The following is a 115,343-nucleotide window of genomic DNA, read 5'->3' as shown; positions in this document are numbered from 1 at the left end:
TCGTGAATTAGATACAAATTCCTTTCATCAATATCTTGTTATTCCAACTTAGAAAACCATGGTCCGTTGAATATTGAGTGCTTTAATGCCATCCTGCCTTTGTCAGGACATCTAATCGTGACGCCTTCTATGTATCCGAAAAACAGATGGAAACTAACTTTTAGTTATGGTTTTTAGCTATAGAATAGCCGTCATAATAAATATTTATAAAAGTATGATTACGACAATTGTTGTGACATGCAGATTGATGATGTGGAGAACAACAGATGAGAACAAGATTAGACCGTATTAGACACGCTATTTTATTTGAAATAATTGGTTTAGTGGCGATCATGGGTATATTAAGTCAATTAGGTTTTGAGCTTGGTCATGTTGGAGCTATGGGCGTATTGTTCTCGGTTGTGGCGACGGGCTGGAATTATGTTTACAACATTGGTTTTGATAAATACATGTTGAAAAAAATGGGGACCGTGACGAAAACCACCCTGATCCGTATTGTGCACAGCTTAGGGTTTGAAGGCGGTTTACTGTTTTTAACTATTCCGTTTATGGCGTGGTTCTTAGATCTGAGTTTATGGAATGCGTTTGTGCTTGATATCGGTATGGTTGTTTTCTATTTGTTTTACGCTTATGGCTATAACTTAGCGTATGACAAGATATTTCCAGTGCCTGCGGTGACTGCTCAATAGGCCAATTTATAAAGCGGTGGCTAAATGTAGTCACCGTTTTTGTTTACTCTTTTCCAACCTTAAATAGCGTTTATACATAAATATTAGCGCAATGCAGTTTTCTGTTGATACAATAACTATCTCTTATCTTTATAGTTGAAATCATCATGACACAACCAACCACCATGACCTTTTTCGAACGTTTTGAAACTGACATTCTTTCTGGTAAAAAAACCATTACCATTCGTGATGAATCTGAAAATAATTATGTCCCGGGTTCGACTGTGACGGTTTCTACGTTAGAAGGTGGCCGTGAGTTTTGCCAACTATCCATCCTCGCTGTAGAGCCTATTTTATTTACTGAGCTGTCTAACTTTCATGCCGAGCAAGAAAACATGACATTAGCCGTACTGAAAGACGTGATCCAAGATATTTACCCGGGTATTGAACAGTTATATGTGGTGTCTTATAAGCTTGTCGGTTGAACTTAAGCGATAACTGTCGCTCGATTTTTCCACGTGCGCGCTGTAACTCATTGAGTGCATGCGCTTGCTTAGCATCTTCTAATGGAAACACTCTATCTATGTGTACGCTCATCTGGCCATTGTCGATGAGTGTGGCAATGCTTTGCAAATCGGTCGCGTTCGGTGTTACCCACCAACACTGAGTATTGATGTTGTCAATATGTTAAATTACACTGGTTGTTATCTGTTACTTAATAAAAACAATGATATGGCAAATGTAGATCTAAATTTGATGGTTATTTTTGATGCCATCATGCAAGAGCAATCCATTACGCTTGCTGCACAACGGTTATCGATGACACAGCCATCTGTGTCTAATGCTGTTTCTCGTATGCGCCATGTTTGGCAGGACCCATTATTTGTTAAAAAAGGGCGGGGGATACGGCCAACTCCTTTTGCCGAAACGATGTGGCGAGATATTGAAGCGCCGTTACATTCGATCAAAAACGCGACTCAGCAGCAGGTATTTGATATTCGTGGTATCAAGCGCACTTTTCGTATTGCGCTGACAGATTGGATGGTTGATATATTTTGGCTGCCATTACGAAAATTGATTGAGGAGCAAGCGCCTGATATCAATATTCATGCCGTGCCCTATGTTGTAAATGGTGAACGATTATTATTGGATGCAGATGTTGATATGGTGCTCGATTATTACGAAGGCAGTAATGAGAGAGTGAAGACGCAATGGCTGTTTGATAACCATTTTGTCTGCGTAATGCGGCCCGAACATCCGTTGGTCAATCAAACCTTAGACTTAACCACATTTGCGCAAGCGGAGCACTTATTGATGTCATTGTCGGGCGATGCATCCGGTGGTGTTGATACCATATTAAGCAAACATGGCCTTGAACGACGTATCGCGATGACGGTTAATCATTGCTATAACTTACCTAAGTTACTGGAGAACTCGGACTTGATCACAACTATTCCATTACCGGTGATCTTAGACAGTGTTAAAGCTGGTCGGTTAGTTGTCCGCAAGTTACCTTTTGACTTAGCACCTGGTCCGGTATCAATGTCTTGGCATTTACGTAATGACCGAGATCCGGCCTTACAATGGTTAAGAAAGAAGGTATTAGAAGTGTTACAGACGCACTTACATCCCCGGTTAGAATCGGTATTGTAGCGATTTTTAAACGAGTTAAGGTTTTATAATTATTATAAAAATCTTTATACTTTTAGTTTTCATTCCATTTAGCCTGAATGGCTGTGTTGAATTAATTTATAATGCTTATTTTTTATTTTTTTCAAATACTTATTCTGATTTAACTGTGTTTTATGTTTTCGCCTTTAAATTGACGGCAATGAAAAAAATGTGTAGCTTCCTCGCTTGTTCTTCTGGTGCTGAGTTTTTACTTAAATTCAGCAGGGAAGTTGGTGTGAATCCAACGCTGCCCCCGCAACGGTAATTGAATGTTTTATTATTCATAAGTCCGGAGACCGACCTTAAGAATTTAAGAATAACGTGAACAAGCGGAGGGCTTGGGCAAGTGGTTATTAGCTACATATTTTAGTTATATTTTACTTATTCTAGTTATATTGTTCATATGCTAGTTATAGTTGACCCCTGTCGTCGTTCTTTCGTATTTTATTATATTTTAAATTACGAGGAAAAGTTATGCATATTGAACCAGGAATGGTTGAAGCAAGTAAAGTTGGACTGTCTTATATTTCTGCTGGTGCAGCGATTGGATTAAGTGCCAAATTTACATGGGAACATATTAAAGACCAGGGGATGACGTCTTTATTATTCAAGTCGTTACTCGCCATTATTTGTGTCTTTCTGTCTTTTGAAGTGTTGCCACATGAAGCTGTTGGGGTATCGGAAGTACATCTCATTATGGGGTCGACATTACTCCTTATCTTTGGGATTGCGCCTGCTGCCATTGGTCTCATTATGGGCTTGTTAATTCAGGGCGTATTTTTTGCACCGTTTGATTTACCTCAGTTTGGCATGAATGTAACGACGTTAATTATGCCGTTAGTTGTTATGTCTTATCTGGCTAAAAAGATCATTGATCCTAAAACCGCTTATAAAGACCTGTCTTATTCACAAGCATTTAAACTGTCTACTGCTTACCAAGGTGGTATCGTTTCTTGGGTTGGTTTTTGGGCGTTCTATGGCCAAGGTTTTGGCGCTGAAAATGTCGCCTCTATCTCTTCTTTTGGATTAGCATACATGACGGTCATTATTGTCGAACCATTCGTTGATTTGGCTGTATTAGCGCTTGCCAAGCAGTTCCCTAAACTTGCCAACACGCCATTCATTGCAAACCGTGTGTTTAGTGCAGCAAGCTAAATATAATAAATCCGATTGCGGTTAATATCACTTGCCCTCTCTATAAATATTAGAGAGGGCAAGCAGATTAATTATTTTACTTAATCATGAGAACACGGATAATAGCGGTCTTTATCTGATTATAGAATTCTGTTAATGCGTCTTGATAAGTTTGTTTGTAAAAGTACCGAGTTAACCCGAGTCGACGCAACCGCTATGATCACTGGCGGCTGTGTATCGGTTAATCACGATGTCATTTTAGATGTTGCTACACAAGTACATGAAAACAACCACATCAGTTTTAATGGCGAGGTGCTCACCGCAAGGCCGTCCCGTTATATCCTCTTGCACAAACCTGCGGATACTATTTGCTCTAATATTGATGAAGCTTACCCGTCATTATTTAATTATATCGATGTTGAAAATGCATCAGAATTACATGTTGCCGGACGATTGGATGCCGATACTACCGGACTAGTATTAGTGACAGATGATGGCCGTTGGTCATTTAATATTATTACCCCAACCAAACATTGTCAGAAAGTTTATCGTGTTGGCTTATCGCGCCCTATTGGCGATGATGTCGTGGCTAAATTTGCCCATGGCGTGCAATTACAAGGCGAACAGCAATTAACCCGTCCGGCAATCTTAGAGGTTGTCTCATCGAAAGAAGTATTACTGACTATCACTGAAGGTAAATTCCATCAGGTAAAACGCATGTTTTCGGCTGTGGGGAATCGAGTTGTGAGTCTACACCGTGAAAAAATTGGTGCAATACAGTTGGATGTTGAAGTCGGGCAGTGGCGTTATTTAACCGATAGAGAAGTAAATTCATTTGGAGCATAAACGTAATGATTAATCCTGTTTTACTTCGTAGTTTTTGTACGCTAGTGGAAGTCGGCCATTTTACCCGTAGTGCAGATCGCCTCAACATGACCCAATCGGGTATTAGCCAGCATATCCGAAAATTGGAAACGCAGTTAGGCCAAGACTTACTGATCCGTGAAGGTAAGCAGTTCACCCTCACTGATGCGGGTCAGCGCTTATACGTGGAAGGTAAACAGATCATTAACTCATTATCTGAGCTCGAGCAACGAGTGACGACCGACCCTGATTTTGAAGGTCTGGTCAGAGTTATGTCACCCGGTAGTATTGGTTTGAAGTTATATCGTTATTTACTGACGTTGCAAGCTGAGCACCCGAAATTGGTGATTGATTATCGCTTTGCGCCGAATGCCGCGATAGAAAAAGCCATTGCCGAACACAGTGTTGATATTGGCTTTATGACTCGCGCATCGACATTAGCAGAAGTGAGCCTGAAACCAGTTGCTGAAGAAGCGTTATTGTTAGTGACGCCTGCCGATGTAGTTGATCCAAGTTGGCAAGTATTAACGCAATTAGGCTTTATTGATCATCCTGATGGTGCTTACCATTCGAGCTTGCTATTAGGGGTTAATTATCCAGAGTTTAAACATTATAATCAGTTTAAAAAAACGGGGTTTTCTAATCAGATAAATCTGATCTTAGAACCTGTGAGTATGGGACTTGGTTTTACGGTATTGCCTGCACATGCGGTCGCTGCTTTCCCTTCACCAGAAAAGGTGACGATCCACCATCTCGCAATACCTGTTGCTGAAACCTTGTATCTTGGGGGGCACTTAAATAAGTTTATACCGAGTCGCGTGAAAACAGTTATTGCTGCGACGAAGCAATGTTTGCTGTCATAAGCGAATTTTAAATCGAGCCCTGTATGAATGCTTATTATTTAAAGGGCGATATAATACGCCATTTGTCATTGTAAGTGAGATGCATTACTATTGGTGGTCGCTATTATTAGGGTGTTATATGTTTACTTTTTCTCAACTATCTTCTCCATCAGTACCTGTATTCAAAAATTATAAACGCAGTTGTATCAGTGCCGTACTTGTTTCCATACTTGCTGGTTGCACAATCAATCCCTCCTTGGGAGTGGTGGATAAAACGTTCATCTCATCGGAAGTGACTACTTACTATGACTATGATTTACAGTCGCCATCGGGTCAGGATATTAACTTAAAAGACTTTGTTGCAGACATTCAAAATGCCGATGTGGTGCTGGTGGGTGAGTGGCATACTCATGCTGGTATTCATCGCTTTCAAACTGAATTATTACAAGCCATGATTGCGGCTAACGGCAATGTGACCCTATCAATGGAGCAGTTTACTCGCGATAAACAAGCGATTGTGAATGCTTACTTAGCGGGTGAAATAGGGGAAGGGACGCTAATAAAACAAGCGAATACTTGGCCAAATTATAACAGTGATTATCGTCCGCTTGTTGAGCTAGCAAAGACCAAGGAAATAGATATTATCGCTGCCAATGCACCGAAAAATATCATCCGTTGTATCGGCAAAGAAGGTATTAGCTATGTGGACAAATTACCTGCGGATGAACGCACGTGGTTAGCGGCGAATATCAATACCCAAGACTCACCGTACAAAACCCATTTTATGGCGTCGATGCATCATGGTGATGAAAGCCAAAATGAGCATAAATTTGCTTCGCAAGTGACGTGGGATGAAACCATGGCTGAAAGTATTGTTAACTATTTGGCGACTAACCCCCATAAACAAGTCATGCATATTGCCGGTAAATTCCATACCGAGAATGGCTTGGGGACGGCGGCCAGTATTTTGGCGCGCGCACCCGAGTTGAACGTGGTTATTGTTACGCCTGTAAACGTGAATAGCGCGATGACGTCAACTGCAACGTCATCAAGCGACTATCGCCTTCAGGTGATTACGCCACCTAAGAAGTTCGTGAAAGAAGCCAACATGATGGCATCATTTAAGGGCTTATCTAAGCGTAATGACAAGTTAACTTGTATTGAGTAAACTCGTTTAAGAAACCTTTTCAATTGGTTTATTGGTCGAGCAGGAAGGAGATTTTTGCTCGATAAAACGCGCTAATATTGCAATAACAATAAAACCAAACAGCAAACGCCCCCATAAAACAGACATCAAGTCAGCACCTAATAATAAGATCAAAATAGTATCTTCAATAATGCTGTGGGTTAATCCTAAAAAGCATACCGCGAGGAAAATATCACGCTTACTGATTTTACCTGTACGCGCCTCATCAATTAATAATCCGGCACCAAAACTTAAGCCCAAAACTAAACCAATCACACAGACATTGGTGGTTTCTTTACCTATGGTTAAGGCTTTTAAAAACGGCGATAGCAGGGCTTGGATCAGTTTTTCGATACCACACCATTTTAATAACCGCAGTAATATCATCAATGCGGCAATGATAAAAAAGATAGAGGCCAACATGGTTAATTGCGCTATTCCCCAATCAAACAAACTTGATGAGGCGGGGGTCGGTTGCCAAACGATCTCGGCAGGTTGCTGCTGCCAGTTTCCCAGTAGATACACTTGATTGGTGATCATACCCAGTATAAAACCGCCGCCAATGCGTAGTGGTAAGGTTACGCGCCAAGAGATACCCGATAGTTTAGCGACAGCACCTTCAATAGGTAATGCATGTGCGAGTAGCATCATGATGCCAAGGACTGATACTTGGGCGACGGTGAGTGGATTGTCGCCAGCTAAATCAAAAAATACCGCCATTCCCGTATAGATATTGGTGAGCATAGCAGTTGCCCATACCAAGCCCATCGCTTCGGGTAAACCAACCAAGCTCATCAGCGGCGCTAACAGCTTTCCTAACCACACAGTACCGCCAATCATATCTAATACTTTAACGATAATAAGCGCGGGTACCATGACTTTAAGCAGTGTGAGATAAACACGCCCGACGTCGAGAAATAAAGATTTTAAGCTTGTTAGCATGTGACTGTTTCCATGTCTGTGAGGTTAATTAATGTTTTATGGCGTCTATTATATGCAAGCTGCTAGAAATTATTTCAATAATCAGGTACAAATGTTTCTATATATTTCTTATTTACCAAGGTTAAGTTAATTATGTTTCTCGATCGGATTGATAAAGCCATTTTGCGCCAGTTACAGCAAGATGCCTCGGTGAGTAATCTCCAACTTGCTTCTCTGATTGGTTTATCGCCTCCGGCTTGTTTTAAGCGTGTGAAGAAGTTAAAAAGTGAAGGTATTATAGCCAGCCAGGTGGTATTGCTAAACCAAGACAAACTCGGTGCGTGTTTACACATGATTGTAAATGTGGAAATGGAACGAGATAGATTAGATCTGAATGATGGTTTTATTAAACATATCCGCTTGGCCAGCGAAGTCAGAGAATGTTATCAAGTCACGGGTGACGTGGATTTTGTGTTATTGGTGACAGTTGAAAATATGCAGCAGTATGATGATTTTTGCCTACGTCACTTATACAGTGAACCGAATATGAAGAATTTTAAAACCCAGATTTCGATGAACCGAGTCAAATACGATACCTGTGCGATTATCCCCGATTAGCGATAGGACATATTGAGTATTTCATTTTGACCTCTGCCAATTGTTGTACCAGAATTAACTTGGTTTCACTATTTCCTGTGGAGCATACAGGTGAAAAATACAGGTGGAAAATATGAAAATTATTGCGTTCGCGGCAACCAATCATAGCAAATCTATTAACAGGCAACTGGTTGAGTACAGCGCCAGCTTATTGAAAAATGTACAGGTTGAAATATTAGACCTCAATGATTATGAATTACCTTTGTACGGTCAGGATAAAGAAGAAGAGATCGGTCATCCACAACTGGCTAAAGATTTTTTGGCTAAAATAGCGGGAAGTTGCGGCATTCTTATTGCCTTTGCGGAACATAATGGCTCTTATACTGTGGCTTATAAAAACATTTTTGACTGGTGCTCGCGTATCGAACCGAAAGTTTTTCAAAACAAACCCATGGTGCTGTTATCAACATCACCAGGTTCGATGGGTGGTACGTCAGTATTAGCGACCGCAGTACAATCGGCCCCTTATTTTAGTGGGGTTGTTAAAGCTAGCCTGGCTATTCCCAGTTTTTATGACAATTTCGATAGCGAGAAAAAAATATTGAAACATGCAGAACTTAATGAGCAACTGCAAGACGCTGTCAGTCATTTGGATCATTTGAAGTAATAGCGGTTACGGGCCCATTGCCTTAGTTACAGCAATGGGCTTTATCAACTATTGGCTGTTATTGTTGTAATCTATATTACTGTTATCGTTGCAAGTTATATTGAAGTAACCGCTCGGTATTAATCATACTAAACATAAAAGTATCAATCGACTGATCAAGAGTCCCTAACCCAGTATAGTGGCCATTCAATGAACAATTACGCACAGTCATAAAAACTTGATAGATGTTGATGTTTGGATCTGGGATCTCGACATCACCTTCATATTCACAATCATTGTTATCGGAGCCGCTGATAATACCCATATCATCAATGACCATTAAACCACCTATATCCCGTATTAAATAAGTCCCATCTAACAGCGCAAAGCTTGCACTATCATTCGATGTCGAGGAGGTTAACAGGAACAGTTTATCTTCACTATTATTAGCGTCTGTAATGGTCAGCTCAAAGGTCGTATTCATGTCGGTATGAGTAAATGAACCTGAAATAGTAATCTCACTGAATGTATCGTTATTACTGTCATACTTACGCCCGTGACCAGTGACGTGTCTAGTGGTCACATCAGAATTATTGCCGGTTGAGCTTAATCTTGATACGGTAAAGTTAATCTCCAACTGGGAATCATCCGTTGCTAATACATGTGCAGTATTGTCCCACACTAATACGACGGTATCTTCTCCCGCTAATACACCATTAAATACCCCATTAGGTACTCGTTCGCTTGAGATGTTATCGCTGCCACAGGAAATAAGCAGTGCCATCAGTGCCGAGACAATTAAACCGTATATTATTTTAATCATAATGTTAAACCGCCATGAAGGACTAACAAAGCCAAATCACAGGTGCAATAAAAACACCGATCCTATTTAACTAACATTAGCACTTTCACCTTAGAAGCCAATAAAGTGGGGATTAATATTCCTCAGTTAGCTAATCATCTCTCCTATTTCTTATTTCTTCTTTTTCCAGGCATTGTGGTCAATGTCGAGACCTGAGAATTGATTTGGTCGGATAGGGATGCTCTCCCCTCAACGTTGGATACGGTAGTATCGTGTTAAAGCAGTGCTTTTTTGATGAACTCGGCCATGCTGATGATGGTTTTCTGCAGGTGTGCTTGATGGGTAAAACCACTTTTTACTCTTGGTTTTAAATCATGATCGCCATCTTCTAGCCATAGCCATTCAATATTATCTGGTAAGCCATAACTCGCCACGTCTTCTTTGGACCCTAATTTGTCTCGCTCACCTTGAGCAATAAAAACCGCTTGTTTAATCAAGGGGAAGTGCTCGGTGCGTAATGTTTCGGGTTTATTGGCGGGATGAAAAGGAAAACCTAAACAGGCGATGCCTTTTATTTTTGAATTAACGGATAACTCATCTGTGGTTGGATCGGATGCCACTAGACTGGCCATGCGTCCACCCATTGATTTGCCACCAATCACCATAGGTTGGTCAATGCTGGCAATAAGCTGTTGGTACTGCGCGATTAGTTTCGGCGCACGCTCTGGTGGTCGGCGAGTACCATTATCAACACGTTGCTGCATATAAGGAAAATTGAAACGTGCGACGCGTATTCCCTGTAAGGCTAATCCTTTGGCGATGGTTTCCATAAAGTCAGCACTCGCAGGCGCGCCAGCACCGTGAGCAAATACAAATAATGGGCCATCAACAGGGCCGTTATAAATGAGTTCCATGATCTTCCTATACCGTGAATAGTATCTATGCGCAAGGACGCATTAAAAGGTCATTATAAGTGATTGTTAGACTATTTACACGATTGCTAGGCTATTTACGCGATTGCTAATGGCAGCGTAATGACATCATCAAATTAGCACCATAGACGGTTAAAATAATAAGTGCTAGGGTTATCAAGTTTCAACTTTACTTTAATTTTAAGTAATCTAACTCTTACTATAAAAGGCGTTTGTAATGGAAATGTATGATTCAGTCAATGTATTTGGCGAAGCGTTGGAATTATGTGGCGATGATCCTATGACTGGTTTTTATCGTGATGGTGCCTGTAATACCTGCAGCCAAGATGCGGGTTCACATACGGTGTGCATTGAAGTGTCGGCTGAATTTTTAGAATACTCTCGTTTTAAAGGTAATGATTTATCAACCCCAGTGCCAGAATCTGGTTTTCACGGTTTGCGAGCGGGTGATCGTTGGTGCTTGTGTGCCGCGCGCTGGTTACAAGCGTTAGAAGATAAGATGGCGCCGAGAGTGTATTTAAAAAGAACCCATATACGTGCATTAGAGATCGTGCCAATGGAATTACTTAAACGCTATACCATGGATTTGAGTTAATCAATTAAGGATATTACCTTAGTATTTTCACTGTAAATGCCTTTGAGACTGTAAGTGTATTGACATACGCTTACAGTCTTTTTATTTCCGATTAGGTATTTTGAGTGTATATATGGCCACTAATTTAGAGTAGTAAAGTCATTTCCCCTGCTTAGTCGTGTGCTAATTTTTGTTGTAATCAAATTTAGCCGCGAAACTAAAAACCGTAGTTGGTGTGATGGAACTTAAATATTTTATGAGTAGTGTCCATAATTAAGGTATCAAGAATGCACAGTAAAAGTATCCGAGAGTTAAGTTGGCTTGCCTACCCAGATTCGAGCGAGAATCAGTGTTCTAATTTAAAACAGAAGCAGAAAAGCTATCGTTCTAAATTTGTATTGCGCGCAAGAATTTATTATCCGTATTTTCGTCAGTTTCAGCGTGGTATTGATTCTTCTTTTCTCCAGTTATTATTACAGCAAGATGTGCGTTTTTTGGGGAAAATATTTCGTCCTTATCTTCATATGGGTAATGGGATTGCACGTCGCACTAAATTAGTGGTTGGGCATTATCGCTTTATTAGTCAATGTTTACCTGCGCACACTGGACTTGCTATTTATGAAAAAAGTCAGGGAATCGAAGTAACCAAATTTACTGTTGGAGAAGATGAATACCGTGTGACGCTTGGCTATTATGCACCAAATCACAAAGAGGGGGACTTGTGCATGAAGTTGCTGGATACGAATGGTAATCTTTTTTACTCTATTACTTTCAGCATTTTTGATGATGCAGTGACTGGTCGAACGATTACGGTTGGCGGTATCCAGGGACCGAAAAGCGGGCTTGAAGTTAACGATAAAATTAAGTATTTTACGAAACAACATTTTGGTCAGAGACCTAAAGATCTGATGGTTAAAATACTGACTATTATTGCTAATGTTTGGGATGTTAACCAGCTTCTACTTGTCACTAGTGAAGCGCATATGTACACAGCAAAACGTTATAGTGGTAATGATAAAGTTAAAACAAATTATAACAATCATTGGGAGTCGCTAGGTGCGACTAAATATAACAGAAATCTGTATCAACTCGATTTGCTTGAAGTGAGAAAATCACCGGAAGATCTTAAACGTAGCAAACGTGCAATGTATCGTAAACGTTATGAGTGGCTTGATGAATTAAAGCAAGAAATCAGTGAAAAACTGGTTTTGAAAGTAACCGGTAATACAAGTATCACTAATCGTACGGATTAATTCGTCTGTTGTTATCTCGTTAACTATTGGTGCTGTGAATATGTTTCTGCTAGTATCGAAATATATGTTGTTAGCGGATATGGTGGAGATATAATAATGGATATTGATGTAATTGCGAAAGCGCTGAAAGAACTGGGGCATCCAACACGATTAGCTATTTTTAAAAGTATTATTCGTGCCGGATATCAAGGTATTGCTGTGGGTGGTTTGCAATCACAATTATCCATTCCAGGGTCGACGTTATCACACCATATTTCTAGCTTAGCGTCTGCAGGATTACTGTCACAGCGCCGTGAAGGACGTACCTTGTACTGTGTGGCTGAATATGACAAATTACAATCTGTGATTGGTTTTTTACAAGATGAATGTTGTATTGATGAAGTGAAGAACACTATTTGCAATGACAGCAACGACAGCATTGGTAACGAAAAGCAGTGTTAGTACATTTTTAACTGTTTTTTAAATGATGGTTTTAACTATTGTTTTTATTAAGCTTTTACACCACCTATTCTGAGTGGTGTTTTTAATTCCTTGTCTTTTTTGTGTTTCATATAGTTCTGCATTTATGGAAATATATTTGACAGTTAAAATTAGTTGATCTATATTTCTAGTTTCATGGAAATAGTTGGCGTCGCTTATTCGTGGTGCTTTAACATTGTTTGCAATAGGGTCGACAGTATGAAGAATGTAGAAATAGCGGTTACCGATAGTGTTGAATGGGCATTAGCGCACTCGTTAGTGTTCAAGCAAAGTAATGCCAGTAGTTTGCATTGTCCGTTTACCTTAACGCCAAGCAGTATCGATAAAGTACGTTTTGAGGCGCTGCAGCAGGCGGCTAGATTATTTGGTCAATTATTACATGCTATTTCCAAAGATGACGACTTTATTCAACACGCTATAGCACCTATTGCCGATACCGATCCTTTATTTTCGGCATTATTAACATTACATAATAAGTTATCGTTAACCCAATCTCGTCGAGCGACGCCTTTACTGATCATGAGAACTGACTTTATGGATGATCAGCAATTAGGCCCTAAGTTGATTGAGTTTAATGGCATTGCTGCTGGTATGGGGCCTTTTGGTCAACGTGCATCTGAATTGCATCGTTATATTGCGGCGCAGCATGCGGATTTATTTCAAACTTATACAGAGCATCATCATTCACAATGCCAACCTAGCGCACAAATTCCGCCTGAATTTATCGCTAATGATGCAATTGAAAAACTCGCTGATGGTATCGCTAAGTCTGCACGTATGATTAAACAAAAACACAAGGATGCGGGTAAACCGACGTTTGTCATGGTAGTGCAAGCGCATGAAGATAATGTCTATGACCAGCATTTATTAGAATATGCGTTACATGCAAAAGGTATTCGTACGTTAAGGAAAACATTTACCGAGTTACACGGCCAATTGTCGACTGGCGATAACCATCGTCTGTTATTAAATGATGAGCCAATTGATGTGGTCTATCTGCGTGCCGGTTATCAGCAGTGTGATTATTATGATAAAACCATTATCGAAAAGTATTGCTGCAAAACCTTGATGTCGGTGCGCATGATGCTCGAGCAGCATGATATTGCCATGAATGCGACCATCGCTCAGCAACTGGCATCGAGTAAACGGGTACAAATGTTGTTATCTAATTTGCCTGCACAAGCGCTGATGAAACTTGGGTTAACTGAGCAAGAAGCATTGACCATTAAACCCTTTTTTGGTGAGATGCTGCCATTGCATGCTGATTCAATGGCGCATTTGATGACAACCGGACTCGATAATTGGGTGTTAAAAAATCAGGGCGAAGGCGGTGGTCATTGTGTGTTTGGTGAGGATATTGTGACTAAACTAAGAACACTTGATGAAGTTGAGTATGAGTCTTGGTCGTTGATGCGCAAAATCATGCCCCTGCCTCGTTCGCACCCGACCATGATTATTCGCAATGGTGAAGCGAGCATGATTGGCGATATGATCAGTGAAATCGGTATTTTTACCGTCAACATTGATGGTGTTGCTATTGATGATGCTGTGGCGGGGTATTTAGTGCGGAGTAAACCGGCGAACGTTATGGAAGGCGGGGTTCATAGTGGACAGGGAGCAGTCGATTCACTGGTTTATCGTTAGTACTTATCGCGGAAGGAATTAAACCGCGCGCAATATTAATCATCACGCGTGGTTTATGTTCTTGCTAAGGAGTCGTGTATAGGGGCTTATTCACAAGAGCCTATTAATACCCAACCTGAGTACTGGGTATCCGGTGTTCTGCCTACATCCGTCCAACGCTCTGCACGGTAAACATTACCTTGGTATGAAACTTCATTACCTGGTTGGTATTGCTTGCTGATATCAATTGCTTGAATATCTTGGCAGTCACCCGGAATGTCAGCGGCAAGGATTTTGAAGTTATTTGATTCTTGCAGTGATAGGTTGCTGTTATCGTTTGAGTTGGCAATTGAGACCAGTTTAAAGATACCTGCGGTTGCATTGTTGAGTGATATTGTAAAGTGCTCAACCGTGTCATTCACATTTTTAGACTCTGAGGCGATGGCGTTATTATTGGCATCAAAGATAGTATTGGTGACATTTAAGTTACCAACCGCTTCAATACTAAAGGTAATATCTACCGCATTATTGTCGATGACATATTCATCTTTTAGGCCTAAAACGCTAATACTGTCATCAACAGGGACTTCAGCTTTAATAATGTCAACTTCAACAGAGCTAAGGTTAGAGTCCGTTTTTAAGTAGATAGGGTTGTTACCGTAAACAGGGGTAAACATATCGTTGTCACTTTTGGAACCCGCTTGCGCATCGGTTTGATTGGCATTAATCGCAGTGGCGAGGTTGTAAGACCAAGTATTCTTTTGACCATTGGCAGCAGAGTTAATTTCAATGGTCGTTTCGCGAGTAAATGAGCCAACTGAGGAATCAAAGAAGCGGGCTTTGACTTTATCGCCAACGACTAAGTCTGCTTGTGGGGTAATTGTGGTGCTTTGCTGCCAGACATCGGGTAGTGGCGGTGGCGTTACACCGTCCTCAAATTCTACATCGATAACATTATAGAACGCATTCGCAGTATCATCGATGGTCCAAACGGAAAGAATAACTTGATAACCACTGCGCGCTGGCACGTTGCAGCTATGTGGGTTACCTAAATTTTTCAGTGGTTGTTGACCGTCCATATCAATGACACAGAAAGGATTGGCTAAATCAAAAGATGCGCGGGTTAGTGGCGCGTTTTGGTCCCAGTCAGGCTTGGTGATGTAATAAACGTAATCGGTGGTTTTATGGTTCGCTGTGCTAAACCAGTGAAAATCATTCAAACCCGCTTGGATCTTAGTTTTATACCATTGGTTTGATGATTGCAGATCAAGCACATCAAAGGACCCGCCTTTTTGTGCCGATGCGATCTTTCCATCAACAGGACCCGTCGCTGGAAAGCCTTTCGGCGCCTCTAAGCTTTGTCTATCGTATGACGCGCTCGCACAATCGTTTTTAGAGCCATTGTCTGAATGACATAAATTAACGCGTGAAGGAAACTGGCCTGCAACATAGCCGTGTGCAATCGCGACTGTCGGTACTAAAGCGGCAGACACCGCCAAAGCACTGAGTGACGTTAATATTATTTTTTTCATATCATAAACTCCATGTTCATTATAATTTTTGATGTGCTGACACAGCGCGTGGTGCTCCATTGTGGTGATGGAAATCATAACGAGTAGTCACATTTGACGCTAGAGTAATACTTTATGGATATGTGTAACTATCTGCCTAGTCGTTGAGATAATGGTGATATTGTTTAGCATGTAGGCATTTTTTTTAAAAAAGTTAAAGTTATTACTGTGGAACTAGTGCATGTATAAACATATATTTGATTTTTTATTGATTGGTAGTGTTTTTGTTTCAAACTTAGTGTTTAATGTCGTTGAGTAATGACAGTGATTAGGTTAGTGATAAGGGCATTAGATATAATTGGAAGCGAAGATGGGATACAAAAAATACTCTTATCAAAAAACAATAATAATGAGGGTATTCTCAAGTTTTTTAAGAAAAATACGCACAGAGCATAACCTTTCACAAGAAGGGTTACGGGCGTTATTAAATGAAAGAAGTCATTCTTTTGATAGCTTAGATACGATCTCAATTAGTCGTTGGGAACGTGGTATTAACACACCGTCTTTAACAAAACAGTCAGAAATAGCCGAAGTGTTTGGTGATGATCTGTTTAATATCTATAGTTCAGATATTGATTTTGTCAAAGAAAGCTTATACGCCATTCAGCTTTCTGGTAGCGAGAAAAATGACAAAGCAGCACATCCTTATTATAAAAATGATCAATACCATACCAAGTCAATGCTGCCTGACCACATTAATTTTGCATCGATGTTAAAACTTTGCTTAATGTATGAAGGTAACCCGCGTTTATTTCCTACACACCAAGAAGTGACCTCAACAGCATTACTAAAACCGCTTAATTTAGTCTCGGCATTTTGCAATTTTAGCCAATTAGTAGGGCATTGCCTTTTTTGTAAAGTAAATACCAAAGCATTATTTGAGTTCATGAATTGCAGTATCGGTATTATGGAACTACTGAACGTTGCGAAACAAGATCGCGCGAATGTGTTGGTGGTACTTTCTTCGTTTGGTGTTTCCCCTGCAATTGATAATCATATGATGTCTGTCTACCTTAATCAGTTAGCAACAGATAAAGCGATTGAATATTTAAGTTTTAGTACTTGTGATAGCAAATTGAAACAAAAATTAATGCAGATGAAGATCCCCATGTTTAAAGTTAAACCAATTGAACACCAATCTAAAATCATTCAGAACTATTCGTTTATTATGAGTCGTTCTGAAGTCATGGCAAACCGAAATATGCTGATGCTTTCTGTTATACCTACACGAGAATTGCAGCCTACGAATGTCGGTATATAGCGGAGTAATTATGAATATTTTGATTATCGATGACCAAAAATTTGTCCGAGAAGCGATTAAAGCCGATCTTATCGAGAGTACCTTCGAACATGATTTTAAGACGTTTGAAGCTGAGGATGCAAATCAAGGTATTGAAGCGATTGTGGCTATAGAAGGTAATATTGATTTACTGATCTTGGATTTAAAAATGGATCACTGTGATGGCATGGAGGTGATTAATTTTTTATCTGAGCACCCGAGTTATGCCGATATTCCCTTAGCTGTGATTAGTTCTTCGGATAAACGTACTTTGGCGCTAGTGGGTAGTATTGCTAGTAGTTTGAAACTGAACCTAGTCGGCGTTTTTGAAAAACCGATTAATATGGACTTTATATTAGCGGAAGCAGCCCGTTTGCAACGTCAGCATGACCATGAAATGGTCGTTAAATCACCCGAAAATGTCTCTGATTATGACATAAACCAGCTGCTTGACGATGAACAAGTATTACTTTGCTTTCAACCTCAAGTTGATATGAAAAGTAACAGTATCATCGGCTTTGAAGTGTTAGCTAGAATGTACGATGAAAATGGTTATATTTATCCCGATACGTTTTTACCTTTGATTGATAAAGCAGGACTGAATGTTGATTTCACTAAGATAATTGTCGCGAAAGCATTCAAATTCTGGGCTTATGAAAAGACGTTATCAAGTTATACATTATCGATTAATGTTACCGCAGAAGACTTAGGCTGCGATAACTTGATTGACTATATAATCCGCCATAAACAAGCACATGCTGGTATCAAATTAACTTTAGAACTGACCGAATCACAAGCAATCATTAATCAAGCCAGTGTATTGAATTCTATCGCCCGACTGATTATTAATGACATCGGTATTTCACTGGATGATTTTGGTAAAAGCTATTCGACTTATGAACGCTTAGATATCATTCCTTTTAATGAAATTAAAATTGATCGCTCTTTTGTCTGTGATATTGATACCAATGAACAACATCACCTCATTGTTGAGTCGACGATCGCCTTAGCTAAAAAAATGTCGGTGAGTGTCGTTGCCGAAGGTATTGAGACTGAAAACGTGCTTAATATTTTAGCTGAACTAGGTTGTGATATCGCGCAAGGGTATGTATATAGTCCGCCGATTGAAGGCCGCTATTTAACAGCCTGGGTTAATCGTTATGTGCATAAGGACATTGCCGCAAATGTTCATTGATATCAGTGATAACGTGCGTCATTTTTTCTGGCATTATAGTCAAGAAAGGCGGTTACCTTTATACCAAGCATTAGTCGGGGAGCTTGTTAACATTAGCTCTGAAACTGGATTAGTTGAAAATATTGACCAGCTTAATGCGCTAAAACATCAGCTTAAAGGGATATGCCGTTATTTATCTCTTGAGTTTGATGCACAGATTGAGGTGATAACAAGGCGTCAACAATTACATTGTATGGTTGAGCATATTCACGGGCAAGTGGTAGCGATTGCTGATGAATTATAAATTTAATCTGCGCAGTTATGTTTGCATTTGTCTGCTTGTTACTACTGTGATTGTTGTTGTATTTACCAGTCATGGTTTGAATAAATTTAACTATAATCATGACAAAAAAGTATCGATGCTAATGGCATTTAACCAAGAAAACTATTTTCAGCACAAGCTCATTATGAATGCGATGCAATCTTTTTTTAAATCATCTAAAAGCGTAAAAAGAGCAGAGTTTGAAATATTTACTCGGGAGTTGCTAGATGAAAGAGCTGCGTTACTCTTTACATTAACACCCGAATTGGCGTTAGGTTATATCTCGGACCGTACATTTATCCCACAATTAGATACGTTAGTAACAAGCCGAGATAAGCATGGCCGCTTGAATGGCTTATTACCTCATTATCGATTAATTGTACTCGATATTGATGAGCCAAACATGCCGTATTTATTTTATGCTATCCCACTCGAGAGCTTGTTATTTAACATCAATAAATTAAAAGATACGTGCTTACAATACTCATCATTGAAATTATTTGTTGAGAATAATTACTGTACGATGCAGTCAATTAATATGATGCCAGATTTTCTTCGTTACCGCACAGACTTAGATATCAGTATTCCAGAGTATAATTTTTATTATACTCTGGGTATTGAGTCTCAAGTATCCTCGACAAGATTGATTGAATTTATCTGCGTGCTGTTAGCCATCTTGTTTATTTGTGCTCTGATCGCTGTATTGCTGTATTTTAAATTGGTCAATAAGCATTTATTTAACCGTATTGAGCGAGAGAATAAATTCAATGTCGCGATGGTATCGAGCATTAATCATGAGATCAGAACACCGATTAATGCGTTATTAGGCTACAGCCAGATGCTGAGAGATATGCCTAAGATCAGTGATGAACACAGTGTTATTATTGATAAGATGCTGTGGTCGGCTAATTTGCTGTATTCGGTGGCAGAAAACACCCTGAATTACAGTAAATCCACCACGAGTACGTTAGTGTTAAATAATGCGCCGATTAATACCTTGAAATACATAGGTAACATCCAAGATTATTATAATAAGTTGAGTATTCCGGCCGGGAAAATATTAGATTTTCATGTCAGTGACAAGTTACCTGCAGTCATCAGTGTGGATAGCTCTAAGTTATTTCAAGTCATTACTAACATGATCAATAATGCATTGAAGTACAGTACGGGTCAGACTGTACGTTGCCATATTGATATGTGTCAGCGCCCTGCGTTTAACAAGGAATCAATCATCCGGGGTTATTACTTACGTATTTTGATCCAAGACTCTGGATTCGGTATGTCAAAATCAACCAAGGAGTTGTTAATTAACCCTTTCTCGGTCGATGCTGAGTCGAAGCAAAAAAAAGTCTCGAGTATTGGTTTAGGGCTTTATACTTGTAACCAATTATTGACCCAGATTGGCGGTAAGTTAAGGTTGCACAGTGTGAAAAATGAAGGCACTAAAATTATGTTTCACTTCCCCTGTCAGTTTGATCCATCAAGGTTATCACCACAATTAAACCCCGTTAATGATGGTGATATGCGTATTTTAATTGTCGACGATAACAGTTTTAACCTCGAAGTATGCAGCGCGATGCTGGCAGAACAGCAGTTTAATACGGTTTGCGCGAATAACTCGAACGTTGCGTTAACCCAATTGGTTAATACCGAACCCGATGTTGTGATTGTTGATTATCAGTTAGATGAGATGAATGGCTTGGAATTAATTGCCAAAATGAAATGTATTCAAGCTAATACGCAAACCCAATATGTTATTTTGTCGGCTAATGATAAAAATGAGATAGCAGGTAGTGAATGTCATTCTGATATTGTCTTTATGCAAAAGCCGTTTAATATCGCGATATTTTTAAGTTGCTTGGGCAGCGGTAATTAATTTGTCCTTGCAGGGTGATGTTTTACATCTTTCCACAAGCACTCGTCATCGGTATTATACGGTGTTATTGATCGTATTAATTTCTGATTATCCCTAGGTGAAGCAATGGCCAAATACAAACCCGTCACTAAAATGCAAACATATGGCATCCATTCTCAGTGGCAGAGTAAATCAAAAGACTTACCGAGTATTGAAAAGTTCACCACCGACATTCCGGCTGAAATTGATATTGAGTTTGGTTTTATCGTGAATATTAAAAAAGCCCGTGGTGCTAAGATCCGTTTTTGTATTGCTCATCCTGGTATTTTAGATGCAGAGGGTAATGTGCGGGCGCCATTTACTGGCGAAGTACATGTGACGAATAACGATTGGCAATTTTATTTAGGTGATACGGTGTGGTCTCCCATTGCGGATAAATGTGGTGACTGGCGTATGACGATTGAACTTGATAACAAAATTTTAGCGGATAAAACTTTTAATATATCGCTGGAACACTGTTAAAATCCAATTCTCATTATCGTATTTACCCAAATATCTTGAAGTAACATGGGTATAACCAACAAAGGCAGCAACTGTGGACGCTTTTATTTCCAAAAAAATTGATAACTCAGCGTTAAGATCTCACCCGTGGACTAGCATGGTATCGGATGAGTCGAGTGTATATATGGATTTTAAACTACAGCCTCAGTTGATCCGTAGTGCATTAGAAGATCTGTTACCGTTTAAAAAGTGGGATTTTGTTGAACAGTTTTATAGCTTAATTGAATGGGTGAATGGTGCCAGCTCGTTATTGGAAAGTAACGATTGTGTGTTTAATGCAGCTGAAGATAATACCGACCAGCAGTACCCGTATGCGAAAAAATGCAGTGCGCGATTAATGATCTTGTTCCGCGATATTCCTGAAAATTGTCAGGACAAAAGTATCCATTGGTTAATGAATAATATTCAATCAATGGCATCGTCGATGAAACCGAGCTTTAACGCTGGCGCGATTGGCTTGTCGCAATCACCAACTTGCTATTTGGCGTTGGGAGATAAACCGGATACCGGCGGTATGGGTTATCAAGTGACGTTAAACTTTTTTGCTTATGGTAAGAGTGAGCAAGCTTGTTATGAGAGCATGAAAGACGTTTTGACTGTAGCCCAACATGCTCTACTACGGGTGAATATGCGTATTAAAAATGGCGAAATTGATGCGCTTTATCGTTAATGTTCACGGTTAAACGTTACGGCATATTATTTCGGCAACTGAGTTAAATCAACACGCAATAAACAGTTAAATTCTTTACCAAAATCAACCGATACTCGGGCGTGTACAGCGCCTTGTTTATCGGCGAATTCTTGTTCTCCTGCAATTGCAAATACCCCTTCGTGCCAAATATCGGCATGGATATAGGCACCGCGCTCACCACTGAAATAGAAACACACAAAATCTTGTGGTTTCACATCATCACCCGGTAAGGCTAATGGTAATAAGAATGGCTGATTGTTTTTGGGGTAAAACATCTGACCACCATCGGGGTGATAGTTAGCATGCCATAAGAGCAGTTGGCTTGGTTTGTCATTATGGGTATCGACAGCGATTTCTGGGCGCTGGTTATAACCGATAATATAATGCCCGTCGACGGCTTTATTGCGACCAAACAGATAATCCCCTTTCCAAGTACTAATAAAGGTGCCTTCAGTCACGCCACCTTCATCTCCTGTATCTTCATCTACTTGTCGCCAACCTCGTGCTGGCCAGCGGGTGATCTCAATGTCAAACGTTTCAGGATCGTCAACAAAGTAGCCATAACCTTTTAGGCTTTCTGGTGTTGCTTCGATAATAGGGATGTCGAATAAAGCCAGATCAGCGGCGATATCAGGGTTTAGATAGTTAGGTACTGTATTTGTAACCGTGTGAGGTACAGTATTTAAAAGGGTGGTGGTAACGTTAGATGTCATGTTCGTACTCTATTTTGGCTGAATGCACTTATAAACTAGCATCTGATTGTTTAACTTTAATGACACAATTTAATCTTAGCGAAATAATAACGGCATAAAACTGTCATATATCCAGCCTAGAATGTGCACCATAAATACTTATCTAATGTTTAGATAGTTATCGATTAATTTATCAATTTATTTATCAATCAGGATGTTATTGATGCACATGTTTAAACAGTCACTACTTGCTACGGCCATTATTTTTGCCGCTTCTTCTAACGCGTTCGCGAAAGAGGATCTGATCGTTTATACCTCTTTTGAAACTGACCTGTTAGCCTTATTCAAAAATACCTTTGAAGAGAGCTACCCTGATATCGATATTAAATGGGTGCGTGATTCTACGGGGGTGATGACGGCAAAGTTATTAGCAGAAGGTAAAAATTCGAAAGCGGATGTGGTGTGGGGACTGGCTGGTTCATCATTAGCATTGTTGAAAGATAGCGGTATTGTGAAGCCTTATACGCCAGCAAATCTTGATGATATAAAAACGAACATGATTGATCCAGAAGAAAACAAAGCCTGGTTTGGTAATGACGCGTTCTTCAATACTGTTTGTTTCAATACCATTGTTGCCAAACAGCTTGGTTTACCAAAGCCTAAGACCTGGGAAGATCTATTAGATCCCGTTTATAAAGGTCACATTGTGATGCCGAACCCAGGTTCATCGGGTACCGGTTATATCCAAGTAACAGCATGGTTACAAGGGATGGGTGAGCAACAAGGTTGGCAGTATATGGAGCAATTGGATAAAAATATTGCTCACTATACCCATTCAGGCTCTAAACCTTGCGTACAGTCTGCGATGGGGGAAACTGTGATTGGTATTTCTGTGGCGATCCGTGGTTCGAAATTAAAATCAAAAGGCGCGCCGATTGACCTGATTTTACCTAAGGGTATTGGTTGGGATACGGAATCTGTTGGCTTAGTAAATAACAACTCAGACGCGGCTAAAAAGCTGGTGGATTGGTCGTTATCAGTGGATGCCAACAAGATGTACAACACTATTTATCCAGTTGTTGGTCATAAAGACGTAAGTGGCGCAGTGGCACACTATCCAAATGTAGAAGATGCCATCGTGGATATGGACTTTGGTAAAATGGCCAATGACCGTAGCGCGGTATTAACTAAGTGGTCTGATAAATTTAATAGCAAATCAGAATCAAAAGGTTAATTAACACTACTATTTGAGCAATTAATTCAACGCTCTCTTGGCGTTAATCTGGTGCAGTAAGGGATCATGATGACCTTGCTGCATTGGTGTTTTTGAATACAAGGATCTGTTTATGTTTACACTACGTTCTTCTCATCTTATTTATAATAATCAAGCATTCCATTATTTTTGGTTAAAAGATAATTGCCGTTGCAGCGAATGCTTGCACTCTTCTGGCCAACGCTTGCAAGAGATCCTCGATTTAGATTTAACCATTCAGCCAGAAGTGGTGACAATTGAAGAAGGGGACTTAGTGATCACGTGGCAAGATGGTCATCAAAGCCGTTACAGCCAAACTTTTTTAGATAGCATGCAGGCAGACGCTAATGATGCGCCAGCGCTTAATCAGCAAGTATTATGGGATGGGCAGTTAAACACGTCAGCAATTACCTTTCATTACCCAGACGTACTAAGTAGTAAGGAAAAAAAACGCGATTGGTTAGGTGCTGTGAAGCGATTTGGTTTGGCATTTTTACACGACGTGCCGAATGTTGATAAGCAGTTATTTAAAGTCGTCGAGCAATTTGGTTTTGTGCGTGATACCAATTACGGCAGTCACTTTGAAGTGATCTCGGAAGAAAACCCGGTTAATTTAGCGTATACCCCAAAGCCATTAAGTTTGCATACCGATAATGCTTATCGCCATCCAGTGCCGACATTACAGCTGTTACATTGTTTAATCAGTGCAGAGCAAGGCGGGATCACGGCGTTAACCGATGGTTTCTATGCCGCGCAATTATTACAGCAACGTTTTCCGCAGCAATATCAGTTATTAACCTCGACGCCAGTGATGTATCGTTTTAAAAATGCCGATACCCATCTTGAACATACCGGTTATATCATTGAGTTAAACAATCGTGGTGAACTCGAGCGTATCCGTTTAAATAATCGCGCCATCCAAGCGATTAAATTACCGTTTGCTGAGATGGCTGCATTTTATGACGCGTATCAAAACTTTAGCCGAATCTTGCACAGTGACGAATGTAAGTTCTTGTGTACCTTGCAACCGGGTGAACTGATGATCTTTAATAATGAGCGTATTTTACATGGCCGAGAAGTGGCAGCAGAAGGCGCACGACATCTACAAGGTTGTTATGCCGATATTGATTCTTTAAAAAGCACCTTAGCCGTACTAGAGACTAAGTTTGAGGCTAAGTTAGAGACGAAATCACAGGGTAACGTGGAGATTAAATAATGGATATTATTGGGTTTATTAAACAGCAGTTCGAAGACAATGGTCACGTTGCTTATGGCGAACACATTTCCATGGGTGAGCATATGCTGCAGACAGCCTATTACGCTGAGCAAAAAAATAGCAGTGATGCGATCATTACCGCGGCGTTATTACATGATTTTGGCCATTTGATCTTAGAATTGCCTGAAGATATTACCGAGCATGGTATTGATGGCTATCACGAAGATGTGGGGGCTAAATTTCTAGCACCGTATTTTCCCAAACAAATCATTGATGGCATTGGCCTGCATGTGCAAGCCAAGCGTTATATGTGTGCGGTAAAGCCGAAATACCATAGTCAACTGAGTCAAGCATCTCAAGATACCCTTGCGGTACAAGGGGGGCCTATGAATGCGCAAGAGATTGCCGCGTTCGAACAACAAGCGTTTTATAAAGATGCATTACAAGTACGCTTATTTGATGATCTTGGTAAGCATGTTGAATTAGCGCATCCCGACTTAGCGCATTACTTACGTATTGCGGCGCAGTTTGTCGTGTAAGTGTGTTGTATAACTGTGTTGTATAACTGTGTTGTATAACTGTGTTGTGTAAGCGTGTCGTATAAGAGAATTCTGACATCAATAAACGCACTAAATCATTGTGTGATCACTTTGAACGCCGCTTTAAACTGCTCAATCGCATAGCGTTGCACTTTACCGGTATTTTGATGGTTACGGGTGAGTAATATCAAACTCCAACGGCCATCATTCGTCATAAAGTTAATATTGAGTTTACAGATCGCATCGACATACGAAGACGAACTAACAAAGTGGTTAGGTAGTAATGCCCAGCCACCTTGTTTGAGTAATGACAGAATAATATCCATATTGCTGATCGTGGCAATACGTCCTGAGATCTTGGTATTGTTACCGAGATCCACTTCCATGTAGTTTTCTGCGGTGTATTGTTGCTGCTTTTCTAGATCGTCTAAGTTACAACTTGTTTGTTGCGCTAATACACTGTCTTTATGGGCAAAGAAAGAAAATGGCAGATAACCGAGATTAGTAAAGGTGAGCCCTTTGCTTGGTAGTACACCGGAACCTTTGCTCAATACAATGGCAATATTAGCGTGTTGCTCTGCAAGAGCGTCCATGGATTCTGCACGCCCGCGATGGATCCAGTGCAGTTGGGTTTGTGGGTATTGCTGGTGGACGGCGAATTGTACTTGTTCTATGACCGAGATAGGTAACGATATATCGTGATAGATCGTTAGGCTTTCTTCTAACCCCTCAGCCAAACTATCACCACTATTTTGTAATACTTGAGCGTGATAAAGAATATGTCGAGCTTGGGTTAATAAGCTATTGCCTTCAAACGTGATTTTCGGAAATTTCCCACTGCGATCAAATAAGGTGATGCCTAAATCAATCTCTAAATTGCCGACGTGTTGGTGCAAGGTCGAACGGTCTTTCCCCAGTGACAGCGCAGCTTTACTAAATGAGCCTTTTTCAGCCACAGCCACGAATGACGCCAGCTGTTCGAAACTAAATCTAAGCATGTATTATCCCCTTGTAGTGTGTTTGCTTTTTGTTAGGGAATGCCCAACACAACTGAGATTACCTGTGAGATTAAACCTTTATTATGGCTGTATGTAAATACTCGAGATCCAGAAACATTCCATTGCTGGAATAACATCTTATAAGGTAGGTTAAGCATGGCTTTATTAGCAAAAAAATCATTGGTTAAGATCGCGGTTGGCGCGGCACTATTCACATCTGCTATTTCTGCGGTGCAAGCATGCTCGCGTTTGATTTGGGATACTGAGGAACACGGGGTATTTGTGTCTCGTACCATGGACTGGATGGTTGAAACACACCCAACGATTGATGTGCGTGCCAAAGGTATCAGTTACCGAGGTGCTGAGTCAGGTGAAAAAATAATGACGTGGACATCTAAGTATTCATCTATTCTGACGACGTTTTATGGCAAAGCAGGTATAGATGGTTTTAATGAAGCTGGATTAGCGGCGAATGCCTTGTATCTTGGTGAAGAAAGCACTGGTGAATACAATGCCGATAAAGTGCAGTTAGAAAACTCGCGCGTGATCCCGTATTTTTTAGATAACTTTAGCAGCGTAAAAGCAGCGTTAGTGGGCATTGAAGATATTCAAATACAGCTGTTTTCACATGGTGGCGCTAAGTTAAAAGGCCATTATTCATTGCAAGACACCAGTGGTGATTCTGCTATTTTAGAATTCATTGATGGCAAGTGGAACATTTACCACGGTGCGCAATATGACGTATTAACCAATAGCCCTGAGTTTAATGAACATTTAAATAATTGGGATGCGAAAAAACCGACCCAACAAGCGCAATTTTCCAGTGACTATCCACTCGACGGTAACGTAGGGGCTCCAGAACGTTTTGTGTGGAATAAATACATGTTATCCCAACTGCAAGAACCAAGCAGTATTATTAACGGTTTAGCAAAAATTGACAGCTCGACCTATAAAGTGCCACTGGATGCGGCTAATAGACTCATTGGCGGTGAAATGACAGGTTATGCAACACAATATACCCTGACTTATAATCTAGAGCAGAAAGAGCTTAATATGCGTTATCAGTATGGTGATGTGTATACCCAGTTTAAAGTTGATTTTAATAAACTTAACGATGGTAAAAACTACACCTTAAAAGCTGATGAGCAAAGCAATGTTGGTGACATGACCAGTCAATTTAAACAGCAAGATGGTGTGATGGCGCAATATAGAGTAAATAGTACGAATTGATCATTCGTTAGCGGCGAAGTATGAAACGATGCGGGTTGGTATTGATGGGATGAATTGATACTGACTAGCGTTTTTTTTACCGGTTAAATAATAGTTTTTATAATATCTTCTTGATCCTGACAAACTTTACACTAGTTGACCCTAATCTCCTCATTTCCTCCATATTTCCCTGCCTATTTTGCGGTATTATACGGTATCAAAATTTTAGATTTGCTATTCATGGACGAAGGCAGACACGCTCATTTTTATAGAAGAGACATAATGCATAAACGTACCTCCCTTGCGATCATTAGCGCACTGATGTTTAGTTTTTCTAGTTACACCATACCGGTCCAGGCCAAAGGCGCGAAAGGTGGACAAGGCCCTGATCGTGTTGTTTCTGTCTATACCGATACCGTGCAATACCACGAAGTTTCACAATCTATTTCGTTAATTGGTAAGTTACAGTCAGTACAATTTGTCAGCGTGGCACCAGAAGTCGCAGGTAAGGTTGATAGTATCAAGATTACAGCCAATCAAACGGTGACAGCAGGGCAGTTATTAGTGCAGCTTGATGACAGTAAAGCACAAGCGGCCTTGATGGAGGCAAACGCTTATTTTACCGATGAGCAGCGTAAGCTTAATGAATATGCAACGCTGGTAAAAAGTAATGCAATTACCCAAACCGAAGTGTTCGCACAAACTGCGTTAGTGGATATTGCCAAGGCGCGTTTAGCGGCTGCACAAGCAAATATGGATGATCATTATTTAACCGCGCCTTTTGCTGGCACGGTTGGTTTATTAGATTTCAGTCGCGGTAAAATGGTGTCGGTTGGTACTGAACTGTTAACGCTGGATGACTTATCGACAATGCAGCTTGATCTGGCAGTGCCAGAGCGTTATTTATCGCAATTATCAACGGGCATGGTCGTGACGGCAACGAGTCGAGCATGGGATGAGCAGCGTTTTAAAGGCGAGGTTGTTGCGATTGATTCTCGTATTAACCCTGACACATTAAATTTACGTGTACGCGTTAATTTTGAAAATACCGATAACCGCCTTAAACCAGGCATGATGATGTCATCAAGTGTGGTTTTTCCTGTCATTAACGAACCAATTATTCCAGTACAAGCAATAGAATACTCAGGCACAAAACGTTTTGTATACGTTGTCGGTGAAGATGAGCGAGTCACGCGAACTCAAGTATTCTTAGGTGCACGTATTGTTGACCAAGTATTGATTGAAAATGGACTCGATATTGGCGATCGCATTGTCGTACAAGGTCTGGTTAATATGCGTAACGGACTGCAAGTGAAAGATTTGACAGATCAACAGGAGACTAACTAATGTGGTTGTCTGATACGTCAGTTAAACGACCGGTTGTTGCGATTGTACTCAGCTTGTTACTGTGTGTGTTTGGCGCTGTGTCGTTTAGTAAACTTGCGGTACGCGAAATGCCGGATGTTGAAAGCCCTGTTGTCACCGTGATGACACGTTATGATGGTGCTGCGGCATCTATTATGGAAAGCCAGATCACCTCGGTGATTGAAGATCAAATTACCGGTATTAGTGGTATCGATGAAGTAAGATCGGTTACCCGTAATGGTATGTCGCGTATTACGGTGACGTTTGATTTGGGCTGGAATTTAACCGAAGGTGTCAGTGATATTCGTGATGCGGTTGCCAAAGCGCAGCGTAGCTTGCCGGATGAAGCGGATGATCCCATTGTATCGAAAGATAACGGCAGTGGTGAACCCTCGGTTTATATCAATTTAAACTCCACCGTAATGGATCGTACTCAGCTTACCGATTATGCTCAACGGGTATTGGAAGATCGCTTTAGCTTGATCTCGGGGGTGAGCTCGGTTGATTTATCCGGCGGATTGTATCAGGTAATGTACGTTAAGTTGTTTCCTGATTTAATGGCTGGCCGTGCTGTTACCACCAGTGATATCGTCGATGCATTAAAAACTGAAAACGTTGAGAATCCAGGTGGTGAAGTACGCAACGATACCACGGTAATGTCAGTGCGTACTGCTCGTTTGTATGCACAACCACAAGACTTTGAATACCTCGTTGTCCGTACGACCAGTGATGGTTATCCGGTGTATTTACGCGATGTAGCCCAGGTGTATGTAGGCGCTGAAAATGAAAGTTCGTCATTTAAAAGTAATGGTATCGTTAACCTGAGCTTAGGTGTGGTCACACAATCAGATGCCAATCCTTTGGATGTCGCGTCTGCGGTACGTGCAGAAGTCGATAAGATGCAAGCCTTTTTACCCGAGGGTATGAGTCTGACGGTGGATTACGATTCTACCGTGTTTATCGACCAATCTATTTCGGAGGTTTATAGCACGCTATTTATCACCGGTGGTTTGGTGGTATTAGTCTTGTATATCTTTATTGGTCAGGCGCGCGCAACGTTGATCCCTGCAGTTACTGTGCCTGTTTCTTTGATTTCGTCATTTATCGCCGCTTATTATTTTGGTTTTTCGATTAACTTAATCACCTTAATGGCATTGATCTTATCCATTGGTTTGGTGGTGGATGACGCCATTGTGGTGGTCGAGAATATTTTCCATCACATTGAGCAAGGTGAAAAACCATTATTAGCGGCGTATAAAGGCACGCGAGAAGTGGGCTTTGCGGTTGTTGCTACAACCATGGTGCTAGTCATGGTATTCCTGCCTATTTCGTTTATGGATGGTATGGTCGGGCTGTTATTTACCGAATTCTCGGTATTACTCGCAATGTCAGTGATCTTCTCGTCGTTGATTGCATTGACACTAACCCCTGTACTTGCCAGTAAGATGTTAAAATCAGAGCAAAAAACCAGTCGTTTTAGTGTGTGGATGGAAGGATTATTCCAGCGCTTAGAAAATGGTTATCGCGGTATTGTCACCAAAGCAATTGCATATCGCTTGGTTGCACCTGTGGTTATTATCGCCTGTGTGGCGGGGAGTTTCTTGTTAATGAAAGAAGTGCCATCACAGCTGTCACCACAAGAAGATCGCGGGGTATTATTCGCGTTTGTTAAAGGTGCGGAAGGGACCAGTTTCAACCGTATGACCGCGAATATGGATATTGTTGAGGGGCGTTTATTACCGCTTGTTGGAAAAGGTGTTATTAAATCGTTTAGTACCCAAGCGCCTGCATTTGGTGGCCGTGCTGGGGATCAAACGGGCTTTGTTATCATCATTCTTGAAGACTGGGCCGACCGTAGTGTTAGCGCGGGTGAAGCGTTAGGCATGGTAGCAAAAGCGTTAAAAGATATTCCCGATGTGATGGTACGTCCTATGATGCCTGGTTTCCGTGGTGGATCGAGCGATCCGGTGCAATTTGTATTAGGTGGCTCTGATTATTCGGAACTCGAAAAGTGGGCTGAGTTACTGAAAGCCAAAGCAGAAGAGGCAGGCGTCTTAGTCGGTGGTGATCTGGATTATTCAGAGAAAACCCCTGAGCTGGTGGTGACTATTGATAAAGAGCGTGCTGGTGAATTAGGTATCAGTGTTGATGAAGTATCAACAACGCTCGAGATCATGCTGGGTGGCCGCAGTGAAACCAGTTATATCGAACGTGGGGAAGAATATGATGTTTACCTGCGTGGTGATGAAAATAGCTTTAATAACGTTAACGATTTAAGTCAGATTTATATTCGTAGTGCTAAAGGTGATCTGATCACGTTAGATACCATTACCACAATCGAAGAGGTTGCATCGGCAAGTCGTTTATCGCACAGCAATAAGCAAAAATCTATTACCCTAAGCGGTAGTTTGGGCGAGGGTTATACCTTAGGTGAAGTCTTGGACTTTTTGGATGCGCAAGCCGTGGCATCATTACCGAGTGATATTTCCATTGCTTACTCTGGCGAGTCAAAAGACTTTAAAGAAAACCAAAGTAGTATTTTAATTGTGTTTGGTTTAGCTCTGCTGGTGGCTTATTTAGTATTAGCGGCGCAGTTTGAAAGCTTTATTAACCCGATGGTGGTGATGTTTACTGTGCCTATGGGCGTGTTTGGTGGCTTCTTAGGCTTGTATGTCATGGGTGGTGGTCTGAATATTTACAGTCAGATTGGCATGATCATGTTGATTGGTATGGTGACTAAGAATGGTATTTTAATTGTAGAATTTGCCAATCAGCTACGTGATCGTGGCGTTGCAATTGAACAAGCGATTATTGATGCGTCTGCCCGTCGTTTACGTCCTATTCTGATGACCGCATTTACCACATTAGCGGGTGCTATGCCATTGATCTTGTCTACTGGCGCAGGCTCGGAAAGTCGTATTGCTGTGGGTACTGTGGTGTTCTTCGGTATGGCGTTTGCGACCTTGGTTACGTTATTCGTGATCCCTGCAATGTACCGTTTGATTTCAGGCTCAACACATTCTCCAGGTTATGTAGAAGCGATGTTAGAAGCGGAATTAGCAGAGCAATCAACAAAAATGTCTGCTGCTAAAACAGATAAAACGAACACACAGGTAAGTGATGTGCATGTAGTGAAAGAGGTAGCTTAATTTTTCATTATCGTTCTAACTGGCGGTAATATTGACGATAAGGGCAAACATAATTGATATTATGTTTGCCCTTTTTTGTTTTTAGTCGGCATGTCCAAATAAAAATTCTTCATTAGTTTCTAACCACTGCGGGTATTTCGCCATTGCCTTAGCAAAGCGTTGATCTTGTAAATGTTTATTCAGCCAATTACGTAAGTGTGGTAGAGGGGCTTGCAAGTACCACTGGCGATCAACACGGGCAAACTGACGGACGAGTGGTAAAATTGCGTAATCAGCCAAACTGACTTTGTCACCCATTAAATAAGCATGTTGGGCGAGTAATAACCCCAGTCGTGCGCGCATAGCGTAAGGACAGTTTTGTAATGAGTATAAAATTGGCAGTGGTTAGCTCTAATTATAATAATTTTATTGAAAATCATGTCGTAGTCGTATTTTAAACACAATATTATATGAAAAATAACACAGTATTATAAGCCCAACAAAATTGATGTTTTAGCGGGTCAATCCAATTGGTGCTGGAAAGATTTAATTTTCACGTAAGCTAAACTTATTTTTTGTAAGCGTTTGTAACGACCTGTCGTGATCTGGGTTAGTCAAAGATATAAATATCTTTATATTCAAATTAATAGGTGTTAAATAGCTTAATATCTATTAATTTGGTTATTTGAACTGGCACTGTGTTTTGTACCAATAATGGGTAGGTTACAGAATCATAAATATGTTTATAATTCGCGGCGACTTTTGTGTGCCACTAGACTGGCTCACTCAGCATCTATATTATTTAAGGGTGGGTAAATGCCGAGTACACGAATATTGATCGTCGAAGATGATCATGAAATAGCAAGATTAACAGCCATGTATTTAAACGGCGAAGGTTATCAAACTAAGATTATTAATGATGGCGCCATAGCCTTGACTGCTATAAAGCAATATCAACCTGACCTACTTATTTTAGATTTAATGCTACCTGGTTTATCAGGCAGAGATATTTGTGCACAAGCTAGAGTTTTTTTCAATGAACCCATACTGGTATTAACTGCCAGTGATGATGAGTTAACTGAAGTTAGCTTACTCAAACTTGGTGCTGATGATTATTTAACTAAACCTGTGCGTCCTCATATAATGGCTGCACGAATAACGGCATTGTTACGCCGCTCAAACAGACAACAAAATGGCAGTGAGACAATTCAGCTAAAAAGATTGAAAATTGATCCGAGAAAGCAACATGTAGAATTTAGAGGGAAAACTTTAGAACTCACCGATTCTGAATATGATCTACTGTTATTATTAACCAAAAATGTGGGGGTCGTTATTTCCCGGGAAGAGTGCTGCCAACAACTGCGTGGTATTGATCATGGCTTTTCTGATCGTTCTATTGATATGCGTATATCTGGATTACGCAAGAAACTCAATATTGATGATTCGACTCAGAAAATAATAAAAACGATCCGTTACAAAGGCTATATGTTGATCAATGAATAATCGTCTGACCTCATTATTTTCGCATATTTATATCTGTATCGTGATCGTTATCTGTGCTTGTATTTTATTAACAGCATGGTTAACGAGTATATTTGTTTATCAAGAAAAGACCGCATATTTTTATAACAATACGATGCAAGTTTACCAAGAGCTAGAATCTCAGCGTAATGATGTGTTGATGAATGCTGATGATTTTTATCAACGTGCCGAGGTTGATTCATATGACTATAACATTGAAAAAATTAGCTTATTGAAAAGTTTATCTCCTTGCCAGGAATGTAAATATATTAAGACTATTAATAAAGTTGATATTTACATGCAAAAAAATAACGAATATCTCGCAGTCTATCGACTCCGTAGCGCTATTGCGGCGATCACAATCAGTGAAAACTTTTATGATGAACGTGTTGAAGATGATATTATCTTATTCGGTACGTTTGCTTTCATGCTTTTTCTTATCGCTCTAAATTTATATTGGCCTATCCGTAAGTTACAGATTCAGATAAATCACTTAGTTGAAATAAATCATGCCTTTGGTCGCGGAAATCTGAATATACGCGTAGATCTTCAAGCTACCACGTTACTTAATGGCTTATCTATCAGCTTTAATGCCATGGCAAAAGCAATCAACGAACGCGTTGATGAAGGTGAGGTATTCGCACAAGCTTTACCTCATGAAGTGAGAACTCCGCTTAGTCGAATACAACTGGCTGTAGGGCTATTGAAACAAGACCTCACAAGACGTAAACATATCGAACTACTAGATAGTATTGATGATTATGTAGATGACATGGTTGAATTATCAGAGCAGATAACTACATTTTCACGCGTCAGCGCTAAATATTCCCATTATAATTGTGATGAACAATCTATTGTAATAACCGACTTCATTCAGTCTCGGATCGCGTTATATCAGACTCATAATAGTATTGATGTAAATTATTGTGCTGACGATGAGATAATAATGAATATCAGCCCGATGTATTTGCGCTTAGCATTTGATAATTTACTAAAAAATATGTTAAATTATGCCGAGTCAACGGTTAAAGTAAGCGTTGTACAACTCGCTAATACCATTAGAATAACAGTTGAAGATGATGGTCCTGGTATCCTTCCCGAGAACTATCACAAGATTTTTATCCCTTTTTCTCGCTTAGATAACAGCCGAAGCCGTAACTCGGGGGGGCTAGGACTCGGCCTATCAATTGCGAAAAGTGCTTCAAAATGCTTAGGAGGTCAAATCGCTCCATCAGTAAGTAAACTTGGCGGCGCTAAATTTGAACTCATGATTCCAGTACAAAGAAAAGGGTCGACCCCTGTTTTAAAGAGTTAATTGGCGCAGTGACGTAACTTTCCATTGAAGTTCACAGTTTTACTTGATTACAATCGTTTAAGAAAACTTGAATGATGTTGCAGATAGACAATATTACATTCAAAATATACAAGAATGCACTTTCGCGCTGTATTTGATAATTGTGATATTGGTGACATAATATTAGTCAAACGCTTACTTAACTGATATTCCAGAAGGTTTATTAATGTTATTTTACCGCTGTTATTTCTTCGCTGATTTAACGCTAAATCAGGGAGTTATAAGGGCCCAAAATAAAACACTGAACATTTTCACCTTCAGTGCTTTTACCGTTAAAATATCCGCTAAAATAGCATTAAACCCAAGCCCCCACCGGAGGTTGTATTGCTAGTAATCCTTTCGTTCTGCGTATTGCTTTTCGACCTCGAGATTGTTTATTTAAATGCGACTTATTATCTGCAACCGATTGACTTAAAACCTGAGAACTACGCATAATTCCCTCCTCGGCTTTCTTCATGCCGCGATCACGATTCATCTCAACCGAACGTATATAAGCATCATTAAGTTTGGCTCCTCGAGATAGATCATCATGATAAACACCATTAGAATAATTAGCATCTACCGGGATTCTCCAAAGCTCTTCTGCCATTTTTCTATAATCGTTTTCTAGAGAACTTAATGACATGAGAGCATGTTCACCGCAACGTATAATAGCCACAGTATTTAAATTTCGGTCTAGTTTTTCATTCTTGCGTATTTGGTATTTTTTTGTTGTCAGGTGATGAGCGAAACCATCCCATAAGATCACCTTAAGGGCAACGGGATTAACACTTGCACCTAGTGACGTTGAAGCGCCGATCCCTGCGGTTGCCCCTGTTGCAATTTTAAATTTGATATCCCCAGAGGTTCGAACCGATGCTTCAATTTCAGCTGTGATGCCTATCCCCGCCGAAACAGATCCAGAAACCTTCACAGATGCTGCACTGATTCCTCGCGCTTTAAAGGTAACGGTACTCGAGCCTGTGGCTTTTAGTCCCGCAAAGGCACTTGCCCCCAGCTTACCGAAAATTATTTCATCTTTTCCATAAATGTTATTTGAGTTCAGCGTAGCTGAAGCTGAAGCCTTTACCTCTGCACCAACAAACAGTTCAGCTTCATTGGTCATTGCCATAATTTGACCCACAGTAAGCTCATGCTTAACGGTAACTTTTACCCCCATCATTGCTGCAAGTTCTGCATTTACACCTAAATCAATACCGGGTATCAATTGCATGGCATCAGAAAAACCACTCTTATTCGTGGTTTTTTTTGCTTCGTCGATTTTGGCACTAGCACTCGCGTAACTAATGTCATTTATCTTAGCGTTAGCACTTACTGTTGCCTTAAAATTACCACCAATTAATGCGTTTACTGTTACCTTATTACGCATTATATTTGCAAAGTCCCACTCTTTAATTACTTCAACTTTTAAACCGGAAAAAAGCTCAACACTAGCATCCGCAGATAAGCTATTACTCTTTGCTTCTGCACTTGCTTTCGGTGATGCTGTAGCCTGAAAGACACTCTGACGACATTTGTAGTCATTCAGAATTGTCCATACCTGTTCATTGAACTGACTTCGCTCATTGTATGCTTTTTCCAAAGAGGATATCTGTGCTTCAAGAATCTGAACTTGTAGACGACCTAACTCACCTTGGGCAATAATATTAGGTTTCATAATTTCAACTAGACGTTGTTGCTGAAAAATAAAATTAAAAAATGTCCGGTTAACACATTTATCCCTAATTGCCTCATGTGGTGTTCTACTCGGTCTAACTACTTTGACCTGTTCAGGAAAATGATGTGTGACAGAAGATACAAGACATTGCCAAGTAGGGTCTTCAGTAATAGCAGATGCACCATATTCATATGCACTACTGTTACCTTTGTGATGTCGATACTTCATACTTTCAAGCAGCGAGTAAACACCATCAATCCCTCTTTGTAGTACCGGAATAGCTCTGACGGAATTTACTTTGCCGTATGCTTTTTGTAATCGGTCTAACCATTTATCAAATTCTCTCGAGCATACACCTGCCTTGCCTAAGTTATTTTTGATGAAACCCAAATCTAATTCTAAGTGGGGTTGACTTTGAATTGGCATATTAGCTATTCCTATTATAATTTTAATTAATAAAACCATTCACTCAAAAAAATATAATTATTATACTCAATATCGAGCTAGACAAAACGTAACATACTACTCATGCGATTTCTTATATTAGAGTTAATCTCTTACAATGACTTACAATGAGGTGTTGTAATAAATTGAATATAAATTAAGACGACTACCAAATACATCTAATCTTTCGTACGTACTTGATGTAAGTTTTCCAATGTTTATTGGATTTCTAAACATAAAGTGTACTGTCTAATAAATTTCATTACATATAAAACAAATAAATACTGGTTTTATATTATCTATTAAAGTTATTACTCTACTTTTTTCAGGTTAATGGTTTTTATTAACTGGTCTTATTTTTTGTGATGCCCATGATGGCTGTGATATTAACCCATTGATACATGCGCATTTAAGATGTTGATTGTTATATATTTACTCTTGTTCTTTCTGTTCGTTACACTATTTGGGGATTTTATTTGTATTAATATTAACTTTGAATTATTTTTATTACCCTCCTGATTCGTTACTTGACTTACATCGCTTACGTCCGCTTACGATAAGTTTGTTTACAAGCTGCCAACCTGTTGGAACAATAGGTCTAAATTAAATAGATCAGAACATATATGTTATTCAATCAGACATTACATGAATTACTTTTATTACCAATTGATGATGACCAATTTTGTGGGGTTTATTTAAAATCAGATAAACAAAAGTTTAGACCGCTTAGAAATGAATTTAATGTTGCACAAACATCTCAGCGTCAATTAATGCAGACACCAGATCCTGCAGAAATGGATAGTTTACAAGATGCCAACGTTGAACACTGGCGTTCTTTATCAAGCAGTTTGATTGAAATATTTAAAACGACATCAAAAGATATTGAGCTAGCGGGTTGGCTGCTAGCGGCTCAGATAGTCATTGACCCTGCATTAAATGGGCTGCGTGAAGCAAGTCAATGGTTGCAAGCACTTGTTGAGGGGCATTGGGACGAGGTTCATCCCGTACTCCCTGACAATAAAATAAAGTCAGAAAGTGACAAATTAAAAGAAATTAACGCATTTAAAGTGAAGGGCTTTGTACAACTAGTCGGTGAAAGTGAAGACAGTAGCTTAGTGTATTCACCTTTCTTAATGTTACCGCTAATTGGGGACTTAAATTATTCGCGTTATTTAAGTGTAGAGCGCAAAGGCGGTTTACCTGAGTTACGTCAACAGTACCAAAATGTGGCATTGGGTGAAAGGGCTAAAGTAACTAGCTTAATGCAAAATTTAGTGTCGATACGAGAGGCTATGCGTGCCGTTGAAACACATGTCACTAGCGTATGTAAACAGTATTTATTACCTCAACCTGGCTTTCAATTTGTTGTCAGCGTGATCACTAAAATATTGAAAGCGATGGAATACATCTCAGGTTTAAAGAGTGAAGAAAAACGCGTGATTAAGGCTGATATACAACCTGAAACAGATGAAATCAATCATGTTGATGGCGGCGAAAAGAATATGGAAGTTAAAGAAGATAGTGTTACTGATTACGCTTTGTTAGATGGTTTACCTGTTAATAATCAAGAATTCAATCGCGATGATGCGTTTCATCAACTACGAACGTTAGCTGAATCGTTTAGGAAAGTAGAACCACATAGCCCGGTCTCTTATTTGTTAGAAAAAGCAATTCGTTGGGGCTATTTATCACTTCCTGAGTTGATGTCTGAGCTGTTATTAAATCAAGAGGATACGATTAAACAAGTGTTTCATCTATCCGCTCTTGATGAGAACGGGGATACGAATGTTATTCAGCCAATGCACAAAAAAATGTTACCGCTGTCAGGTGTGGATAAATCTACATCTGTGCAACACAACACGAGAGCAGTCAGTACAACATCGAGTCACTCTGTTTTGAACAATGTAACGGCTGTCTCTGTAGAAGAAGTTCAAGAAGAACCAGTATCTACCTCGAGTAGTAATTCTCTCTGGTAATTGGTTTTCAATCCCAAGTAGAAATAAGTGAGGAATATCATGGCTAGTATATATATGAGAGTTGATGGCGTTAAAGTTAAAGGTGGCGCAACAATTGAAGGTTTACCACAAGATGGTTGGTTTGCTTTGAATTCATATAGCTGGGGCGCTGTTCGTCAAGTAGCAATGGAAATTGGTAGTGGTAATAATGCTGACTCAGGCATGGTTGCTATGAGCGAAGTAAGTATTACAAAAGAACTTTGTGGTGCTTCTGAAGATCTTTTATCGTTCCTATTCAGTCCTGGTGTTGAAGGTAAAAATGTTGATATCGTATTTACTAAAGCTGCACGTGATGGTTCTGGTGCTGAAATTTATTACCAAGTAGGTCTAAAAAAAGCACGTGTTGTTTCATACAACCTAAGTGGCAGCGACGGTTCTCAACCGTTCGAAAGCATCTCACTTTCTTACATCCAAGTTGATAAGAAACATCGTCATGAACTTGATGGCGGTAAACTAGAAGACGGCGGTCTTGTTTCTTACAACGTTCCACAAGGTAAGTTAATTTCTGGAACTAAATAATTTTGACCGGTGTGTTTCTTAGGCAGCGCACCGCTTTATTTTTGTTAAAATAAAAGGTAGGGAAGTATGGCTCTCAACTCACAACATAAGCGTATAAGTAAAAACCGTGTCAGTATCACCTATGATGTTGAAACTAATGGCGCAACAGAAACCAAAGAATTGCCCTTTGTCGTAGGTGTTATTGGTGACTTCTCTGGTCATAAAGCTGAAAGTGATAAAATTGACCTAGAAGAACGTGAGTTCACTGGTGTTGATAAAGATAATTTTGATGCTGTGATGGGACAAATTAGCCCGTCATTGTCATATAAAGTTGACAACAAATTAACAAATGATGATAGCCAATTTGAAGTTAACCTGAAGCTAAGTTCAATGAATGATTTTCATCCTGAACGTTTGGTTCAACAAATTGCTCCCCTAAAAAAATTGGTTGAAACACGTAACCAGTTAAAAGAATTACTAAGCAAAGCGGATCGCTCTCGTGATCTAGAACGCTTATTGAAAGAAGTACTACAAAGTACCGATTCAATTCAACATTTAGCTGAAGAGCTAGGTGTAAAAACTGGGGAGACTGAATAATGAGCACGGAACAACAAGCTGCAACAGAACAAGCCGGTGCCGCAGAAGGTGAATTAAACTTTCTTGACCGCGCTATTTCAGCAACAACACAAACACCAGCAGACACGACCAAAGAATTACTATCTGTACTCACTTTACAAGCGCTAGACGGTACTGTTACTTGGGATAAAAACCTAACACTAACAATCGAAAAAGCGATTTCTGCATTAGACGTAAAAATCTCTGAACAGCTTTCAACAGTGATGCAAAACAAGGCGTTCCAAAAGCTGGAAGGTACTTGGTTAGGTCTGCAAAAATTAGTTAAAAATAGTGAATTAGGCCCAAACTTAAAGATTAAGCTTGCGGACTACACGAAAGATGAATTATTAGAGCAATTTGAAGATGCGCCAGCGATTGATCGTAGCCGTTTATTTACGATGATTTATCAAGAAGAATTTGGTACAGCTGGTGGCCAACCTTACGGTGCATTGTTGGGTGATTACGAATTTGGTTATGGCGATGAAGATGTAGCGCTAATGCGTTATATGGGTGAAGTTGCTGCGGCATCTCATTCACCATTTATTGCGGCTGCAAATGCAAGCATGTTTGATTTTAGTTCATTCGTTAACTTTAACGAAGGTAAACCAGTCGCCGCTGGTTTTGATTCACCTGCTTACGCTAGCTGGAATGCATTCCGTGAAAGTGATGATTCGCGTTATGTTGCACTAACACTACCAAAAACAATTGCACGTTTACCTTATGGTAAACAAACAGTACCTGTTAAGTCATTTGATTTTGAAGAATTGAAACATGACGCTAACGGCAATGCTTACCCAGAGACGCAAGATGATCTTGTGTGGAGTAATGCTGCGTTTGAATACGGTTTATTGTTAACGCAAGCATATACACAATTCGGTTGGTGCACTGCTATTCGTGGTAATGATAATGGCGGTAAAGTTGAAAACCTACCGAACTTTACTTACTACACACCAGCGGGTGATTTAGTTCAACAATGTCCATCTGAAGTAAACCTAACAGATGAACGTGAAAAAGAACTGAGTGACTTAGGTTTCTTACCGTTAGTGCATTATAAAAATACGAGCTACGCCGTATTCATGGGTGCTCAAACGGCGCATAAGCCAAAAACGTATACCGATCCTGATGCGACTGCAAACGCAGCCATTTCAGCACGCTTGCCTTACACCATGGCAAGTAGCCGAATCGCACAGTACCTAAAAGTCATGGGCCGTGATCGTATTGGTTCTAACTTAGATCCGGGTACTATTGAAAAAGAACTAAGTAACTGGCTCCACCAGTATGTTAATCCAAGTGCGATTGGCAATGAAGCAAAATCAACACATCCATTGGTTGAAGCAAAAGTAACAGTTGAAGAACAAGTGGGTCGCCCTGGTTGTTATTCTGCCGTGGCTTATTTACGCCCTTGGTTACAAATGGAAGAGTTAACATCGTCATTACGTATGGTTGCTAATATTCCAGGTTAATAGTTGATGCCCGGGGGACCCCTCGGGTTGTTGAGGTTGTTATGAGTACATCAAATCTAACATCATCCGCCAACGTCCTGACGGATGCAGGGCTGTGGCGGATGCTGTTAAACCATGCTCAGAACGATAATCGTTCAGAATTCAAATCACAGTTAAGTAAACTGATCACGCAACTTGATGATGTCATGAGCGAGCAACTTTCTGCTGTCATGCAAGCCACTGATTTCAAAGAATTGGAAGCGCGCTGGTTAGGACTACATAGCTTAGTTTTACTGCCAGTTTCGCAACGCCGTGTGCACATTAAGTTATTAGACCTTAGCTGGGACATGGTGTCTGCCGATCTTAATCAATCTTTCAATGTCACTCGCAGTGCGTTATATCAAAAAATATACGCAAAAGAACTCGATACTGCAGGCGGGCACCCCTTTGGACTGTTGGTTGTTGACCATCTTATTCAGTCTGACTTAGATGATGATGCTGATTTTGATGATCTGTACACACTGCAGTTATTAGGTGAATTAGGTGAACGTGCGTTGTGCCCTGTAAGCCTTGGCGTGGATCCGTATTTCTTTGGTGACGAACCCGCTCGATTAATGCCTGACCATAAACGTATACAGCGTATTTTAAGCAGTTCAGATTTACAAAGTTGGCAGTTATTGCGTTCTCATAGTGCGAGTCGTTTCTTAAATTTGGTGTTACCTGAATACCATTTAAGAAGCCCTTATCAGCATTGCCAAGCCGGGTTTGTGTTTAACGAACGAGCGCTGACGGAACATGTACTGTGGGGAAATGCAGCGTATTTATTGGCTGCAAACGTGATCCGTGAATTTGACCGTATCAGTTGGTTTGGTTTTTTACGTGCCTACGATGAACGCGGGCGTTACGGCGCGATAGTGCAAGTCGGTAATGGTCAGCAAGAGCCACTGTTATCACGGATTGATCTGTTTAGTGAAAATGATGAATTTTGGTCTGCACAAGGGTTTGTTCCTTTATCAAGTGTCTATCTCAGCGGTCAAAAAGGCATTTTCAGTAATCAGTCTGTGTGGAAGGCAACGACTGAAACTGAAAAAATGAGTGGTATGTTACAGACCAATCTCATGGCCTGTCGTTTTGGTCATTACATTAAAGCGCAGATCCGCGACCAAATCGGTAGCTTTGATAGCCCGTCTACATGTCAGCGATCGTTAGAAAAATGGTTAAACCAATATATCAGTGGCGTTGATTTTGGTGATGAGTCTGTCATGGCCCGTTATCCCCTTAAACGCGCTGATGTTAATTTTACGCAAGACCTGCTTGATCCAACAAAATACCGTTGCCAAATAAACCTACAGCCGCAATATCAATATGAAATGTTAGACACCCACATAGTGCTGCTTACCGACGTGCCCGCAACAAAATTAGGGGAGCAATAATCATGAGTCTGTTTGCAAAAATGAAAGGTGATTGGACTGCGAATATTGATGATCTTCGCGATGCTATTATTGAAAATATTGCATCATTACTTTCTGCTAAAGCGCCCATTTGGGGCGATGATGATGTTGCTAAATATACTGATGAATCTATCGCTTTACTGGGTATGAGCCATGCGGTGAGAGGCCAGAATAGAGCCAATAGTGAACATATTTTACAAAGTATTAAGCAGTTAATTACGACATTCGAACCTCGCATTAAGGAGCTTAATATTGAGCTGGAAGAAGAGTCAGTCGTCACGAATAAACTGAAATTTAGAATCGAAGGCGTGATCGTCAGCGAGTTTGGTGAAGAGCTTGTTGTGTTTGATTCAAGCTTAGATTTCACCACAAGCAGTGTCGATGTAAGGAAAACTAACTTTGTCTGAATCATTATTAAGTTATTTTGAACAAGAGTTAGCATTTATTCGCCAAGATGCGGGTCACTTTGCTCAACGCCATCCCGGTGCCGCTAAGTCACTTGGGATCAGTCGCGATAGTATTGATGACCCGCAAGTGACACGTCTTATTGATAGCGTGGCCTTGTTGAATGCTCGTTTACAACAGCGTTTAGATGAGGATTACCCGCAGTTAACGGATAGCTTGTTACAACTTTTATTTCCACATTATCTACGCCCTGTGCCTGCTTATAGCATGGTTAAAATGCTGCCTCGCGAAGAAGTCACTGCAAAGTACACTCTGCCTCGCGGAACGCACTTAGGACTTGATGATGTCGATACCGACACCTTGGTGTTCCGCACAACGCAAGATGTTGATTTATATCCGATCACCTTAACGGATTGTTCAGCGTCTATTGCTCCCTTTGATATTCAAAAGCCAAAAGGGGCTGAGCATGCGAAAGCGATGCTTGAACTGACATTAACAACGACAGATCCAACGATCCTGTTTTCTGATTTGGAACTGACGGAATTATCGTTATTTTTGCGGGGTGAAACATCTACAATATTGCGCCTTTACGATCATTTGTTTTCGGGGATCCAACAGATCTCAATTCAATATGACGACAGCGTTGTTTTATTAGGGGCTGACGCCCTCTTGCCGGTTGGTTTTGAAGAGCAAGAATTCGTCTTACCTTATAGTGTACGTAGTTTCGGTGGTTTTAAGTTATTAACCGAATTTTTTATGTTTGCAGAGCGATTCCATGCGATTAAGTTAGCGTTATCGTCGGCATTGCAGCATGCCAATACCAACACACTTAAAATCCGATTTTTTTTAGACGACATGCCAGTGGAGTTAGCACGTAGCTTAGGTGTTAATAATTTTCATTTATTCTGTTCGCCTATCATTAACTTACAGTCCATCACCGCAGAGCCATTACGTGTCGATTTTAGCCAGTCGCAGTATCCAATCATGCTGGATGTTGGTGGACAAGCGCAGTTACAGTTATTTTCGGTTGATGATGTAACGGACGTAACTGAACAGAAACCCCGAAATGTACCGCCGCTATACGGTGAAAAATTTAACGGTGCTGAAATAGGATTACGTTGGCAGTTATCGCAGTCTGAAAATATGAGCGACCAGTCGGTGTCGAGTGCATTGCGTGTTGCAAATTTAGACCACAGTCATGTTGATAAATCAGCACACACTTGGTTAATCTCGACGACCTGCACAAATGGCAATGCGGCGAGCCAATTGTCTACGTCTTGTCAGTTACATTGTCACGACTCTATTTCTTTACCTGCGGATTTGACGTTATTACGTCGCCCGACAAAACAAACTAACATCAACACTGGTGAGCAAGGCGCTTGGCCGCTATTGGCGCACTTACATTTTAACTATCAAGCCCTGTTTGGTAACGATGATCCGGTGTCGGCATTAAAAGTCATGCTGCAACTTTATAACCACAACAATAGTGCCAAAAACAGTGCTTATATCGAATCCATTCAAGGTTTGTCGCAAGCGCATGTTGTTGCGCCTGTGCGTATTTCGGGGAAAAGTTGTTTTGCTAATGGCACACGACTGAGCGTGACAATAAACCCGACGGGTCTTGCTGGTGGGGTTGAGCTACTCGCCCAATTATTGGATCGATTTTTTGCGTATTTCTCTGGTTTTAATAGCTTTACACAAGTCGTGATATTACTTGATGGTCGAGAAGGCGAATACCGTGTTTTCCCACGGAGGCTCGGATGCAAAAATCTATATTAGGCTCGCTACGTTGCGCGCCTTATAAGTTTGAATTACCGCAGGCGGTGCAGTTAGTGAAGCATCATGCGGCTAAGTTAGGCGCGCGTCCTGAGCTTGATTTTATTACGCATTTACTGCCGTCATACCATCAATCAGACATTGTTGAAGTTCAGCAATACACTGACAATTCATGGCATTTTACGTGTGACTTACCCGCGCTGTCTGGCAGTCAAGGGGTCATGCCTCGTTATAACTACAGCGAAGCGTTACGTGAGTCATTTGAGCAAGGTAATAGCGCCTTAGTCGATTTTTTGGATGGTTTTAATAATCGCTATTTTCGCCTTTATTGCCAGACCGAAACCAAGAACAACATCGTTATCCAAGCGGAAGAAGAGCGGTTTAGCTGGAACCGTCATCACAAATCACTCACTACGATGTTGTCTAGCCTTGCGGGTGACACGAGTATTAATACTGCGTTACCACAAGGGCACCTTATTCAATACTCCGGGTTAATGGGATCGAAGGTGACATGTCTAACAACACTCAAGCACTTATTAGCGGATTATTTTGGGTATGAGTTTGAAGTCGATCATGGCGATATTGAATATCAGCCGCTATTAGGGTGCTGCTTGACACACTTAGGCGCAACAGGGCAAAACAACCAGTTGGGCTTTGACGCATTGCTTGGGAAAAGTGCGGTTACCGCATTTCAACAACTTGACGTCAAAGTGAAACCCAATCATCAAAACTTTGAACAGCTCAATAAAAACAAAGTCTTGAGCGATGCCATCGACGCATTTATTCGCCATTACATGGGCTCGAATATCAAAATCAACTTAGCAATGAAAGTGGCTGGACAACAATTACCGGCTTGTCAGTTAACTCGAGATGCGAGTTATGGTGTGCGATTAAGTCAATCCGCGAGGTTGGCATCGACTGAAATAACACAACAGTATGTGGTTATGCCACTAAAACTAAAGTAGGACACTGCATGATTAACGTTGAATTACAAAAACTAGTGACGCGATTAACGCCAACATTAAAGAGCGCTCTTGAGCAGGCTGCTGCAGATTGTATGGCTCGAACACATTTTAGTGTCGATGTTGAACACTGGTTTTATCAATTATTAAATGAGTCAAAATCAGGTTGGCAAGGCGTGTTATCGCAAAGCAGTATTGAGCGTGAACAAATTATTGATTTGCTTAACCGGAACTTAAATTGTTTAGCACGTGGCAACGACAGTTCGCCATCGCTTTCACCTTCGTTGATTGAACTGCTTAAAGATTGCTGGTTATTAGCGTCGCTTAACCACAGTAACGCGTCAATTAATGGTTATCACGTACTCCTCGTACTCAAGCAGCGTATTGAACAAGGTGGATACAACGGTGAATTGACCACATGGTTGAACACGGTATCGATTGAATCATTAAAAAGTGTTGCCACGAAGCAAGGCGCTCAAACAACCGCAGGTGAAGTACAACATAATGACATGGCTCCGAATGAGTCTGTGGGTACTGTTGCACTTGATAAATATACGCACAATTTAACTGAAGCAGCACGTAAAGGTGAATTAGATCCAATCTCAGGGCGTAATCCTGAAATCCGTAAATCGATTGATATTCTGTGCCGTCGTCGTCAAAACAGCCCGATCCTTGTAGGTGATCCGGGTGTGGGTAAAACCGCGATTGTTGAAGGATTAGCACAGCAAATTGTTGATGGTAACGTGCCTCCGTCAATGATGAATGTGGAGTTACGTACACTGGATCTGTCTTTATTACAAGCGGGTGCAAGTATCAAAGGTGAATTTGAAAACCGTTTGAAAGATGTGTTAACGGAAGTGAAGCAATCTGAACGCCCAATTATTGTGTTCATTGATGAAGCTCACACGTTAATTGGCGCAGGTGGTGCTGCAGGACAAAATGATGCGGCCAACTTATTAAAACCAGCGTTAGCACGTGGGGAATTTAGAACGATTGCTGCAACAACGTGGGCTGAGTATAAGCAGTATTTTGAAACCGATGCCGCACTGACGCGTCGTTTTCAGCTTGTTGCTGTGGGTGAACCGAGTGAAGAAGATGCCATTCAAATGCTACGAGGTGTTGCGGGTAGTTTGCAAAAACACCATAACGTGGCGGTATTGGAAGAAGCAATTGAAGCTGCGGTTCAGTTGTCAATACGCTTTTTACCAGAACGAAAATTACCTGATAAAGCGATTAGTTTATTAGATACGGCGTGTTCACGTATTGGCTTGAGCCAGAGTGCATTACCGCAACAATTAGATGGGTTAGCTGAACAGATCCGTTATGCGCACAATGAGCGTACCTCGTTTACATATGAAGATGCGATGTATGCGAACGGCACTGAAAAATTGGTGGCGATTGAACAGAAATGTAATCAACTGGAGTCTGAATACGAGGCGTTAAACTCGCGTTGGAATATAGAAAAAGAATGTGTGACCGAAATTTTAAGATTACAGGATGTTATTGGAGAACGTTTTCTTGCGGGTGAACAGGTTGCAGATACGCCAATGCAGGCACTGTTAAGTGAAAAAATGACGGAACTGCGCAGTATTCAAGGTGAGTCCCCCTTGGTGATGGCACAGGTAGATAAGCAGACTATTGCTGAAGTGATTGCGTTATGGACTGGGATCCCTGTTGGTAACATGGTTAAAGATGATGTGAAACGTTTACTTAACCTTGAAGCTGAACTCGGAAAACGTGTTATTGGGCAACATGCTCCTATTCATGAAATAGCCAAAGCGATTCGTATGTCTCGCGCTGGATTAACTGATCCACGTAAACCCGTCGGTGTGTTCTTAATGTGTGGACCGAGTGGTGTGGGTAAAACAGAAACCGCGTTGGCATTAACGGATCTGCTTTACGGTGGTGAGAAAAATATCACGACCATCAATATGACTGAATTTAAAGAAGAGCACAAAGTATCAATGCTACTTGGCTCGCCTGCGGGTTATGTTGGTTACGGTAAAGGTGGTGTGTTAACCGAAGCGGTACGTAAAAATCCTTACTCGGTATTGTTACTTGATGAAATGGAAAAAGCGCATCCCGGTGTTCACGATATATTTTATCAAATCTTTGATAAAGGCACTATTTCAGACAGTGAAGGTCGTGAAATTGACTTTAGAAATACGCTTATCATCATGACATCTAATGCGGCAGATAGTGCGGTTGTTGATGCCTGCCAGATCGAGCGTCCAGATGTATCTGCTTTGACTCAGACGATCTCGCCTGCTTTACAGCAGTATTTTAAACCTGCCTTTATTGGTCGTACGACCGTGGTGCCATATTTCCCTCTCAATGATACTGAAATGGCTGAAATTGCGCGTCTTTCTTTACGTCGAATTGAGAAAAGAGTGAGTGGTTATTATAACGCTGAGTTCAGTTATGACAGTGACTTGGTGGATTATTTAGTGAGCCAAAATAATTCGCCAGAAACAGGTGCTAGAGCCATTGAACAAATCATTAATCGTCGATTAGTACCAGAACTGGCGACGCAATGTATCACGAGAATAAGTGAAGGGCAAAGCATCACCAGCGTCAATATCAGTGTTGTAGATGGTGCCGTGGCAATTGCCATTAATTAAATAAATGGAGCAGTAATTATGCCGAATACAGAAACAGGTAAAACAAATGCAGCTAAGATGGTTGCTAAAGCAGATCCTATTATAGATGTCGCTTCTGGGCTCGTGTTTTCTAAGCTTAGTCCTTTAATCGACCAATATATTGTAAGTAAAGTAGAACAGTCCGCAATAGTTGAGGGGGCAAAACAAAAGTTTTCTAGTTATTTCAGCCGCGTGTTAGCTCAGAAATTACAAGCGTTCGCATCACCAAGCATGTCGCAATCAGATAGTTTTGTCAGTCATTTACGCCATAATAAAAAAACATATGGTGGAGGTGATTATATCGATCAATCAAAGCATGCTTATGACTCAGCAACCAGTGGGAAAGGTTATCAAATTAAACGTAGCATCGCGGATAAACTTCGTGCGAATAAGAAGACACCGATTAAATTTATCAAAATCCCTTTTAGTCTAATTCCAGGGGGGACGATTGCAGTGAAGTATACATTTAAAGGTATAGAAGCTGCGAGTAAAGGACTTGGCGATGCTAGAAAAAAACGCAAACGTGCAAAGTATGACTCTAGTAACCTTGCTGCTTTACAAGGTTCACTTGGTGCATCAGAAGGACAACGTAAAGTCGCAAAATGGCATGCAAAAGATATCGCAGAACTGGGACCAAAGTTGCAACGTAATTTAGCTAAATTAAAGCAAGCGGCGGTGTTGCTCGATAGCCGTCAGGTAATTCTTGAACGCCTTGTTGAGAGTGATTTTTCTGAAAATGGGTTAGCAAGTAATGCGGGACTAAAGGAGCTTCATATCCGAAGAGCTCGAGATAATGTAGCGATGAGTTATCACGAAGTGAAGCACTATATTGACAAAGTTCAGGCTATGAGTGTGGTATTACAAACAACAGCTGTAGAAGTAACGGCTCATGTTACTTGCTTCGATGCATATCTTGATGAAACAAGAGAATTAGTAGAATGGTCAATTGATCATTAATCGATTTTTTAATTTAAATGCGTGATTAATATTAATCACGCATTCGTTTAAATTTTTGTAAGAAGAGAATATTTTGGAAAACAGCACATTCACAATCGAACAAATCCAATGGATTCGACGTTCACTTAACATTGCCGTTGTGCATGGTGGCGAAAAAACACAGCCGGATAGCTTTATTTATAAGAATTTGAGTCCGCGTTCAACAAAAACATATCAGTCCGTGGCTTATGATATTGCAGATGCTTTACGTGAGTCTGGATTTCAACATATTGATGTATTACCTGAAAACATGGACTTGCCACAACGCTTAAAAGCGCTAAACATTGATCTGGTGATCACGAATAGTGGTGGCCTTCAAGGCTTTGATTCGATGTGTCATTTACCGTCGATGTTGGAAATGTTGGGGGTGCCTTATGTCGGTCATTCGCCAATGACGGCTGGCTTACTCGATAACAAACATTTGTTCAAACATGAAATAAAAGCGGCTGGGATTCCAACTGCGCCTTTTATTACCGTTGGTTTGGGTGAGTGTATTACCGATGCGGTGAATAAAGAGGCGTTAGACCAAATTGACGCTGATTTCGGTGGCCGATTTATTGTGAAACCTGTTTCTGGCCGTGCCTCGATACATGTTTATCCGGTGTTTGATCGTGCAGACCTCGCTGGTAAAGTAAAAATAGTGCAGGCTGCGACAAATAACATCGTCATGATTGAACCTTATCTGTCTGGCCGTGAGTTTGTGGTCGCGGTTGCAGGTTCGGTGATATTTAAAAACGACAAGTTAAATCAGTTAGATTCACCTTTTGCATTTTCGGTGACGGAACGTGTACTTGCAGACGATGAACCCATTTTTACGTCGATGGATGTAAAACCGATTACCAGTGATCGTTTATTAAAAGTAGATGAACCTGAATTACGCCAGTCATTAATTGATTTGGGTAATAAGATTTATCAGCAATTGGGACTCGGTACGCTTGTGCGTGTTGATTTACGCATGGACTGCAAGGGTAAATTATATGTCCTTGAAGCGAATCCAAAGCCAGATTTGAAACGTCCTGAAGGCGATAAACTCAGTATTGTTTGTCACGATATTCACAATGAAGGCATGAGCTATCAAGATTTGATCCAATCTTTGGTTTTCAATCGTTTGGTGTATTTACAAGCACAGCGTCCTGAATCGTTAGCACATTGTTTTAACGATGATTTTTTCAGTTTGAAAAGTGCTTAGGAGCGACAGTGAGAACCGTTAACGATAATCTTCGGCTTACGTTTGGTGTAGTAGTAGTGACAATGTCATTATTGCTAATACTGGTTGTAGGTTATGCACAAGCGCTAAAAAGTCATCGCGAATTATCAACCGACACCATTTTAGCGCAAACTCAAGCGGCTAAATTAGGCATCGAACAGATACTCAACTCGGGTGTGCCGTTACCTGAAATCGCAGGGTTAAATCTGGTATTGCAGCCGATTGTTAACTCGAATTCATCGGTTACTGGGTTAGCGTTATTCGCTGGCCACGATGAACTGTATCATGCGGGAGAAACTATCCTCGATGATAACTACATGACGATCCCACTCAACAATAAATTCACCCAGGTAGGTTATTTAAAAATTGCATTCAGTCCTGAAAAAGTAGAAGAAGTCGTGACCGATGTTTTTCAACCTATGGTGTGGTTGATTGCATTTTTACTGGTTTTATTTATTGTTTCGGTGCTTCGAACTCAGCGTCGAAAAGTGTATTTAACGAGTTTTATCGTGGTATTTTTTAGTATGGCAATCAGTGTCGTGCTACTTGTTGGTAGCTTATATCATGATGGTTTACGTAATAAGGCCGTATCGTTAGCGGATATTGTGAGTCACCGTTTAGCCCCTGTACTGGAATATAATATTGACCAGAGCCTGGTGACGGGGATTGATAGCATGTTGGATAACTTCCGCAAAGCTAATCCTGAAGTGGCTACTATTGCTGTGTATAAAAATGCCGAGTTAGTTGCGGATTCTCAATATAACCAAAGCATTATGCTACCGATGTTGGGGCGTATAGGGTGGTTAGATTATAGTTTTACGACGTCTGAATTTGCAGAGGTGCACCTTACTTATCAATCAAGCGTGGTACTGGGGCAGTTAACCAAAATATTAAAAAACTTCGCGATCTTATTTTTTGCTTGTGGCTTGGTCTGTTTTGCATTTATTCGCCTACTTGGTGGTGACGCAAACCAATCTTCATCAGAACAAGTGCTTGAACGTCTAAAACCGTTGTTTTTAGGTGCTGTGCTGATGGAGTCTTTAATGGCACCAATCATGCCACAGTTCTTAACCTCATTAGCAGAATCTTCAGGGCTTGATGCAAGCACTTCTGCTATTTTCTTCACACTCTACTTTTTAGGTTTTGCCTTAACCTTACTACCTGCCGCACGCTTAATTGAAACTTATGATATTCGCACTGTGCTTGTATGTGGCGTGCTTTTGTCGACGTTAGGTAGTGGCATCCTTAGTGTCAGTGCTGAAGGTAGTATTGTGAGTGTATTGATTGCGCGTATTGTGTCGGGTGTGGGCCAAGCTTTCGTATTCATTTCGGTACAAGGTTATATTTTACGCTTCAGTGATAAGAAAAATAAAACCCAAGCCGCAGGTATTATCGTATTTTGTTTTAATGCTGGATTTATTGCGGGCGCTGCGATTGGGGCACTCTTAGCTAACTACTTTGGCGACCGCGCCATATTCATGGTAGCGACCACTATTGGCGGTGTGATGACGTTATTTAGCTTTGTATTACCGAGCATGAAAGCGTCTACGAAAGCCTCGGGTTCGTTGTTAAATAATATCTCGATGATGATGCGAGATTCTTGGCGATTAATGAAAGTGCCCGCGTTTATTCGCACCATGTTATTGGTGGGAATTCCGACTAAAGCGGCGTTAACCGGTATCGTATCTTTTGCGGTGCCGTTAATGCTTGCTGAGCGTGGTATTAGTAAGGAAAGCATCGGTCAAGTGTTGATGACTTATGCCGCCGTGGTGTTATTGGTGAGCCACAAAGCTGGGCCTTGGGTCGATAAGTTAGGCAGTAGTAAGCTTGCATTGAGCGTTGGTAACCTGCTTGCCGGGATCGCGCTCATTATCCTTGGTACTGCATTTGAAATGGAGGACAGCCTGATGATTGTTGTCTTTACTACTCTTTCAATGATGTGCATGGGGCTATCGCATGGTCTTATTAATGCGCCTGTGGTGACGCATGTTGTGAATGCGATGGCGGATAGACAAGAAGTGGACTCAGTTATTGCTGCGACGTATCGCTTCCTTGAACGACTGGGCCATGTGTCTGGGCCGCTTGTTGTCGGGCAATTATTATTCTGGGTTGGCGTGGATGATACGCTAATAACACTGGCTATTTTATTTGTCGTGATAGCAGTGTTGTTTTCTGTATTCGATAGACAAACATCTAAGGCGGTAAACGTATGATCCGAATCTTATTAATTTGGGTAGCATGTTGTTTACCAACGTATGCTGCAACAGAATGGCCAACATGGCTAGGTGAAGAGTTACAACCTAAAGCAGCCAGCCATTGGCGTGCTAAGTCTGTCGCTGAAGGGGTGTCGTTTGTGCCTGCGCGTTCATTGTCTAAAATATTGGTGATCGTGTCACGCAAGGCATCGTCTTATGATGTGGCATTACAAACGCTGTTAAATGTATACAGTACCCAATTACCGCAAGTGCAGTGGGTCGTTAAGCGTTTACCTGCAGATAATGCCATGTTAGCGAACTTGCTTCATCGTGCAGAGAGTGAGGTTGGCTTGGTGTATACCTTAGGCTCTAAAGCGACCGTGTCTGTACACAAAGTGTATCAAGGTGGTTTATTGCCAGTTGTTTCTGTTAATTCAAAAGATCCGGTGTTATTAGGCCTCACAGATGACTATGCAGGCACGGGGAACAATTTTGCATTCACGTCATTGAATCTACTAACTGATGTGACCCTTCGTATTATGCAACGCTTTAATCCACAACTAAAGCAAATCGGTATTTTGTATTCACGAACCAATCAGAGTGCATATCTCACGCAATTTTTGCCAATGAAAAAATTTGCTGAAAAAATGGGATTAACTGTTGTGCCAATTGTAGTTGATGAATCGAAATCGGCTCTGGGTTTAAAGTTAGTGATGGAGACTGCGATGACTCGGCTCAAACAAACTGATCCAGAACTGAATAATACCTTGCTTTGGTTAACTGGCAGCTCGTCGTTACTCGCACGTGTGGATGAAATTAATCAACTTTCACTGCAGCTTGCGTTGATTTCTGCAGTGCCTGATGTGGTGAATGGGACGAAAGCCAGTGCGTTAATGTCGTTTGGCGTTAGCTTTGTGAATAATGCGACACAAGCGGCGTTGTATGGCATCCAAATTTTAAAAAAAGAGGTCGTTGTAGGAGACCTTCCTGTTGGTGTTATCTCGCCACCTGACATTTCAATTAGCTTTAGGCAAGCGGCCCGTATTAACCAATCAATCCCATTCGAACTAATGGAAATGGCCAGCGATGTGTATGGTATCGAAGGCAGAATGATCCGCTCTAACGGAATGTCTGTGGAGGACGGTCAATGAACGTAATGCATAACGTAAACAGAATAATGCCTTTAACACTGACGTTAAGCTTGTTTCTCGGAGGGGCATTTATGGCAAGAAGTGAAATCCGTCCGGAACGATTACTGTTAGCGACACAAGTATGGAGTCCTTATCAATACCAAGAAAACGGTGAAATGAAAGGGCTTGGGATTGTGAAGTTGAAATGTATTTTAAAGGTAATGAAACAGCCTTATCAAATAACGATGACAGACTGGGACCGTTCTCAAATTCTAACGGAAGTAGGGGAACTACATGGCCTTTTCCTCGCGTCTAAGAATGATACCCGCGATAAATATGCCGAGTATTCTGCGCCTTTAATGAACCAAACATGGAGTTGGTTTAGTTTGTCTGACGCGATTGATACGAAGAGTCACCAGTTTAAAAAAGAAGTACCAGTAACCGCGTTATTTGGTTCGAACAAGTGGTTATGGTTACAAAAACAAGGTTACCGAGTCGAGAAAAAGCCGCGTCGTGCTACTGCGCTTATTGAATTACTACTGTCAGGCGAAGTAGGTGCAGTGTTGGCGAATGATGTAGTGATGGACAATGCGATTAATCAATTGGGTATTAGCCATCGAGCAATAACTAAAACAATGGTAAATGAGAAACCACTCGGCGTGTATTTCTCGAAGAAATTTACGGAGAAATATCCTTTATTTATCAATGAATTCAATCAAGCCATTGTGGCGTGCGAGGGTCAATAATATGCCGTTATCATTACGAATCATCAGCTCTCCTGATGGAGAACCCATTCCAGAATGGACCGTCACTTTCCCTGATGAAGGAGGAAGCATTGGTCGTGCTTATGGTATGACGATGCAATTATCGGATGCCTCTAGAGAAATTTCGGGTACGCATGCGTTAATTAATCGTGGCAGCCGTGGTTATCAAATTATGGATGTGAGCACGAATGGTGTGTTTTTAAATGGCGCGACTAAACCGTTAGGTTCAAATAATCAATCGACCTTGAACGATGGCGACGTGGTTAATGTGGGTAAATATCGCCTAATGGTGTCTTGTTTCACTCCCGACATAGCGGTTGTAAAGGCGTCGGGAAAAACTGGAACACAAGGTACTGATAAGTCGTCATTACTGAATGGCTGGGATGACGATCCGTTTGGCGATGCCTTATCGACTGCCCGCGTTAACGCTCATTCGGTTAATGACAACGCAGAGTCAGCACCAGAGTCGTCAGATGACCTTGCAGTACCAGAATGGGTGTTTGTTGATCCCAAAGAAGAGTTGGACGGCATATTTGCAGACCCATTTGTTGCGAATGAACCTGTAAAAAAACGGGGGCAGGACATGCTTCAAAATACCTGGTTGGATGATGATAGTTTTTCTGATGATCCCTTTGGTGATGAGATGCTTAATACCGCGTCTGTAGTGATTGATGAAGGCCAACCGTTTGCTGATACGAGTTCACGATCTAATTACCCTGCGTTGGAATCACAGCAACTGATGCGGTTACAACTTAAGCAGCATGACCTGATGGTGAAATCAGCAGAAATGGCGTTAGAACGATTACTGTCTGATATTTCGCCGACGGAGCTAGAAAGTTTCTTTGATGACTTTGCGCCGCGACGTTTTTGGCAAAAGAAAGTGGACTATTGGACTGTGTATAAACGCTACTTTACTCGTCAAAAAGAGAACAAAGAATGGCAGATGAAATTTAAAGCGTATTTCAGTGACAGTTTACGTATTAAGCAGTCAATGGGAGACAAGTAATATGCAACGTGTGCTTGTATTTTTGATGTGTACTTTATTTTTAAGTGGCTGTAGCAGCTGGATGTTTTGGCGAGACGCACTGCCATTGCAAGTGGTCGTTAATATTGAGGCTGAATACAACATCAACCCTAATATAAATGGCTTAGCGTCACCCCTTGAGATTCGAATCTATCAGTTGGCTGACAGTGAGGCATTTATGCAGGCGAACTTTATTGATTTGTATCGTGATGATCAAGGTGTGTTAAAGGCGGGATTATTATCTAAACGCCAGCTCGACAGTATTTTACCGAGCGAAGCTCACAAGGTCGCGTTGCCACAAAACAGCGAAATTAAATATGTCGGTGTGGTAGCTGCTTTTTCTAATTACAGAGAAGCCAAAAGTACCGCAATTTTGAGTGTGCAATCTGGATTTTCGATTGTTGTAAACATCAGTATTGACGGCGTAAATATTACCGTGACAGGTGAAGAGGATTAATAATGGATAAGAAAAAAGTAGTTTGGTCTGAGGGGATGTTTTTAAGCCCGCAACATTTTCAACAACAAGAACGTTATTTTGAAGAGTTTACCAAACAATATTGCAGCCTGATGAATCCAATGCGCCACGGTTTGGCTGAGTTAGAACTTGATTATTCATTAGTTAATATTGGCAAAGTTGGGATCAAGCGTGCAAAAGGTATTTTTCCTGATGGCACTCCTTTTGATATTCGTAATGGATTAGCGCTTGATATTCCTGCTGGTGCCATGGATAAATTAGTGTACTTAGCGATGCCAATTTATCGCTCTGGTGTGATGAATGTAGGTAGCAAAGATGACTCACATCGCCGTTACCACCGCACTGATTACGACGTATTTGATACGACCCGAGACAATGCCGATGCGTTGCAATTAGAGTTAGCTGAATTAAATATCGTACTTAAGCTCGAAGGCGAAGAGTTACAAGATTATACCCAGATCCCTATTGCGCATATAACTGAACATAAGTCAGATGGCGGGATTGAGCTAAACCGTGCGTTTATCCCAATGTCACTTTATTTCACGGTGTCTGAATACTTAAAAGATAACGTGAATGATCTGTATGCACAGATGAAATACCGCGCAAGCACCATCTCACAACGCTTACAGGTAGATTCTGTTAATAAAAGCTATCAAGCGTTAATTCGTGATTATTTATGGCTACAGGCTTTAGGTCGTTGGTTACCAAATATTAAGTATTGGCTTGATAATGGCACTACATCACCGCAAGAAATTTACCAAGCATGTATGTCAATGGCAGGTGAAATGCAGGGCTTAGACACCAAGATGCCGAAAGAGTATGACAGCTGGAACAATGGTCGTTTGTATAGCCTTTTCTCAACCTTATTTTCTGATATTCGCGTGCTATTACGTGAAGTTCAACTCGACAGCGTGACCACGTTAGTCTGGGATAAGAGCTTGTTTGATAAGCGTCGTTTATTGCGTACGTTAGTACAGGATTCAAGCCTCTATAATGCGGGTCGATTTATTTTGGTGGTATCGTCACCGTTAGGTGCTGTGCAGTTAAGTAAACAATTCCCACTCGCGGTTAAGCTAGCAGGTAACAGCATGGTTGCCGATCTCGTGCGTAATGCGTTATCTGGTGTGCCAGTACGCGCGCTACCTATTGCGCCATCGGAATTGAAATCACGCGCTGATGTGGCTTATTTCGAGCTGGATACGCAATCTGATTTGTGGCAGCAGCTCGTGAAGAAAGACGAACCGATAGCATTACATGTCGATAATCGTATTGGCGATGTTGATATTGAATTGTACGTAATTCGTTAGGGGACGCTATGACATCATTATTTAATGAACAACCGACGATTTCAATTCGTCGCAGTAACAGCCCGCGTAAAGCAGTGAAAATGAGTAGTGAGGTACAGCTTGATTTAAGAGGCTCGGAAAAGTTAATCGCTCAATTAGCGAATTATAACAATCCAATCTTAAAAGAATGCAGTGAATTATTGGGTATTTTGGCAAGTGTTGAAAGACAAACCTCACCTTTAGATATTAATGCTTTTCGTCAACAATTGCTGGATGGTATTGCTGATTTTAAACGCAAAGGGTTGTTTTTAGATTATCACCCAAGTGTGATTGAAAAGGTTTGCTTTATATTATGCGCGGCGTTTGATGAATTGATTTTGTATACCTCGTGGGGCGAAGTGGCTCGTTGGGAAAATCATTCATTACTCAGTAAGGTCTTTGGCCAACGTAATGGTGGTGAGGTTTTCTTCCAACTGCTTGAACAAGCAAGCCGTCAACCTGCAAAGCTGGTGGACTTCTTAGAGCTTCAATATGTGTTGATTATGCTCGGTTTTTTGGGCAAGTATCGTCATGATAATCGCCAGAAAATGAATGAGTTACAGTCTGAGCTTTACAGTACGGTCCGGCACTACCGTAGCGAATCAATACTGGAGCCGCCAACGCCGATTTCGATGCCGGAAACGACCTCGCCTTGGCGATTTATCAGTGCGGTTAAATTATCTTGGATTGGCGTATTATTAATTATCAGTACGTATTGTTTTTCAGAATTTTGGTATGACCAGCGTAGTCAATCAACCTTAATGGCATTTAGCTCGTTGGATATGGCTGGTTTTATCAATAGCACGAATAACAATGATTTGATTTACACCAGTACGCCTGAAGACTTAGGCATTGAAGTGCAAGAAGCTGTGAGCGTGGAACCGACTGCGCTTATCGATACGATCTCATGGAATATCGTGGTTGCGAATTTTTCGGCGAAAGCCAGCGCTGCGCGGTTAGAAAAAGACATACAAGCTATTGGTTATAAAGTGGTATTAAACGAAGTACCTACCGGTGTGGAATTATTTATTCCGAACAATCGCGATTTAGCAAAGGCGAAACTGTTGAAAAATGAAATTAATGCTCGCTTTGGATTAAATGCAGTTATACGCCGTAGTAAAAAGGTAGATGATAAGTAATGAAAAAAATAACATTAAAAATAGCGTGCTTACTCATTGCGTTAGCGTTATTGGTTTGTACTGGACTTGGCTGGATATACCTCCCGACCTTAGATGAAGCTGATAAATTATTAAGGCTGGTGGTTACGATTTTTGGAGGGTGTTTGATTGTGATAGCCCTCGCGATTGCGGTTATGCAACACCTGCGTGAAGAAAAATCGGCTGTCCACGAGCAAGTTATTTTATTTAAACAAGACGTGAAAATCATTAATTCACTGTTTAAGTCGGCAGTTATAAAGTTGAAAGGGCATAAGGGTAGCAAACTTAGTAGTTTGTATGAATTGCCTTGGTATGTTTTGATTGGTGGTGAAGAGGATGCTAAAAGTAGCGTTCTACACCAAAATAACCTAGAACCGGTTAACTATCACGATCGCGATAAAAGTGAAACTTCACAATATATGCGGTTTTGGAGTAATGAAAACATGGTGGTTATTGAAGTCGACCACCGATTATTCGATCGAGACGGTATTGATGACGCGTTGTGGCGTGTATTTGCTCAGCAATTAATGAAATACCGACCTCGTCAAGCGGTCAATGGTGTGTTAGTCGCGATTAGCTGTGAGCGATTATTAACGGGGGATAAAAAAGAACGTTTATCTCTTAGCTCAAATTTACAAGATGCTATTTTAACACTTGGCGAGCATTGTGGGTTAGCGTTGCCTGTTTATACATTATTCACGAAGTCAGATACGATTGCTGATTTTGTTGAATTTTTCTCGAGTAACTCGGGATGCGATATCGACCGACCTTTGGGTATTACGTTTCCAAACACGGATGACCATCGATTTGAAGTCAGCATGTTTGAGCAGGAATGTCAGAAATTACTTGATGTTATAGCTCAGCAGCAATTCCAATCATTACGAGAAACACGTCAAGAGGATGCGCATTCTGTTGTTGCACTTCCTTATCAGTTACGTCTTTTCTTTGAGCAAGTTACCGAGTTCTTAGAGGGAATAAGTCGGGAAAATCGGGTTCGAGATGTTGTGTGGTTAAGAGGCATGTATTTATGTTCGACACTGCAAGGTGGCAACTGTCACGATTTACTTACACAACTTGTCGCTAGCAGCAATGCGTTTAATGCCAATACGACAAGAGAACAATTGTCTGGCCGTAAGCAATTGTTCTCAATGAATATATTGAAGCAGGCAGTATTGCCTGAATCGAGTATTGTTGGTGTTAACCAGCTGCGTCATTATAGTTACCTTGTATCGCGAATATCGATGATGTTAGGTTTTATCGGGATGATTGTTGTACTTGGCTTACTGCTGCGCGATAACTGGAATAAAGATGAAGATTATCGAAACCATGCGGTCACTCAATTAGCGTTGTACCAGCAAAATATGGAACGATTACGTAATACTAACGTTGGTTTTGAAGACATTATTCCAGTGTTAAATGAATTGCGCCTGGTGGTTGAAGAAGGGCGTAAACCAATGCCTTTGTATCAACGTATCAGTGTTAATCAGCCTAAAACGACGAAACAAATCTACTTGAGCTATGAAGCCCAATTGCAGATGTTCTTGTTGCCTCAGCTGGCTGAAGTATTAAGCAGTGAACTGTATGTATATGTTAATTTAGGCAATCCTAGCAAGATATTTGAAGTGTTGCGTTATTATCAAATGTTGTTTGATAAGCAACGTTTAGACATGACTGAATTATTAGCCTATTTGGTTGAAACGCTAAATGAACAAGGTGATATTTCGCTAGATAATATAGAAACGTTGATCATGTTAATGGAAGATTTATTCAGCAGTGATTATGAGAAGGTGCTTGTTCCGAGTGATGATTTGATTTCGGTGGCGAAGCAAAATTTAGAAGGTTTATCACCAGAACGCCTGATTTATACCCGTATAAAATCACTCCCTGAATACCGTAATCGCGTTGATACACGTCGTCAATTAGGGGATAAGTTTGATGTGTTATTTCAATTTAAAATTGGATTTAACGGTTACTTATTGCCTGAGTTATTTACTCGTCAGGGGCAAGCGAATATCGATCTGAGTGCGAAATCAAGATTACTTAAAAAGCAACTGAATGAATTTAAAAGTATTCAAGGTGACATGTCGGGTGCGTCGATTTCTGAGCTTGTAGAGTTGAGTAAGAAGGTACAGCGTCTGTATTATGCAGATTACGTATATCAGTGGAAAGAACTTATTAACCACATCGAAGTGAAGCAATTTAATACGACCGATGATCTTGCTTATGCGATTAAAACTGCGCGTTCACCCACCAGTAGCCCGATTATTGATGTGCTTGAGGCTCTTGTTGTGAATACCACCCTTGCTAAAGAAGCTGGAAATGCGCCTGACGCGAAGGTTGTCGGTCAATTAGGCTTGAAAAAAACGGCATCGGTATTGAAGAAAGTTGAAAGAGTTAATCGCCTTGCGGGTGATAAATTATTACGTTTACAGCCTTCGTATGTTGTTAATGAGGCGTTTAGCCCTTATTCAATGTTCATGGCGAGTAAAGGTAAAACAACACCTGTAGATGAATTGATGGCTGAATTAGAGCAATTGAATACGTATTTTGATACTGCGTTATCAAGTGGCGATCCAAGCCGTGCGTTATATCAGTATGCACAAGCTCATGCGTCAGGAAGCCAAGATATACTGGTTAATTTCCGTCGTCAATCAAGTCGTTCGCCGAACCAAGTGGCAAGCTGGATCAACTCCTTGTACGCGCAGTCATGGAAGAGTGTGATCAACGGCAGTGCAGAACATGTTAATCAGCAATGGAAAGAGCAAGTATATGGGTTTTATCGCCAAGCGGTTGAAGGACGTTTCCCATTTTTGTTAACAGGACGTGGCGAAGTTGCCATTGATGATTTTGCATTGATGTTCAAGCCTGAAGGGCGTATAGATAAGTTCGTCAGTGAAGTGCTTCATCCCTTTACATATTGGGATAATGGCACTTTAAAATTGGCTGAATTTGATGGTGAAAAACTGCCAATCAATGCGAAAAGCTTGCAGCAACTTAAGCAGGCAAAAAGGATTAGAGAATTGTTCTTCGGTACGTCAGGGCAGGAGCTAGCGATGACGTTGAAGTTAAAAGCCAGTTCGATGAGTACCTCTGTGACGCAATTTAATATTATGGAAACAGAAAACATATTCTCGTATCGCCATGGCCCTCGATTATGGCAAAGCATTGCATGGCCATCAATCGGTGAAGATGATTACATGTCGGTGAACTTCTTTAGTGGTGATAACCGTGTCGCGAGTAAGTCATATTCAGGACAATGGGCACTGTTCAGAGCCTTATTTGATGGACGTACCAGTGCAACGGGTGACCGACGTATTAAGAAGTTAACCTACACCCTTAATAATGAGAATATCGTCTTGCAATATAGCCTGAGAGGTAGTAACCAAATATTTGATAAGTACTTGTTTACCCGCTTTGGCTTACCTGCGCGTTTATAAAGGATGACGAGCGCGATAAACGGTCGACTTGCTTCTCGTTTTACAGTAATTAAATTACTGTCATCGACGACATGGCTGGTCCGAGATAGCCAATCTGCTTCAGCATCAGAGTATGTGGTGCTGAAGCGGGCAGAGCCCATTGCAATAGAACGAGAGTTACTCTGTTTAGCTGACTGTCACTCATATTACATTCGCCCTGTGAGGGAGTATTTTAAGGCGGAAAATTTATTATTGATGCCATTCATTGAAGGGGAGTCATTACTCTCTTTTACTGAGCATCAAATAAATGAATTTTTGCCACTTGTACCACAGATAGTGCGTGCGATGATGGCGATGCATGCGCAAGGTTGGGTGCATGGCGATATTAAGCCATCGAATGTTATCTATAATGTGGATAAAGGTGAAATATCGTTAATTGATTGTGGTTCTGCATTACCGTCAGGTACGATATTATCGAACTTGTCATCATGGCAAGTGACCCCTGGTTTTTGTTCCGAAGATCGTTATGAACAGTCGCACATCGTGGTGCCTCAGGATGATTGGCATGCTTTTTATCAGTGGTTATTACAGCTGTATAATTCGGATTTAACCTTGCCAGAACAGCAGTTATTAACGCGTTGGCTTAACTGGCTTACAAAAATGAAAGATAAATCGAATGATTTATCTTTGTATGATAAGACTGAATTAACCACCAATTAAAACCGTTGGCATTCCCATTATAATGGTACCACCGTGGGCTGTGGTATCGCCCATTCTTGCTGCTGGCTTACTGTTGATTAAGACGGTTGCACTGCCTTTCACCACACTGTCAGGTGGGCCTACACACATACATATTTGTCCTACGGTCGCAGCGGGTAAATTACCGATTAATACGGTTGTCGGCAGTGGTAGCAGCGGCCCGCCAACATGTGGGATCGGTACTAATGCGGGTGTTTGCATTGGACATACATGCATGTCGGTCGCGCGTGCTGCTGGTAACATATTATTCTCCTAACTTACCATTGCCACCTTGGGCAATATGTAATCCAAGTTTAAAATAGTGTTCATATCGTTCTGTGGCATGTTCGCCATCAGGCAGGGCTGCAGTTAAGTTAACCGCACCTGCGACTGCTTGTGAATATAAGTATTCAGGCGGCTGAACAATGGGTTCGCTCGGAGCCGTCATACTACCACCGCTCCAGAATGCAGCCTGAGCAACCCAACCAGCACCGGTTTGTAAGTCTGCTTTTTTTGCCATATCTTCGGCAAATCGACGTGCTGTTTCATCGGGTTCATGAACCCATGCCTTGGCAGAGCGAATCGCATTGGCTTCGTCTTCATTCCAGTCGCTACGTTGACTTGCGCAGCAACATGCCCACCAGATTGCTTCTCGAACCGGTAATGCATGCGCAAGGAATAAGGCGGTATCTGCAAAGAGTTCAGCTGCAATGGCCATATTGATGACCGCTGCGGGCGTAAGATGTTGCGCGGCGAGCGCGGTTATTTCATCACTTGCTTCATACAAAGATAAAATGTCTTGTGCATGCTGGTGTGGGATCTTTAAATAATGCATTAGTTTACCTTTGTAATCGCGCCCTGTATTTGAACCATGGCCCCTGCTTTAATTTGTGTCATTGCACTGCCATTAATGCCGACTAGTGCACCTTTAATATCTGTTTTTGCTTTGCTTTCGACAGTGACGATAGTGGCTTTGAGGGTCGCACTACCTTGTCCTTCGATTGCGATCTGTGGGCCCGTTATTTTTATACCGCTTGGACTTATTTCGATACTGCTGCCCCCGACGGATAATTTTATTTTTGTTTTACCTTTTAATTCAATTGTCTGACCATCAATCTTGATCGCAGAAGTTGCACTCATGTTGGCATTTTTACCAGCATCTAAACTGATGTTTGCATCTGACGCTATATTCGTATCCTTTACAGATTTAGTTGATAAGGCATCTTTACTTTCCAGACTTGTCGCTTCTTTACTGCTGATATTTATTGTTTTTTCGACGGTTAATAACGACGTACCAGTGACGGTCTTTTTGCTATTTTGCTTTACGTTGATGGTCAGATCTTTTTCGGCTTGTAAAAAGATTTCTTCTTTATCTTTTTTGTCTTCGAATCTGAGTTCATTCGCAGTACTGGAATTACCTTTCGGTGTGCTTCTGGTTTTGATCCCTGATTGTGTTGCTGCACTGTAGGGCGGTTTATTTTTCCCTGTGTAGATAGAGCCACAAACAACAGGGCGGTCAGGATCGCCATCAATAAAGTTAATTAATACTTCGTCACCAACACGAGGAATAAATTGTACGCCAAATCCGTTACTGGCAGAGGCTTGAGAAACCGGTACCCAGCACGAACTTTTTTCGTCTTTTTTACCTTGCAAGTCCCAATGAAAGTGGATTTTAATTCGCCCTTGTTTATCTTGATTTGTTTCTTCACCACTTGGCCCGGTGACTTCTGCACTTTGTACACTGTGGATTTGTGGTTTTGGCAAGAAGGGTGGACGCCATAAAATGGATGCAGGCATACATTGAAATGTATTGGTGTATTCGGTTTTATGACCGCTTTCTGTTGCTGAGAAGTGATGTTCTGCTTGTGTCACCACGTATTCTTGATTGTGCTCACTGTCACTGTGGTCAGTTAGTGTAAAACGTAATCCAGCCCCTAATGCCGGGATGGATGATTGTGCTGTAATATTGATTTTTTGTGTATCGATGCTTTCCATCTGGCGCTTAGCTGAATCTCTGATGGTATTTTTATCGTTATGACCCTGACCAAAAAAATATTGTGTTAAGGCATTATTTTTAACGCTATTGGTCGTTGTTCTATCACCACTCGACAGGCACTCGGCGAGTTCGGCATTGTGATCGCCAAGTGATAATTTGCTTACGCCAAGGATACTACGTACGTGCCAATGTATGATGGCGTGTGTTTTATCTTTCGCACCGGTAATAAACGGAATTTTGCTGTTATCTAGATTTGCAAAGTCTTGATTGTTATCACCGATGATAATATACGGCTGATTCCCGTTATGATCGCTGTGATAATGCCAACCTTCACTTGCCATCATTCGCCTTAGGAAATCGTAATCGTTTTCGTTAAATTGAATACAATAGGAGTGCTTACTGCCAGTACTACGCATTGATAGTTTGAAATAGCTTTTTAAACCGGAGTCGGACAAGACCTTTTCAATGATTTGTTTACTGGTCATGTCTTGGAAAGTACGACTCGATACGCGATAGTTAAATACGGACAATGGATCTATCGCTTCGATACGGTAGGTGTAAAGCGCTTTTGCAGGATCAAAACTGAGACTTTCTATCGATGAGACTAATGCATGAAAACCGCGCGCTTCTTTTCTGTTTCCTTCGAGACCTGGTGAGTAGCTGAGAGCAATCGCTTTGCCTAATAAGGATTCTGATATCTTGTCTTTGGATATTAATACTGCGGCATAATCGGAACGTGAAAATATTTGTTCTGTAACAGTTAATTCGGTGACAATATAAGGGCCTTTACCGTCTAACTTAGCCCGTATTGGCCTGTGTTTTTGAGTATATTCTGAAGCTGTCATAATGGACCCTTGTTACTATTTTTACCATGCGATGGTTAGTGTTTATTATATCAATTCACGTTAAATCCTAACATAAGAAAAAATAATGCTGGATTGCTTTTATGTAAGCGTTTGTGAGCGTTGCCTTAGATTGTATACTTACCTCTGACGAATTCATTCAACACTGATAAATATTAAATAACTTGGATTTTTATAGGTGAATTTATGTTTAAATCTTTTGATATCGTTTGCCGTATTCGTGATTTCACTACTGGTCCCTATGGTTGGTCTGCTGCTTTACGCGACGTTGCCCAAGTGTATGTTGACACCAACCCCGATACTTGCCAGTAAGATGTTAAAATCAGAGCAAAAAATCAGTCGCTTTAGCCTGTGGATGGAAGGATTGTTCCAACGCTTAGAAAACGATTATCGCGGTATTGTTGCTAAAGCGGTTAAATATCGCTTGCCAGCGCCTGTGGTTATTATCGCCTTTGTTAAAGGTGCGGAAGGGACTAGTTTCAACCGTATGACGGCGAATATGGATATTGTTGAAGCGCGTTTATTACCGCTTGTTGGCAAAGGCGTTATTAAATCGTTTAGTACCCAAGCGCCTGCATTTGTTAGAAGCGGAATTAGCAGAGCAATCAGCCAAAACGTCAGCAGCTAAAACAGATAAAACGAACACACAGGTAAGTGATGTGCATATAGTGAAAGACGTGGCTTAATTAGTCATTCATTCCAGATGCGAAAATATTCGTATTAATGATAAGGACAAGCATGAGCGATATCGTGCTTGTCCTTATTTTAGTCGGCATGTCCAAATAAAAATTCTTCATTAGTTTCTAGCCACTGCGGGTATTTCGCCATTGCCTTAGCAAAGCGTTGATCTTGTAAATGTTTATTCAGCCAATTACGTAAGTGTGGTAGAGGGGCTTGCAAGTACCACTGGCGATCAACACGGGCAAACTGACGGACGAGTGGTAAAATTGCGTAATCAGCCAAACTGACTTTGTCACCCATTAAATAAGCATGTTGGCTTAGATGTGATTCGAGCATGGTTGCATAAACTGCGCATTGGCGACGTAACTCAACTTCATTATCGGTATGGTAACGTACTGCGTATTTGTATTTACTTAATGCTGAAGTAAACACGGTATCGTGAATGTCAATCAGGGCGAGCATGGCTGGATATGCTTCGGGTTCACTTCTGTGCAGTAAGTCTAATGGATCACTCTGATGCAGCGCCCAAATCATAATGTCTAAACTTTCATCAATAACAGTACCGTCATCAAGTACTAATACTGGTACTGTCGCCTTCGGTGATACCGCGAGCATTTCAGCCGGTTTATTTTTCATTACCACGGCGCGTAACATCACGGCTTGTTGGGCGAGTAATAATCCCAGTCGTGCGCGCATCGCGTAAGGACAGTTTTGTAATGAGTATAAAATTGGCAGTGACATTGAGCGTTTCCTTTCTTCTTCGTCAACGTGATTGTAAATTGCAGTGGTTAACCCTAATTCTAATACCTAATTATATATATATTATTGAAAATTATGTCGTATTCGAATTTTTAATTTTAAACGCAATATTATATGAAAAATAACACCGTATTATGAGCCCATATCAAATTATAAACATATTAATTTATAGAGAAATTTGTAAATTAGAAACCATAGTTATCGAGGCTATTATGAACAAAGAACAAGTATTATACGTTATCCAATTATTACGCGAAGGTCACTCTCTCACTGAAATCACTAAATTAGCAAAAATTAACGTTATGTACGTTAGTGTTATTCGTAAATTAATGGTGATGGATTTACTACAACTCGACGCGTAGTTCATAATATCAATGATAAAGCGCTACAGTCTCTAGCGCTTTCTATTTACTTCCGTAACGCAATATCTTCACTGCACTTTTTATACCCTAAAAAATGTCTTATAGATAATTTGAACCCGCTATAACCGTCCCCCCTCATATTGAAAATTGATTAAATCCTGCTTACAAATAAATTGATGCTAAATGGCGTCGTTTTACACTGGTATATTTACGGGTTTGTGGTTAACTTTATTATAAATTATTGTATTTAGTTGCTCTTAACGTATGGTGTTAAATTTGAATATAGCCATCGGAATTATTATGGATAAAGAACAAGTACAATACATTATTAAGTTATTACGTGAAGGGCACTCGTTAACTAAAATTACTAAGTTAGCAAAAATTAACATTATGTACGTTAGCGTCATCCGTAAATTAATGGTGATGGACCTACTACGGGTTGAAGTGTAAGTTATTGTAATTGATATGATTTAAAAGCGAACCATAAGGTCCGCTTCGTTATTTTAAGAGGCCGCTATGACTTCGTTATGGTGTTGTTTTAGTTGCTTATATAACACATCTTTTAAATTGGCACGTTGTAATTTTAACTGCGTCATGTGCTCATCACCCGTCGGACTGCCATCCATTTCTAATTGGCGAATGTCATAATCGAGCACGTGATATTGTTTTGATTTTTCTCTAAACGTTTCATTTTTATGGGTCAAATATACGATATCTTGTTTTAATTCTGGAAAGTCAAAAATAAGTGCGTGATTCTCATTTAGCATAAGATTTCCTCAAGAGTGAAAAAAAATGTCTATAACTACCTTATTACTATAGCACCCCACTATTTACGAAAGTTGACTTAATCGTGGTTACAGATAATTTTGCACTAATAACGAGGTAGGCGTGCTACTGGTAAATCCAGGCCTTTTCAACTGTATCATTATATATGATGCTATTTGAACACGGAGTAGGTGAACACTCTTAACGGAGTATTATCAGCTCGATTGGTTATGTTCGTAGCCTGCCTCATCGCGATTAATGAAATTGATATTGCTTATATCAAAGATTGTCGCGATATTTTTGATTTCAAAGGAAGTTAGGATATTCATAATTTGATGTTAATAGCAAAAACACACTAAATGTCGGTCATACTAACCATAATTGTATATTATTAACTATTCAACTACCCATTAATTGATAGGTGGTTGGTGGCGATTATTTTTCGCTATGGGTTATTCGCTTCAAAGGGTCTGCTTTGAAGTCGGATCAGCTATTACGCTGATCGATGCCAGATAGGATTGAGATATGCTTAATTATAGCGAAATAAATCAAATGCTTAATCAAGGTGATGATACGGCGTCTCATCTTGATAGCCTGTATACTGCTGCGATTAATAGTTATGAAGGACTATCTCGGTTGTCTGTTATTTTGATTAAAGATGATCAGGCATCTAACTATTTTGTCCGCGATAGACTTGCCGCAGAGTGTAATGATGAGCTTTTCGTGAAAAAAGTAAATCAAGCGGGCAGCATCTCCAAAATGATAAAGTCAAAATCTGGACGTGTTGTTGATAATTTAGCTGATTTAACGTCAAATCCAAGAAACATTTTTTTATTGAATCAGGGGCATCGTAGTAGTTTTTCTTATCCGTTAACGTTTAAAGGGAAGCCGATTGCGATGGTGTTTTTCAATGCCTCTGAATTAGGTTTTTTTGCGAAACATTCAATACAGAAAGATATGCTATTTCTATCAACAGTGATTCATTCTTTAATGGTGCGTCAATTTGAGAATAAACAGTTCGTTGATATCTCACTGGCGGTTGCTTTAAACATGGGACATGCCAAGGATCCTGAAACCAAAGGGCATCTTCATAGAATGGAACGCTATAGTTCCAAGCTGGCGTATTTGTTGAGTAAAGAAAAAGGGGTCACGCATGAATTTATCCGCCGTATGGAGGCTTATGCGGCTTTCCATGATATTGGTAAATATAAGATCCCCGATGATATTTTATTTAGTCATGCGATATTTACGCCTGAAGAACGAGAGGTAATGAATCAGCATTGTATGCATGGTGTTGATATTATCAATGATGTACTTGGATACTTCCCAAGCAATAGGCGTTATGTGGAAGAGTATCGCTTTCTAAAAAATATCATTCTTCATCATCATGAGCATTTCGATGGTAATGGTTACCCGATGGGATTAAAAGCAGAGGCGATCCCGTTGGAAGCTCGGATCGTGATGGTTGCAGATGTGTTTGATGCGTTATTAAGTAAACGTTTATATAAACCAGCCTGGCATATTGGTGATGTTATTGCCTACATGAGAGATAACTCAGGAGTAATGTTTGATCCTGATTGTATCCATGCGTTACTCTCTAATCTGCCTGACTTTATTGAAATTTATGAAGCTCATGCTGATGAATTAGAGGATTGAGGTCCGCTGTCTTTGGTCCTTGTAAGCTATTTTGGTAGCCATCGTTCGTTAAATGCAATGGGAAGTGTAATTCTTGTTGCCCATGCCTTGCTGTAATAGAAATTGAGTCTGCTTGTAGTAAGACGTTAAGCATTTGTGGGGGGATATCCGCCAAAATTAAATTATGAATATCATAAGATGTTGTACTCATACCAAACTCTTCCCGTAACGCATTAAGTTCAATTTCGGTTAAGATTTGATTATTAGTATCGAGTATCGGTTTATCAATTGGTTCTTTCATCAAATAACCTCGCCAGAGAAAGTAATTACTCGGGATAACGTTATTACAGTAATCATTAAATTCTTAGTGTAATCCACGCTAATTCTTATAGTAAGTCAGTTTTTTTCCTTAAAAGTTCTACTTTTAGTGATATTTAAATTCATAATTGTGAGCAAGCTAATAGCGATTTTATTTATTTTAATTTCGTTCAATTTTGATGAACTATAGGTTAATTACATTCTAATGTTTTTAACTTAAAGGCCGGGATATACTATAAACTCTTAAAAATAGAGAGTCGCCCATGTTCAAATCACTCAGCAATTATACTTTTCAAAAGACTGATCTGCTATTTATCACTATCGGCTTATTATGTCTAACGCCGCTTATCTCATCACCTGTAGCGTTAGTGCTGGGTTTTACGCTAGCAACATTAGGCCTGGTTCCTCACAGTATCAATTTAAGCGAAATTACTAAAAAAACCCTCGCGTATTCCATCGTTGGATTAGGCTTTGGTATTAACTTAGAAGAAGCGATACTTGCCACCAAAGATGGCATCGGCATTATCGTCACTTCGATTTTTTGTACGTTAATACTTGGTTGGATCCTGACTAAAGCATTTAAAATTGAAAAAAAGACCGGGTATTTAATTTCTGCAGGTACTGCGATTTGTGGTGGTAGTGCGATTGCCGCGATTGCGCCCGCCATTAATGCCAAAAATGATCAAACATCATTAGCGTTAGCGACCGTATTTATTCTTAACTCTGTGGCTTTATTTCTCTTCCCTGTGATTGGTCATCTATTGGACATGAGTCAACATGCCTTTGGTGTTTGGAGTGCGATTGCAATTCACGATACGTCATCCGTTGTCGGTGCCGCTTCTGCTTATGGCGATGAAGCATTATTAACGGCGACAACATTAAAGTTGGCGCGCGCCTTGTGGATCGTACCGGTGGCTTTTATCAGTGCCTTATTATTTAAAGGTGACAGTAAAAAATTAACGATCCCGTTTTTCATCTTATTCTATTGTTTTGCCATCTTTATTGCGTATGTACTGCCGGATTACCAGTCGCTATATCAAGGTATTTTTAGTGCCTCTAAACAAGTGCTGGTGATGTGTTTATTCTTGATTGGTGCGGGGATCACGGTGCAAAAAATAAAAGATGCAGGTGTAAAACCATTACTGTTAGGTGTGTTACTTTGGATTGTGATCAGTGTTAGTTCGCTGACTTATATTTTATTTTTCATGTAAAAGCATTGTTATTTAAGACCGGTCATTTTCTTTTTTCTTAATAGATAGGTTATCAATAGTGAAAATGCGGCGAGATCTAATGCTGATGACATTAATCCACTCGTGAAGACTGACAATAATATGCATAAACATACTAGCAGTATAATGAATTTGTTAATCAGCATATTTGGCCCTTATATTTTATCCTGTGTGTATTATTGGAGTAAGGGGGGTGAATAGGAAATACCGTAAACTTATAACTTATAACTCGTAAGCTATAATTAACCACATGATAAATAAAGTTTAAAACACTGATTTTAGTAAGGTTATGTCGGTATTTGACCACTTTATGTTTGATATTCACTCGAGGATATATGTTTTTTCATATGAAACGTGAGGTCTGTCAAAGTATATAAAATGTTTTATAATTGTGATCAACATCAAAGGATTCTGCGTGTTACTTTCCTGAAGTTAAAAATTTAACATTGGCTGCAAGCCAGCATCAGGAAAATAAAATAATAATGAAATTAACAATAAAAACAAAGCTAATCACAACGATATGCGTGGCTTTACTCGCTGTCAGTAGCTTCTTTACTTTCAGCATATTAGATATTGAACAATCGGTACTTAAGCAAGAAAAAATCAACATTAGCGCGAAAGCTGAGAATTTAATTAAAGAAAATTTATTAGGACAGGTTGACACGATAATTTTGTCACTGTCTGGGCTTTATGAACAATCTAAAGTTGAAAATATCAAAGCCGAATTACGCACAGAGATTAATACTTTCAGAAAAACCATCTCGAATATATATGCCAGCAGTGCGTCACCCGATCAGGCTAGGCTGAGTATTTATGCGTTTATTAATAATTACCGATGGGATAATGGTCGGTATATTTTTGCTTATGATGCTGACTCTATCGTTAATATGGCGAATGGCGTAAACAGCGGTATTATCGGTAGTAGTAGTTATGATTCTACTGACGAAAAGGGTACTTTTTATGCCCGTAATATAGTGGCTGCCGCTAAATCGCAAGATTTAGGTTTTAGTAATTATTATTTCACCAATCCGGCTTACCAGAAGGTCGAAGAAAAACTATCAGTATCCTTTTATTTTGAACCACTAAACCTGGTTATTGCCACTGGTGAATATGTCAGCACCTTAAAACAATATAAGATTGATATTGCGCTTAAAAATATTATCGCGGCTAAGTATGGTAACAGTGGCTATTTTTGGGTCCAAGACGCTAACGGTAAGATCCTCGCTCATCCGCAGCAGTCACTTGTTGGCCAGACAGTGACAAATACCAGAAACGCAGTGACCGGTTTAACTGGTAAGACTGATGCATTCTTACCGATGAAGTTTGAGAATCCAGAAACTGGACTGCTGGAGAATAAAATTGGTTATGTCCGTAAGGTGATGCCAGCATGGGGTTGGGTTATAGGTACAGGTGCTTATGAAAGCGAGATCACTTCAATTCAAGAAGAACTAACTCAGGCAACCGCTGATATTTTTGATCATGAAGTATCACGCAGCATTGGTTTTGCCGGCGTGTTATCTATATTAGCGGTGTTTATATCAGTTTGGATCGTGAACAAGATCGTTAAAGAATTGGTGGTACTTAAAACACGTATCGATACTTTATCTACCGGCAAAGCAGATTTAACCTCGCGACTTGAGATTGTATCGGATGATGAGTTGGCGGATATCAGCCGGTCAGTTAATACCTTTATTAGTTATCTGCAAACGATGATGCTGGATATATCCCAGGCATCGAATCACATTACCGATGGCATTCAACAGATTTATGCGCAGTCCGAACGCAACAGCGAAGCATTGCACAATCATACTCAAGAAACAGAGTTAGCGGTTACGGCAATTACCGAAATGAGCACAACTGCCGATATTATTGCGCAAAATGCGGTGCAGACCGCATCGAATACCCTGAGTGCGAATGATGAAGCTAAGGCCTCTAAAATTTCGGTAGTCGATGCATCGAGTAGTGTGATGGCGTTGGTTAGAGAGATGGGGAGTGCATCAGCAAGTATTCATACCATGAATAAAAATACTCAGCAGATTGCTGAGGTACTGGAAGTTATCGGTGGCATTGCCGATCAAACTAATTTACTGGCGTTGAATGCGGCAATCGAAGCGGCTCGTGCGGGAGAGCAGGGACGTGGTTTTGCTGTTGTTGCGGATGAGGTTCGTTCACTTGCAGCCCGAACTCAGGACAGTACTGCACAAATTAATGACATGTTATCAACGTTGCGTCGAGATGCTTCTACAGCAGCAACTATCATGGATGAGACTAAACTGAGTTGTGAACAGGTCGCGGAAAATACTTCCTTGGTCACCGAAAATCTAGATTCCATGACGCAGTCTATCGTGGTAATTAATGATTTGAGTGCACAAATTGCCACAGCATCGGAAGAGCAAAATTCAGTCACGGAAGAGATCTCTCGGAACATGCATTCGATTCAAGATATGGTGCTGGTATTAAGTAAAAATGGCGAGGAAACAAAGGAGAGCACCAAAAATCTTGCGACAGCGAATGAACAACTTGCAGCGCTAGTGAGTCAGTTTAAATTGGTGTAATTTAAGTAGACATATGACTTAGTGTTAACCTATATTAGACTTATATCTATAGTATGGTTAACGCTAGATGATACGAATTTTATTACGTAATAGAACTCTCTGACTGAGTTTAATTAATACCGCACGTTGCCTTAGTTAAGGGAGTTACCACCAATAATATACATTTGTGAGGTCGGTAATGAAGGAAATACCACATGGTTTAATTAAAGGAGAAGTTACTGGGCGTATTAACTGGACTGATAGTGAATTCAGTTTGCAGATCACCGCCGATATTTCTCGCTATACAGCAGGTCAGTTTACTAAACTGGCACTGCGCGATGATGCTGGTGAGTGGGTTCGTCGGGCTTACTCATTTGTTAACTCTCCGAATCAGGCGCTGGGTCAACAAGTGATGGAGTTTCTGATTATTACCGTTCCTGATGGGCAATTATCCTCGCGATTAGATAGTTTGCAAGTCGGCGATGACGTGTATGTGGGTAGAAATCCGGCCGGTTTTATGACGTTGGATGAGATCCCAAGTTATACAAAAGACCTGTGGCTATTGTCTACTGGTACCGCGATTGGTCCTTTCCTAGCACTACTTGATGAAACAGAGACGCAACAGCGTTTCGAGAACCTAATATTAGTGCATGCGGTAAGAACGTCTGCAGAATTAGTATATCAGGAAAAAATACAGCAACTTGAAGAACGCTATCAGGGTAAATTTCATTATGTACCAATTGTGTCCCGAGAAAATAGAAAAGCGACATTACGCGGTCGGATCCCGGCGTTCTTAGAGACCGGAGAGTTGGTCAATGTCGCTGGGGTGCCATTGACCCCGGAACGTAGTTTTTTCTATTTATGTGGTAATCCGAGTATGGTTAAGGACACGAGTGAAGTGCTAAAGCAACTTGGCTATCAAAAACACTCACGTCGCAGTGCTGGCCATTTTAGTTCTGAAAACTACTGGTAATTATTTTCGCGTTTCTTTTTACTCTGTTGCGAGATCAACACTTGTTGTTTTAACCAGATTTTAAAGCACTCAATTGCAGGTGAGTGATGATGTTGAATCAAGTAGTATCCAGCGTTTGCATCGATGGGGCTGAAAGGTGAGACTAACCCTTCCTTGGCTAAATCGGCGGCTGTTAACCCGCTATTAAACAGTGCGCAGCGTGCTAAGGCAACCCCTAAGCCAGCTGCAGCGGCGGCCATTGCCATATCCGTACGGTTAAAATAATGACCGTGTTTGCTGAGTGTTTGTCTTCCTGTTGTTGTGCCCGCCATCTGCTGTAACCAAAATTGCCATTCTGCGTCTTTATCCGCGTGCAGCCAAGGCATCGCATCATGTAACAGCGTAATACTCTGCCAGAGTTCATTATTATGACACTGCTTAATATCGTTCGATGCCACCACTTTCTGAGCATCATGCCAGTCAAAATTAGCCATGTATTGTGGACTCATTACGGGTAATAACTGCTCTGCCAATAACAATTCAGCGTTAATCTTTTTATCACTCGATTGATAGGGGCTTTGGCCATAATCGATTGCCAGATCAAAATTAGTATCTGTATGATCCACCAATGCACCTTCGGCAAAGGTATGGATCTTGATATCGGGGTATTGCTGATAGAAATCGTGTAAGCGGGGGACTAACCATTTATATGCAAAAGAGGGGGTGAGTTTAAGATGCACCTCACCAGCATGGCGATTAACTTGTTGTAACTGGCTAATGACATCGCCAATATCCGTTAAACTTTGTTCGACGACTTGATGTAATTGATATCCAGCTGAAGTTAAACGAATACCGCGAGAATGGCGCTCAAACAGGGTTAATTTAAGGTTTTGTTCTAACTGTTTTATTTGTTGGCTAATGGCGCCTGTGGTGATATGCAGTTTTTCGGCGGCTTGGGTGAAACTATGACAGCTAGCCACTGCGGCAAACGTGGCTAAACCGGATAATAGATTATCGTTAATTTTTATCATCAATGGCCACCTAGAGTACGCGCTTGCGTTTAGTTTTTCTAAAGGCTGATATTAATACTTATGGATTGTTAAGTAAATGTAACTCTCTTATGCTGGCGGTATTATTCATTCGCGATAAGTCGGTAACAAATGGAAGTCATGGTATTAGGTTGTGGGGTTATTGGGTTAACGTCAGCGTGGTATTTGGCGCAAGCTGGGCATGATGTGACTGTCATTGATCGCCAGCCAAGGGGGGCTGAAGAAACTAGTTTTGCTAATGCGGGACAGATTTCTTATGGTTATTCATCTCCTTGGGCTGCGCCTGGTATACCGATGAAAGCAATCAAATGGTTGGCGCAAAAACACGCCCCGTTAAAAATAAAACCGGGACTGTCACCCGATTTGTATTTATGGGCAGCAAAAATGTTAGCCAATTGTAATCAACATAGCTACGAGATTAATAAAGCGCGGATGTTGCGCATTGCCAACTATAGCAGAGACTGTTTGATTGAATTACGTCAGCAGCAAGACATTCAATACGAGGCTCGACAGCAGGGCACATTACAGGTATTCCGTCATGAGTCACAGTTAGCTGCAATCGCCAAAGACATTAAAATATTGGCAGATAGTGGCACGCTATATGAAGAATTAGATGTTGCGGCTTGTATTGCTGTGGAGCCTGGATTGGCCGGTGTGAAAGATAAAATTGTCGGTGGATTACGTCTACCTGATGATGAAACCGGAGACTGTTATATGTTCTGCCAGCAGCTAACAGCATTAGCGCAAGCTGCGGGGGTTAAGTTTAAATTTGATGTGACGGTCAATAAATTGAACCATAGCGACAACAAAATCAAGTCAGTCAGCACCAATGTGGGAGAGTTAACGGCGGATGCTTATGTGGTCGCGATGGGGTGTTATTCATCGGCATTGTTATCACCAATCTTGTCACCGCAAGGTTTAGCTATGCCTATTTATCCGGTAAAAGGGTATTCACTCACGGTTCCTATTGTTGATAGTAGCCAAGCGCCAGTATCAACCGTCATGGATGAAACCTATAAAGTGGCGATGACGCGTTTTGATCAACGAATTCGCGTTGCTGGAACAGCAGAGTTGGCGGGATATAATTTAGATCTGACGGCATCTCGAAAAGACACGATAACAATGGTGATAAACGATTTATTTCCCAACGCAGGAGATATGAGCAAAGCTGAATTTTGGACCGGGTTACGACCTATGACGCCCGATGGTACGCCGATTATTGGTAAAACGCCGATGGCTAATTTATTTACTAACTGTGGGCATGGCACGTTGGGTTGGACCATGGCATGTGGCTCGGCGCGTTATCTTGCTGATGTTGTCAGCGGTGTTACACCTGATATTGATAGCAATGACTTGGATATTTATCGCTATGGCCGTTAGTTTTAGCTAAATAACGCGGCATGATGACTCGATAAAAATTGCGTGCCCATTTCGTAGCCCATGTTGTAATCGGCCGCTAATGCTTCATCACTGCTACCTAGAATACGGCTTGCTAACGCTTTTGGTGGGGCTATTTCAATTATCTGCGCATCTTCTGGTGGTGACTGTATAAAGTCTAGCGCCTCATTGTAGGCGTTCTCATGACCAGTGATAATATCCAATACTTTTGGACAGCGCTGTGAGCTGCATACCCAAGACTTGAGTTTATGCGCCCACGGAGATTGTACATTTTGATGTGCAGGGACAGTGCGCAGTACAATGATCTTTTTAGCGCCGCGATGATAAGCTTCTTGAATCGGAATCGGCAATGCTACCCCGCCATCCACGTAGTGGCTGTCACCAATCGCTACACCTTTCTTATATAAATAGGGCAACGCACTGGATGCTTTGAGCATGGTGAGCCAATTATCTGCTGTTGGCTCAAGAAAAGTGGGACAGAATCCATTGATATTAGTTGCTGAAAAGAGCAGTTGGCGGTTTTTCAATTGTGCTTGGGCACAGTTCATATTGAGCTGATATTCGGGGTCGTTAACTCTATCAAAATACCAATCTAGATCCACCGTATTACGTCCGGATAGTGGGCGCTTCATATCAAAAAAATCGGGATGTTTGGATAGTTGCATGATCGAACGTTTAGCATGTCCTGATTGCTTCGTCATGTAACTTGATAAGTTTTGTGCACCTGCAGATGTCCCGATGAGTAATGAAAAAGGGTTAAAATCATTTGCTAGCCAACTATCTAAGATACCAGCTGTAAAAATACCGCGTTGACCACCCCCTTCGACAACCAGTGCTGCGTCTTTGATCGGTACGCTGGCGTTGCAACTGGCAATATTAATTAAGGTATTTTGGGTTATGCGGTTCATATTCAACTCCTAAAAAAGATCAGAGTTAAATTTAACGTATGTATCAATATTTATAAAGTCGATTGAATGTTAAGTATTGATAGGTATTAGTTATCAATTGGTTGTTTATCGTGGCTATCTTCTGTTTTCAAAGTTAAATTACTACCTTTTGAGTAATTATTTTAAATGCTGTTTTATCATGCTTTTGTAATGCTCGGTCGATACTTTCAGTTTGTAGAGATTACGGCATTAATCATTTTTAAGTGCAGTGTCATGCAACCCTTGAAATATTTTAAATTAAAATAAAATCACTATTTATATATGCTTACGTATTTTTATTGTTTCTTTGTTATTAACTGACCACTTTCGTCTTTTAAATTTACGCTGTATTTGATTGATGAATTAATTATCTATTAAAACCACAATTTACCAATATAAAGACTAAATCGATAGATGTCCCTAACACTCAACTTGGTACTTTATTAATGCTTTCATTTTTGTCAGATAGTGCAAAGTAATTCATGCGAGTCGCAAATATTGAGCTTAATAAACGGTTTATATTTGTTTCGAATAATCTGGTTGGAGAAGTTATATGTCTAAAATTAACAATAAAATAATTGTAAAAAATAGATTTATTCAGGGTGCTGTTGTTATTTCAGCGCTATCATTTCAACCATTTGTAAATGCGCAGGTAAGTGCTCAGCTCGATCCCCCCCCTCAGGTATGTTTCTATGAACATGATGATTATGCGGGTCTGCAGACTTGTTTTGATTCTACGCAACATACTGTTGGCAGTGAAAATGATATTTGGTCATCGGTAAAAGTGCCAAGCGGCTCTTTGTTAACGTTATTTGAACATGATGATTATGGCGGTAAACAATGGACACTTTATCCGGGTGAATATGCGAGCCTTTCAGACTATTACTTTAACGATATAGTGTCTTCATTTAGCATTGATCCATTAGTTTGTTTTTATGACAAGACGGACTTTCAAGGTACTCCATCTTGCTATAGCGCAAGCCATCAATCCATCGGTAAAGCGAATGACTCTTGGTCATCGGTCACTGTACCTGTCGGTTATAAGTTGACGATTTATCAAGATGATCATTATAACGGTAGCAGTGCCGAAGTGAATGCTGCAGGACAATTGCGTTTAGCTAATATTAACTTCGATAATAAAGTGTCTTCATTTTTACTGACCAAAGCGGATAAAACGTTTAATGAATATAGCTGGGTAGGCGCTCATAATGCGCATGCTTCACAAGGTTATGTATTTGCAATCGGTTATATGAATCAGTGGCTCGATATACCGGAGCAATTACGTGACCATAATGTTCGTTCTTTATTGATTGATATTCGGTATGAAGATGGCCGAGTTGAGTTAACGCATAGTACCGATAATGCGGGAGAGTTCATCGATAGAATGAATAATGAGATCGTTCCATTCTTGAAAGCGAACCCTGATGTGGTGCTCACTTTTGATGTTGAAGTGACTAATAACGTTTTAACGAAAGACCAGCTGAAAGAGGCGATGGATCAAATGCCTGAATTTACTGCGATGATGTTTGATCCAAGAGATCCTGTATGGGATGGTAAGCAAGAATGGCCGACATTGGAAGAAATGGCTGCAGCTAATCAGCGTATTCTTCTCTATATAGATAAGTATGATGTGTCTGGTGATTATGGCGACTATTACGTGTTATATAGAAAAGATGTCACCATGGAGAATATGTGGGCTGTAACTGATTATGATAGTTGTGAAGAACGACATAAATACGGCGTACCAACGGTTAATATACTGGGACATAAAACCTGGTCTCGATTATTCAGTATGAATCATTTTCCTAATGTCCCACATTCAGGTATCGCTGCATCAGATAATAACTGGGATGGACTTTATCCAAGAATTATTGATACATGTATGCCTGCAACCTTGTTAGACAAAAAGCCTAACTTCATCGCTGTTGATTTTATTGAACAAGGCGATGTACAGGAAATAACGGAAGTGCTGAATGAAGGCGGGGTAATTTTTTATGAAGGTAACGGTGCTACACAGAATATAGTTTGTGGTATCGGTGGAGATAAAACACGTTATATTCCGAGTGGTGAGCACGGTTGTGAAAATGATGAAGCACGCTCTGCTAAACTCGTTGATGTACAAGCTGGCACCACGATTGTCGTATATGACAGTCCTTCTGGTAATACTAATGATGACTACACGGTTATTCAGATTAAGCATAATTTGTCTGAATATGTCATCGATTCATTCGAAAGTAATGTCAGTAACGCTGCCGTTAATCAGTGGGCATTTCATAATAACGGATTAGATGGGAAGATTTCATATTTTGAAGTATTTAAGCCAGGTGATTATGAAGTAACGCCTGAAATAATGCTTTATGAAGGGAATAACGCGACGCAAAATATAGTCTGTACATTGAATGTGTATGACCGTGAATTTAATTTTAAGAACTCAGGAAGTTGTGATAATGATGAAACGCGCTCAGCTAAATTAGTTGGAGTGAGTGCGGGTACACAGTTCACCGTTTATGATTCTCCGAATGGTGATACTGGTGATGATTATACTCAGATAACTGTATTACAAGATATCTTGGGCACTTATGATATAGACAGTTATGAGGACAGCTATAGTGATGATTATGTACGTGTTAATTTCCATCGTCATAATGGCTTAGATGGTAAGGTATCTCGTATCAAGATCAGTGCCCCATAAAGTGTGATTCTAATAACTATAACCACTTTGTTATGAGCAAAAAAATAGCCCTCGTTAGGGCTGTTTTTACATGTAGTCTTTTTATTAGATTATATATGATTGGTTAGTTTAGGTAATCTTGCTGGTTTACGCTGTTAACTAATAATTCGGGTTTAATTTTTTGTAAACTAGCCGTAATAATTTGACGTACACGTTCTCTTGACATAAATAGACGCTCACCAATGGCATTAAGTGTCTGTGGTTCTTCTCTACCAAGACCAAACCTGAGTTCGATGATCTCTCTGTCACGATCACATAGGTGATTTAATACTGTTATTAGATAGCTAGATGTATCGGTTTTTTCTATTTCATCATTCGGCTTACAAATAGAGCTGTCTTCAATCAGATCGACTAATGCTGTATTTGAGTCATTCTTAGTTGCAATTGTTTTATCCAGGCTAGCCTCAGTGAAGTAGTAAGAAAGTACATTAACAACGTCATCGAATTCAAGTTCTAAGTTTATGGCAATTTTTTTTAAGTCATTATTACACTTAAGATCAAGTACCTTTTCACGGGCATTTTTTAGAATACGTTTGTATGTTTTACCGATATGAATTGGTACGCGGATCGTACGGGATTGATTCATGATAAAACGTTCGATATTGTTTTTAATCCACCACACTGCGTAAGTTGAAAAGCGGAAACCTTTGGTGGCATCAAATTTTTCAACGGCGTGAATTAAGCCCGTATTACCTTCTTGAATTATATCAACAAGTGATAATGAAGTATGTTGATAACGTTTAGCTATGTTGATCACTAAGCGCAAGTTAGACTGGATCATACGTTGACGTGCTTTTTGGTCTCCTTCATGTACAGCAATGGCAGTATCGTACTCTTGTTCCTTGGTAAGTAAGACACTGGTTTTATTCACTTGTTGCATGTAAAGGTCTAATGCGCTTGATTCATTAAATAATTCCATTTTGTAACCCTCAACGTATCCTATTAGCGATACTCGCTCATCCCTGTAAAATACGTAACTCTATGACAGATGAAGAAATTCATAATGTGACAGCTTGTCTCATTATATTCCTCCAAATCTAAAAATATAGATAGTGATATAAATAAAAAGAGAGCCATGTTGTGAATAGGTTAAAAGAATGGAACAAAGAGGAGTGATGTCTGACCAGTTTTTAGAAAAAACTAACTAATTTTGTATAGGGGAAGTTCATTTATACTGATAATTGTTCTATATCAATCTGTGGGGTGCTTGTGTCCCCAGAGATATTTGTGGTGTATCGCGAGCATATATTTACGTATAGTTACATATGTGCTTTACGTTCTTCTTCACACTCGAATGATGCCATTTCAAATATACGACATACCCAAGGTCTGTTTTCATAGATACTGCACATTAATGTGTCTCTATCGAGTGCTGCACACCAGCCATCATGACCCTGCGCCATTACTTCACCACCCCAATCATCTGTTGATATGTAACGTTTCGGTACGCCGGTATCGGTAAGGAGCATCACTTCTAAGCGGCAACAGCATGCTTCACAGTTTGAGCAGGTAATTTCTGTTGCAGGCAGATTGGTTATTTCAATGGTCATTTTTATGCCTTTTCTACCGGTTTAATGCGGTTATTAACAAATTCATGTGCTGACTGCGCAATATCTGCGCCTTCAGATTGTCGGCCTAGATTAGCAGCTGCAATTAAGGTCGCGCCGGAACCGAAGAAAGGATCAATAACCAAGTCACCAACGCTTGAACTTTGGCTGATTAGTTTTTCAATCAGTGGCACTGGTTTCTCGGTTGGATAACCGCGCCATACCCGTTTTTCTTGTAATACATCAGGCATGCCTAAATCTTGTAATTTACGCTTACCTTTTTCGAAAAACAAAATGAATTCATAACGTGCACGATAATGATAACCCATGCCAATCGCACATTTGTCCCACACGATGGGCTTCCAAAATTTAAACCCAAGTTCTTCTGCGATCGGCTTAATCACAAACATGGTTTCTTGATCGCAAAATAAATAAAAGTGACTGTTTTTTTTCAGTACGCGATAAATTTGTTCAACTAATGCAGGAAAATCACTATTTGGAAAGATACTAAACCATTGGTTACTCGAACCTGCGCTATTTTTTAAGCGGGTTGTCGTGCCTATTTTTCGGTGTTTTTCTAAGGATTCATAAGGTGGATCTGTGATGACGAGATCCACACTTTCATTCGGGAGTGATTTTAACCAATCTACGGCATCAATCTTATGTAACTTCATTTATTTTTTCAACATGTTTGCAGTTGCCTGCATGAATTAGGTCGCCATGTTATCAGGTAACGCCTGTAAACAGTAGTTTTGCATTCGGTTGGTAAAATTTAAACACAATGGCTGTTATGACTAAGCGGTGTTACTTTGCTAGTAGGTTAAGCAAACGTTTAAACTTGAATTAGCAGAGAAGCGGGGTTGTACTGCGGTAATAGGTAATAGGTAATAGGTAATAGGTAATAGGTAATAGCAAGCAGAGAGTATCGAGACTCCCTGCTGATATTATTATTCTTCGCCGTAATCTAAATCTTCGTCTTCTTCACTGATCACGCGAATGCCATCTTTTACCAACACTTCGATATAGAAAGATGCATCTTTGCTTAGGTCGCCACTATCAATTGATTTATTGATTTCTGATAGGTGAATAACCTGCGCTTCTTGTTCTGTTGCACCATACTTACAATTAAAGTCCCAGTAATCAACGTCTTTAGGTAAGACCTTGTTACGCTCTCTTTTAATGTATTTTCTGATTTCGCTTTTTATTGATTCAACTTGGCGCGCAGGAACAATTTTTGGATGGTTTAATACAAACGTTTTTTTCATTTTTACCCTTTAAGGAATAACGGAATAATTCATAACATAGATTAATTATATCAGGGAAAAGAATAAATGTGGTGAACAGTACAATTTGTCTGCACTTTTAATAGAATTAGATGTTCTTATTGCTGATAATTATGCGTCATAATCGTGGGGTTGATGATGAAATATAGTGTATTAATTATCTTACTCCTACTGACCTCAACTGCGCAGGCCAGTTATTGCAGTGGTAAAAATTGGCAGGATGCTTATCAGCTTTATACGCATAATATTGATTTACTAAATGATCACATCGACCGCTATAATGTACTGTTGGATAAAGTCAATTTATCTAAAGTAATTAAGGGTGAGCAAAGGTTTCGAGTAGCAATATTAGCAATTGAAGAGTTAGATCAGCTCAATATTGAGGTAGAAAGTTTAGAGAGTAAGTTTAATAAGGTAAAGCAGTTCTGGCAGTTGATCAGTGATAACTGCTTACATGATGATGAACTCGATTATAATAATAAAGCGCTGGAAAATGTACGAGGGGCAGATATTGGACGTAAAGAAGTGAATGACTTGCTGTCGCGAATTGAAATGTTAAGATCACGTTTTTTTCAAGCCATTAAACTTACTCATTATTAAATCGACCACTATTCTTCCGCAACTAGCTCTGCACGATATTCGATATAAAACTCTTTCATACGTTCGTAAGGATCAATGTAGGCTTGTTTGAAGGTTTCGTAATCGCCGAGGCTAAAATATGTCGTATTTACTTTATCGACAGCTTGTACCGTAATTGACAGCTTATCGGGTTGTAAATAGGTCAGTGGACTCAGAAAATAGTCGGTACTACGTCCGACTGTATCCCTTAAGGTTGAAGGGCCAAATACAGGCCAAACAATATAGGGACCATTGCCAATGCCGTATTTTCCTAATGTCAGTCCCATGTCTTGGTTATTTGGTTGCCAATCCAAGTAATGTGCTGCAGGGTCCATAATACCGAGTAGACCAACCGTTGAATTTACTGCAAAGCGTCCCAATTCAGTGCCTGTCGATGCCAAATCTCCTTGCATTAAGCTACTGGTAAAGCGTATCGGCATGGTGATATTGTGAAAGAAATTGGCCACACCGACACGGAAAAACTGCGGTGTGATCGCTTTGTAACCTAATGCGGTCGGACGTAGAACCCAAAAATACAGTTTATCATTGACATGAAACATGGCTTTATTGAAGTAATAAAAAGGATCTGATATTTCAGTCTGCGGTGCCAGTTCAATGGGACTATCATCACTGAATAAGTCATCATCATCTTCATCGAACAGCCCATCATCTTCAATAAATACTGACGCTGAAGATGAAATGGGTGCTACAGAAGAAGGCTCATCACTATTTTTCGAATTGGCACAACCACTCGTTACTAAAATGAGCAGCGATAGCGCCACCTTAACTAAAGACTGTAATTTATTATTGTTCAGCATTATTACCCGTGTGAGCTAAGTTTTTTTCATTCAGTAGTGCTAATAATTCATCTGGCGTCTTTTTTAATAAAATTGCCGAGTACTCTTTACGAAATGAACTAATCAGACTTCGACCTTCAACTTTAATGTCATAGATACGCCACTCATCATTCTTTAGTCTTAATGAGTAATCGATGGTCGTTTTCTTGTTAATTAAGCTGTTTACCCGTGCTCGCTGCATCTTACGTATTGGTTTCATTGCTGATGTACGGGTCAGTTGTACCGAGAACTGGCTGTCGTTATTGAGTTTGTCTAAATACAAGTTACCCAAGTGAATTGTAAATGCATCGGTAAACTCGGCCTGCTGCTTGGCCGTAAAGCGACGATCGCTGTAATCACCCAGTGGACTTGTTGCATCAGCAGAAAATTTACCCAGCGTTAACTCCGAAATCAAGGTGAAATCAAAATAACTTGTCACAATAGGCCAGAGTTTTTTACGTTTGATTTCAGTTGTCAGCGCGGGATCATTAATGATGCTTAAAGATTCTTGCATCGCACTGTCAATCAAGGCTGTCGCTTGGTTAATGTTATGGGTATTCGCATTAACATTAACTGCTGTCGTTAATAGTAAAAGTGTTGCAATACATAATGTAATAAATTTTTTCATAGAATGCCTAATAATGCAAAGTTCGAATATAGCGTAATGCTTGTGAAGTGAGTATTAACCTTCACTACTAAATACATATTTACTGATGAGATCTTCGATATCAAGCGCGGACTCTGTTTCTTCAATACTATCACCCGCTTCTAGATATTCATCACTCCCACCTGGGGTAAGAGACAGGTATCTGTCGCCGAGTAATCCAGCTGTTTTAACGGATGCAATAACATCGACAGAGAGGGTTATCTCTTTGTCTATATTTAGTTTTACCCGGGCAATTTTAATGTTAGGCAACAATACAATGTTATCAATTTGACCAATCTTAACGCCCGCCATTTCCACATTAGCCCCACCTTTTAGGCCTGTAGCAGAATTAAAATCAGCATAAACGCTATAATAGTTATCGCTGAGTAACTCCATTTTACCGAGTTTAATCGTCAGGTAACCGACACACAGTATACCGATTAGTACAAATATACCGACAGAAGTTTCAATGGATGATTTTTTCATAATAGCTCCAATTTTTACGTTAATCGATATCGAGTAATGAGGACTCATGTCCGTGAATAAATGTTGAAATAACGGGATTGTCATCATTATTTAGCTGTTCAGGAGTACCTTGAAAAATAATGTCGCCTTTATTCAGTAATGCAACGCGCTGAGAAATGCTAAATATCTCCGGGATTTCATGACTGACAATGACCCCAGTAAAACCAAGTTTACGTTGATAGTTGGCAATCATCCGGTGAACAGCTTTTTTACGTATCGGGTCTAATCCCGTTGTCGGTTCGTCAAATAAGATAATTTCAGGATCTGTCACCAGAGCTCGGGCTAGCGCAACCCTTTTGCGCATACCACCCGATAGTTGTCCGGGATATTGCTGCTCAGTACCGAGTATGTCGAGTTGTGTCATGCGTATTGTAACTCGTTGTTGTATCTCTGTTTTAGTTAACTGACTGGCTTCTTGTAAGGGCAGGGCTATATTGTCATATACCGTCATTGAGTCAAACAGAGCTGAATCTTGAAACATGTAACTAAATTTCTTTTTTAAACTAAGCTGCTCTTCAGAATTGTGAGCAGAGAAGGCCTTACCTGTAAAAAGTATAGTGCCTGAATCAGGTTTAAGTAAGCCGATAATATGCTTGAGTAAAACGCTTTTACCTTCACCACTTTTACCTATGATCGTGGTTATTTCACCCTTAAAAATACTGAGGTTAATGTTATTTAAAACTGTGTTGTTGTCGAATGTTTTACTGACATTACAAAGCTGAATCAGTGGCGTATCCATAGCATCCCTATAATAAAAACGTCGTTAAAATATAATCAATGACAAGTACCAGGATACTTGCTTGTACAACTGCGGTTGTTGTTGATAGACCAACGCCTTTCGCACCAAAATTGTCACGGCGAATATGGGTATAATAACCGTGATAGCAGCAGACGGTTATTACCGTTATGGAAAAAAATATTGATTTAATAAAACCGCCAGCGACATCGGCCATGATGACGCTGCTTTCGACGCGATAGAAATAAGTCGCGGGATTAATACCTAATAATTGAGACCCGGTAAGGTAACCACCAAAGATGCCAACAGTATCGAAGATAGCCGTTAATAGTGGAAAACTAATCAGCGCAGCAATAATCCGCGGGCTAACGAGGAACCTGATTGGATCTATGGTCATTGTTTTAAGCGCATCAATTTGTTCAGAAATACGCATAATGCCAATTTCTGCTGTCATTGCTGAACCAGCACGACCGATGATCATGATTGCGGTTAATACCGGGCCTAACTCACGGATGAGAGTAAGTGCAACCGCAGAGCCAAGTAAGCCGGTTGAGCCAAATTTAGAGAGGGTATAATAGCCTTGTAGTCCTAATACCATACCGGTAAATAATCCGGTCACACAGATAACGATGATGGACTTAGCACCAATGAAATACAGTTGTTCAATCACTCTTCGCCATTGCCAAGGACGAGAGAACATGTGTACTACACTATGTATAAGGAAAAGCGTAGCTTTACCAAAACCTTGGAGTAAAGCGAGTGTTGCACGGCCAAGTTGGGCGAATGGGTTTATCGACATGTTCGCTTGGGACATGCGTACTCCTTAATAACGTTAAGTCTGTTTTATTTTTATTATGCTTGCTGTTTATTTTGAATGCTTGCCATCAAAAAAACAATCTAGAATAGTATCAATTATTTAATGTGTCAAAGCCGAAATCGCACAGTAGCTAATTATTATGAAAATTGACACTTATTTAATTTATTTTAGCTAATTTTAGCGCAAATAAATGACGGTGTACTATATTAGTTATTAGGTCGACCGGAATATTTGTTTCTATCTACCTCCCGTAATATGTTAGTAATTAAGTTGTAAGTGAATACCGTACGTGGCATATACGTGAAGAAAGTGTTAGTGAAGACCGCATGTGAAAGGTGCGTGAAGTGAAAAAAGTCAGTGTAAGTGAAAAAGTAAGTGTAAGTGAAAACGTAGATGTAAGTGTAAGTGAATAACGTAGGTGACAGATACGTGTAAGAAAAGGTAAGTGAAGACCGTATGTGCAAGATGCGTGAAGTGAAGAAGTAAGTGTAAGTGAAAACGTAGATGTAAGTGAATAACGTAGGTGACAGATACGTGTAAGAAAATGTAAGTGAAGACCGCATGTGAAAGGTGCGTATAAGTGAAGACGTAAGTGTTAGTGAATAGCGTATATTAAATGTACGAGTTAGTGAAGAAAGTGTAAGGAAGTTAGTAAGTGATAAAAGTAAGTCAATGTAAGAAGTGTATTACGGATACAGAAGCAGGCTTTTTGGCCGACCCTCTTTTCCCTTATATGTAAGTCAGGCTAACAACCTGGCTTTTTTTTGTCTAAAATTCCGTCCAATTGTTCTTTCCAATTTAGTTGCCACTGATCAATACCAATCACAATAAATAGATGATCATTCTTTCTAGTTAAAACTGCCACTAACTGTGTTGTTCATTTTGTAATGAGAATAACTAGTTACGGCAATTAACGTCTTGTTATTGTCAATTTTTCCGGCTAAATAATTGAGCACTTATTTAATGCAATCGGTATAAGCCAATAAACGGATGTTGATGTATTTTATTAGATCATAATAGGAATGATTTTATTTGGGATAAGATAAATACGATGGAACATGTGAAAAAAAGGGGGGGGGGGATAATATCCCGATATTTAAACGTTTTCTAGTTAAAATATCGGGAATTGGTATTGATGTGATTAGCTATTTATTAGCATATCAATAAAGTTACGGCGTTCTTTTACTGTTGCAAGTTGAGCTATTTTCTCACCTTGTGAATCTGTAAATGCTACTCGGTTTTTGTGAACTGAAATCGAGTGTACCGGTTGTTTAATTTGGATCTGTGTACCATTAAAAATAATAGTCATAATAAAACTCACTATAAAGGCGTAGCTTAAAGCTATCGCGTTATTTGTAATAAGCTTCATTACCGTATAACGATAATATTCTGAAATCTAACTATCTTTATTTTTTTATAAATAGCTGATTTGATTAGAAGTGTTTACAGCACGCAACATTTGCTGTATTTCGTTGTTCAATAATTTAGCTTTATATGTTGGATTTTTTAATCTGGCTTACGGAAGTTTCTAGGTAAGGCTTTAATCGCTGATTTTTATTTCGAGGATTGTTATTAAATAAATCTGTGCTGATAGTAACAGGGTGTTTCTTTTGTGGCAAGTTTATTTTTGGATATTGTTACTTGTTTTTATTTATTGTTTAGTTGTATTTCACATATACCCAAGCTATTTCAAGATGCACAATCAGCAAACCGAAAGAAGAGTATATTCAAGGCATGAAGTCGAGGATTTAGTTATTCTAAATCAAGACTTCATAACGCCGAAGATGCCTTCATTCTGCTATCCCAGCGAGCCTCTGATATAGCATCTTGAAGTAGTTTGGGTATAATCCCTCCTCATGATTAAGATAACCTGATGTTTTCACTGAAAGTTCATCTTTTCAATTCTTATTATATGTAGCGGCTAGCCGTTGGAGTTATTTACATGAAATACCAATGGATCTTATTTGATGCCGATGAAACATTATTCCATTTTGATGCATTTAAAGGTTTGCAGTTGATGTTCTCCCGGTTTGATGTTGATTTTAGTCGAGATGATTTTAGTCATTATCAAACCGTCAACTTACCATTATGGGTTGACTATCAAGATGGAAAAATTACCGCGACCCAGTTACAAAACCGCCGCTTCCAATTTTGGGCTGATAAATTAGCGGTGACGACACAAACTTTAAATAGCGCATTTATGACCGCCATGGCTGATATTTGTTGTTTGCTACCCGGTGCCAAAGAGCTTATCTCTGCATTAACAGGTAAGGTAAATATGGGTATCATTACCAATGGGTTTACAGAATTGCAGCGTGTACGTTTAGAAAAAACAGGCTTGAAAAATGTGTTCGCCCCCCTCGTTATCTCTGAACAAGTCGGCATAGCTAAACCCGATATTGGTATTTTTGAGCACGCGTTAACCCATATGGGCGACATACAACGTGAGCAAGTATTGATGGTTGGTGATAATCCCCATTCTGATATTTTAGGTGGGATGAATGCAGGATTTGATACTTGCTGGCTTAACAGTGAGAACTCAGCATTACCTGACGGTATAAAACCCAGCTATCAAGTGACGTCACTAACACAGTTACAATCATTGTTATTCACGGCTTAATTTAGCTCGTGTTTATAAAAATACTTATATTTTTTGGCTGCTTGCCGATATACTTTTAGCAAAACACGGAATACGTGAATTCAAATTTAATTTGTTTATAGAAAAGGAAAAAACATGTTTAAAGTTTCAACGCTTGCAAGCATACCGTTACTTATTGTTGCACCAACACTCATGGCTGAACCATTTAGCCATAATAATGCGCAGATAAGTTATCGAGCGAAGCATTGGGCGCTAAATGTTGAACGTGCTATCACTGAAGATTTCTATATTACAGGCTTTTATCATCACACTGATGATATTGCGCTAAGCCCGAACGTAAAAGCCAAAGCCAATATTTTGGGCGCGGGTTTAATGACGTCAACGAATATTGGCCATATGACCGAGTTTTATGCGGGTGCAAACCTTACTCAAAATACCGTTAAGTCGTGGGAGAATGGCATATCGCGACCACAAGAATCAGATTTTTATCCGAGTGTGATTGCTGGTGTTAAAATTTCTTCTAGCCCTGAATTTGAAGCGGATTTTAATGTTAATCATGGATTTAGTAATAGCCAATATACGTATGGTTATCTTGATTCAACATCATTTACTGTCGGTGGTAAGTACTTTATCGATCAGGCGATGGCTCTCGGTTTATCTTATGTGTGGATTAAAGATCAAGATAAGGCGATGAGTTGGGACAATATAAGTTTGTCATTCAGCCTATACTTTGAATAGTGATTGTTCATATTTAGATATAAAAAAAGACGAGATTGCTCTCGTCTTTTTTACATCTATTCGATGTCTTGTCCTGAAATGTGTTGATACATTGAGGACGTATTATGAATAACGTTTATTGCACGAGTGAATAAAAAATAGCCGTAATTGAGATCAGACCAATTAGGGTTACGAATACATTACTCAGTGCACCTGAGTACTTCTGCATTGCCGGTACTTTATGGATTGCATACATAGGCATAATGAAGAGCAGTAATGCAATGATTGGTCCGCCTAGGCTTTCAATCATATGCAAAATATTTGGATTAATGGTTGCCACTGCCCAAGCCGTAACTAGCATGAATACAGTTGTGAAACTGTTTAATGTTTTTTTACTTATTTCTTTACCTTGGCTGCGTGCTGCTTTTACAACTAGACCGTTAAGACCTTCGCTTGCGCCGATATAATGACCTAAAAATGACTTGGTGATAGCAATGATTGCCACAATTGGCGCAGTATAAGCGATGACCGGAGTATCAAAGTGATTGGCTAAATAAGTCAAAATAGACACGTTCATTTCTTTGGCTTCTGCAAGATTCGCTGGTGATAAGCTTAATACACAGCTGAATACGAAAAACATCACCGTCACCACCATCATTACGTGTGCACACAATAAGATACGTGAGCATTTTTTCTCGGCATCATCACCGTACTCATTTCTTTTCGCGACTGCAAATGAAGAGATAACAGGCGAGTGATTAAACGAGAACACCATGACTGGCAAAATTAGCCAGACCGACATCATCACCGAACTCATGCCACCTTCTGCAGGCATAACTTGCTCGAAGATTGCACCATTCCAATAAGGGATGAGGTAACACGCTAGCATTAACAACACCGCCACAAATGGAAATACTAAAATGCTCATTGCTTTAATGATGAGTTGCTCACCCAGTCGTACAATTGCGATCAAGCCGAGGATCAGAACAAGCGCTAGAATAGCTCGTGGTGGTGGTTGAATATGCAGTTGGTTTAACATGAAATCTTGCACTGTGTTGGTTAGTGCCACACTGTAAACAAGTAAAATTGGATAAATAGCAAAGAAATACAATAGGGTGATTAGTTTACCCATTCCGACGCCAAAATGTTCTTCAACTACTTCGGTAATATCGGCACCAGGATTAGAACTTGATAACACAAACCGAGTCATGCTTCGATGGGCAAAAAAGGTCATAGGTAAGGCTAACACAGCCATTATAATTAACGGAATAAGGCCGCCTACACCAGCGGTAATAGGGAGGAATAAGGTGCCTGCACCAACGGCTGTACCATATAGGCCAAGTACCCACACGATGTCACTTTTAGTCCATGCCGAGCTTGGCTTACTTGCTGTATTTGCAGTTGAAATATTTGCTGTTAACGTATCCATTATGGATATCTCCTGTAAGAGGTATAAACCTGCAAAGAGCTATAGTCATAATTCTTCCGTGCTTCACCGTAAAGTGAACAAATGCACAAGATAAATGGATGATGTGCACTTCTATTTTTATACCTATTTAGTACTATATATCTTCTTTCAGACTGCAAATTATAAAAAATAGTTTAATCTGTCAAATATATTTGATCTTATAACATCTATTGTTGAGATAACTGCTAGATAATGTGATCTAGCACTCGTTATGAGTGCTGTAGATTGAAATGTGCTGATGATAAATTAATCAAATAACAGCTAAATAAGATCAGAGACGCAAATATATAGAAAGGAATGTTTAGCTGTTCGTAGCAGTAAATAAGCATTTGATAATGCAATTTTAGCCATGATTAACAATGCATAAAATACTGTATCTAAAATTGTACTAGCCTAAATACTATTATGATAATTGATTTAGGGTCAGCATCTTGTCTATGGGTTGCGGTTTCCCTATGCCATAGCCCTGGGCAAAGTCGATACCAATTGTTTCAACTTTTTGTTTAATGGCATCGTTTTCCACGAATTCGGCGATGGTTTTCAATTTCATTAAGTGGCCAATCTCGTTGATTGATTTTACCATAGCGGCATCAATGGGGTTGGTTAAGATATCTTTAATAAATATGCCATCAATTTTAAGGGTATTGACGGGTAGGTTTTTGAGATAGGCAAATGAAGATAAGCCACTACCAAAGTCATCTAATGCAAATTGGCAACCAAAAGTACTTAAAGTATTAATAAAGATCGTAGCACTGGCAAGATTACTTATCGCGGCTGTTTCGGTAATTTCAAACATGATCTGTTGAGGTGATACTTTGGCTTGAGTTATCGTTGTCATGATATGTTGCAGCAGGTCGCTGTCACCCAGTGACGCGCCGGATAAATTAATACTAATGTGGTCAAACATATCAAGTTGTTGGCTATGCGCTTTCATCCACTGTAATGTACGGTCTATGACCCAACGATCTATCGGTTCAGATAAGTTATAACGTTCTGCGATTGGCAAGAATACGCCTGGCGAAATCAGTGCTCCATTTTTGTCTTGCATGCGTAGCAATACTTCAAAAATAGGTTTCTGGGCTGTGTCTTGCAGTGCGACGATAGGCTGGGCGTAGAGTTCAAAGCGGTCTTCATTGAGGGCTTCTTTGATTTCATTTACCCAACGAAATTCATCATCTCGAGCCGTTAACAATTCATCGTTATCATGGTAGGTATGTACCCTGTTACGGCCTAAGTCTTTAGCTGCATAACAAGCGAGATCGGCATGGATTAATACTTCACTGGTATTTCCTGAAGTATTACAAATCTCTGCAACACCAATACTGACACCCACACTAAAACAACTTTTTTTCCATATGAATTGGAATTTTTTCACTTTGTCTAATATTTCATTCGCTGCAACTACTGCTTCTGTAAGCTGGCAATCTCGCATTAATACTGCAAATTCGTCGCCACCTAACCGTGCTAACGTATCGTTTGGTTTTAGGTTATCACCGATTAACCCTGCGATTTGACGCAATAACTCGTCACCAGCAGCATGGCCACAAGTATCATTAATTATTTTAAATTGGTCTAAATCTAAGAAGCATAATACATGGGTAAGTTGGCTACCTTGTACACTGCATACAGCATCGCTAAGTTGATGCTCAAACTCATAACGATTGATTAGGCCGGTTAGCATATCGTGTTTTGCTTGATAGGCTATTTGCTTAGATATGATCCTTGATTTTGTGATATCAACTTGAATGCCAATGAAGTGGGTGATCTCACCGCAGGCGTTAGTCATTGGAATAATCGTTACTTTAGCCCAGTAGAGGTCACCATTTTTATGCTGATTTTGAACTTCGTCAGACCACTCATCTCCATTGGAAATGCTGTTCCATAGTTCATTGTAAGTCGCATTCGTGGTTGTTGTAGAACGGAAAAAATTGGATTTTTCACCGACAGATTCTGTTGACGAGTAGCCTGTTATTTGTGTGAAACTCGGGTTTACGTACTCAATGACACCTTGAGTATTAGTGATCATAATACCGTCTAAGCTGCATTCAACAACGCGTGATAATTTTTTTAGATTGGCAGTATTCTGTTGTTGTAAAGTGATATCGTCACAAACACCCACCCCGCCATCTATTTCACCAGTATTTGAATATAGAGGGACTAAATCGACTTCTAGGTAGGATTTTTTGCGATGTGATACCGAGATGTATTCGCCTTCAAAGGTACTCACCTGGCCTTTTAATGACGATTTTATTGCCTTGGAAAGGTTGGCGTTTTGGACCTTTTTCAGCATGTTAAAGCCAATCAAACCGTTTTTATCTGCACCGATAATATCTTCAAAATGCCGATTGGTTCTTAATAACACACCGTGTTTATTGTAATGAAAAATGCCCACCGGAGAATGTTCAAAAATGGAACTTAACTTTGCTTCACTTTGTACTAATTCAGCCGTTCTTTGTGCCACTTTATCGCGTAATTGTTTAACTTGTTGGCGATAACTTACCGTTTGCATTACAAATAGTAGAAATACAGTCAGCATAAACATAGCAGAGATTAGTATTGTCTTGTTGAAGTGTTGATTGAGCTGAAAAGAAATCGTATCAATAGTGATGTCAGCCGCAGCAACATAAATACTCCCGTCAGAGGCATAAAGCGGAATAAAAATACTACGAAATTGCCCCCATTTATCTTGGTATTCGATTAAGCGGGGTTGTTGATCGGTAAAAATATGATAGAGCTGGGTGTCGGCATCATCGTAAGTGGTTAAGAATTCGATATTATTGTTATCAACACCATTATCATCAATGGGCGTGTCGCTTGCTGAGGTAAATAAGATCTGATTATCGCGCAGGATAAGCGTATATAAATTGGTTATATTTATATTTTTAGCGTAATTGGATAAGACAGTTCTGTTTATGCTATTTAGCTGCGTTGAGTTTTCATCATAAGCCATTTCTTTTTGATGAAAATTGGCTGGTAACAATGAGGAAATCGTCAGGGCTGCCGTTTTTAATTTTAAATCAAGTGCCGTGTAGATGTGGTTTTTTTCTTGCAGGTAGCTATAAGTAGCCAAGCTAATAATAGATAAAATATAGATCGCAATCGAAACATAAATCCGTTTATTTGATTTAAAATACTGCATTTTAGTGAACTATTATAATTGAGAATACTTTAAATATGCCTTTTTTGGATATTGATTGCAATATGTGTGAGTGATTTATGCTACCTCTTAGGATATAGCTTGGAATACGAACACTTAAGTTACGGGCACTTATGTATAGGTGTTGCGATAAGCTGGGTGCTATTCATGAGTGCTAGATTCATATTTATCCCGAGCTTGACTGCGCAGTTGACCCGGTGAAAGGTTAAATCGTAGTCGAAATACTTTGCATAAATAACTGCTATCTTGAAAACCAACTTCATCCGCCAGATTTTCTAAAAAATGGTCTGAATTAAGTAAACGCCAATGCAAATGTTGTAAGCGAATTTCGCTCCAATATTGATGTGCAGACATATTAAAATGCTGTTTGAAGCGTCTATCTAATTGTCGGCGACTTAACCCTGTCAGCGCTGCTAATTGTTCAATTGAGGTGTTGCTGGCCATGAGCTCTTGCATTAAGACAATGGTACGGCCAAGGTGGCGATCATGATGTATTGCTTGTTGACGTGATTTTAATTGATGCAATTGATTGCGGCTTTCATCAACCAGCATATCTGCCAGTCCTTTTATTGCCCAGGTTTGTCCAAGATGACGGCTGAGTATCGCCACTGCTAAATCAATTGCCGCCGTTCCTCCAGCGCAGCTGACGCGCTTATCATCGATGCAATAGAGCTGCTCATTCGCGATCTTCAAGCGCGGATAAGCATTACTAAACTCATTGATATGACGCCAGTGCACGGTCGTTTTATGATCATTTAATAAACCTAATTCAGCCAAGGTAAAGCAAGCGTTATCAATGCTAATTAAGGTGATGCCGACTGCTGCCGCTTGTTTTAAAAATGCACCGTAATGCCGTGCTTGTTGTTGTGATTTACGCGCAGTGCGACAACCAAAAATAACCAGGTAATCATACTGGCAGAGGTTTATATCCGCAGACGCTGCTTGTATCTCAATGGATATACCGCTACTGGATGTCACCGGGGTAGTGTCTAAACCGACAACTTGCCATGAACAATGTCGCTGTTGGCTATGGTCTGCATCATCAGCCGAAAAACGTAATTTATCTAAAAAACCACCAAACGGTAGCATATTAAATTCGGGCAGGGGTAATAGTAGAAAACGAACGTCTGCTGAGTTCATGGCTGGTATCCGTTAATGGCTCGTGTATTTATCGATATGTCCAAAGAATACCATTAAACGTCCAAATTATACCGTTCATTTTTATTGTTGGAATTTATACTCATTGTACTTCTGTTCATGTGGATATGGTTATGGCGTTTAATCTTTGGTTAGTATTTTTAGTTGCGGCAATGGGGCTGGCGGTCGTGCCTGGGCCTAATTCATTATTGGCATTGAGCCACGGTGCGCGTTATGGACACCGACGTACACTGTTTACTATATGTGGTGGTGTGTTTGGATTTTTGATCTTAATTGCAATCGCTATGTTTGGTTTAGGTGCGGTATTGCAAGCGCAACCTGATGCCATGATAGCATTGCAGTGGGTTGGTGCTGCGTATCTAGTTTGGTTGGGTATCAAGCTATGGTATGCCCCTGCGCTGGAGTTGACCGAGCTTGCTGAAAGCCAAATATATAGTCCTACTAGTTTGTTTCGACAAGGTTTTTTTGCAGCGTTATCAAATCCGAAAGTATTACTGTTCTTTACCGCATTCTTAGCTCAGTTTATTGATCCTGATGTGGCGTTACTGCCGCAGTTTATTGTTATTGCGATCACCTTTATTTGTGTTGAATTTTTGGCTGAATATGGCATCGCATGCGTTGCTCACAGTATTCGTCCTAAATTAATGCAAAGCGGGCAGCGTTTTAATCAGGGTTGCGGCATGTTGTTTATTGTTCTCGGTGTTTCGATGACATTGGCGTAGCGAGACTAAACATAGTATGAATACTATTTCATAGTCGCTTTGTTTTATATTTACATTGTATTTGCTTTACATTATATGTACTTAGGTCAGTATGGTACGTCAATTTATTTTTATGAAAGGGAGTTACATGAATTTATTTTTTAGAATGCTCATCATTATCTTTAGTGCCCGTAAGCAGGATGCGGTGGCACTGGTTGATAAACGCAGTGATCGGTTTCGAGTTTGGTTACACGATCTGGGTTGGCGTGATCATTTACCTAATTACCGGGTATTTAGTTTCATGGAATTAGGCCGTTTTGGTATCTGGCATAGTTCTCGACTGGCGTTATCTGGTCGTTATGGTTTACGTATGATTGCCGCGCAAGATTTTATTTATTTAAAACCGATTCGTCCATTTCAAGCGTTTACGATGACTACGGAAATTTTGAGTTGCGATGATAAATATTTTTATTACCAGCATCAGTTTTTTTGTGGCAACAAATTAGTCGCGATTGGGTTAGTGAAAGAAATTGCCTTGAAATCAGGCAAGGCTGTGGCACCGCATTCATTATTAACGGCTGACTCAGAACTGAACGGTTCGGTGATGGTTGATCTGGACAATAGGGTATTGCATCCGGTAGTCGAAAATTGGTTAGCGATGCAACAAGCGATAAAAGAAAATAGTTAATCTAACTCTCTGATGGTGAGGGTATAGATACAAAAAGACCAAAGCGATGACTTCGGTCTTTTATACCCAAGTTACTTCAAGATGCTATATCAGAGACGAGCAGGGATATCAGAGCAAGGCGCAATATGTAGATAATGGTTATTCCATTTTCAAATATTGTAACGCTGTACTGTTATTCCTGCTCGCCTCCCGTAGGGCAAGCCGAACGAAGGCATCTTCAGCGTTATGAAGTCTTAATTTAGAATAACTAAATCCTCGACTTCATGCCTTGAATATCCTCTCCTTTCGGCTTGCTGATTGTGCATCTTGAAGTAGCTTGGGTATATATCTGTTATCGAGTTATTATCAAAACGTACCGATAAGCAGTGTTATTACACGGTATATTGCGCAATGGCTCGATCTAGGTTTTTAGCCTGATCCGCAATTGCGCTGGCTGCTTGTGCGTTTTCATGCGTGATTTGTGAGTTTTGGCTAGTGATATCACGAATTGAAGTGACGTTACGGCCTATTTCATCAGAGACGACAGTTTGCTGTTCAACGGCTGTGGCTATCTGAGTGCTGGTATCCATGATGAGCTGCATATCAGACATGATTTGACCAATCTTAGATTCAGCGCTATCGGCTTGCTCTACGCTTAATTCGCCTTGTTCATGGCAACGGCTAATGTGTAGAACAACCTGGCCCGTTTGCTCTTGCAATGTCGCAATAATACCGGTGATCTCTTCTGTAGATTGACGGGTTCTTAATGCCAAAGAGCGTACTTCATCGGCCACAACCGCAAAACCTCGACCTTGTTCACCTGCTCGGGCAGCCTCGATAGCGGCATTTAGTGCCAGTAAATTGGTTTGCTCTGCGATTGAACGGATCACATCCAGCACTGACCCGATGTTATCTGACAGGGTAGAAAGGTTTGAGATTTCCTCACTGGTTTTAGATAAGTCGTCAGATAAAATGCGAATACGATCTTTGGTTGCACTTACTTCAGATAAACCTTCCATTGCGCCGTTATGGCTATTGTCCGCATTACTTGCTGCACTTTCGGTATTGTGAGCAATTTCGCGAATGGTTGAGCCCATTTCTGTAATGGCTGTTGCGACTGCATCCGTTTCGGCTTGTTGGCGGCTCATTGCGTCTTCAGAATCAATACTACGTTCTTGTAATTGTGCGGATGCCGAACCAAGTTCATATACTGCAGACTGAACATTGCTGACAAGTTCACGTAAATGGGCTAATAAATAGTTAAAGTTACCGGCCATTTGTGATAATTCATCGTTACCTTTTTCATCCGCAACAGCCGTTAAATCATGGCTTTTAGCTATCGTTGCCATCAAGCTACTTAGGCTTTGTATACGACGTTGGATAGAGCTGCTAATTAACCAAGACAGTGTGAGCAGGGCTATTATCACGATTAATACCGCTATAATAGTAAACATCATTGTTTGCTGCTGTTGGTTTACTATTTCGTCATTGAGTTGCTGACTCATGGTTTTAAAGATACGTTCAACTTGATGTGAATATCCCCGCATTTCACCACGTAATCCCGTTTTTGGCGTATTACCTATCGTGTTATATTGCGTAATGATCTCAGCCATCGTGGCACGGAAATCAGTATAGTTACTACCAAAATCAAGCGCGAGTTGCTGGTCATAAAGCGCCAACTTAGCTTGGTAGTCCAGGTAGTATTCTTGTTTACCCAGTAATGCAAATATTTTAGCGGTTTGTGCAAGATCGGTGGTAATTAACAGATTACGGTTATAGCGATCCGCAGTTTGCAGCAGCCGCTTATAACCACTATTTAGGCGTTTCAGCAAACCCTGTTCATTGCTCAGTCCCAGTGTTTGATAATTGCTGACCAGTGCGTTCACCGTGCTATTATAATCTTTCATTGACGCCGGCAAGGTGGCCGCACTTGGCACAATAATATTGAGCGTGGTGAGTTCTTCTGTTAGCAGCCTCAATTCAGTTTGAAATAATATGTAGTTGGCTTGAAATTTATCGAGATACTTTGCATCTAAGCGTAATAAAAAATCTTTTTCATTACGGCGTAAATTTAAGAGCGTAACTTCTAATTGTTTTACATCGGTTGCAGCATGGTTAATACCCATGATTTTTTCGTTGGCAACCCAAGACATACCGAGTACCAATAGCAGTGCGCTGACTGAAATACCTGTAAGCCCTAATAATTTATCTCTGATTTTCATCTTCTACAATATCCTACCTAATTAACATTGCCAACCCCGTGGCTAGGTCTATATAGTCGGCTTGAAATGTAATTTCTTTAAGAGTAAATGGAGTGAAATCATCTTTTTTAGCCGGGAAAATATTTTTATTTTAAAAATTAGTTTGTTACAAATAAAAATAAATTGATAAATTTTAATTTATTTTACATATTTTTATTGTTAAAGCTGGGGGGTGTTGCTTTATATACTTATTTGTTGGTTATTTGTTGGTTATTTGTTGGTTATTTGTTGGTTATTTGTGTTATTCGATTTCGGTATTAAATTTCGGTATTAAATTCGAGTTCAAATAAGCAGGTCTCTAAACCCGCGGGTAAATTTAATAAAAGTCGGTCGGTGTTCAGCTCAAATTCAATCTCACTATACTGGATGGCATCAAGAATATTGAGTTGATCTGCAAATAACAGTAATCCTGTACTGACAAGAATGGCGTAATGGCATTGTCGTGATACGGTGTCTTCGCTTTCCATAATCGTTTTAAATGTTTCTAAAAACAGTATGAGTAGTTGTTCTGGTGTTTTGTCTTGATAAGACTCTTCAAGTTGAATTAACTGGGAATAGGTGAGGGTAAATTGATGGTCAAAATTACGCATATTAATACATACGGTGTCTTCTGTTTTATGATCATCGAAATTTAAAAATCGGGCAAAGCTATCACTTTTGACATCAATTAAAAAACTGACATTGATATCGCTATACGTCGATTCTTTGATCGCATTAACACTGATGCCATCTTCATTTAAGGCACTGATATGATAGTTTAATATTGCTTTTATCAGTTCACTTTTACTGATGCCAGCATGCAGCATCTGCTGATAAGTATCGGCAAGGTGGATACCTGCGATGTCAGATGATTGACTTTGATAATCAGTGCTGTTGATAAAAGAAGCGATCACTTGCTTTGAAAACTCAAAGTCAAAACCATTTAGATGAATATACATATCAACTCCTTGTTAGCTGTTTGCTAAAGCTGGGAGACATAACGCAGTTGCTATAAGTATAACGGGTTAAATTTGGTTAGTAAGATAGATTCAGTATGGAGATTATTTTATGCTAAGCAATGTTGCTAGGGGGGGGATTGCTCTGTAAAGTGATTAATCATTCTCAATATGAGGGGGAATGTGAGCAGAGAAAATAAGGCTTTCTCTGCCTCAACATAATGTTAACGCATTAACATTATTTTAATTTTAGCGGCAGTGTTTCGAATTGAATACCTGACCAGCCAGTACGCATAAAGTAACGGATGTTGGCATGGTCATCACCGTCTGGGTTATTTAGTACGTCATCACGGTAATAAGTACCGAAACACTCTAGCATTTGCTGTTTGGTGAATTTATTTAAACGACCTAGTGCAAACAATTTGCATGAACCGGTGTTTTCAGTTGCTTCGTTTACTAGGTAGCCATTATAAAATTTAGTGGCTGTGAAATCATAGCTTTCATCAATAACAGCGATGACATCTTCGAACTGAATAGTAGTTGGTTGTGCCGATAATTTATTTAAAAAATCATTTAACATGGAGTGTCCCATCAATTTAAAGTATTTGCTATCTTCCCCTAATTTATCATAAATGTTAGCTAAATGAGTAATAATTTACCAATTAGTTTCAATGTTCACCTATTTATTCAGTAAACACGGGTTGATATGGTACGCTTTCTCACTCAAATTGTGATTTTTTCGTGATAAATTAACCCCCGTATTTGATGTATGCTTTACTTAGAATAAGTACTGATAAAAGGAATAATTATGGTGTCAGGCCCTGTAGAGCAATTTAGAACGGTAATAAAAGGGAATATAGAAGGTTTAGACCAAGGGATTACTTTACTCATGGCGATGACCAATGAGCAATATTGTATGCGTGCGAAGCCTTATATGACGAGCTGTATTGGTGAGCATTTACGTCACATTCTCGATCTTTATTATGTATTAAAAGAACATGTTGGAGTAATTGATTATGATGTTCGTCGTCGTGGGGCGCTGGTTGAATCGTGTCGTATGACGGGCTTATCTGAATTAGAACATATCAAAACTTGGCTGCTCACATTACAGCCGCACATGATGAACAACAAAATAATGATGTCGACAGAAGTATCAGTGGTTAATACCTTAGTCGCGGAAGTTGAAACATCATTAATGCGTGAGCTTATATTTGTCAGTACGCATGCGATCCATCATTATGCATTAATGGATATTTCGGCAAAATTGTGTGACTTCGATACACCGAAAAATATGGGCATTGCACCTGCGACACTCACTGCATTGAGGAATGGTTCATCATGTGTACAGTAAGCTGGTTGTTGGCAAATGATGGCTATCAAGTCTTCTTTAACCGAGATGAGCAAAAGGGCCGTGCTCTGGCATACTCACCAAAATACTTTAATGATCTTGGCGTTAAATATTTGATGCCTGTGGATCCGGTTGGTGGGGGCAGTTGGATTGCGATGAATCAAGCGGGTTTATCGATATGTTTACTGAATTATTATCAACAAAAACCGCCCGAGAAAATACTGATCAGCCGTGGTTTATTAGTCAAATCATTAATCAGTAATACGTCACTGACGAAGATCCGGGCGGCATTAAAAAAACTGCCTTTACAGCGCTATGCTGCCTTTACGTTATTAGTGTTCCCAAGTCATCTCACGACACAAATTGGAGATGTCTATGCGGTACGTTGGGATGGTTTTGAACTCACCACTGTGACCGCTGTATCACCGATGATATCGTCATCAATTGCGCTAGCCGAAGTGACTAACTACCGCGAAGACCACCATAACGCCATCTTATTACAGCACCAGGTGTTATTTTCAGGCGACGGGTGCAATGATGAGCTGGAAATAAGCCCAACGCCTGCGCCGGTTGATATTGATAGCGTTGAAGAAAACATTATTGAATTAACGAATCAGCGGTGTATTGATGATAAGAACAGTTTAGCGCTGACACGATTTCATGCCAGTCATGAGCCTGCACCGTCTTATTTATCGGTTTGTATGCACCGTGATGATGCACATACGGTCAGTTTTACTCATCTCATTGCTACCCGTAAGCAACTTAAAATGAATTATGTCTGTGGTTGTCCGTGTTCATCGAAGCAACATCAGTCTTATGCTTTATATCCACAGCGAGAAACTTGCGTTGAAGTAGTCTGAACTTGCCAGTATTTTTATGGCTTTAACTTAGCTTGGGTATATAACGTTCAGCCGTATCTCTACGGCTTTGTTGTTTATGATGCGATGCATTTGTCGATCGGCTTATCGTTGTGATCAATCTGCTGATACAACACATAAACTGCAATTAAGGGTAAGACCGCCCAATATACCTGGCTTAAGCTAAAGCTTGTTAGATTCGATAGTACCGTTAAACCGGTAAAAAACACCACAATGCCAAGCTGAGAATACAGGCTTTTACTGATTAAGTAGTGGTAATTGGCTTGTTGTTTGGCTTTATCATAAAAACGCTTGTTGAAGTATAAGCGAAACAGCGCCGTGGCAAAGGCAATACTCAGTAAGCCTAAACCGATGGCAAAGCCGCTCCAATCAGCCGAGATCCAACCCCGCATTAACCAACCGCCAAGATAAAGCAGTGTCGCCACTTGGTATAACCGATATTGAGGTTGCTTATCGATGGTGTTTTTGATGAAGTAAAAGATTAACCCCAAGGATAACGAAAGGGCGATAACGGTTAAGCTAAATTGACTGGTATCATTGTTAGTGAGATGAAAAATACTCACCACCCATAAGTAGCTTTCAAGGTATAAAAAAGGACCATCAACGAGAAACACTATCTTATCACGTATACTGATAACCGATTTCGGTTGTGAGTGATCACTTTGCTTATAGACGAAGTGCTGTGTGGTTAGCGAACTTAATGTCAGTATACAAAAGCCCAGACCAGCAATAAGACTTAAGGTAAAAATAACCCAAGGTTGCGATTGCATAAAATAGCCGCCAATCAAGATCCCCAGTTTTAAGCTCAAGCCTAATATTAATTGTAAATTACCGAATAAGCGCCCGGTATCATTACGGCCACTGATGCTGTTAAACAGTATGCGTTGTAACATCCAATAACTGCAATTAAACAGACCATTGAGTAAACCGAGTATGATCAAGTGAGTACTTGCTGCATGGAATAGCGCCACATAGATGAGTCCTACCTCGAACACAAACGAGAGTGTTACTAAGGTGCGCCAGTAACCGCGGATGAATAGTTGATGCCAGCCCCACAATGCCATTATATAGCCTGCACCTGTCCAGGCTATAAACGTTGTCAGCGGCGCGAGTTGTTGGTATTGCTGCCAGATAAGGATAGGCAGGTAGAAAGGTAATAAGCCAATCACAAAGCTGTGAATGGCCGAGAATACAGTGAAATAGCTGGCCGGTGCCAGCTTAGGAAGTACCGAGGACATTAGAAGGTGTCTGCTTGTTGGTTAGTCGCTACGCTGATTAATCCTAACTGTCCTGACAGATCATCTGCTTCACCGTAACGTGGGTAGTTGTGCATTTTTAGATAAGGGCGTGAGTTTACTTCTAGGAAGATCAACTTTTGCTCACGGGCATCATGCTCAATACCTTGTTCCATGATCACATCAATACCTAAGATTTCAGCATCAAATAAATTTAATACCTTGGCAAACAATTCATGGTTGTAGCTTGGTATCAGATCGCGCTTGATGGTTTCAACCACGCCGCCCGGTGCTAACGATATACGATAAAACAATTCAACTTGCTGTTCGTTATCGGGCACTGACGTTAAGGTTAAACCTTGCTTAGCAAGATAACTGATTGTTTGTTGGCCTTGAGATATCGGGTTATTGCATGGATAAAGCCCCATTTTTTCACGTACCGCATTTTCTGTTTCGATTAAGCTGCTGATGGTATTGACTCCATCACCGTTTACAAATGCGGGATAACGTTGTAAGACTGAAATTACGCCCGTTTTCGTGATCACAACACGGTAGTTTTTACCTTGTAAATATTGCTCTACAACCGTCGTCGGCCACCACAGTTTAGCCAAGAACATCGCCCGCCAAAGTTCTTTATAATTACGAATAGGAAAATGACTGCCACGCGAAAAACCACTGACATTGGGTTTAATCACTAATGGAAAACCATGCGCTTTAGCAAACTTAACCGCAGTTAAAGGGTTAAAGAAAATAGTCCCTTGGGCATGAGGAATATTACCCGCCGCAAACTTATCACGCGCCTGTTTCTTGGAGCGACAACCGCGGCGTACTTCTAGGCTGTTGTAGTTACTACAGCCATCCATGAATTTGCTACTGATCCATTTGTAAATTAGTTGTTTTACTCGTTTCATCTTGATTCAAGATCCTTGTATTATGACCCCGTCTGGCGGCGATCAACTTATTAAAGAAAATACCTTGGGTTACTTTTTTGCTGTTTAGCTGTTGCGCTAACTGAGCAAGTGAATGCGTGGTGTTATACAGTAACTGGTACTTCTGTAACCGGGTCAAATTATGACTTAATAAACTAAGCGGCATCGGCACATATAAATTGACTTCGACGAGCTTAAATTGTCGTTGTAATAGTGCACCTAATGAATCCGCTTTCAAACTATAGCGGGCGATTGTAAAGTCACCCATGCGATTAAGCTCTTGCCACAGCCGTTGCTGCTCTGCAGGGCTTAATGCGTCGGTAATATCTTGGTATTGGGTATCATTGTTATAAATCCCATTGACGGGAAATTTATCTGCGCTGTTGTTAATCACTTGCGTTATCGACATTACAGCAAACTGTCCCGTTTTCAGAGGGTGTTTAACAACAAATACCTCAAACTCAATCGCACCCACTGCCGCTTCTTGAATTAAATAATTCTGCGCTTGATAACCGCTGCTTTCTCGTAATACGCTAAGCTCAGCATAACTATGGATACAGCTGACCCCGGTCGAGTTTTGTCCCCATTCTGGTTTAGCAAATACAGGGTAGCGCTCTGGACGTAAATCAGGCCGATCAATGTACTGGTTTAAACGCCATTCGACAGGCGTTATGGCATCTAAATCTTGCTTAGAGAATATCTTTTTTTGCTTATTAAAATAGCGCGCATTGAGCTGGAAATAACGCCATGGAATAGTCAAAAATCGAAAGCAAAAGACCATGTAATGTAATATTAATAAGCCACGTATAAGCATAGGATCACTCTGCTTTGATTAATTTTAAGTTAATAGCACATAACACTAAGCCTAAAATGAGGATTGATACTGCAGCCATAAATAATGACCCGCCATCACTTTTACCTTGATGTAGTACTTCAATACCTAACGGTGTAAATAAGTGGAAGAACACGGCTCCTGCCATAATAGCTGAAGATGCTAAACCGCCTATAGCATGAATTTTTGCACGTAAAGGTGCACTGTTTTGACCTGACATTTTATCTTTCAGTAATAGTACTAAAGGACTTAATAACAATAGGCTTGTTGTTAATTCAGCGCTGCCAACTACAATTGCGCCGTATTGGGCAAAGAAGCTACCTAAATCGACTGACAAGGTGGTAGCCATCCATGAACCTATGGTTGAGAAGATATGCATGGTATCTGGGTGACCAGAAAATTTGTATGGAATAGAAGATAAAAAGACTTTAGCGATCCAAACCACGATAACCCAGCTAGCAATAGTGTAAATACGTTTTTTTGTAAGCATATCGAGAATCCTTTTAATTAGTTTAATACGTGAGGCCAGTTTTGGTCAGCTTTGGTGATAAAGTTTGCTTTGTCTGCTAACCACTGTTGCTTGATATCAGCGTTGTAATTTAAGTAAAGCTTACCGTTTTCAATTGTCCACTGCTCGGGATCTGAAGACGCCGTATCATTTTGGGCAACTGCATAGGCGCAATAACCACCATATTGTGGTGCGTATTTCTCTGGATCTTGTTTAAATAATGCAAGGTGTTGGTTGTTACTAAAATACCAATCTTCACCTTGGTATTCATAATTGAATTTTTTTAATCCTTTAACCGCTTTTGACTGGGTAAAATAAGCCACGGTATCGTAACCGCTCACTGCTTTACTGCTAAAGTAACCAGTATAGATAGGATCTTTAGCAAAACTGTTAAACGAAAAAATTAGGCTGCTGATAACTAACAATTTAATTATATATCTCATCTCTATTAATCCCACTGTATTTAAGTATGCTAGCAAGCTGTGTGCTAGGTCTTGTCTATACTATAGCCGTGATTAGATTGCGAGTTATCACAAAGTTATCACAATTTAATAGCAAAAAAGTACATTGCGATAATCTTAATTCTTGTTAGGATCCCCCTCATTATTGTTTGTCGTTTTTATAAAGGTAGTTTTATGGATTTTTATACATTGGCCTTAGGTCTATTTATGCTGTGCCATGGCAGCTATATTGCGTTAACTCGTGCTAAAGCTAAACATCAAAAAGCACGTTTAGATTTTATGAGAAAAGCATTAGGCCGACCAATCGGTTTTACCATTTACTCACTCATTTATGTCATCCTACCAATTGGTTTTGGTGCCTATATATCGTACGCAGGTTTCAATAATGTGTCCTTGAGCACAATATTTACTGGTTAATAGCCTGAGGAACAAACATGTCTGAACAAGAAAAAACCTATAACGTTAATATGTTAAAGCTCGTTAGAGAAGGCTTAACCGCGTTAGCTGATGCGCAAGCAGAAAAGCGTAGCTTACAAAATCCCGTTTCAGAAACGCATTTTTTGGGTAACTGGATCATTACTGCGTTAAAAGAAAAGCGTTTTGATATTATCTTAGCGAGTGACTTAAAAATTTGGTTGCAAGAAAGTCGCACATTAGGGCCAAAGGCTGCTTTCAAACAACGTTTCGAAAAAATTGAACGTGTCTATACGCAGATCTGCGAACTGGAATATAAAAATTTAACCCAGTTTGTTTTAGAAGATATCTTAACTGAGCTTGATAATGAAGGTTGGTTGATTGAAACTGAAAGTAAAGTGACGGATAAGTTTAAATTAAGCTCAAGTGGTGAAAATTCGCTGGTGATTTGTGCTGAAGTCTATGACCGCGCTTTCTCTGATACCGACGGGGTATTGGACAGTCCGCTTTCAGTGTTTATTCGTCATGGTGATCGGGCATTTATTGATAAAATGTTCTCACATGGTTATTTGGTATTTGGCTCGACTAATCGTTCGATTGTAAAACGTCATAACCGTTATATATTACGTCCGTTTAACCACGCTAAAAAATTAGCTATTCTGCCGACGTTAGCAGACTAATTTAGCCTGCTATACAGGGATGATCTTGATTATCCCTGTATGCTTTTGCTATTAAATACCTTGTTTACCTGCTTCGAGAACTACACTTTCTTTCTCTTTTACTACTGCCTTGCTTGATAACGCGAACTTAGCTGGATACTGTTCTGGTAATGGTTTTAACAAACTAAATATTTGTGAAAACATAACAAGCACAAACGTAATAAACAAATAGAAATGCTGGATATCAGGTAACGGTAATATCACGCTAAACAAAATAAAAATGAGCGCAAATTTACAGGCATGACCGAGGATCATAAACATATTACTTCGCATAATATTTGCGGAGCCAGTATACAGAAAAGATAATCGGGTAAAGATATATTGTGGCACCAAAAATATCATCCCACCTAACGCGGCAGAACGGGTTGATTTATGATCGGTACCCAGGTAAGTCGCTGAAACAATAAATATTACTAACAATAACTGACCTAAAATAAGTTTTAGTGCATAACCTCTGATGGCTAACTCATATGCATTATGTGGTGTTAACAACTTATCCTCCAACTATATTAAATGAATTATACGAACGCTATTTTACCGCTTTCTAGCTAGTTATGCATGGAAATCTTTTGTGATGAAGTGTAAATATTTATAAATATACCGCGAAACACTTTATTCCACTTCTTATTGTTACCAGAAAACCAAGACTAATGCGTTGATGCAAAACAAAAAGTATCAATTGTAATAGCGGCTGTCTGTATTAGCGGTTGGGACTTTAAGTGAGCTATAAGTTACTTTACTGTTGACGCTAGCAATAAATGGTTTGTTGAATAAAGATAAAAATATGTCCGGTAAAGATAATGCTGCTAGGGAATGATTTTGTTAGCATAAAGTAATCACTATCAAGGAACTGATCAGAATGGACATTGAATCGAGTTACAACACCTTTACGCTAACCGTTGAAAACAGCATTGCGCATTTGCAATTTAATCGCCCTGAAAAATTGAATTCGATGAATTTGGATTTTTGGCGTGAATTTCCTGCCGCTATCTCAGCACTTTCGATGAGTGATGATTTACGTGTATTGGTTATTTCAGCACAAGGCCCACATTTCTGCGCTGGCATGGATTTAGAAGTATTCCAAAGCCCTGATAACTTCCCTATAGGTAAAGATAAAGCCAGAGTCAGTGAAGCGATGCGTCGTTTTGTTATGCAGTTGCAGCAAGTATTTACTGATCTTGAGCAATTACGGGTACCGGTATTAACGGCGATCCAAGGTGGTTGTATTGGTGGCGCGCTGGATTTAGCTGCGGCATCAGACATGCGTTATTGCACGCAAGATGCGTTCTTTACCATTAAAGAAGTGGAGTTAGGCATTACTGCCGACCTCGGCACATTGCAGCGTTTACCGAGTATTTTACCGCAAGGTATTGTACGTGAGCTCGCATACACAGGGCGTAATTTTAGCGCTGCTGAAGCAGAGAAATTTGGTCTAGTTAATCAAGTCTTTGCAACGCAAGAAGCCATGTTGGATGGGGTATTACAGATCGCCAGTCAAATTGCGGCACATTCACCACTGGCAGTGACAGGCAGTAAAGAGATGCTTAATTACAGTCGTGATCATGGTGTTGATGACAGCTTGAAATACATGGCAACTTGGCAAGCTGGTATGCTGTGTTTAGAAGAAACCATGACGATCTTACAGGCGAAAAAACAGCGTCAAGCGCCGGAGTTAAAACCGTTACGTAAAGTGACTGGGTTGTTTGATAGTTAAGAGTTTGATGTCAGGCCTGTTTTTAAGGTTAGTCGTTATGTAGTATGAGATATAGCTTCTTGCTCACGAGGCTATATCTCATTACACTAGCTCAATCCTTAATGGGTTATTTTTTTTGTTGTATTTTGTACGTTATTGAAAATTAAATTATACGAAGTTGCTATTTATTAGCTAACCGAAAATAGCCGCCCCTAACTATTTATGAAACTTTTTTAACTCCAGTTAATTTATACAGGAGACTTTTTGGCATTTTATACTGCCGTTTAATTAGTTGATTCATAATTTTAAATATAAACAGCGGTCTTTTTTCCAAACGCTGTAACGTCACTTCAAGCGCCGATAAACAATGATCAATTTCTTGCTCCGTGACAGTCAATGGTGGGTAAAAACGCAGTACTGGATGATTTTCTTTCTCATTCATGGAGTGGCCAAGATGTATATTTTGTTTCCCCATCTCTATCGTAATCGCAGTTTCCACTGCCGGACTCACACATTTAAGCCCTGTCATTAAACCTATGCCTGGAACGTCTAATATAAACTGTGGGTAAATCGCACTGATCCGGCGCATACCAGTTAATAATCGGGTGCCCAAATGTTCAGCTCTGGCGGGTAAGTCTTGCTGTTCAATAAATTCTATAGCGGATAATGCTGCTGTATTATTAAAAGGATTACCACCACTACCACTGGTCAATACTTGGGGATCTAGACCTTGTTCTTCGATCAGTTTACGCTCTAGTTCCGCACTCATAACGGTCACCGCTATAGCGGCATGACCACCAGTTAAGCCCTTTGATAAAATGATCATATCAGGGACGACATTATCGTATTCAATCGCGAACATTTTTCCCGAACGGCCAAATGCGGTCTGAATTTCATCGGCTATTAATAAGCTACCGGTTTCCCGACATAAACATTCGATTTGTTTTATATAACCAGCAGGCGGTATTTCAAGGTACGGGCCTCCTAACACCGGTTCGATAAACACTGCAGCGACACCATCACCAATCGCTTTTTTCATGGCAACAATATCACCGAAAGGCACATGTTCAACATTATTCATCAGTGGAGTAAAAGGTTCTTTATGACCTGTTTGACCTAAAATATTCAAGGACCCTAAAGTCTTACCATGATAACTGTTACTGATAATAACCATTTTTTGTCGTTTAGGATTAGCCGCCAAGGCTGCACGCATTGCCAGTTCAATTGCCTCCGCGCCGGAGTTACAGAAATATGAGCGATTTAAATCTCCCGGCAACATCGTGGCTAATTTAGCCATTAGTTTAATTGTGTTCTCATCACAGCTGCCATAAGGTTTAATCGCAATACTATCAAGCTGCTTTTGGACCGCTTGCTGAATATAACTTTGGGTATGTCCAACAATAAAAACGCCATAACTACAGGCAAAATCTAAAAACGAATTTCCCTCATTATCTGTGACCGATTGACCATGAGCTGAGTGTTCCATGGTTCTGTGGCTGATCCGATACATAGTTGCAGCCGTTGGGTTCCAATTTTTTTCGCATATTTCAATGACTTCTTCACGGTTCATTAGGCTGTATCCTTCTTATCAAATATATTCAGTGCTATCTGGTTTATTCTACTGATAGCGAAATCGACTTCACTATCAGTGATCGTTAATGGCGGAGTCAGTGTCAAGGTCTTTGATTTTGCTTTCGCTTTCGCTATATTAATGCCTGATGCCAATGCTTGTTGCTGGAATTGTTGTGCAATATGCTCACAAGTAAAGTTAAGCAGCACTAAACTGCCTAAATATTTTATTTCTACGCTATCAGTAAACTTTAATCCATTGCTAAAGCGTTGGCCAAGGTCTACTTGTCTGGCACTTAATTTATGACTTTTCATTACTTCAATGGCTTTTCGCCCGGCAACGCAGCTGGCCGGATTCCCCCCAGTGGTACTACCGTGTAAAGAGGGATTCTGATGACCATATACGGCATCATTAATCGCCTTGCGGGTTACATAAACGCCCACTGGTATACAACCGCCGTTTAACGCCCCCCCCAGAACTAAAGTATCGGGAACAACACCTGATAATTCAATTGCAAAATCAACACCATAACGTCCAAGACCAGAGTTAACTTCATAGGCAATCATACAGGCACGGGTTTGATGACATAAGACTCGCATATGCTCAAGGTAATCAGTGCTAAGCGGCGTTATTTCATCATTGACCAATACTGGCTCATACACCACAGCTAAGGTGGAGTCATCAATGCTGTTCGTTAACATGTCTTTATCATTCGCGGTAACGAATACCGGCTTTAGCGGTAAATGTTTCAAATTTGGTGCATCTAACTCATTAAATAAAGTAGCAAAACTTAAACTTCCAAAGTTACTGCCTCGCACTACTACTACCTTAAAACGATCTCTGTGTAGGCCTTTTGCCAGTTTGAGTGCCCCATCAAAGGATTCTTCACCGGAATTACAGATATAGCTCACCGCCAAAGGATCCGGTAGCGCTTGATCCAGAGTTTTCGCAAATTCGGCTAAGGTCGGACTGATCATGACCCGGTTAGACAATGGCATCAGTGCCACCTGTTTTTTCACCGCCTTGGTGATGTCACTTTGCTGATGGCCGAATCCACCGGAAGCCAGATCAACTGCTTCACTGCCATCCTGATATGTCAAGGTAGCGTTAACCGCTTTAGTCACTATTTTATTGGTAAATTTCATGCGCCAGTCGGCACTGGCATGTGCATAAAAGCTTTTTATATTTGCATTCATGGGTCTTATTCCTTAAGAGGCTTGCGCGAGCATAAATTGGTCATATATAGCGTTACGTTTAGGGCGTCCGGTTACCGTGAAATAATTTTTACGTGTTTCACTGTCTAAGTTCACCAATACCGGATTAGTGAGTTGGCTATAACCGGGTAACTGAGTGGCGATATCCTGTATTTGTTGCAATAATTGAGGCTGTTGAGCTGAGTTAACGTCGGTAAAAATCACGCCACTTATCGCTTCTTGGGCTTCACCAAACACGACCACATCGGCGACACCGTCCACTTCTTTATAAGTTGCTTCAACCCATTCAGGACTGACATTTCGGCCATTCGACAAGATAATCACATTTTTCTTACGCCCGGTGATCACTAGGTAATTTTCATCATCAAAATGGGCAATATCTCCGGTATGTAAGAAACCGTCGTCGGTTAAATCACAGGAAGAAACATCTCGGCTTGAGTAACCGGCACACAGGGTCTTACTTTTGATTAATAACTCGCCGTCGACAATCTTGCCTTCGACACCCGGTAATAACCGGCCTACGGTCCCCAATTTTCTTTCTACCCCGCGGTTTAGTGCCACAACAGAAGAATTTTCACTTAAGCCATAACCTTCATCAACTGTGACCCCATAACTCGCCAGTTCTTCTAAGATATTCACTGAAACTTTTGCCCCTCCAGTCATGATTGTTGCTTGTGGCTCACCAAAGAAACGACGTTTAAGGCTACTGTCTTTGCGCAGATGCTCTAAGGTTTCTTCCAATAATTTCGGCGGTAAATAAACACAATTAATGTCGGCAAAAGGGATCGTCGCTAAATAGCGCTCGGCGATACCACTTTGGGTACTAAAAGGCGGTAATCCCATCGGTAATAATGACGTTGAACCTCCCGATAACAGTGGTAAATAAACGGCTAGTACTTGCTCAATTAGTAATGAGAATGGCACCATCGAATAATAATGCATGCCATTTAATGGTTGATAAACTTCCCGTAATGTAGCAACTAAAGTACCCAAACCTAAATCGCGGATTAACACCCCTTTAGGAGAAGATGTCGTACCCGAGGTATGAATGATTTTAAAAACATCATCTGCTTTTAAGGATCTAAAATCGTCGACATTAGTTTTCTTGACCGCTCGTTTAAATACTTGTCCATCGGGAAACAAAATACCTATTTCAGGCAGAGCTTGATTTATACGTTCAGCCATATCCATGCTATTAACAAAGCAATATTCCGCTGGCTGTAACAAATGTTCAATTTGGCTATTGGTAAACTCGGTTGGAATGGGAATGCTAATAGAATCACTGCTAATACATAGTAAATCACAAACTATCCAGTCAAAAGAAGGGTCGATGGCAATAGCGACCACTATCTGCCCCAAATGAATATCTTCTTGTTCAAGCCGTTGCGCACTCTTATTTATTGAATCCACTAAAGTCTGTTT

General features: G+C 40.2%; 107 protein-coding genes, 1 pseudogene and 1 riboswitch (1 of these 109 only partly in view). Of the genes and pseudogenes, 66 read left to right on the top strand and 42 right to left on the bottom strand.

What is annotated here, in order from left to right; translation table 11 throughout:
• Positions 1-266 precede the first annotated feature (266 nt).
• Both PE36_RS02710 and yqfB read left to right on the top strand, forming a co-directional pair.
• Positions 267-689: a PACE efflux transporter gene (locus PE36_RS02710; protein WP_006030416.1), complete on the top strand. Its 423-nt coding sequence runs from the start codon at positions 267-269 to the stop codon at positions 687-689.
• A 146-nt stretch (positions 690-835) separates the two neighbouring features.
• Complete coding sequence (gene yqfB, locus PE36_RS02705; protein ID WP_006030415.1) at positions 836-1,153, top strand: N(4)-acetylcytidine aminohydrolase; 318 nt, start codon at positions 836-838, stop codon at positions 1,151-1,153.
• Here the strand turns inward: yqfB and PE36_RS24955 are convergent.
• Entirely contained in the window at positions 1,038-1,343 is a 306-nt protein-coding gene (locus PE36_RS24955) for a zinc-binding dehydrogenase (protein WP_369751259.1), read from the bottom strand. The two genes, yqfB and PE36_RS24955, sit on opposite strands and share 116 nt — an antisense overlap.
• 9 nt (positions 1,344-1,352) lie before the next feature.
• On the opposite strand from PE36_RS24955, the gene PE36_RS02700 reads away from it, so the two are divergent.
• The 5 genes from PE36_RS02700 to PE36_RS02680 all read left to right on the top strand — a co-directional run bounded on the left by PE36_RS02700 (position 1,353) and on the right by PE36_RS02680 (position 6,347).
• Positions 1,353-2,321 (top strand): LysR family transcriptional regulator, encoded by a 969-nt coding sequence (locus PE36_RS02700; protein WP_232286514.1) that lies wholly within the window; start codon positions 1,353-1,355, stop codon positions 2,319-2,321.
• Positions 2,322-2,517: 196 nt separating this feature from the next.
• A riboswitch (cobalamin riboswitch) is annotated at positions 2,518-2,659 on the top strand.
• A 154-nt stretch (positions 2,660-2,813) separates the two neighbouring features.
• Positions 2,814-3,494: an energy-coupling factor ABC transporter permease gene (locus PE36_RS02695; protein ID WP_006030412.1), complete on the top strand. Its 681-nt coding sequence runs from the start codon at positions 2,814-2,816 to the stop codon at positions 3,492-3,494.
• Between the two features lie 135 nt (positions 3,495-3,629).
• A complete protein-coding gene (locus tag PE36_RS02690) occupies positions 3,630-4,319 on the top strand; it encodes a pseudouridine synthase (RefSeq protein ID WP_006030411.1) in 690 nt (229 codons plus the stop codon).
• Positions 4,320-4,324: 5 nt separating this feature from the next.
• The gene (locus tag PE36_RS02685) at positions 4,325-5,200 is read left to right on the top strand and encodes a LysR family transcriptional regulator (protein ID WP_006030410.1); all 876 of its coding nucleotides are present in this window, start codon (positions 4,325-4,327) and stop codon (positions 5,198-5,200) included.
• Between the two features lie 118 nt (positions 5,201-5,318).
• Positions 5,319-6,347: a ChaN family lipoprotein gene (locus PE36_RS02680; protein ID WP_043993700.1), complete on the top strand. Its 1,029-nt coding sequence runs from the start codon at positions 5,319-5,321 to the stop codon at positions 6,345-6,347.
• A 6-nt stretch (positions 6,348-6,353) separates the two neighbouring features.
• Here PE36_RS02680 and PE36_RS02675 read toward each other — a convergent pair whose 3' ends face one another.
• Positions 6,354-7,307: a hypothetical protein gene (locus tag PE36_RS02675; protein WP_006030408.1), complete on the bottom strand. Its 954-nt coding sequence runs from the start codon at positions 7,305-7,307 to the stop codon at positions 6,354-6,356.
• 132 nt (positions 7,308-7,439) lie between these two features.
• Between PE36_RS02675 and PE36_RS02670 the strand changes: the two genes are divergently transcribed.
• Both PE36_RS02670 and PE36_RS02665 read left to right on the top strand, forming a co-directional pair.
• Positions 7,440-7,904, top strand: coding sequence for an Lrp/AsnC family transcriptional regulator (locus tag PE36_RS02670; RefSeq protein WP_006030407.1), 465 nt, complete (start codon positions 7,440-7,442; stop codon positions 7,902-7,904).
• A gap of 112 nt (positions 7,905-8,016) precedes the next feature.
• On the top strand, positions 8,017-8,550 hold the full coding sequence (locus tag PE36_RS02665; protein WP_006030406.1) for an NADPH-dependent FMN reductase: 534 nt from the start codon (positions 8,017-8,019) through the stop codon (positions 8,548-8,550).
• 82 nt (positions 8,551-8,632) lie between these two features.
• Here PE36_RS02665 and PE36_RS02660 read toward each other — a convergent pair whose 3' ends face one another.
• Positions 8,633-9,352, bottom strand: a complete 720-nt coding sequence (locus PE36_RS02660; protein WP_006030405.1) for a hypothetical protein — start codon at positions 9,350-9,352, stop codon at positions 8,633-8,635.
• Positions 9,353-9,606: 254 nt separating this feature from the next.
• Positions 9,607-10,245: an alpha/beta family hydrolase gene (locus PE36_RS02655; RefSeq protein WP_006030404.1), complete on the bottom strand. Its 639-nt coding sequence runs from the start codon at positions 10,243-10,245 to the stop codon at positions 9,607-9,609.
• Positions 10,246-10,480: 235 nt separating this feature from the next.
• On the opposite strand from PE36_RS02655, the gene PE36_RS02650 reads away from it, so the two are divergent.
• The 4 genes from PE36_RS02650 (at position 10,481) to PE36_RS02635 (ending at position 14,214) form a co-directional block, all read left to right on the top strand.
• Positions 10,481-10,858 (top strand): DUF2237 family protein, encoded by a 378-nt coding sequence (locus tag PE36_RS02650; RefSeq protein WP_006030403.1) that lies wholly within the window; start codon positions 10,481-10,483, stop codon positions 10,856-10,858.
• Between the two features lie 266 nt (positions 10,859-11,124).
• Positions 11,125-12,090, top strand: coding sequence for a DUF535 family protein (locus tag PE36_RS02645; RefSeq protein ID WP_006030402.1), 966 nt, complete (start codon positions 11,125-11,127; stop codon positions 12,088-12,090).
• Between the two features lie 96 nt (positions 12,091-12,186).
• Positions 12,187-12,531 (top strand): helix-turn-helix transcriptional regulator, encoded by a 345-nt coding sequence (locus PE36_RS02640; RefSeq protein ID WP_006030401.1) that lies wholly within the window; start codon positions 12,187-12,189, stop codon positions 12,529-12,531.
• Positions 12,532-12,768: 237 nt separating this feature from the next.
• Positions 12,769-14,214, top strand: coding sequence for a glutathione synthase (locus tag PE36_RS02635; RefSeq protein WP_006030400.1), 1,446 nt, complete (start codon positions 12,769-12,771; stop codon positions 14,212-14,214).
• 86 nt (positions 14,215-14,300) lie between these two features.
• Here PE36_RS02635 and PE36_RS02630 read toward each other — a convergent pair whose 3' ends face one another.
• Positions 14,301-15,725 carry a lytic polysaccharide monooxygenase gene (locus PE36_RS02630; RefSeq protein WP_043993699.1) on the bottom strand — a complete coding sequence of 475 codons (1,425 nt, stop codon included), beginning with the start codon at positions 15,723-15,725 and terminating at the stop codon, positions 14,301-14,303.
• Positions 15,726-16,074: 349 nt separating this feature from the next.
• Between PE36_RS02630 and PE36_RS02625 the strand changes: the two genes are divergently transcribed.
• The 6 genes from PE36_RS02625 (at position 16,075) to PE36_RS02600 (ending at position 21,625) form a co-directional block, all read left to right on the top strand.
• A complete protein-coding gene (locus PE36_RS02625; protein WP_043993698.1) occupies positions 16,075-17,025 on the top strand; it encodes a helix-turn-helix domain-containing protein in 951 nt (316 codons plus the stop codon).
• 10 nt (positions 17,026-17,035) lie between these two features.
• Positions 17,036-18,238, top strand: a complete 1,203-nt coding sequence (locus tag PE36_RS02620; RefSeq protein WP_006030397.1) for an EAL domain-containing protein — start codon at positions 17,036-17,038, stop codon at positions 18,236-18,238.
• Entirely contained in the window at positions 18,228-18,521 is a 294-nt protein-coding gene (locus PE36_RS02615; protein ID WP_006030396.1) for a hypothetical protein, read from the top strand. Before PE36_RS02620 ends, PE36_RS02615 begins: the two co-directional genes overlap by 11 nt.
• On the top strand, positions 18,511-20,415 hold the full coding sequence (locus tag PE36_RS02610) for an ATP-binding protein (protein ID WP_006030395.1): 1,905 nt from the start codon (positions 18,511-18,513) through the stop codon (positions 20,413-20,415). The genes PE36_RS02615 and PE36_RS02610 overlap by 11 nt, the downstream gene beginning before the upstream one ends.
• A gap of 105 nt (positions 20,416-20,520) precedes the next feature.
• Positions 20,521-20,916: a DUF3859 domain-containing protein gene (locus PE36_RS02605; protein WP_006030394.1), complete on the top strand. Its 396-nt coding sequence runs from the start codon at positions 20,521-20,523 to the stop codon at positions 20,914-20,916.
• Positions 20,917-20,989: 73 nt separating this feature from the next.
• On the top strand, positions 20,990-21,625 hold the full coding sequence (locus tag PE36_RS02600) for a hypothetical protein (RefSeq protein ID WP_043993696.1): 636 nt from the start codon (positions 20,990-20,992) through the stop codon (positions 21,623-21,625).
• A 26-nt stretch (positions 21,626-21,651) separates the two neighbouring features.
• On the opposite strand, the gene PE36_RS02595 is transcribed toward PE36_RS02600, so the two are convergent.
• The gene (locus tag PE36_RS02595; protein WP_006030392.1) at positions 21,652-22,359 is read right to left on the bottom strand and encodes an ureidoglycolate lyase; all 708 of its coding nucleotides are present in this window, start codon (positions 22,357-22,359) and stop codon (positions 21,652-21,654) included.
• A gap of 202 nt (positions 22,360-22,561) precedes the next feature.
• On the opposite strand from PE36_RS02595, the gene PE36_RS02590 reads away from it, so the two are divergent.
• From PE36_RS02590 to PE36_RS02580, 3 genes are all read left to right on the top strand, one after another.
• Entirely contained in the window at positions 22,562-23,572 is a 1,011-nt protein-coding gene (locus tag PE36_RS02590) for a putative 2-aminoethylphosphonate ABC transporter substrate-binding protein (protein WP_083797962.1), read from the top strand.
• 112 nt (positions 23,573-23,684) lie between these two features.
• Positions 23,685-24,806 (top strand): TauD/TfdA family dioxygenase, encoded by a 1,122-nt coding sequence (locus PE36_RS02585; RefSeq protein WP_006030390.1) that lies wholly within the window; start codon positions 23,685-23,687, stop codon positions 24,804-24,806.
• Positions 24,806-25,345, top strand: a complete 540-nt coding sequence (locus PE36_RS02580; RefSeq protein ID WP_006030389.1) for an HD domain-containing protein — start codon at positions 24,806-24,808, stop codon at positions 25,343-25,345. The genes PE36_RS02585 and PE36_RS02580 overlap by 1 nt, the downstream gene beginning before the upstream one ends.
• 95 nt (positions 25,346-25,440) lie before the next feature.
• Here the strand turns inward: PE36_RS02580 and PE36_RS02575 are convergent, their stop codons facing one another.
• On the bottom strand, positions 25,441-26,343 hold the full coding sequence (locus PE36_RS02575) for a LysR family transcriptional regulator (RefSeq protein ID WP_006030388.1): 903 nt from the start codon (positions 26,341-26,343) through the stop codon (positions 25,441-25,443).
• Between the two features lie 156 nt (positions 26,344-26,499).
• Between PE36_RS02575 and PE36_RS02570 the strand changes: the two genes are divergently transcribed.
• From PE36_RS02570 to PE36_RS02560, 3 genes are all read left to right on the top strand, one after another.
• Positions 26,500-27,573, top strand: coding sequence for a linear amide C-N hydrolase (locus PE36_RS02570; RefSeq protein WP_006030386.1), 1,074 nt, complete (start codon positions 26,500-26,502; stop codon positions 27,571-27,573).
• 261 nt (positions 27,574-27,834) lie between these two features.
• Positions 27,835-28,899, top strand: coding sequence for an efflux RND transporter periplasmic adaptor subunit (locus PE36_RS02565; RefSeq protein WP_006030385.1), 1,065 nt, complete (start codon positions 27,835-27,837; stop codon positions 28,897-28,899).
• Positions 28,899-32,066, top strand: coding sequence for a multidrug efflux RND transporter permease subunit (locus PE36_RS02560; RefSeq protein WP_006030384.1), 3,168 nt, complete (start codon positions 28,899-28,901; stop codon positions 32,064-32,066). Before PE36_RS02565 ends, PE36_RS02560 begins: the two co-directional genes overlap by 1 nt.
• Positions 32,067-32,147: 81 nt before the next feature.
• Here the strand turns inward: PE36_RS02560 and PE36_RS02555 are convergent, their stop codons facing one another.
• The gene (locus PE36_RS02555; protein ID WP_006030383.1) at positions 32,148-32,408 is read right to left on the bottom strand and encodes a glutathione S-transferase C-terminal domain-containing protein; all 261 of its coding nucleotides are present in this window, start codon (positions 32,406-32,408) and stop codon (positions 32,148-32,150) included.
• A gap of 453 nt (positions 32,409-32,861) precedes the next feature.
• Between PE36_RS02555 and PE36_RS02550 the strand changes: the two genes are divergently transcribed.
• Positions 32,862-33,548: a response regulator transcription factor gene (locus PE36_RS02550; protein ID WP_006030382.1), complete on the top strand. Its 687-nt coding sequence runs from the start codon at positions 32,862-32,864 to the stop codon at positions 33,546-33,548.
• Positions 33,541-34,881, top strand: coding sequence for a HAMP domain-containing sensor histidine kinase (locus tag PE36_RS02545; RefSeq protein WP_006030381.1), 1,341 nt, complete (start codon positions 33,541-33,543; stop codon positions 34,879-34,881). The genes PE36_RS02550 and PE36_RS02545 overlap by 8 nt, the downstream gene beginning before the upstream one ends.
• A gap of 334 nt (positions 34,882-35,215) precedes the next feature.
• On the opposite strand, the gene PE36_RS02540 is transcribed toward PE36_RS02545, so the two are convergent.
• Complete coding sequence (locus tag PE36_RS02540) at positions 35,216-37,042, bottom strand: hypothetical protein (RefSeq protein ID WP_006030380.1); 1,827 nt, start codon at positions 37,040-37,042, stop codon at positions 35,216-35,218.
• 602 nt (positions 37,043-37,644) lie between these two features.
• Here PE36_RS02540 and PE36_RS02535 point away from each other — a divergent pair.
• The 20 genes from PE36_RS02535 (at position 37,645) to PE36_RS02440 (ending at position 63,233) form a co-directional block, all read left to right on the top strand.
• The gene (locus PE36_RS02535; RefSeq protein ID WP_006030379.1) at positions 37,645-38,997 is read left to right on the top strand and encodes an ImpA family type VI secretion system protein; all 1,353 of its coding nucleotides are present in this window, start codon (positions 37,645-37,647) and stop codon (positions 38,995-38,997) included.
• Positions 38,998-39,036: 39 nt separating this feature from the next.
• Positions 39,037-39,555, top strand: a complete 519-nt coding sequence (locus tag PE36_RS02530) for a type VI secretion system tube protein Hcp (RefSeq protein ID WP_043993693.1) — start codon at positions 39,037-39,039, stop codon at positions 39,553-39,555.
• Between the two features lie 66 nt (positions 39,556-39,621).
• Positions 39,622-40,131 (top strand): type VI secretion system contractile sheath small subunit, encoded by a 510-nt coding sequence (tssB, locus tag PE36_RS02525; protein ID WP_006030377.1) that lies wholly within the window; start codon positions 39,622-39,624, stop codon positions 40,129-40,131.
• Positions 40,131-41,612: a type VI secretion system contractile sheath large subunit gene (gene tssC / locus PE36_RS02520; RefSeq protein WP_006030376.1), complete on the top strand. Its 1,482-nt coding sequence runs from the start codon at positions 40,131-40,133 to the stop codon at positions 41,610-41,612. The genes tssB and tssC overlap by 1 nt, the downstream gene beginning before the upstream one ends.
• 41 nt (positions 41,613-41,653) lie before the next feature.
• Positions 41,654-43,024, top strand: coding sequence for a type VI secretion system contractile sheath domain-containing protein (locus tag PE36_RS02515; protein ID WP_043993690.1), 1,371 nt, complete (start codon positions 41,654-41,656; stop codon positions 43,022-43,024).
• A gap of 2 nt (positions 43,025-43,026) precedes the next feature.
• On the top strand, positions 43,027-43,449 hold the full coding sequence (gene tssE, locus PE36_RS02510; protein ID WP_006030374.1) for a type VI secretion system baseplate subunit TssE: 423 nt from the start codon (positions 43,027-43,029) through the stop codon (positions 43,447-43,449).
• Entirely contained in the window at positions 43,442-45,226 is a 1,785-nt protein-coding gene (gene tssF / locus PE36_RS02505) for a type VI secretion system baseplate subunit TssF (RefSeq protein ID WP_006030373.1), read from the top strand. Before tssE ends, tssF begins: the two co-directional genes overlap by 8 nt.
• Positions 45,208-46,188: a type VI secretion system baseplate subunit TssG gene (locus tag PE36_RS02500; RefSeq protein ID WP_006030372.1), complete on the top strand. Its 981-nt coding sequence runs from the start codon at positions 45,208-45,210 to the stop codon at positions 46,186-46,188. The genes tssF and PE36_RS02500 overlap by 19 nt, the downstream gene beginning before the upstream one ends.
• Before the next feature lie 8 nt (positions 46,189-46,196).
• Positions 46,197-48,806 carry a type VI secretion system ATPase TssH gene (tssH, locus tag PE36_RS02495; protein ID WP_006030371.1) on the top strand — a complete coding sequence of 870 codons (2,610 nt, stop codon included), beginning with the start codon at positions 46,197-46,199 and terminating at the stop codon, positions 48,804-48,806.
• An 18-nt stretch (positions 48,807-48,824) separates the two neighbouring features.
• Positions 48,825-49,781: a hypothetical protein gene (locus PE36_RS02490; protein ID WP_006030370.1), complete on the top strand. Its 957-nt coding sequence runs from the start codon at positions 48,825-48,827 to the stop codon at positions 49,779-49,781.
• Positions 49,782-49,854: 73 nt separating this feature from the next.
• Positions 49,855-51,009 carry a D-Ala D-Ala ligase gene (locus PE36_RS02485; RefSeq protein ID WP_006030369.1) on the top strand — a complete coding sequence of 385 codons (1,155 nt, stop codon included), beginning with the start codon at positions 49,855-49,857 and terminating at the stop codon, positions 51,007-51,009.
• An 8-nt stretch (positions 51,010-51,017) separates the two neighbouring features.
• Positions 51,018-53,240, top strand: a complete 2,223-nt coding sequence (locus PE36_RS02480; protein WP_157517740.1) for an MFS transporter — start codon at positions 51,018-51,020, stop codon at positions 53,238-53,240.
• Positions 53,237-54,373: an ABC transporter substrate-binding protein gene (locus tag PE36_RS02475; RefSeq protein ID WP_006030367.1), complete on the top strand. Its 1,137-nt coding sequence runs from the start codon at positions 53,237-53,239 to the stop codon at positions 54,371-54,373. The genes PE36_RS02480 and PE36_RS02475 overlap by 4 nt, the downstream gene beginning before the upstream one ends.
• On the top strand, positions 54,370-55,098 hold the full coding sequence (locus PE36_RS02470; RefSeq protein WP_198138571.1) for an ABC transporter substrate-binding protein: 729 nt from the start codon (positions 54,370-54,372) through the stop codon (positions 55,096-55,098). Before PE36_RS02475 ends, PE36_RS02470 begins: the two co-directional genes overlap by 4 nt.
• Before the next feature lies 1 nt (position 55,099).
• On the top strand, positions 55,100-56,122 hold the full coding sequence (locus PE36_RS02465; RefSeq protein ID WP_006030365.1) for a type VI secretion system-associated FHA domain protein: 1,023 nt from the start codon (positions 55,100-55,102) through the stop codon (positions 56,120-56,122).
• Position 56,123: 1 nt separating this feature from the next.
• Positions 56,124-56,597, top strand: coding sequence for a type VI secretion system lipoprotein TssJ (gene tssJ, locus PE36_RS02460; RefSeq protein ID WP_006030364.1), 474 nt, complete (start codon positions 56,124-56,126; stop codon positions 56,595-56,597).
• Positions 56,598-56,599: 2 nt separating this feature from the next.
• The gene (gene tssK, locus PE36_RS02455; protein WP_006030363.1) at positions 56,600-57,922 is read left to right on the top strand and encodes a type VI secretion system baseplate subunit TssK; all 1,323 of its coding nucleotides are present in this window, start codon (positions 56,600-56,602) and stop codon (positions 57,920-57,922) included.
• Between the two features lie 8 nt (positions 57,923-57,930).
• A complete protein-coding gene (gene icmH / locus PE36_RS02450) occupies positions 57,931-59,079 on the top strand; it encodes a type IVB secretion system protein IcmH/DotU (RefSeq protein WP_006030362.1) in 1,149 nt (382 codons plus the stop codon).
• Positions 59,079-62,534 (top strand): type VI secretion system membrane subunit TssM, encoded by a 3,456-nt coding sequence (gene tssM, locus PE36_RS02445; protein ID WP_006030361.1) that lies wholly within the window; start codon positions 59,079-59,081, stop codon positions 62,532-62,534. Before icmH ends, tssM begins: the two co-directional genes overlap by 1 nt.
• A 3-nt stretch (positions 62,535-62,537) precedes the next feature.
• Entirely contained in the window at positions 62,538-63,233 is a 696-nt protein-coding gene (locus tag PE36_RS02440; protein ID WP_006030360.1) for an AarF/UbiB family protein, read from the top strand.
• Here the strand turns inward: PE36_RS02440 and PE36_RS02435 are convergent.
• From PE36_RS02435 to PE36_RS02425, 3 genes are read right to left on the bottom strand one after another with little or no spacing between them, the layout of a single operon-like run.
• On the bottom strand, positions 63,219-63,515 hold the full coding sequence (locus PE36_RS02435) for a PAAR domain-containing protein (protein WP_006030359.1): 297 nt from the start codon (positions 63,513-63,515) through the stop codon (positions 63,219-63,221). The genes PE36_RS02440 and PE36_RS02435 overlap by 15 nt on opposite strands.
• A gap of 1 nt (position 63,516) precedes the next feature.
• Positions 63,517-64,086 carry a hypothetical protein gene (locus PE36_RS02430; protein ID WP_006030358.1) on the bottom strand — a complete coding sequence of 190 codons (570 nt, stop codon included), beginning with the start codon at positions 64,084-64,086 and terminating at the stop codon, positions 63,517-63,519.
• The gene (locus tag PE36_RS02425; RefSeq protein ID WP_006030357.1) at positions 64,086-66,092 is read right to left on the bottom strand and encodes a type VI secretion system Vgr family protein; all 2,007 of its coding nucleotides are present in this window, start codon (positions 66,090-66,092) and stop codon (positions 64,086-64,088) included. The genes PE36_RS02430 and PE36_RS02425 overlap by 1 nt, the downstream gene beginning before the upstream one ends.
• A gap of 241 nt (positions 66,093-66,333) precedes the next feature.
• Here PE36_RS02425 and PE36_RS02420 point away from each other — a divergent pair.
• Positions 66,334-66,690, top strand: a pseudogene (locus PE36_RS02420) (multidrug transporter AcrB); the annotation flags it as partial.
• A gap of 185 nt (positions 66,691-66,875) precedes the next feature.
• Here the strand turns inward: PE36_RS02420 and PE36_RS02415 are convergent.
• A complete protein-coding gene (locus PE36_RS02415; protein ID WP_006030355.1) occupies positions 66,876-67,532 on the bottom strand; it encodes a glutathione S-transferase in 657 nt (218 codons plus the stop codon).
• Between the two features lie 230 nt (positions 67,533-67,762).
• Between PE36_RS02415 and PE36_RS24525 the strand changes: the two genes are divergently transcribed.
• Together PE36_RS24525 and PE36_RS24520 are read left to right on the top strand one after the other, a co-directional pair.
• Complete coding sequence (locus PE36_RS24525; protein WP_198138570.1) at positions 67,763-67,912, top strand: hypothetical protein; 150 nt, start codon at positions 67,763-67,765, stop codon at positions 67,910-67,912.
• Positions 67,913-68,212: 300 nt separating this feature from the next.
• Positions 68,213-68,362: a hypothetical protein gene (locus tag PE36_RS24520; RefSeq protein WP_198138569.1), complete on the top strand. Its 150-nt coding sequence runs from the start codon at positions 68,213-68,215 to the stop codon at positions 68,360-68,362.
• Between the two features lie 53 nt (positions 68,363-68,415).
• On the opposite strand, the gene PE36_RS02410 is transcribed toward PE36_RS24520, so the two are convergent.
• Entirely contained in the window at positions 68,416-68,679 is a 264-nt protein-coding gene (locus PE36_RS02410) for a YdcH family protein (protein WP_006030352.1), read from the bottom strand.
• A gap of 523 nt (positions 68,680-69,202) precedes the next feature.
• Here PE36_RS02410 and PE36_RS02405 point away from each other — a divergent pair.
• Positions 69,203-70,333: an HD-GYP domain-containing protein gene (locus PE36_RS02405; protein ID WP_006030350.1), complete on the top strand. Its 1,131-nt coding sequence runs from the start codon at positions 69,203-69,205 to the stop codon at positions 70,331-70,333.
• Here PE36_RS02405 and PE36_RS02400 read toward each other — a convergent pair.
• Positions 70,290-70,613 (bottom strand): hypothetical protein, encoded by a 324-nt coding sequence (locus tag PE36_RS02400; protein ID WP_006030349.1) that lies wholly within the window; start codon positions 70,611-70,613, stop codon positions 70,290-70,292. The genes PE36_RS02405 and PE36_RS02400 overlap by 44 nt on opposite strands.
• 280 nt (positions 70,614-70,893) lie before the next feature.
• Here PE36_RS02400 and PE36_RS02395 point away from each other — a divergent pair, with 280 nt between their 5' ends.
• The 3 genes from PE36_RS02395 (at position 70,894) to PE36_RS02385 (ending at position 75,366) form a co-directional block, all read left to right on the top strand.
• Positions 70,894-71,841, top strand: a complete 948-nt coding sequence (locus PE36_RS02395) for a YeiH family protein (RefSeq protein ID WP_006030348.1) — start codon at positions 70,894-70,896, stop codon at positions 71,839-71,841.
• A 500-nt stretch (positions 71,842-72,341) separates the two neighbouring features.
• Positions 72,342-74,414, top strand: a complete 2,073-nt coding sequence (locus PE36_RS02390) for a methyl-accepting chemotaxis protein (protein WP_006030347.1) — start codon at positions 72,342-72,344, stop codon at positions 74,412-74,414.
• Between the two features lie 178 nt (positions 74,415-74,592).
• Positions 74,593-75,366: a ferredoxin--NADP reductase gene (locus PE36_RS02385; RefSeq protein WP_006030346.1), complete on the top strand. Its 774-nt coding sequence runs from the start codon at positions 74,593-74,595 to the stop codon at positions 75,364-75,366.
• Here the strand turns inward: PE36_RS02385 and PE36_RS02380 are convergent.
• Positions 75,357-76,376, bottom strand: a complete 1,020-nt coding sequence (locus PE36_RS02380; RefSeq protein ID WP_006030345.1) for a LysR family transcriptional regulator — start codon at positions 76,374-76,376, stop codon at positions 75,357-75,359. The two genes, PE36_RS02385 and PE36_RS02380, sit on opposite strands and share 10 nt — an antisense overlap.
• A 129-nt stretch (positions 76,377-76,505) precedes the next feature.
• Here PE36_RS02380 and PE36_RS02375 point away from each other — a divergent pair, with 129 nt between their 5' ends.
• The gene (locus PE36_RS02375) at positions 76,506-77,774 is read left to right on the top strand and encodes a D-amino acid dehydrogenase (protein WP_006030344.1); all 1,269 of its coding nucleotides are present in this window, start codon (positions 76,506-76,508) and stop codon (positions 77,772-77,774) included.
• A gap of 2 nt (positions 77,775-77,776) precedes the next feature.
• Here the strand turns inward: PE36_RS02375 and PE36_RS02370 are convergent, their stop codons facing one another.
• A complete protein-coding gene (locus PE36_RS02370; RefSeq protein WP_006030343.1) occupies positions 77,777-78,700 on the bottom strand; it encodes a patatin family protein in 924 nt (307 codons plus the stop codon).
• 571 nt (positions 78,701-79,271) lie between these two features.
• Between PE36_RS02370 and PE36_RS23875 the strand changes: the two genes are divergently transcribed.
• Positions 79,272-81,410 carry a peptidase inhibitor family I36 protein gene (locus PE36_RS23875; RefSeq protein WP_006030342.1) on the top strand — a complete coding sequence of 713 codons (2,139 nt, stop codon included), beginning with the start codon at positions 79,272-79,274 and terminating at the stop codon, positions 81,408-81,410.
• 103 nt (positions 81,411-81,513) lie between these two features.
• On the opposite strand, the gene PE36_RS02360 is transcribed toward PE36_RS23875, so the two are convergent.
• The 4 genes from PE36_RS02360 to PE36_RS02345 all read right to left on the bottom strand — a co-directional run bounded on the left by PE36_RS02360 (position 81,514) and on the right by PE36_RS02345 (position 84,261).
• Entirely contained in the window at positions 81,514-82,368 is an 855-nt protein-coding gene (locus tag PE36_RS02360) for an RNA polymerase sigma factor RpoD/SigA (RefSeq protein ID WP_006030341.1), read from the bottom strand.
• 340 nt (positions 82,369-82,708) lie between these two features.
• Positions 82,709-82,999, bottom strand: a complete 291-nt coding sequence (locus PE36_RS02355) for a YkgJ family cysteine cluster protein (RefSeq protein ID WP_006030340.1) — start codon at positions 82,997-82,999, stop codon at positions 82,709-82,711.
• 2 nt (positions 83,000-83,001) lie between these two features.
• Complete coding sequence (locus PE36_RS02350; protein WP_006030339.1) at positions 83,002-83,670, bottom strand: site-specific DNA-methyltransferase; 669 nt, start codon at positions 83,668-83,670, stop codon at positions 83,002-83,004.
• A 273-nt stretch (positions 83,671-83,943) separates the two neighbouring features.
• Positions 83,944-84,261, bottom strand: coding sequence for a DUF6172 family protein (locus PE36_RS02345; RefSeq protein WP_006030338.1), 318 nt, complete (start codon positions 84,259-84,261; stop codon positions 83,944-83,946).
• Between the two features lie 153 nt (positions 84,262-84,414).
• Between PE36_RS02345 and PE36_RS02340 the strand changes: the two genes are divergently transcribed.
• Complete coding sequence (locus PE36_RS02340) at positions 84,415-84,879, top strand: hypothetical protein (protein ID WP_006030337.1); 465 nt, start codon at positions 84,415-84,417, stop codon at positions 84,877-84,879.
• An 8-nt stretch (positions 84,880-84,887) separates the two neighbouring features.
• Here the strand turns inward: PE36_RS02340 and PE36_RS02335 are convergent, their stop codons facing one another.
• From PE36_RS02335 to PE36_RS24515, 6 genes are all read right to left on the bottom strand, one after another.
• A complete protein-coding gene (locus tag PE36_RS02335) occupies positions 84,888-85,715 on the bottom strand; it encodes a VacJ family lipoprotein (protein WP_006030336.1) in 828 nt (275 codons plus the stop codon).
• Complete coding sequence (locus PE36_RS02330; protein WP_006030335.1) at positions 85,702-86,361, bottom strand: phospholipid-binding protein MlaC; 660 nt, start codon at positions 86,359-86,361, stop codon at positions 85,702-85,704. Before PE36_RS02330 ends, PE36_RS02335 begins: the two co-directional genes overlap by 14 nt.
• A gap of 54 nt (positions 86,362-86,415) precedes the next feature.
• Positions 86,416-86,865 carry an outer membrane lipid asymmetry maintenance protein MlaD gene (mlaD, locus tag PE36_RS02325; RefSeq protein WP_006030334.1) on the bottom strand — a complete coding sequence of 150 codons (450 nt, stop codon included), beginning with the start codon at positions 86,863-86,865 and terminating at the stop codon, positions 86,416-86,418.
• Between the two features lie 19 nt (positions 86,866-86,884).
• A complete protein-coding gene (locus PE36_RS02320; RefSeq protein WP_006030333.1) occupies positions 86,885-87,643 on the bottom strand; it encodes an ABC transporter ATP-binding protein in 759 nt (252 codons plus the stop codon).
• Positions 87,644-87,650: 7 nt separating this feature from the next.
• Complete coding sequence (locus PE36_RS02315) at positions 87,651-88,454, bottom strand: ABC transporter permease (protein ID WP_043993683.1); 804 nt, start codon at positions 88,452-88,454, stop codon at positions 87,651-87,653.
• Positions 88,455-89,598: 1,144 nt separating this feature from the next.
• On the bottom strand, positions 89,599-89,766 hold the full coding sequence (locus PE36_RS24515) for a hypothetical protein (protein WP_198138568.1): 168 nt from the start codon (positions 89,764-89,766) through the stop codon (positions 89,599-89,601).
• 633 nt (positions 89,767-90,399) lie between these two features.
• On the opposite strand from PE36_RS24515, the gene yjjG reads away from it, so the two are divergent.
• Positions 90,400-91,077, top strand: a complete 678-nt coding sequence (gene yjjG / locus PE36_RS02305) for a pyrimidine 5'-nucleotidase (protein WP_006030329.1) — start codon at positions 90,400-90,402, stop codon at positions 91,075-91,077.
• Positions 91,078-91,191: 114 nt separating this feature from the next.
• Complete coding sequence (locus PE36_RS02300; protein ID WP_006030328.1) at positions 91,192-91,794, top strand: hypothetical protein; 603 nt, start codon at positions 91,192-91,194, stop codon at positions 91,792-91,794.
• A 115-nt stretch (positions 91,795-91,909) separates the two neighbouring features.
• Here PE36_RS02300 and PE36_RS02295 read toward each other — a convergent pair whose 3' ends face one another.
• The 3 genes from PE36_RS02295 to PE36_RS02285 form a co-directional block, all read right to left on the bottom strand.
• Positions 91,910-93,202 carry an HAAAP family serine/threonine permease gene (locus PE36_RS02295; RefSeq protein ID WP_006030327.1) on the bottom strand — a complete coding sequence of 431 codons (1,293 nt, stop codon included), beginning with the start codon at positions 93,200-93,202 and terminating at the stop codon, positions 91,910-91,912.
• 442 nt (positions 93,203-93,644) lie between these two features.
• Positions 93,645-96,380, bottom strand: a complete 2,736-nt coding sequence (locus PE36_RS02290) for an EAL domain-containing protein (RefSeq protein ID WP_006030326.1) — start codon at positions 96,378-96,380, stop codon at positions 93,645-93,647.
• Between the two features lie 159 nt (positions 96,381-96,539).
• Positions 96,540-97,538, bottom strand: coding sequence for a GlxA family transcriptional regulator (locus PE36_RS02285; protein ID WP_006030325.1), 999 nt, complete (start codon positions 97,536-97,538; stop codon positions 96,540-96,542).
• Positions 97,539-97,669: 131 nt separating this feature from the next.
• On the opposite strand from PE36_RS02285, the gene PE36_RS02280 reads away from it, so the two are divergent.
• Both PE36_RS02280 and PE36_RS02275 read left to right on the top strand, forming a co-directional pair.
• Positions 97,670-98,278, top strand: coding sequence for a LysE family translocator (locus tag PE36_RS02280; RefSeq protein WP_043993681.1), 609 nt, complete (start codon positions 97,670-97,672; stop codon positions 98,276-98,278).
• Between the two features lie 127 nt (positions 98,279-98,405).
• Entirely contained in the window at positions 98,406-98,945 is a 540-nt protein-coding gene (locus PE36_RS02275; protein ID WP_043993676.1) for a thioesterase family protein, read from the top strand.
• Positions 98,946-99,316: 371 nt separating this feature from the next.
• On the opposite strand, the gene PE36_RS02270 is transcribed toward PE36_RS02275, so the two are convergent.
• The 3 genes from PE36_RS02270 to PE36_RS02260 form a co-directional block, all read right to left on the bottom strand.
• Positions 99,317-101,146, bottom strand: a complete 1,830-nt coding sequence (locus PE36_RS02270) for a methyl-accepting chemotaxis protein (RefSeq protein ID WP_006030322.1) — start codon at positions 101,144-101,146, stop codon at positions 99,317-99,319.
• 296 nt (positions 101,147-101,442) lie between these two features.
• The gene (locus PE36_RS02265) at positions 101,443-102,123 is read right to left on the bottom strand and encodes a hypothetical protein (RefSeq protein ID WP_006030321.1); all 681 of its coding nucleotides are present in this window, start codon (positions 102,121-102,123) and stop codon (positions 101,443-101,445) included.
• Between the two features lie 235 nt (positions 102,124-102,358).
• A complete protein-coding gene (locus PE36_RS02260; protein ID WP_006030320.1) occupies positions 102,359-102,700 on the bottom strand; it encodes a HopJ type III effector protein in 342 nt (113 codons plus the stop codon).
• Between the two features lie 228 nt (positions 102,701-102,928).
• Here PE36_RS02260 and PE36_RS02255 point away from each other — a divergent pair, with 228 nt between their 5' ends.
• Both PE36_RS02255 and PE36_RS02250 read left to right on the top strand, forming a co-directional pair.
• Positions 102,929-103,471, top strand: a complete 543-nt coding sequence (locus PE36_RS02255) for a hypothetical protein (protein ID WP_006030319.1) — start codon at positions 102,929-102,931, stop codon at positions 103,469-103,471.
• Positions 103,459-104,328 carry an NRDE family protein gene (locus PE36_RS02250; RefSeq protein ID WP_006030318.1) on the top strand — a complete coding sequence of 290 codons (870 nt, stop codon included), beginning with the start codon at positions 103,459-103,461 and terminating at the stop codon, positions 104,326-104,328. The genes PE36_RS02255 and PE36_RS02250 overlap by 13 nt, the downstream gene beginning before the upstream one ends.
• A 74-nt stretch (positions 104,329-104,402) precedes the next feature.
• Here the strand turns inward: PE36_RS02250 and PE36_RS02245 are convergent, their stop codons facing one another.
• The 5 genes from PE36_RS02245 to PE36_RS02225 are packed head-to-tail and all read right to left on the bottom strand — an operon-like array spanning position 104,403 to position 108,293.
• Positions 104,403-105,584, bottom strand: a complete 1,182-nt coding sequence (locus tag PE36_RS02245; protein WP_006030317.1) for a hypothetical protein — start codon at positions 105,582-105,584, stop codon at positions 104,403-104,405.
• Positions 105,584-106,492 carry a cyanophycin synthetase gene (locus PE36_RS02240; protein WP_043993667.1) on the bottom strand — a complete coding sequence of 303 codons (909 nt, stop codon included), beginning with the start codon at positions 106,490-106,492 and terminating at the stop codon, positions 105,584-105,586. The genes PE36_RS02245 and PE36_RS02240 overlap by 1 nt, the downstream gene beginning before the upstream one ends.
• Entirely contained in the window at positions 106,452-107,324 is an 873-nt protein-coding gene (locus PE36_RS02235) for a hypothetical protein (protein WP_006030315.1), read from the bottom strand. The genes PE36_RS02240 and PE36_RS02235 overlap by 41 nt, the downstream gene beginning before the upstream one ends.
• A gap of 4 nt (positions 107,325-107,328) precedes the next feature.
• The gene (locus PE36_RS02230; protein ID WP_006030314.1) at positions 107,329-107,832 is read right to left on the bottom strand and encodes a hypothetical protein; all 504 of its coding nucleotides are present in this window, start codon (positions 107,830-107,832) and stop codon (positions 107,329-107,331) included.
• 17 nt (positions 107,833-107,849) lie between these two features.
• A complete protein-coding gene (locus PE36_RS02225; RefSeq protein ID WP_006030313.1) occupies positions 107,850-108,293 on the bottom strand; it encodes a YHS domain-containing (seleno)protein in 444 nt (147 codons plus the stop codon).
• A 192-nt stretch (positions 108,294-108,485) separates the two neighbouring features.
• On the opposite strand from PE36_RS02225, the gene PE36_RS02220 reads away from it, so the two are divergent.
• On the top strand, positions 108,486-108,728 hold the full coding sequence (locus PE36_RS02220; RefSeq protein WP_006030312.1) for a hypothetical protein: 243 nt from the start codon (positions 108,486-108,488) through the stop codon (positions 108,726-108,728).
• A 17-nt stretch (positions 108,729-108,745) separates the two neighbouring features.
• Positions 108,746-109,405: a DUF2913 family protein gene (locus tag PE36_RS02215; protein ID WP_006030311.1), complete on the top strand. Its 660-nt coding sequence runs from the start codon at positions 108,746-108,748 to the stop codon at positions 109,403-109,405.
• Positions 109,406-109,456: 51 nt separating this feature from the next.
• On the opposite strand, the gene PE36_RS02210 is transcribed toward PE36_RS02215, so the two are convergent.
• Entirely contained in the window at positions 109,457-109,936 is a 480-nt protein-coding gene (locus PE36_RS02210; protein WP_043993657.1) for an ATP synthase subunit I, read from the bottom strand.
• Positions 109,937-110,303: 367 nt separating this feature from the next.
• Here PE36_RS02210 and PE36_RS02205 point away from each other — a divergent pair, with 367 nt between their 5' ends.
• A complete protein-coding gene (locus tag PE36_RS02205) occupies positions 110,304-111,158 on the top strand; it encodes a crotonase/enoyl-CoA hydratase family protein (protein ID WP_006030309.1) in 855 nt (284 codons plus the stop codon).
• 199 nt (positions 111,159-111,357) lie between these two features.
• Here PE36_RS02205 and PE36_RS02200 read toward each other — a convergent pair whose 3' ends face one another.
• The 3 genes in view from PE36_RS02200 to PE36_RS02190 are tightly spaced (at most 12 nt apart) and all read right to left on the bottom strand, a layout consistent with a single transcriptional unit that may run on beyond the window.
• Entirely contained in the window at positions 111,358-112,707 is a 1,350-nt protein-coding gene (locus tag PE36_RS02200; RefSeq protein ID WP_006030308.1) for an aspartate aminotransferase family protein, read from the bottom strand.
• Complete coding sequence (locus tag PE36_RS02195; protein ID WP_006030307.1) at positions 112,707-113,903, bottom strand: aminotransferase class III-fold pyridoxal phosphate-dependent enzyme; 1,197 nt, start codon at positions 113,901-113,903, stop codon at positions 112,707-112,709. Before PE36_RS02195 ends, PE36_RS02200 begins: the two co-directional genes overlap by 1 nt.
• Before the next feature lie 12 nt (positions 113,904-113,915).
• Positions 113,916-115,343, bottom strand: the 3' portion of a protein-coding gene (locus PE36_RS02190; protein WP_006030306.1) for an AMP-binding protein. 99 nt of this gene lie beyond the right edge of the window; 1,428 of the gene's 1,527 nt are visible here — the last part of the coding sequence; its start codon lies off the right edge, out of view; the stop codon is at positions 113,916-113,918.

The sequence above is a fragment of the Moritella sp. PE36 genome (assembly GCF_000170855.1).
Lineage (GTDB): Bacteria > Pseudomonadota > Gammaproteobacteria > Enterobacterales > Moritellaceae > Moritella.
The sequence above is the reverse complement of the archived record's forward strand: the minus strand, read 5'-3'. Positions and strand labels throughout refer to the sequence as shown.

Coding starts and splice junctions, on each gene's coding strand:
- PE36_RS02585 (WP_006030390.1), top strand. CDS start 23,685: ATGTTTACACTACGTTCTTCTCATCTTATTTATAATAATCAAGCATTC.
- PE36_RS24525 (WP_198138570.1), top strand. CDS start 67,763: ATGAACAAAGAACAAGTATTATACGTTATCCAATTATTACGCGAAGGT.
- PE36_RS02590 (WP_083797962.1), top strand. CDS start 22,562: ATGCACATGTTTAAACAGTCACTACTTGCTACGGCCATTATTTTTGCC.
- PE36_RS02550 (WP_006030382.1), top strand. CDS start 32,862: ATGCCGAGTACACGAATATTGATCGTCGAAGATGATCATGAAATAGCA.
- tssB (WP_006030377.1), top strand. CDS start 39,622: ATGGCTCTCAACTCACAACATAAGCGTATAAGTAAAAACCGTGTCAGT.
- PE36_RS02575 (WP_006030388.1), bottom strand. CDS start 26,343: ATGCTTAGATTTAGTTTCGAACAGCTGGCGTCATTCGTGGCTGTGGCT.
- PE36_RS02580 (WP_006030389.1), top strand. CDS start 24,806: ATGGATATTATTGGGTTTATTAAACAGCAGTTCGAAGACAATGGTCAC.
- PE36_RS02665 (WP_006030406.1), top strand. CDS start 8,017: ATGAAAATTATTGCGTTCGCGGCAACCAATCATAGCAAATCTATTAAC.
- PE36_RS02635 (WP_006030400.1), top strand. CDS start 12,769: ATGAAGAATGTAGAAATAGCGGTTACCGATAGTGTTGAATGGGCATTA.
- PE36_RS02345 (WP_006030338.1), bottom strand. CDS start 84,261: ATGAAAAAAACGTTTGTATTAAACCATCCAAAAATTGTTCCTGCGCGC.
- PE36_RS02700 (WP_232286514.1), top strand. CDS start 1,353: ATGTTAAATTACACTGGTTGTTATCTGTTACTTAATAAAAACAATGAT.
- PE36_RS02320 (WP_006030333.1), bottom strand. CDS start 87,643: ATGGATACGCCACTGATTCAGCTTTGTAATGTCAGTAAAACATTCGAC.
- PE36_RS02530 (WP_043993693.1), top strand. CDS start 39,037: ATGGCTAGTATATATATGAGAGTTGATGGCGTTAAAGTTAAAGGTGGC.
- PE36_RS02410 (WP_006030352.1), bottom strand. CDS start 68,679: ATGCTAAATGAGAATCACGCACTTATTTTTGACTTTCCAGAATTAAAA.
- PE36_RS02275 (WP_043993676.1), top strand. CDS start 98,406: ATGAATTTATTTTTTAGAATGCTCATCATTATCTTTAGTGCCCGTAAG.
- PE36_RS02465 (WP_006030365.1), top strand. CDS start 55,100: ATGCCGTTATCATTACGAATCATCAGCTCTCCTGATGGAGAACCCATT.
- PE36_RS02335 (WP_006030336.1), bottom strand. CDS start 85,715: ATGCTGAACAATAATAAATTACAGTCTTTAGTTAAGGTGGCGCTATCG.
- PE36_RS02285 (WP_006030325.1), bottom strand. CDS start 97,538: ATGAACTCAGCAGACGTTCGTTTTCTACTATTACCCCTGCCCGAATTT.
- PE36_RS02225 (WP_006030313.1), bottom strand. CDS start 108,293: ATGAGATATATAATTAAATTGTTAGTTATCAGCAGCCTAATTTTTTCG.
- PE36_RS02660 (WP_006030405.1), bottom strand. CDS start 9,352: ATGATTAAAATAATATACGGTTTAATTGTCTCGGCACTGATGGCACTG.
- PE36_RS02270 (WP_006030322.1), bottom strand. CDS start 101,146: ATGAAAATCAGAGATAAATTATTAGGGCTTACAGGTATTTCAGTCAGC.
- PE36_RS02475 (WP_006030367.1), top strand. CDS start 53,237: ATGATCCGAATCTTATTAATTTGGGTAGCATGTTGTTTACCAACGTAT.
- PE36_RS02400 (WP_006030349.1), bottom strand. CDS start 70,613: ATGAAAGAACCAATTGATAAACCGATACTCGATACTAATAATCAAATC.
- PE36_RS02470 (WP_198138571.1), top strand. CDS start 54,370: ATGAACGTAATGCATAACGTAAACAGAATAATGCCTTTAACACTGACG.
- tssE (WP_006030374.1), top strand. CDS start 43,027: ATGAGTCTGTTTGCAAAAATGAAAGGTGATTGGACTGCGAATATTGAT.
- PE36_RS02605 (WP_006030394.1), top strand. CDS start 20,521: ATGGCCAAATACAAACCCGTCACTAAAATGCAAACATATGGCATCCAT.
- PE36_RS02330 (WP_006030335.1), bottom strand. CDS start 86,361: ATGAAAAAATTTATTACATTATGTATTGCAACACTTTTACTATTAACG.
- PE36_RS02595 (WP_006030392.1), bottom strand. CDS start 22,359: ATGACATCTAACGTTACCACCACCCTTTTAAATACTGTACCTCACACG.
- PE36_RS02565 (WP_006030385.1), top strand. CDS start 27,835: ATGCATAAACGTACCTCCCTTGCGATCATTAGCGCACTGATGTTTAGT.
- PE36_RS02610 (WP_006030395.1), top strand. CDS start 18,511: ATGAATTATAAATTTAATCTGCGCAGTTATGTTTGCATTTGTCTGCTT.
- PE36_RS02435 (WP_006030359.1), bottom strand. CDS start 63,515: ATGTTACCAGCAGCACGCGCGACCGACATGCATGTATGTCCAATGCAA.
- PE36_RS02640 (WP_006030401.1), top strand. CDS start 12,187: ATGGATATTGATGTAATTGCGAAAGCGCTGAAAGAACTGGGGCATCCA.
- PE36_RS02630 (WP_043993699.1), bottom strand. CDS start 15,725: ATGAAAAAAATAATATTAACGTCACTCAGTGCTTTGGCGGTGTCTGCC.
- PE36_RS02615 (WP_006030396.1), top strand. CDS start 18,228: ATGTTCATTGATATCAGTGATAACGTGCGTCATTTTTTCTGGCATTAT.
- PE36_RS02555 (WP_006030383.1), bottom strand. CDS start 32,408: ATGCGCGCACGACTGGGGTTATTACTCGCCCAACATGCTTATTTAATG.
- yjjG (WP_006030329.1), top strand. CDS start 90,400: ATGAAATACCAATGGATCTTATTTGATGCCGATGAAACATTATTCCAT.
- PE36_RS24515 (WP_198138568.1), bottom strand. CDS start 89,766: ATGACTATTATTTTTAATGGTACACAGATCCAAATTAAACAACCGGTA.
- PE36_RS02350 (WP_006030339.1), bottom strand. CDS start 83,670: ATGAAGTTACATAAGATTGATGCCGTAGATTGGTTAAAATCACTCCCG.
- PE36_RS23875 (WP_006030342.1), top strand. CDS start 79,272: ATGTCTAAAATTAACAATAAAATAATTGTAAAAAATAGATTTATTCAG.
- PE36_RS02215 (WP_006030311.1), top strand. CDS start 108,746: ATGTCTGAACAAGAAAAAACCTATAACGTTAATATGTTAAAGCTCGTT.
- PE36_RS02220 (WP_006030312.1), top strand. CDS start 108,486: ATGGATTTTTATACATTGGCCTTAGGTCTATTTATGCTGTGCCATGGC.
- PE36_RS02370 (WP_006030343.1), bottom strand. CDS start 78,700: ATGAACCGCATAACCCAAAATACCTTAATTAATATTGCCAGTTGCAAC.
- PE36_RS02195 (WP_006030307.1), bottom strand. CDS start 113,903: ATGAATGCAAATATAAAAAGCTTTTATGCACATGCCAGTGCCGACTGG.
- PE36_RS02625 (WP_043993698.1), top strand. CDS start 16,075: ATGGGATACAAAAAATACTCTTATCAAAAAACAATAATAATGAGGGTA.
- PE36_RS02245 (WP_006030317.1), bottom strand. CDS start 105,584: ATGTCCTCGGTACTTCCTAAGCTGGCACCGGCCAGCTATTTCACTGTA.
- PE36_RS02260 (WP_006030320.1), bottom strand. CDS start 102,700: ATGTTAAATGATTTTTTAAATAAATTATCGGCACAACCAACTACTATT.
- PE36_RS02425 (WP_006030357.1), bottom strand. CDS start 66,092: ATGACAGCTTCAGAATATACTCAAAAACACAGGCCAATACGGGCTAAG.
- PE36_RS02315 (WP_043993683.1), bottom strand. CDS start 88,454: ATGTCCCAAGCGAACATGTCGATAAACCCATTCGCCCAACTTGGCCGT.
- yqfB (WP_006030415.1), top strand. CDS start 836: ATGACACAACCAACCACCATGACCTTTTTCGAACGTTTTGAAACTGAC.
- PE36_RS02490 (WP_006030370.1), top strand. CDS start 48,825: ATGCCGAATACAGAAACAGGTAAAACAAATGCAGCTAAGATGGTTGCT.
- PE36_RS02405 (WP_006030350.1), top strand. CDS start 69,203: ATGCTTAATTATAGCGAAATAAATCAAATGCTTAATCAAGGTGATGAT.
- PE36_RS02515 (WP_043993690.1), top strand. CDS start 41,654: ATGAGTACATCAAATCTAACATCATCCGCCAACGTCCTGACGGATGCA.
- PE36_RS02680 (WP_043993700.1), top strand. CDS start 5,319: ATGTTTACTTTTTCTCAACTATCTTCTCCATCAGTACCTGTATTCAAA.
- PE36_RS24520 (WP_198138569.1), top strand. CDS start 68,213: ATGGATAAAGAACAAGTACAATACATTATTAAGTTATTACGTGAAGGG.
- PE36_RS02340 (WP_006030337.1), top strand. CDS start 84,415: ATGATGAAATATAGTGTATTAATTATCTTACTCCTACTGACCTCAACT.
- PE36_RS02255 (WP_006030319.1), top strand. CDS start 102,929: ATGGTGTCAGGCCCTGTAGAGCAATTTAGAACGGTAATAAAAGGGAAT.
- PE36_RS02440 (WP_006030360.1), top strand. CDS start 62,538: ATGACGAGCGCGATAAACGGTCGACTTGCTTCTCGTTTTACAGTAATT.
- PE36_RS02295 (WP_006030327.1), bottom strand. CDS start 93,202: ATGGATACGTTAACAGCAAATATTTCAACTGCAAATACAGCAAGTAAG.
- PE36_RS02540 (WP_006030380.1), bottom strand. CDS start 37,042: ATGGTTTTATTAATTAAAATTATAATAGGAATAGCTAATATGCCAATT.
- PE36_RS02230 (WP_006030314.1), bottom strand. CDS start 107,832: ATGCTTACAAAAAAACGTATTTACACTATTGCTAGCTGGGTTATCGTG.
- PE36_RS02375 (WP_006030344.1), top strand. CDS start 76,506: ATGGAAGTCATGGTATTAGGTTGTGGGGTTATTGGGTTAACGTCAGCG.
- PE36_RS02675 (WP_006030408.1), bottom strand. CDS start 7,307: ATGCTAACAAGCTTAAAATCTTTATTTCTCGACGTCGGGCGTGTTTAT.
- PE36_RS02280 (WP_043993681.1), top strand. CDS start 97,670: ATGGCGTTTAATCTTTGGTTAGTATTTTTAGTTGCGGCAATGGGGCTG.
- PE36_RS02710 (WP_006030416.1), top strand. CDS start 267: ATGAGAACAAGATTAGACCGTATTAGACACGCTATTTTATTTGAAATA.
- tssC (WP_006030376.1), top strand. CDS start 40,131: ATGAGCACGGAACAACAAGCTGCAACAGAACAAGCCGGTGCCGCAGAA.
- tssM (WP_006030361.1), top strand. CDS start 59,079: ATGAAAAAAATAACATTAAAAATAGCGTGCTTACTCATTGCGTTAGCG.
- PE36_RS02205 (WP_006030309.1), top strand. CDS start 110,304: ATGGACATTGAATCGAGTTACAACACCTTTACGCTAACCGTTGAAAAC.
- icmH (WP_006030362.1), top strand. CDS start 57,931: ATGACATCATTATTTAATGAACAACCGACGATTTCAATTCGTCGCAGT.
- PE36_RS02240 (WP_043993667.1), bottom strand. CDS start 106,492: ATGAAACGAGTAAAACAACTAATTTACAAATGGATCAGTAGCAAATTC.
- PE36_RS02355 (WP_006030340.1), bottom strand. CDS start 82,999: ATGACCATTGAAATAACCAATCTGCCTGCAACAGAAATTACCTGCTCA.
- PE36_RS02415 (WP_006030355.1), bottom strand. CDS start 67,532: ATGTCACTGCCAATTTTATACTCATTACAAAACTGTCCTTACGCGATG.
- PE36_RS02670 (WP_006030407.1), top strand. CDS start 7,440: ATGTTTCTCGATCGGATTGATAAAGCCATTTTGCGCCAGTTACAGCAA.
- tssJ (WP_006030364.1), top strand. CDS start 56,124: ATGCAACGTGTGCTTGTATTTTTGATGTGTACTTTATTTTTAAGTGGC.
- PE36_RS02650 (WP_006030403.1), top strand. CDS start 10,481: ATGGAAATGTATGATTCAGTCAATGTATTTGGCGAAGCGTTGGAATTA.
- PE36_RS02430 (WP_006030358.1), bottom strand. CDS start 64,086: ATGCATTATTTAAAGATCCCACACCAGCATGCACAAGACATTTTATCT.
- PE36_RS02690 (WP_006030411.1), top strand. CDS start 3,630: ATGCGTCTTGATAAGTTTGTTTGTAAAAGTACCGAGTTAACCCGAGTC.
- tssH (WP_006030371.1), top strand. CDS start 46,197: ATGATTAACGTTGAATTACAAAAACTAGTGACGCGATTAACGCCAACA.
- PE36_RS02265 (WP_006030321.1), bottom strand. CDS start 102,123: ATGTATATTCATCTAAATGGTTTTGACTTTGAGTTTTCAAAGCAAGTG.
- PE36_RS02560 (WP_006030384.1), top strand. CDS start 28,899: ATGTGGTTGTCTGATACGTCAGTTAAACGACCGGTTGTTGCGATTGTA.
- PE36_RS02685 (WP_006030410.1), top strand. CDS start 4,325: ATGATTAATCCTGTTTTACTTCGTAGTTTTTGTACGCTAGTGGAAGTC.
- PE36_RS02385 (WP_006030346.1), top strand. CDS start 74,593: ATGAAGGAAATACCACATGGTTTAATTAAAGGAGAAGTTACTGGGCGT.
- tssK (WP_006030363.1), top strand. CDS start 56,600: ATGGATAAGAAAAAAGTAGTTTGGTCTGAGGGGATGTTTTTAAGCCCG.
- PE36_RS02620 (WP_006030397.1), top strand. CDS start 17,036: ATGAATATTTTGATTATCGATGACCAAAAATTTGTCCGAGAAGCGATT.
- PE36_RS02570 (WP_006030386.1), top strand. CDS start 26,500: ATGGCTTTATTAGCAAAAAAATCATTGGTTAAGATCGCGGTTGGCGCG.
- PE36_RS02390 (WP_006030347.1), top strand. CDS start 72,342: ATGAAATTAACAATAAAAACAAAGCTAATCACAACGATATGCGTGGCT.
- PE36_RS02395 (WP_006030348.1), top strand. CDS start 70,894: ATGTTCAAATCACTCAGCAATTATACTTTTCAAAAGACTGATCTGCTA.
- PE36_RS02645 (WP_006030402.1), top strand. CDS start 11,125: ATGCACAGTAAAAGTATCCGAGAGTTAAGTTGGCTTGCCTACCCAGAT.
- mlaD (WP_006030334.1), bottom strand. CDS start 86,865: ATGAAAAAATCATCCATTGAAACTTCTGTCGGTATATTTGTACTAATC.
- PE36_RS02235 (WP_006030315.1), bottom strand. CDS start 107,324: ATGCTTATACGTGGCTTATTAATATTACATTACATGGTCTTTTGCTTT.
- PE36_RS02360 (WP_006030341.1), bottom strand. CDS start 82,368: ATGGAATTATTTAATGAATCAAGCGCATTAGACCTTTACATGCAACAA.
- PE36_RS02250 (WP_006030318.1), top strand. CDS start 103,459: ATGTGTACAGTAAGCTGGTTGTTGGCAAATGATGGCTATCAAGTCTTC.
- PE36_RS02200 (WP_006030308.1), bottom strand. CDS start 112,707: ATGAACCGTGAAGAAGTCATTGAAATATGCGAAAAAAATTGGAACCCA.
- PE36_RS02500 (WP_006030372.1), top strand. CDS start 45,208: ATGCAAAAATCTATATTAGGCTCGCTACGTTGCGCGCCTTATAAGTTT.
- PE36_RS02290 (WP_006030326.1), bottom strand. CDS start 96,380: ATGCAGTATTTTAAATCAAATAAACGGATTTATGTTTCGATTGCGATC.
- PE36_RS02655 (WP_006030404.1), bottom strand. CDS start 10,245: ATGGAACTCATTTATAACGGCCCTGTTGATGGCCCATTATTTGTATTT.
- PE36_RS02545 (WP_006030381.1), top strand. CDS start 33,541: ATGAATAATCGTCTGACCTCATTATTTTCGCATATTTATATCTGTATC.
- PE36_RS02380 (WP_006030345.1), bottom strand. CDS start 76,376: ATGATAAAAATTAACGATAATCTATTATCCGGTTTAGCCACGTTTGCC.
- PE36_RS02695 (WP_006030412.1), top strand. CDS start 2,814: ATGCATATTGAACCAGGAATGGTTGAAGCAAGTAAAGTTGGACTGTCT.
- PE36_RS02535 (WP_006030379.1), top strand. CDS start 37,645: ATGTTATTCAATCAGACATTACATGAATTACTTTTATTACCAATTGAT.
- PE36_RS02300 (WP_006030328.1), top strand. CDS start 91,192: ATGTTTAAAGTTTCAACGCTTGCAAGCATACCGTTACTTATTGTTGCA.